Genomic DNA, 89,301 nt, shown 5'->3' on the forward strand with positions numbered 1-89,301 from the left:
TCTACAGCTTACCGAATTATCCGAAAAATAGAAGATACACTGGTTAAATCCAGAGCTTTTACTCTTCCTGGTAAGAAAAGACTGGCCAATTCTGATTATCAGTTACAGGTAGTGATTGTGGATGTTACAGAAAGCCCAATTGAACGTCCTAAAAAAAACAAAAAAAGTTCTACAGTGGGAAGAAGAAACAGCATACACTCAAGTCACAATTAGTGGTAGACCAAGCGAATGGTCAAATCATCTGCACCGCTCATGGTAAGGGTAGAGAACATGATTTCTGTATATTTAAAAATAGTAAAGTGAGGTTGAGAGAAAACATCGAGTGTTTAGGAGATAAAGGTTATCAAGGTATTCAAAAATTACATGATAATAGTCGGATTCCCCAGAAAAAACCCAGAGGAGGTAGATTAAGTAATGAGGATAAAAAGAGGAACCAAGAATTAGCCAAAATTAGAGTTTTAGTTGAGCATGTAAATCGCCAGATGAAAATATTTAAAATCTTGTCTCTGACTTATAGAAATCGTCGAAAAAGATTTAGTTTGCGCTTTAATCTGATTGCTGCTCTCTATAATTATGAGCTTCATCTCTCTCAAATCGAATCTTCCTGACCGACTGCGTGCAAGAGGTCTATTGATGCCCATCAACACTGCAACCAACAGCCCTGACTCGCTTCGGAGTGCCTGTGCCAAGCTAAAAGCGCCCCACACTGCTGCTAGTACCACCAGATTTTTTAATTCTTGTGGCAGCGATTTAGACTGCTTGAGCAGCAGACTGAGTAGACCACCTGCACTTAACCCGATCGCTATCCCAATGCCTAACCGTAGCCCCAAGCTTTTCAGCACCAATAACGGGATTGCCGTGCCGACTAAAACCAGTGGCACTTCATGACGACTCAAAATGATGTTGAGGGTGATCACTGCCACGATCGCACCAATGGGATCGATCAAAATCCCCTCGCCCTCCAGAAGTGTTGCGACTCGTTGTTCAACCCCAATCAGCTTCAGCAAAGGAGTCACCACCGTCGGACCCGTGACTACTACTAAGGAGGCGTAGAGAAAGGCGATCGACCAGGGAAACTCATTCAAGAAATGGGCGGCGATCGCGCCGCCGAGAAAGGTCATCAGCACTCCGATGGTCACGAGATTGCGGAGACTCACCGAAACGCTACCTAGATCGCGAATCTGTAAACTTAGCCCTCCCTCAAACAAAATCAGAGCGATCGCTAAAGAAACGATGACTTCTAAACCGCTACCTAGAAGCGAAGGCTCCAGCACGCCTAAGCTGCTGGAACCTAAAAGGATGCCAAAGAGCAGCAGTAAGACAATACTAGGAATCTGAAGCCATCTGGCTAAAACCTGAGCACCAATGCCAACCACTACAGTTGTGCTAATGAGAACCGTAATCAGTAGAGAATCTTCCATTAAAATCAATTTGGCTAAAGTCGGTTGAGCTAAAGATGCCAGGGCGATCGTAGCTGAATTATGTCGATTTTGTTTTGATATCCAAAGGAGTTTGCAATTTGTTCAACGTTCATGCTGTGCAGATTCACTTGAAGCTATTTTTCGAGGAACTGTCCATTGATCTAAAATATCTTTCACTAACACCTCTTTAAGCCAGATTTGCGCGACTACTAAAATTGGTAATCCTAAAAATAATCCCAAAATACCAAAGAACGTTCCAAAGGCAGTCAGCAAAGCAAGGGTTGTTGCAGGCAATAGAGACACTTGGTGTTTCATGATGATGGGCGTGATCAGATTGCCTTCAATTTGCTGAATCAAAAAATATAGCAGCAAAACTTCGATCGCCTTCCAGGGAGAATCTAACAAAGCTAATAGGGCAGGTGGGACAACGCTAGCGATCGCGCCAAGGTAGGGAACAAACGCTGATATGCCTGCAATCAGTCCATTCACCAATGGCAAGGGAACCTGTAGTACAAGCAATCCTATTGTTGAGGCAATGCCAATAAAAGCCATGCTGAGGGCAATTCCACCCAGATAGTTGACTAAACCAATCTCACACTTTGAGAGAATGCTATCTGCTCGTCTGCGATAGAATGCAGGAAATCCTTGAATCAGTAGATTGCGATACTGCTTTGGGTTTGCCAATAACATCAGTGTTAATACTGTTAGAAATAAACTGTTGAGCAGTAGGGATAGAGAGTTAGAAAAAATCTGATAAAAGTGAATGATTGCCCAGTTTGCAACCCGCTGAAGCTGAAGGCTCAAATCGCTTAAGCTAGGAAGATTGTTAATGATTCGACCTGGAATTTGCTCTTGTATCCAGTAGTTGAGATTTGCAACCTGGGCAATTGCGCCTGGAATCAGGTCAATTAGCTGATCGACTTGCTCCATAATTCGAGTAGCGACTAAAATTAAAACCAGTCCTAAAATCATGAGTGCGATCGCCACTGTCAGCGCGATCGCCACCCCTCGTTTAAGTTGAGATTTCTGAAACTGGCGCACGACTCGATTTAGCCCAGTGGCAAAGATCACTGCCATGAAAAACAGCAGCACGATCGATCGAACTTGCCACAGAACATAGAGCGAAATGAGCAGCGAAATTAATCCAACCCAGCGTCCTAATGTCAAAGTTTTGCCTTCCGCTTTCTGAGAAGAAAAACTGCTTAACAATAACAAACAGTCTACTAACGTTCTACCTTTGTTGCTCCAGTTAATACCACCTAATTTGCACAACTTCTGCTACAAGGAAGTTGTTGTAAAATATCTATCTAGTGATAGGTGACAACTCAAAATATACAAACAGCGGTACTTAGTGGTTAATCTCCTTCAAACGGTACACAACTCGAATTAGATTAATTAGTAAACTTCTTGTGAATTAACAAACAAATAAAGAAGACCGCTGATGAATTTTCATTCTCAATATAATTCGGTATTTAGCAGCACTCTGCTTATATTTGGACTTGCAACAGCCGCGATCACACCTTATTTTGTGGGTATCCCTGATTCCGCAATGGCGGCGGCACCTGCGAATACCAGCTTTCCTGACACACAAAATTATTGGGCGCAGCCTTTTATTCAAAACTTAGCAGAGCGCAACATTGTGACGGGCTATCCTGACGACACATACCGTCCAGAAGAACCTGTCGCTCGCGACGAATTTGCTGCAATTTTGCAGAAAGCGTTCTCTCAGAATCTAGAACGGCAGATCGCCAGCGGCAGCGTTTATAAAGACATTCCCCAGGGCTATTGGGCAAGCTCAGCGATTGAAGATGCCTATGAAATGGGATTTATGAAAGGGTATCCGGGTGGAGAGTTTCGCCCGAATCAGCCTGTCACCAGGGTTGAGGTATTGGTTTCGCTGGCCCAAAACCTAAATTTGCCTACAACCACAGCCGACAATAGTAAACCTGTTGCAGCCTCTGCCACACCAGCCCCAGCGCAGGCTACACCTCGTCGGCGTGCTATGAGACCCTTCATGTTTCCCCTTGCCATGACCACGTTGATGCAGCCGTTGATGACAACGCCAGCTAGAGCAACTGTCGCAGCCAACCCTCAAACCGCAAGCAACACTTCACAGCGCCCAGTCTCGCTAGCAGTAAGCGACTACTACCAGGATGCCGCTCAGATTCCTCAGTATGCTGTGGATGATGTTGCGGCAACAACCGCAGCCGGAATTGTTGTTAACTATCCCGATCAACGGGTGTTGAACCCAACCCGACCTGCAACGCGCGGTGAAGTAGCTGCCTTGATTCATCAGGCACTAGTCAGTCAGGGCAAAGTAGCACCAATTGCGGATCAAGCAGCGGCTCAATACGTGGTGCGTGAGCGTTAGGTTAACTCAGTCCGAGCTGCCCACAATTAGCTTAGACGATTCCTCTAGCAGCGAAATATAAAGCCAGTCTAATGGAGAGCCGATATGCAGTCTGTTGAAAGACAATCACTTGAGTCGAAACTAGAAAAAGTGGGTAACGTTTTACGCCTGACAGGGTGGATCGGTCTCTCTGTACATATCCCGATCAACGGGTGTTGAACCCAACCCGACCTGCAACGCGCGGTGAAGTAGCTGCCTTGATTCATCAGGCACTAGTCAGTCAGGGCAAAGCAGCACCAATTGCGGATCAAGCAGCGGCTCAATACGTGGTGCGTGAGCGTTAGGTTAACTCAGCCCGATCTGCCCACAATTAGCTTAGACAATTCCTCTAGCAGCGAAATATAAAGCCAGTCTAATGGAGAGCCGATATGCAGTCTGTTGAAAGACAATCACTTGAGTCGAAACTAGAAAAAGTGGGTAACGTTTTACGCCTGACAGGGTGGATCGGTCTCTCTGTACAAATTGGCTTGGGAGCGATTTCGCTGCTGATGGTCGTATTTGCGATCGCGGGTCGAAATTTTAGTCAGGCGACTGCACTTCCCAGTGGTGTAACTCCTGGTGTTGCAGTGCCAGTGAACCAAGGCGTAACTCCAGGAATTGGAGTCGGGATTTTTTGGGCAGTTTGCGGCATTTTAGCGCTGCTAGCTGGAATTTACCTTGCCTTTCGGCAAACGCGATTGGCAAGGCGGTTGCGTCATGCAGACACACTGAAACACCCAACCAAAGCAGAGGTGATGACCGTGTTGCGTCTGGGTGCGATCGCGGGCTTAGTTGGCATGTTGCTAACGATTCTGGGTGGCGGCGCAACGCTGGGAGTGCTGTTATCGAAATCCATTGCTCAACCCCAAGGCATGGCGATTTATGACCCGACTCGCATGATTCGGTCGATCGACATTATGGTGGCAATGGCAAACATGAGCGGAATTACAGCCCATTTTGTTGGCACTGTTGCTTCGCTTAGCGTGTTTGAATGGCTGCATCGTTGATTTATCGATCGGCTTAGATCTCTTTTACCGATAGTTTGATCCTCCAACCCTTAAAAAACGTTTCGTTGAGATGATGAAAGCTGATGAGACAGCTTCTTGTGCAGGTGCCGCAGGGATGCGGAAAAACAGTCTTAGAAATTGCCAAAGCCTGTGAGGGAACAAACTTGGCGCAGTTTGAAGCGGCTGGAATTGAGCAACCGCTGGATTTGGTGCTTGTTCATATCTCTAATGGCAAAGTCGAAGAACTGCTCGGCAAACTGGAAGACGTACCAGACTTGAGCTTTACGCTGCTGCCAACCGGAATCATGGCTTTGCATCCGCCTGCTGACGCTGCCCCTGATCAGGTGACAAACGTTGAAGAACGCAGCCCGCTCGAAATTTTTCTGTCGGGTTTGCAAAGTACCGGCTCTTGGAAAGGATTTCTCAGCTATGCGGCGATCGCTGGGGTCATAGTTTGGATTGGCTTATATAATAATACGGTTTACCTGCTAGTGGCGGCGATGCTGCTGGCTCCGTTTGCTGGTCCCGCTATGAATACGGCACTGGCAACCGCGAGGGGCGATCGCCAACTCCTTCAGCGCAGTATCATTCGCTATTTTGCTGCCTTGAGCGTCACGATTGCCACCACTGCCTTGCTTAGTTGGATACTTCAGCAGCAGATTCCAACAAATTTGATGATCGATAGCAGCCAAATTTCTACGGTTTCTGTTTTGATTCCGCTGGCGGCGGGAGCGGCGGGAGCACTGACTTTAGTTCAGTCAGATCGCAGCAGTTTGGTGTCGGGAGCCGCAACTGGAATGCTGGTTGCAGCTTCACTCGCTCCACCCGCAGGCATCGTCGGTATGGCAGGTGCGATCGGACGGTGGGATTTAGCCAGCAACGGACTGTTTTTGCTGCTGCTACAACTGGGCGGCATTAACCTGTCTGCTGCTTTGGTGTTTCGCCTGTTTGGACTCTCGACGCAGGGATCGCGCTATCAGCGGGGCAAGCGCGGCGTGTTTCCGATCTCGGTGGGGATCAGTGCGATCGTGCTGACAGGTTTACTGATCTGGCAATTTTCTAGCTCACCTGACTTAGAACGATCGAGTCGCGCACAGCGGGCAAATGCCCAATTGCAGCAGGTGGTGAAGCAAAATGATTCGGTTCAACTGGTCGAGGCAAATGTTCGATTTACCAGAGCTAACATTCAGGGGCAAAATACGTTGCTCTGTGTCGTGTATGTGCAGCGTCAGACAGAGGCAACGCGATCGGCTGAACAAATTCGGGCTGATCTGACTCAATCCCTTCAAAGTCGCCTATTGAAAGACTTTAATGCCACACCGCTCGTTGATGTCATTGTGCTAGAAGCGCCTGACGCTAAATCGTAGGATTAAACCGTTCTGATGCAGCAATTCGATCCTCCTGAACAAGCTATAGAACACGAGCAACAGCAGATTCTGCAACACAAACAAAGTCCGCCTGCGCGGACTCTTAAAACCCGCGTAGGCGGACTACCCTCCCTTGAAGGCTAAAGCCTGACGGCATGAACGCGCCTACGTTTTTGTAGCCGCGATTACGAACATCGCCAAGTATTTTTGCAAGAGGTCTAATGACTACACAGGACTTACGCAAAGCTTATACATATAGCGTTTTTTCGGGTTCAATCCCCTTGTGGTTGCGGTGGCAGATGTGGTGATATATGCGTAAGTCCTGACTACAGCAATTCAAGGGTTGGGTGCAACACATCTGTAGGGGCATGGCAATCAAAAAGTCCCTACTGAACGTTAGAACCGCAATATCAGGACTTACGCAAAGCTTATACATATAGCGTTTTTTGGGGTTCAATCCCCTGTGGTTGCCCCTAGATGTGGTAATGTTGCGTAAGTCCTGATATATTCTACCCAACTCTTGAAACGCTATATTAACTAGAATGTAAACGTGGTGCGGATAGTGCCGATCACAATATCATCGTTACGATTATTGTGGTCGGGAGCGGTGAGCCAGATAACCCCAGGCGTGATGGCGATATTGTCCGTTACTTGATACTGGTAGAAGGCTTCAATGTGCAGTGAAGTATCGTCATCTTCTCCCACTGGCGGGATGGGGATGCCTGCTGCGGTTAATGCGCCGACTGCGCCGGGATTGATATCGATGGTTGAGCCAGTGACTTTCGGCTCCATGCCAACGATAATGCCCGCCAAGTTGCCTTGTTTACCCAAATCCGGGAAGGCTAGGGTGACAGCCCAGTTCCAGATGTCAACTTTGCCACGATCAATGAGTCCTCCTAAGGTGGAGAGGTTGCGCGTGTTGGTGTAGCCAACCCAGCCACCCAAAACAAAGCGATCGCTCAGTTGCCAAGATAACTCCACACCGTAGGAATTGCTGACTAAGGGGAGATTGGTGCTAAATCCTAAGTTAGTTATACCACCGCCTACCGAACTACCGTCAATATCGGTATCGAAGAAGCGGGCAAGTCCGCCCTGGAAATTAGCGAGATTGCTGCCAGTGCCGGTGTCATTGTTGTTGTAGGAATGAATGTAGGTCAAACCCAGCTTCAAGCGATCGCTTGGCTTGATCAGTAGCTGTGCCAAGGCACCGTAAGGGCCATTGAACAAACCACCATTTTCTTCCGGGTTGGCGGCGTCACCCGCTAAATAGCCTAAGCTGAGTTCAAAGCGATCGCCCAACTGCTGCCTTAGTCCAACTCCAGCACCTTCCGCCAGGTAATAAATCGGGGGGCGCGTTCCAAAAGTAGATAGTGCCCCAGTGGTACCATCACCGTCAAGGAAGTTGACGGTATCGGTAAAGTCATCCGCCGCACCTGCATTTGCTGCAACCACCACTTCTGTTCTCTCACCGAGGGGGAAAGCGTAAAGAAACGCATCCACGAAAACATCATTGTCAGTCGCACCTGAGAAAAACAAGTTGCCTTCTGGTGTCAGGGTGCGTTCGGTGAGAGAACCCAGTCCTTCCGCTTGCAGTCGCGTTCTCAGTAAGTCTTTCCCGGTGAAGCTGGTTTCAAAATTCAACCGGGTGCGATGACCAAAAATCGTTACATTGTCGATGTCTTCGCCAGTGGCATCTTCTCCAGTGAAAATCCCTGCCAGGGCAAAAACTGCTTCTCCCTGTAGTTTGGTGGTGGTAGAAAATTGATGGCTTTCCAGAAAAGCGGTGCGACCTTCTAAATTATCGATCCGCGTCCGCAATGTCGCCAGTTCCGCACCAAATTCATCAATCAGTCGCTGTAATGTGGTTAAATCCGCTTTGGTGACGAAATCTGCCGAACTGGCAGCAATCAATTTCTCGATTTGTTGCAGACAAGCATTCAATCCGGCGGCAAATTCATACCGGCTGAGTGCCCGGTTGCCGCGAAAGGTGCCATCGGGATATCCTGCAATACAACCGTAACGTTCGACAAGCGATCGCAGCGCTTCATACGCCCAGTCTGTCGGTTCTACGTCTTGCAGTTGGGAAACATTCGTCACTTGTTCCAGGGAACTATCCGCACCCTCTGGATTGCTGTAAACATCGATTTGTTCTAAAACGTCGGCATCAGCAGTCACCGATCTCGGCGCGATCGCTGGGATTTCAGCTAAATCAGCCACTGTTGACTGATTCGGCGTCATTACCACCGATGCTGGTGTTTCTATCTTGACAGCAGATGCTTCCATCAGCTCAGAAGGGGTGGTAATCGGCGCGGTGTCGGTAGCTGCCGTATTTGATACCAATTCTTCAGTTTTTTGATGTAACGTTTGAGATTCCTCTTTATCCTCCTCGATCGCGGGAGTTGGGGCGATCGCTTCCTCTATTGGGTTCTCCTTCACTTCCATCACCGCTGGGGTTGCAGTTGCGAATGCTTCAGCATCCATTCCCAGCATTGCACCGAACACGGCTGGGCTTACCAGCAGCGCATTCCACAGGCTTTTAAATTTCATTTCTCACTCCTCACACCCTTTCCATGTTTTCAGCAATTTTCACTGCTGTACTGCTTAGCAAGGGCAATCTATTGACAATTTTGCTAACTTATTTTGCTCATAAGTTGCCCTTTTCAACTGAAAATTCTCAGTTGCTAATGAGAATCTTTACTCTTAAACACACTCATTTACAATCCCCCCTCATGGCATTTACCTATCAAAACTCAGCCATCCGCAGCAACATCATACTAAAATGAGACTTATTCTCATATAGTAAAATAAGACTCATTCTCAAAATAAAGATTGACACTTCCACTGTCAATCAGGAGATAAACCGTGACGCGCCCTAAAATCCGACATCATTCACGCTTTGCCCTGTCCCTATTGCTGCTGTCCGTGTTAGCTGCCACTGGGTGTAGCTCATCCAATCCCTCATCCCCACAGCAGAGTGCTTCGCCGCAGCCGCCAGTAGGGACGCAGAATACGGAGTCTCCACGGGTGGTGGCGACGTTTTTGCCGATATATTGGTTTACATCGGCAGTTGCGGGTGACAAAGCGCAGATAGAAGTTTTGGTGCCACCCGGTTCAGAAGTGCATGAGTATCAAGCGACACCCGCAAACGTGCAAGCGATCGCCCAAGCAGATGTGCTGGTAAAAAACGGCTTAGGCTTGGAAGAATTTCTCCAAGAAACGATAAAAAATTCTGGAAACGCCCAGCTCAAAGAAATTGATAGCAGTAAAGGCATGAACGCCTTAGAAGACGCCTCACCTGTAGTGAATGGTCAAGATGCCACTAGCGAAGAAGACCATAACCACGCAGAAGCCAATCCTCACGTTTGGCTCGATCCAGTCCGAGCAAAACAGCAAGTAGAGAATATTCGGGATGGTTTAATTGCAGCCAATCCTGAGAACAAAGCGACTTATCAAGCAAACGCCACCGCCTACATTCAGCAACTGGAAGCGCTAGACAAAGAATTTCAGCAGCGTCTGCAACCCTATCGCGGTTGTACTTATGTCACCTTCCACGACGCCTATCCTTACATTGCTCAGCGCTACCAGCTTAAGCAAGTTGCAGTGGTTCAGATTCCCGAAGATAACCTTTCCCCCGCTGACATCCAAAAGGCGGTCGGGGCAGTGAAAAAGTACAATGTTAAAGCGCTGCTTGGCGAACCAGGAACTGACAATAAATTGCTCAAAAGTCTCTCCACCGACTTGAAATTAACCCTGCGAACCATCGATCCTCTGGAAAATGGCCCCTTGAATCCGGAGCATTATTTCACTGCGATGAAGCAAAATCTGCAAACCCTGGAAGCTGCCTGCAAGTAGACGTGAGAAACTCTGACGCCCCTAATTCCCCATCTCCAATTCTGAAAGTTGACGGCTTAACTGTCTCCCTAGGCAGTTATCTGGCGCTTCGGGATGTCTCTTTTGAATTGCTACCCGGCACTGATACGGCAGTAGTTGGCCCTAATGGTGCCGGTAAAAGTACGCTGGTGCAAGCAATTCTGGGATTAATTCCGCGAAGTGCCGGAAAAGTAGAAATTTTTGACCGTCCAGTTGAACGTTTGGGGCGTTGGTGTCACTGGTTAGGCTATATGCCGCAAAATTTTATCTTTGACCGGAGTTTTCCGATTTCTGTTGCCGAATTGGTGGGGTTGGGATGGGTGAAGAAACACGAGTCAGGAAAACTCAAAACTCAAAACTTTTTGTCATTCTGGCGACAAGATGAAAAAAAATTAGAAGCGATCGCATTTGCCCTGAAACGAGTAGATGCCTATCACCTGCGCCGTCAATCTATCGGCACCCTGAGTGGCGGGCAACTAAAGCGAGTTTTGCTTGCATATTGTCTGGTCATGCCTCGTCAACTTCTAGTGCTGGATGAAGCGTTTGCCGGTGTGGATGTGCAGGGTGCAGCAGATTTTTATGCTTTGCTGAATGAACTCAAACGCGAGGAAAATTGGACGGTGTTGCAAGTTTCCCACGATATTGACATGGTAAGTCGCCACTGCGATCGCGTTCTCTGCCTCAATCAAACGGTAGTCTGCACTGGCACCCCGGAAATTGCCCTTTCTCCCCAAAACTTGCTAGCTACTTATGGCCCAAGCTTCAGTCGCTATCATCATCACCACTAAAACAATTAAAAATGCTTGCATTAAAAATGCCAGATATTTTTAATTGGCTTCATCCAAATGTTCTGCAACAGAGCGATAGAGGTCTAAAACGTGATTATCTTGAAGGCTATAGAAGACCTTGCGCCCACGCTTGCGGTAGCTGACCAGTCGCAGGGCGCGTAAGGCTCTCAACTGATGGGAAACCGCTGATTCGCTCATTTCCAGCGCTGCTGCCAAGTCACAGACACACAGTTCTTTTAGTGCCAAAACTGATAGAATCCGCAGGCGGTTGGCGTCTCCTAAGAGACTGAAGAACTCTGCCATGCGCTGGGACTTCTCGGTGCTGAGAATCTGAGTTTGCAATTGGTGAGCGTTATCTATGTCAACTGGGTGTGGCGGATTACAATTTAAATTTTCTGTTTTCTGAAGGTCGCTATTTACAGCTTCATCAGATGAAAGTTGCACTGACATTTCTCAAACTATAGCTAGATACTCTTATCGTAACTGATTCGCTGACGTGGATGGAAAGCTAATGACTCTCCTAGATTTGTCGATCTTATTTCATTTTCACTGGCTAGCGATCGCTGATAGCGCTAATTTAATCACCTTGTTGCAGTTTCCCTTCATGCAACGAGCGATCGCTGGTGGCGTCCTGATGGGACTCCTGGGCGGCTTTCTGGGCAGTTTTGTTACTTTGCGCCAGTTGTCTTTTTTCAGCCACGCCGTTGGTCACGCGGCTTTAGTCGGGCTGGTGATGGGAGTCTTATTACAGCTAAATCCTACCTGGATGCTACTACCCTTTACCGTAATTTTTGGTTTAGCGGTTCTCTACCTGATTGACCAAACTAATCTCGCCAGCGACAACATCCTCAGCATTGTGCTATCCGGTGCCTTAGCAATTGGCGTCATCCTTAGCAGCTTCATCCAGGGCTATCGGGGCAACCTCTTAGGCGCTTTATTTGGCGATATTCTCGCAATTAATAACACCGACTTGGTACTGGTTTTACTATTGCTTGTGGGCAGCAGTATATTTTTACTGTCAACGCTGCGAGAGCAAATATTGTTGACGCTTAACCCCGATGTGGCAAAGGTTCAGGGTGTTCCAGTCCAGCTTTATCGCTACTTATTTGTTGTATTGCTCTCGCTGGCAGTTGCCGTTTCTATCAAAGCTGTGGGCATCTTACTCGTAAATGCCTTTCTGGTGATTCCCGCCTCTACTGCCAAGTTATTGAGTCACCAATTTATCTACTTTCTCTGGCTCTCCGTTTTCTTGGGAGCGATTAGTAGCGTTACCGGAATGATTGTATCCGGTCTTTTCAACTTTGCTTCTGGCCCCAGTATTGTTCTAGTCCAGTTTTTGCTATTTCTAGCCGTTCTCGGCTGGGCAAAGTTGAATCTGCAAGCTAGCTGAGGCAAGGAAGGTTAGCCAGTTGCAGATTAGCCGGTTGAAGGTTAGCCGGTTTATGAGAACTTTCAACTGCTGTAAACCTTCAACCTTCATTTAGCTAGCCACAGTTGCAGCCTTGATGGGAGCAGCCTTGTCCAGATTCGTGACCATTGGCACAAGCTTCGCCGCAGTAGTATTTACCACCTTTTTCCACCGCTTCGCTGATGGAAACAACGCACAGGCATGATTCACAGGCACATTTCATCGAAGTTACGGTAGTCATCGCTTTCTCCTAGTCAAGTCTTGATTCACTATAACATCTGAACAGATATTCAGATATCCCTTCTTTTCAGGAACCGTCACAAAAATAGCGATCGCCCTTGCTGCAACCGGGATCTCTGACAAAAACTAAAAAGATTAACGAATCTGCCACTAGGGGCTTGTCAACACCTTCTAAATTTGTTAAATTAATAAAGCACAAAAAACGTGCGCCGGGATAGCTCAGTTGGTAGAGCAGAGGACTGAAAATCCTCGTGTCCGGAGTTCAAATCTCCGTCCTGGCATTTTCTTGTACATTTGACCGACTAATCGCTGCTGTAGCCTTTGCTGGACTTTAAACCAAGATTTGTAAATGTAACTAATCAGAGTAATTGCAGAGGTATAAAAGCGCCCTGGCTGACCAATATAGCGGGGGTCGGTTTTCAGAGAGTTAGATAACTGCTGGATCATACCAGCAGGGAGTTTACCTTTTTCTCGCCAGGTTTCAAAGTCGGGATGGTTCGCTATTTGGTTGAGGATGTCGTTAATTAAGGGCGTGTTCAATTCAGCCATTAACCGCCAGAGTGCTTGGCATCTGGGTTCTTTGGCAATTAAGCGACACTGAATAGTTATTTGGCTCATAAAAATACCATAACACAAGAAAACATTATGTGTTTAAGATGCCAAAATTATTTTGCATCTTTGTTAGGTATTATGAAAATCTATGGATAATTTCTACACCAGCACAGAAGCAGCGCAAATTACCGGATGTTCTCGGCGGCAATTACAGTATTGGCGAGAGAAAGGGGTAGTTGTGCCAACGGTTAACCCTAGCGGTAAGGGTCGGAATGTTTATTATTCGCAAACAGACTTGTTGGCGCTGACTGTGATGGAATATTTGCTGTCTATGGGTTTGAGTTTTGAGGTTTGCCAGGAAGTGCTGGAAACGCTCAAAGCTAGTGAGTCATGGCTGTTTCAACCGTCTGTCTTAGAAGGGCAGATGAAACGGTTTATGCTGTTATTGGATTTAAAGCGGCAATGTTTGGTAAGTTTTGACAGTGGTTTGGCGTTGGAAACGATTAATCAGGGTTTGCCTGTTGTGCCATTTTGGAGCGATCGCATTCATCAACGTTTACGCGACAATCTCAGCAGTTTTGCTACCGCAGGCGATTGCATAGTTTAATTTTAGACTTTGCTGATAATTGGATAATAATGGTGGCGATCGCCCCCAACTCAAAAAATATCACAATTTTGTCCGCTCCAATGATTTGTTATGCCCCGATCGCTTAACAATTATTTGGGCTTGGCGATCGCCAATAACTTCTGTGGACTTACCAACGAAGCCGACCATTTTTGCTTGCCTAATCTCGGATAGAAACAGACAACCTTAATGGGCGCATCGGTTCGGTATAACGTTCCTGGTCAGCGGCGGCAGATAACCTTCGCATCGTCACCAAGCTCTTCATACCGTCCGCTGCAACACGGTTGTTAGACATCGCGGCGCAACGGAAGCAGTTTTCGGGATTGCTAATCTCTGACTTTAATCCCAGATACTTGGCTCAAAGTGCCTTCTACTCCATAGCCAAAGGGGAGTATGTACATCAATCGGAGATAGATCAGTGCCAACTAAAATTTTTTCCCACGCCTTTGCTACATCAGTACGAACCACATTTTGATCGCCGCAAGACTCAATGACTCCAAGCATAACGCTGGCTTGAATGACATGAGTATCAGGTGCAATAGAAAGACAGGTCTTGTTCTTCAACTTTGCATCTGTGTACTGGGAGATAACGTATAGCCAGTAATTAGCAATCTTATGCCCGCTTAGATAGGGAAATCCCTTTTTGTGCTTGATCTGCACATCGTTGAGAACTAGAGATATATCATAGGAGTTGTCAGCAAGTAGATTTCTTACATCCCCTTGGTAATGATCAGTCAAGGTTCCACAAATGGTTCTCCAGATACTAGGGTGGCGATTGGGCTGGAGGGCAACTTTATGCTTCATTAAAGCAGAGCGCAAAGCATCCTCTGATGTACTGACAACCTTCTCAGGCGAAAAGATGAAGTTCGTTTCTGGATCTTCGTAAGCAGCAACGGCTGACTCCCAAAGTTTATAGGAATTACGCTGGTAATTCAGCGCCATAGGTAAGGTAAAATAATGAAAATTATCTTTTGAAGACTTATCTAGGCTGGGGTTTGAGTCCTCTGGCATCTTTTCTCCACCAAGAATACCTTGAGCATGATAGTCTCGCAATTTTTCCACAGCGGAAAGTATTTCTTCCCGACTTCTTGTTGAAGCATCTTTTTGCTCAAAGATATCTAATTGCATACCCATTTTCACCCCTACTTAGATCCCCTACTTAGATGCAGAACTCTCAAGATGTGTTGAGAAATATTCAGGAAGGAAATCTAAATATTCCTGAATTTCCATACCTGCTTTTTCAGAAAGCCTTATCACCAGAATCAGCAGCAAATCTTGCCAATATTCTGGGATGCCTGATAATTGCGATCTGCTCACCTTCCTTCCACTCTGAATTTGCGTCCGTAGTTCCTCCTCCATTGCCATCAATTTAGAAACCATCTTTAGTGGACTGGTTTCTCTGGGCATCGCTGGAAGAAGATTATAAGGGTCGGAAGTCAATAAATCCTCTTCTGTAATAATTCGTTTCACTAAAGCTTCCTCGTCAAGATAATAGTGAAGAGAGCCGCATACATGATGATACGTACCCAACTCAGCCCCTAATTCTACAGCTAAAACCTCCTGAAGAAACGTAAATGAATATATATCGTATGGCAAAACCATAGCTGCTGATTGGGAGCGCATATAGGTTATCGCGTGGAGTTTTCCATCTCTTTGCAAAAATTGAATAGCGATGGGACATGGAATATCTCTAGAAGATGCTCTGTTGTCAGATGGATAATATACTGATGCAACAGTTCTACGAGAATATGGATCTTTCTTTAGACGTTCAGTAATAGCCTCGATTTGATTCACTCCGTTTGCGTTAAATAATCTTTTGCCGTGGGCACCGTATAAAGTTATTTGATCGTCAGAAAAGTCTCTCCCTCTCTGATTATAAAAGTTGATAAATCTTAGCTCATCAGAGCCAGATATAGTCCAAAGAGAATTTGCAACTGCAAATGACAAATTAATCTTTCTAAGCTTTGAAGATAGAAGTCTATTAGTTGGTGATTCAAGGCTAAAGGAATAGCCTATGATTTCCTTGGTTGGTCTAACTTGACATCCAAAATTTGAACCGACTGACATTGGATCAATTATTGAATCCACATCAGACCCGTATTTTACAATGTCCTGTAAGACCGCTTTGCAAGCTAAATTAAAGCTCAAAAAATGCCTGTTGTTAGTTTCTAGTGACATGAGCTTAGTTAGAGAAATTAGTGAATTTTTACTTCATAACACGGTAATCTAAGCTCTTGGGGAGAAAATCGCTTTCTCAGAGCTTCTCGCCATGCCGTGAGCGCGCAATATTGGTTATTCTCCATAGCGAATTCTTCTGAGCTTTTCATGCGGTAAACTGTAGGAGAATATGGCTTAATTTTTAGAGGAGAAACTCGCAAAGGTAAATTTAGATGTATTTCTTGTAAGCTATCTAGTAGCCTCTCCATCTTCTCTGCCAACGCTGATATATTATTGGACGTAAGAACAAGATACAAATAGAGGTCAAGTCGTGTTTCCAAAAGCCTTTTCAATATTTCTAACTGTCGATAAAAATGTTCTGGTGGAGCTTTTGTGTTGAAGTGAAAGGAGGAGGGATCAAATCCCTTAAGGCATCCAACTCTACCAAAATTTTTATAACTTCTCATTAAATCCCAATCTTCATCTCGGAGTACACGCCAAGCATAATCATTACTAAGATTGTCATCCAGCCATAAATAAGTGGTTTCATGGAGATTTGCATTTATTAATGCTTTCATCATCCACGGTGTCCATTCGGGTGTGAGATCTGGTTGTCCACCACTTAATCGGATCACCTTTGGAATAAAAGCTTCTTTTTTAAGCGAGCTAACTAATGAATCGCAAGTAAAGTACTTAGCCTTTTTAATATCGGCAACTAAGAGTCGATAATCTACGAAGCAGAACCAACAGCGATAGTTACATCCTGCACTTTGGAATACTTGTATTGTACTCGCCTCTTCTCTTGAGATACCTAATTTCCACGCGGCTGGATAGTAAGGTAAAACGATTTCTCCCCAGTTTTCTTCAGGAAGTATAGATTTGTGCCAGATTCGACCATAACCATCACAATTAATATTATGAATATCAGAGGCTTGATCAGAGTCTATTAAATTTGATATTAAGATTGCCGACTCGTCTTTCTTCAATAATATCGAGCGCAGTCTCAATCCAAACTCATCTACATCTATGGATTTAGCATTAGCTGAATTAATCATATTCATGTCTCTCTACTTATTCTCGCTGGGGTCTTTACGGACAACCATCAATTGAAGGATAGGTAAATCGTCTACTCCCAAGCCTAGCTTTTGTGCTGCTTGAGTTAGTGCTGAAGAAATGGGGCGAGGAGAACTTTTTAATCCCCTGCCATGAGCAACTTCAAAAACCTCAAATCGGAAGCCACAAGATTTAACTAAATTCTGTAACTCAACATCTGTATAAGTGAAAGAATGAACCGATACTTCATTGCCTGAAGAATGGACAAATCTGGTGACATTTAGCTCTGAATTATGATTAATACTACGAAGAGCATCTGACCATATCTTTGATGGTGAATTGAATATAAAAGCTCCATCATGTGTGAGAACTCTTGCAATCTCATGGAGAGCTTCAGGAAGAAGAAAAGGATCGGCTAAACTGCAAACTATAATCTTGAATGTTTCATCTGGGAAGGGCAAGTTAAACGCGGAAGCTACAACCTTTATAATTCCTGGATCTGGTTGAATTAACGATAGCATTGTAGAAGATATATCGACTGCTACAACTGCCTTAAATAGTTTTTTCAGCTTAGAGGTTAAGTATCCTGTGCCAGCACCAAGATCAAGCACAATCTGGTCTGGATCTCTATAGGACTCAACGTGATGGTTGAAAAAATCAATACTCAAATCGTGAAAGTTTGCAGTGGTAACTCGTCGATCATCAAAGAATTCGTTGGCTATGAGATCGTAACCTACCTTATTTTGTTCTTCTAATGCAGTAATACAACAGCCCTTTGAGGCTACAATTTTATCTAATAAAGAGGCAATAAAGACAGTCTTCAAAGCCTCTGTAGACATTGAGGATGAAACTCTGAGAACAATGTCGAAGGGATATGCACTTGTATCAAGTGATTCATAAAAAGCCTGATCTTCATGTAGTCGTAGAAGTCGATCGCTACCTAACGAGGAGATCCGACTTTGTGCTCTTGTCCAAAATTTATCTGAATCTTCTGGAAGTATTAAGACTGAAAGTACATCAGGGAGAAGAGCCTTTAGCTTGCCATGATTGCTAGGATGAACCTCTTTTATTGCAATTCCGCCACGTTCAATTATTTCCTGAATTGAACTTCGCGAGATTGAGTAATAGTTTTCATAGATTTTATCGACCGTGACAAATGCCCCGCCATCATTCATTCTCTGAAAGTCATCATGAGAGATATGTTCATACTCCTGACGTGTCTCTCCAAGTCTAGGAGGTCTTGTCGTGTACGAAATCGGACGGTAAAACTCCCTGCTCTCTCTGTCTGATAGGAGGGAATCGATGAAGGTACTCTTGCCAATACCAGTAGGTCCGCCAACAAGAACAATTTTTACCATAACTACTGGAACTTTGGGTAGTCAGACTAGCCGATATAACTCGACACTTTTATTTAGGATGTCTCAGGAAAATAAATCTTGCCTGCACATCACCCACAGTTCATAAATTCTTCATACGTAAGCCCCCGACCGAAAGCGATGTCTAACGTTCGCGCTCACCGGACGTAGATAACCTTTGCAGCTCAACCAACTATATTTGGGCGTTCCGGTGCAGCGCGGTTGTTAGGTTTTGTTGTTTTCCAAGGTTATGACTACACTTCCCTTCTTGTGTCCTTGTTCGACATACCTGTGAGCCTCGGCAGTCTGTTCCAACGGATAACGTCTATCTATGACCGCTTTCATCTTCCCTGCCTCAATTAGCTCTTTGAGGAAGATGAGATCGTCTTTCCGCTCGATCGCTACTCCACCGATCACTTTCTTGTTGCTTGTCATCGAAGTCCATAGCCCTCGAAGTATTGGGGACAGATTTATATGGACAGCCCTGAGATAGATTCCGTGTTGCTTTAGTGATCTTAGACAACCTGAAAACGGACTTTTGCCTATCGTGTCAAAAACAATATCGTAGGTCTTACCGCTTTTGGTAAAGTCCTCTTTGGTGTAATCAATAACCTTGTCGGCTCCTAAAGATTTCACCAATTCCAAATTCGCCGTACTACATACCCCAGTAACTTCTGCCCCAAAGGATTTGGCAAGCTGCACGGCAGCCGTACCTAATGCTCCAGAAGCCCCATAGATCAAGATTTCTTGTCCATTCTGAATATTTCCCTTGTCTCTCAGGAAAAGTAATGAGGTTGTTGCTCCAAAAGGAATGGCGGCGGCTTCCTCATAGGTCATATTGATAGGTTTGATGGCAACTGCTGCTGCTTCAGGTAGACAGATGTACTCAGCGTTAGCACCAAGACTAGTTCCTGCTCCAGCAAAGACCTGATCACCTTCTTTGAATCGTTTTACATTTTTGCCTATTGCTTCAATTTCTCCGGCTAGCTCAGACCCTAGTATCGTGTTTTTTTTAGGTCTTTTGAAACCATAGAAAAACCTTACGGGGAATGGATCAGCCCGTCGTATGCGTACATCCGCTGATGTTACTGTGGTCGCATATATTTTTATCAGTACTTCGTTTTCCCTAGGAGTAGGTTTTTCTACCTCCTTTAGCTGCATAACCTCAGGTGAGCCGTACTCTGTGCAGATAATCGCTTTCATGAATGCTCCTCAAAGATAGCTTTAGTATGGTTCACCACAATCTTCTATCCAATGAGTTTGCGAAACCTAACTATTTATTGTACCGAAACTTTCCGTCTTGTCAACCCCAATGGAACAAAAAGCCGAAACTTTCGGGATAATCACCACATAGAGGATGATAGCTAGAAACATTCCGTATATTCTCCGATGACAACCAGAAACTTTCGGGATAACATACCAGATAGTCATACTATCAAGAAACATTCTGGATCTCATCTTATGGAACAACGTCCCAAAAAACTCCTTGAACAAGTAAGTGATGTCATTCGTCTGAAGCATTACTCTTACAAAACGGAAAAAAGCTACATTAATTGGATTAAACGCTATATTTTATTCCATAATAAACGACATCCTAGAGAAATGGGTGGAAAAGAAATTGAAGAATTTTTAACTTATTTAGCCGTACAAGAAAATGTCGCTGCTTCAACTCAAAATCAGGCTTTAAGTGCTATTTTATTTTTGTATAAGGAAGTTCTCAAACAAGAGTTAGATTTACAGGTTGATGCGGTACGGGCAAAAAGAAGTCGTTATGTACCAACGGTTCTGACCAGAGATGAAGTTCTGGCAATTATTAATCATTTATCAGGAGTTCATCAACTGATTGTTAAATTGCTTTATGGCACTGGGTTACGACAAACAGAATGCTTACAATTACGGATTAAAGATTTAGATTTTGCTCAAAAACAAGTAATTGTTAGAGATGGAAAAGGCATGGAGAGTCGAATCACCATGTTACCGACAAGTTTAGCTGAAGAATTGAAGTTTCATTTAGAGATTGTCAAGCGTTTACATCAACAGGATTTAGACAAAGGTTATGGTTCAGTTTATTTACCTTTTGCCTTAGAAAGAAAATATAAAAATGCAGATCGAGAGTGGGTTTGGCAATTTGTTTTTCCCTCAGATCGCATTTCTCAAGATCCTCGTAGTGGTATTATTCGCCGTCATCATCTTCATGAAAGTGGATTACAAAAAGCTCTTAAACAGGCGGTTAAAATGGCAGGGATTAATAAGCGTGTGAGTTGCCATACTTTTCGTCATAGTTTTGCGACGCAATTATTACAAGATGGCTATGATATCAGAACGGTTCAAGAATTACTGGGACATAAAGATGTTAAAACCACGATGATTTATACTCATGTTTTAAATCTTGGAGGTAGAGGAGTAAAAAGTCCCCTTGATGTCTAAAATCTCAGTTACAATACAAATAGCTTTTCTTGTTGAAAATTTCCCATTCTAGCAAAAGATAATCGACAGCGATCGCATCTCCCATCCTCTCACAATGCAGGCATCTTAAATCTTGCTTCACATTTCGGGCATTTGGCTAAAAGCTTAAGCTGATGGCGATGGCTTACGCCTCGGCTATCGCCTACGCACTTCCAAACAGACTTAAACTGCCACTCAATCCGATGACAAGGGGACTCAGCATAACAAGCACCACATAATCTAATCGGTTCACACTTCATCCCCTCCCCCATTGGCGGCAGCATTTCCCAAAACCTCCCAACCTCAACCCCTACCACCTCCGCGGAAGGTGAATTGCTCACCACAAAGGTCAAATGCTTGCACGCGGGGAGCTTCAGCCAGTTTTTGCTCCCCGGTTTAGCTGAACACCTACCCATCCGCGCATTCGGCAAAAAAGATGGTTTCATCCCGTGGCTGTTCTCCACCAATCCGTTCTACTTTTCGTTGGCAACAGCCACAGAGAAAGTAAAAGCGGATGCTATCAGTATCGGGTTTAATCAGCTTGTTCAAGCGCGATCGCAACTTGGCATACTGAGTATCTGTCAGCTCACACTCAAATACGCTTAACTGCATCCACTGCCCATAAGATTTGAGAATGGAGTGGATTTTAGTGCGACGCTTGTCCTCTGGAATATCGTAACTGACAACAACATACATAGTGCAGACAAGATTGGAAAGCGCTTACTTCAGAACTAAAGGCGGATATTTTTCGATTTCGCCCATCAGGTACTTCGCCAGCAGTCGCGCTTGAATTTCAAAGGATTCCTGATAAGTGCATTGCTTTTTCATGACTGGATGCGTGAATTTAAATTGTTTCTTTTGTTCGTACAATCGCAAAAATTTATGCAGCCCTTCTTTGGTCAGAGAAACAGCCCCAGAGAGTGGTTCCGCAGTAAAATCATCTTTTGTGAGCGATCGCTTATTCAGTGCTGATAGCACAATGGCATCCACCACTAAAGGACGAAACTCTTCCATCAAATCCAAAGCCAGTGAAGGGCGACCATAACGCTCAACGTGCAGGTAGCCTAGATAAGGGTCAAATCCTACTATGTTCGTTGCACTCTGAATGTCGTGGCGGAGCAAAGAGTAGCCAAAGCTAAGGATTGCATTAACCGGGTCAGTCGGAGGGCGGCGGCGTCTGGCTTCAAACTGAAATTCTGACCCTTTGATCAAATGGTCAAAGCAACCAAAATAGGCAGCACTTCCTGCACCTTCCAAGCCTCGAAGAGAATCGATTTTGATAGTTTTATCAATGGGAGCGATCGCTTGCTCTAATCGAGTAATATTTGATTGCAAATCAAGTTGAGAACATTCCCGTTCTCGACGCAACAGGTTAATCCGGTAGTTTTTCAATTTGCCGCGTACAAATCCCCGCACTAGATGCACCGCCTGTTCCGTCTCGCCAGCAGCTTTCCACTGGGCTTTTCTTACAAAGATATTTTTGCTCATTTCAGGCTCCAATCTACCCAAATAGCGTCCAGTACCCGTTAAAAAAGTCAGAGGAATGTGCCGAGAAAGCAGTTCCATAACAACAGCAGGAGAGACAGTAGCACGCCCCAAAACAACGATGCCATCTACTTTAATCAGCGGTACATCCAAAATAGTTTCTTTCCCAGCTTTGACGATGAGACGTTCGTCTGTTTTTCCGATAAAAGCTTCGTCTTGTGTCACATAAACTGTTCCCATTTGTCCTCCTTAAATCGTGAAGAGTTATCCAATACTTTGACAATTCCCCTAGCCCCTTTTCAAAAAGGGGAATAAGAGCAAAAACGCAGTTTCTCTTGTCCCCCTTCAAAAGGGGGTTGGGGGGATCTCCAATTGAAACTTAGCTAGTTAGCTTCTTGATAACGCCCTACTTTGTCAGCAGCTTGGGGCAAACATTGGGAGTAAAGGCTGCATCCTTTACAACGTGGGCTGTAAACAGCTTTTGGCATCAGTCCAGTAGCTAGCAAATTTTGGACGGATTGAATAGTAGCGATCGCGCTTTCTCGTAATTCGGCAGTTATTTCAACTTTTGTGCGTTGGTGCGAGTGGGCGTAGTAGATATAGCCAGTAGTAATCGTTTGTCCTGTCATCTCTTCCAGACATAATGCTTGGGCGCAGACTTGCAATTCATCGTTATCCCACTCGCCTGTATGTCCCCGTTTGTATTCGACTGGATACAGTTCTCCATCAGTAGCTTCAATTAAGTCTGATTTCCCAATCAATTTGCATCTTTCCGATTTCAGCCAGATTGCCCGAACTTGCCAAGTTTCTTCTCGATGTCCTTCTCCAACGGTATGCACTCTTTGATGCAAATCCGTGCCTTCAATTGTGTAGCTATTGTCTGCGAATTCACCTGCACAAAACATCCGCCAGCACCTGTGTGGACAATAAGCATATTGATTCAAGGCGGCGATGGAAATGTAGTCAGTATCGTTCATATATTTTGCAACCAAAGCTATTAGTTGTCTGAGTTATTTTTAGAAAGTGTATGGGCGAGTAAAATCGGTCTCTAGAATTCTTGTTAAGGCTTGATATGCAGTCGCCGCACCATACCCATACCCATTGGTGTCTTACGTCCCACACCGCTGTAGAGAGCAAAATCAGCCAAGGTGTTGATGTTCTTGATTACTTCAGGTGAAACATCCCCCAGAATGCGATAGCTGATTTCTCCGGTCAAGCCAATGAATTTACTGCGGGAGTCTGCCACAATTTCCGTGTGGATGTTGAAAAAACTGGGAAAAATTGATTCTATTGAAAAGTGGGACAACTCAATGCCGCTGTATTTGTTCCACCGATTGAGAAGGCTATTAAACACACACTCTCTAGTAGGGAGGGCAGTATCGTATTCTCCCTGGCGGAAGGCGGTAGGGGTGACAAAGCTGAAGGTAATTAGGCGATCGCTATCCGATGCCTGCTCGTATAATTGAGCGTAGCTGCTGGCATTTGCCCAAGGCTGAGTAGATTGGGGAGTGCCGAGAATACTGGTGATATGCAAATCCGCTGAACCCAGATGCCAAGGATGCTGAGGATTAAGATTCAGCCACAACTGGGTAAGTTTGCTAAATAAAGTGTCATCCAGTAGGGAGATGCGCCACCAACAAATCGTACCCGCAAGTATTGCTGTTTTGTGTTCCCATTGCAAAGTAGAGTCTTGCAGTCCAACCCGTTTAATTTGTCGGCTACTTTGCAAGGGACTAAGGGTGAAGGCTTTGTCAGCACCGGATTTATGGAGAGAGTTTCCCAATTCCTGATCTACGGAACTGACAAGTGTGAGAAACAGGGCGTGTAAATGCCTTCCTGTCAGAAATTGCGCTGGAATTGGTGACTGGGGAAGTAGGTTAAGGACTAGACTGTGGGGCATCTCTACCTCTATATAAGGATTTCATGCAGTTCAATTTCCGGCTCAACTCCTGAAGCGATATTGCATACAGGCTGGGATTTCCATCTGACCAAATTTGTAGTATTGCCCTCGAATTCTGACGTTTTGAATTAGGCTAACCGGGGGCATATTAACTACGTCGTAGCTAATTACTCGATGGGAAAACATCACATCTAAAGGATTGAGAGGATGGGCGAAGATGAATTCTTTTTCGGCAGATGAACTATTTACCTCTTGAGTTTCTACAATTGCTACTTCCGCCTTACTCATCCACTTACCCAGGCGAATCCATTTAGATAGTTTCAGTGGTTTTTTAGAAATCATGAAAAACTCGAATTTGCTTTCAGGAGCAATTTCTTTGGCTCTACCAAAACTGGGGATATTCTTCTGGGTTTTTTCCATTTCAACGTGGTAGTTGTTATTCGCATACTTCCAGGTGTTGAGAGTGGAGGAATGAGAGAGCGATCGCGCTGGCGTCACATAAATTTCCTGTTCGTTTAAAGGCGTTAAATGTTCCTCGTATTTTGGTACTTGTTCCGGGCAAAAGTAGCGATAGGAATGTTCTTCGGGAACAGTGGTCGCGTAAATTTCACTATCTACTAAACCCAGGGCATAGCAGAGGGCGTAATTGTGAATTACTGCCTCTGTTTCATAGAGTCTTCCAATTTCACGAGTTGCATAGTACATACTGTCATGCAACTCTAGCTGGCACCGATAAATCAAAGGCATGGCTACTACTTTCTACCTGCTTTTTCTGACTTGGTTTTATCAGTTTCAGGCTTTTGCTTGATGTGCTTTTTGTTGTAATTTTTAGCTTCTTTATGAGCTTGCTGTAAAATCTGCTTGAGACTCTCTTCATTACCTGTAAGAGATTTAATTTCAGCTAACAGAGAAGTAAAGCGATCGCTCACAAAATCTTCATGCACAATAAACTCCTCGCTCATTAAAGTTGCGATCGCGCTTGTAGCAGCTATTTTTACCTCATCCTCATCCAGTGGATCGTGGGAACTTAGTTTATTTTCAGCTTGCAGGTTGTCATAAATTGCCTGCGTCCATCTGAGATTACTGGTAATTTCACCATCTGCGAATATCACACCGATTAACTCATTCCTAACTCTACCTGTGCGGGTAGTTTGAGCGCCATAATGTCGGGTTCTGAGAATGTTATTAAATACATACAGAAAACCTGCTTCAGTCGGATCTTTCAGCGTCACAATGCTTGGAAAGAATACTTGAGGCTTAATATGATCTTGCTGATTAATCCGGCTAGTAATCTCTCCTGGTTTAGAACCATCTTCCCCTTTCGATGCCATTGTCCCATTTTCAAAAGGTGCATTGAGAGTGAAAGTTTCGTGAGATTCGTCAAAAGCTGTGATGGAAAATGCAGTATCAACAACAACTTTCGATTTCTCCGAGCCAGAATCGCCGATCGCAAACCCATAAATAATACAGTCAGGATTATCCATTGCAAACTTAACGTTGTATTCACATTCCTCAGCCGTTATCAATCCATAGTTTCGCAGCAACTCGCGACCAACTAAACGTTCTGGGGTAGATTGCTTGCGCTTGAACATCGTTAGACGGCTAATTGCCGCATGGTTTTCTGGTGTAATTCCTGCCCTTACTCGTGCCTTGTTTAACTCTCCATCTGTTTGAAATAATGGGTAAGACTCAGTAATTCGGACAGTGAGAAAGTGAACGTATTTCCCCATTGGTTTGTAGGGAATTTCAGCGTGAAAGAACTTCTGGTCGATTGATTTGAGTATTGATTCAACTAATGCCATGATCGAATCTCCTAAATACGAGTGTTTGAAAAATTAAGCAATAAGAGCCTGAACAAGAATCCGCATGAGATGGTCTAAATCGTCGGGAACGCGATAGCTATCAAGTCCTTGATCAAGATGTTTATTAGTGCGATCTAGTTGAGCAAATTCCCAAATTTTGCCAGTAGTAACTGAACCAATCAGGCGAGTCTGTTGTTGATTTTCTTGCCATTTATCTAAGGCAATTAATTCCGCAAAAAGTTGAGTCATTCCATAATCTAAATCCTCCTTTTTAGCTTCAATTACTAAGAGGGTATTGCGATTTTTTATCAGATAATCGAAGTAACCTTGTAATTGCTCATTGACTTTAATTTGATACTCAATTCTAACTTCAGATTTAGTATAGTGAACTAATTCTAAAATTATCGGAGAAACTAATACTTCTCTGCGACTTGTCTCGTTAGCCAAATCAAAGTACGGAAGAATTTCATCAAGTCGTTCTTGCAGTTCTTTTAATCGATCTAGATTCTCCTGATATTGGGGTAAATTCAGCCGTTTTCGAGTAAATGTATAGCCAAATTCTCCAGCAAAATCTTGAGGGGAAATATTCATCTCAAAATATTTGCTAAAAGTATAAGACTGAGTAGGATCGAGAATAGTCATAATCTAGTTTTCCTCAGTTTCGATTTCGGTAATTTCCTCGGATTCATGTTGATGAATATTTTGACGTTCTTTGTCATCTTCAAGACGATAAAGAAACTCACAAGTATCTCGAATTAAGTTGATTTGACGCCCTGCTAGACGAGCGCGATCGCCTGCAAAAGATTTCTCAAATACCTCCACAACAAAGTACTGAGCAAACTCTAAAATTGCCTGTCGTTCTTCTTCCCGATTCTTGAATATCCAACGTCCTTCGGCTGTGGACGCATGAACCCGATCCATTAGCTTGAACACTTCAGCCGCCACCATATGAACCATTACTTCACCTTGAAAACTTAAATCAGCTTCAAGAATAGTTTTGGCAGCAATATCAATAGGTTTTAATACTGCATTTGCTTTAGGATTGTATCGCTTATTTGCTCGATAGAATTTGCGATAAAGTTCCGTTAGCTTTTTGGGATGATTGAGATTTGATTCTTCTCCCACGATTAATTCCTCCGAATTTGGATCGTATTTAGTGTAAGGGTCAAAGCAGGGGTAAAAGTGGTAAGCATAAAGCTTAATTTTCTCAATTCGTGCATTTTCAATTCCCTGATTGCGAACCCATCGATTTAGGTAGCTGAATACATAGAGTGGACTGGTTTCAAAATCCTTTGATAGTTCAGTAAATCTACCCCAGTTGGAGTCATAGCCGGACTTACCCTGTCTAGCATTGACATCTAAATGTATAGCGTAAGCGGCAGTTAAGACGTTGAGTGGTGCGGGATAAGAGTTACCATTCTCCGTCCAACCTTCAAGGATATAGTCAAGACGGAAGCGATCGCGCTTCAGCAACACCCGAAAAGCTTGTGGCGCACTATCCAAAAATACGCTTTCCTCAAACTCAGCCCCATCATTAAACGGTGGAATCGGCGACTCAGAAACCACTGTTTTGACATCCAGAATCATCGGGAAAGCAAATGCTAACCAAGTAGGCATTACCCAAGACTCGGTATCAGTGCCATCGCGTCCAGGAGGTAGCGCCATGAAGTAAAATGTCAAGGGCTGGTCTTCTGGATAGGAAAGTTTAAAGGTTCGGTCTTTCCCTGGTTCGATATCTTCGTTAATAAGGAAAGCGTCTACACTTTGATAGCGATCGCGTTCTAAATTTGCCTGCAAGTCCTTACTAACAAAGTGATTACGGATGCTGGTATCAAAGCGAGTTTGAGCAATTCCATTGTATGCCTTTTGCAGAAATTTATTAGTCTCTGGCGTGAAGTAATAAGTGGGATAGAAATAAAGATAGCGATACTTCCCATCCTCAAACTTTTTACCCACAGCTTGAGTTTGATTCATCAAAATTTGTCGTAGCATCATTTCAATGCCTGCAATACTAGAAATATTTCGTTTAGCGTTAGAACCTCCCAACATTTGCTTATTGGTGTAAACCTGGGGAGTGAATAAAACTGCTGACTCCATCTGCTCAGTTACTGTATAAGCAGAATGAGAAATAGAACAAATTAATTGCCGTCCTCGACTGGATTTTTTTGCAGCATTGTAGTTTGTCAGTTCCTTCAGAAAGATTTCAGCTTGATCGGTGGCTGATTGATTGAACGTATTACCTGGAAGAATAATTACGCGATCGCACCAATCTTTTAGATCTTTCCATTCATCAAACAATTCATACTGAGTGATGATTGGTTCAATGACCTCTATCCATCGATTAACAAGATTTTGAGAAATCTCACGAACATCTTCCTGTCCCGGATTCCGTTTAAGGTATTGCGCTGCAATGTAATACCAGTCATAAGCAATACCTCCGGTATCTTTTAGTTGCTGAAGTGCTATGATTGCAGGCTTATGCTCAAACAGCTCAAGAAAGTCAACAGCTATTTCAGTAAGATTGATAGTTGGGATTGGAGGTAGTTCTTTGTTCTTTTTGAGTACAGTTTTAACCTTATCAAGGTATTCCTTCCAAAACTTTCCAGTGATTAAAGCTCCTAGCTCTGCCAAGTGATCAATACGAACATCTTCTGCAAAATCTATATCAATGTTCTTATCTAGAGTACTCCTGCGCTGAAACTGAGCCAAGTTAGTAGCTTTATCTGCTGCCTTACTCGTCTTGATTTTGCTAGACACTGCATCAACGGCAAATAGCATTAAACCTTTAACGTCGAAGAAGAGGTTGTAGTAGTCAGCGTATTTTATGCCAATATTTCCACGACTAAATCCAACTTTTCGAGCTAAAAGTTGATTAGCACATAGTTTTTTGATGCTAACAACTACGCGATTGGGTAAACCATTTGGAGCAACAGGTGGCGCATCTCTGTGAGCGAGATAGATGACTCCTGTAGGCAGATACAAGAGTGGTTCGTAGTAAGCTTTATCTTCAGTATTGAGGCTTGTATGTGCCTGCATCACGGCATTGTTGACTACATTAGTAAGTACGCCTCGGTTCTCAGCAATGCTATGGTAAGTAAATTTTAGTTGTCCATCACTCAGGCTATGAATTAACTCATTTAGTCTTGTATTTTCAGCATCCTGGGGATGTTTGATGATAGAGGCTAGGGAATCGGCTAGACAGGTTAAATCTGAAAGACTACGGAGAGTGCGATCGCGTAATTTTGGATTTAGTCCAAACTCCGAAAAATTCCAGTTCGTATCCCACCGTCGTTGAGCATTATAAGCCACACAAAGCAAATCATCTATATACTCTTTGTAGGCTTCTGAATCATCAGGATTGAGGAAGCGATCCAAACCTAGCTGACGGACTTTTTCATCAATAATTTGACGATGCTGTTCTAATGGTAACTTGCGGCAATCAGCAGGCATATCTGGGAACTTTTCAAAGTCATGGAGAATAAACCCAGCTATTACGATTCGCCTTTCTCGTTCTCTCACCACCCGCTGCACAGTAGTATTTAATTTTTCCAACCGTTGCTCAATTAAATTAGCTGGAAATAGTCCATTGAGTAAATGAGTATTGAGCGATTGATCGCCAGCATTGTCCCGTCGAACTCTATCTTTTCCTTCCGCTTCATTCTTGCGATCGAGTTCATCAAAAAACTTACCACCTTTTGCAGTAACGCCAATTGCGATTCGTAACAGATTAGGTAATACATACTCTGCAAAGTCACTCATCACCTGATCATTAGGATTTTGAGTCTGAATTGCCTCCCGTAGTAGCTTGAGTGTCAGTAACTCACGCGCTTGGGGTTCGATAGTGCGATCTGAGGGTTCAAATTCAGACTCTGAATCATCAGCTTGCAACCAGTTATCTTCTGAGTCATCAGATTGCTCAGAGTTTAAATAATTCTCACTATCAAATAGATTTAATTGTTCATCTTTTTTTCTAGAAGCCATGGGTTTTCTCTTTATTTCTTATTTAATGCTTATTTTTCTGTAGGCTCAAGTAAGCGATACCGTTCGATATATTCCAGAGCAAGGAGACGGATATAGTCCAGAAGCTCAAAGAACTGCTTGATTTTGGGATATTCATCCCCTGACTGGTGATACCAGTTCACAATGCAATCGACATCGAATATACTCAACTGGTGCAAGTGGTTAATTGCTTCTTGAGGTTTTTGACGTATGTAGCCGTAATCAGCAATCTGGCTAACGTATCCAGAGATATAAGTTGAAAGAAGTTCTAGCTGGCTCCAAACAGTATGTTTTTCCTCCGATTCCTTCTCGGCTTCCCACAGCTTGCGACGTTCATCTTTCATGGCTTTTTCGTAAGCAAACAAACGATTTTTAAGCTCGGATAGTCGATTACGCTCAAAGATTTCAGCTTCGCCTTGCTTAATATTCATAACCCTCCGTTAGTATGTTTTTTAATTATTGAAACCGTAAGTGACAGTTTTGCCCTCTGGCGTTTCAATAAGGTATTCTCCGGTGCTTCTAATCTCCCATCTGACTGTACCCACTTCACTAGAACCCAAGCGCGGAATTCTGACTGCTTTAGATTTGTCAAATCTTGATGCGTTCCGCAGATAGTCCAAGGGTTCGTAATTTTTTCTGAAAGAGTGGTCGAGGAGGCTGGCTGCAACATCTGCATAGGTAGCTGGACTCCATTGTTTCATCAGTTCTTGCATTTCATCGATCTCGCCTTGCGTTCTTCCCTCAAATAGTCGTCGTTCGGATGGTGACAGATTCAGTTCATAGACTTCCTTTATTTGACTGGAGAGTTCTTCAAGTTCAGTCTCGGCTTCCATCAGCAGGTTTTCGCGATCCAAGCCTACGAAAGGGTTTGCTTCAGCATTAACTTCCATCTCAGCTACTCGCCTATATTTTTCTGATAGCGCACTTAAGCGGTTTGCCAAATCTGTATTTTCTGGCTTTTCTAAAAATGCTCCATAAATTTCACGAACTTGGTCTATGAGTTCCTGGTCTTCCGATTCGTTGGGCATCTTTAATGAAGTAGCTTCACCCCTAAAACTCCACTGGTAAGAATTCAACTCGCTCGTGACCGACTAACCGACGCGCATAGACCAAACAAGCTTGCACATCTTCCTGTTCTAACCAGGGATAACCCTCCAGCAGAGTCTGGACGTTATCACCCGCCGCCAGCATTCCTAAAATATGCTCAACCGCCAGCCGACGACCCCGAATAATTGGCTTACCGCTAAAGATTTTGAGGTTGACTGTAATCCTCTCTAATAGTTTTTGCTCGTTCATTGTTGACCTCTGAAATGTTTTGGTGTTTTGACGTTGGAGTAAAGGAGAGGGAAGCTTTAGTAGAGTTAGCTGCTTTAGGTTTGTTCTTTGGTTGGAGCTTAACCAGCCTGTGCTATCAAGTTTTGCTTTTAGCAAATGGGGGTTAAGATTGCCTACGCCTGAACTTAATGCCGCAAGCTGCTCAAGAGCTTCCCTCCCTTGTAAGGGACTCTCTGGTTAGCCAGAGAAATCCCCACAGGAGCTATGAGATGCGTTATGCTGCCAGCATCCGATATTCAAATCGGTTGTGGGCAACCTTCCGCTTCTCAATTGAGTAGCCCTTCTTGCGAGCTTCAAACACTGTGTGTCCGAAGCGCCAGCTAACCTGGTTAGCTAGCTCATCGCTCGAATGCCACTGACCGTCTTTTAGGACTACAATTAATCGCTCAAGATTGGTCAATTTGACAAGCATAGTTATTTATCACCTCCTTTTAGAATTTTTCTCAAACAAATCCCTCAGCCCAAATGCTTATCATTTCTGGGCTTCAGCGATTTGCTTAATCTGAAGGTACTTAAAGCGATAGCTCATGTCAAGCAAAATTAAAGCACTGACTTATTCAACAATCCATAAGCGTTGACTTATTCAACCCTCTCATGACATCCTTGACAAAGAACATCTCATTTCACGGGTTGCAGGAATCTCAAATCCCTATCAGGGATTGAAAGGAATAAGTCTGCGCTTATTGCCGTAAGCTTCCCTGCTAAACTAACCCCTAATCCCTATCAGGGATTGAAACTATCCAGCAATCCATATTTCACCTCCTTTACTTTTGAACGAGTAAGCAAGCGTATCTAGTAGTAAAGCTGACTGGCTGAAAGCAATAGAATAAGGTGCAGTTGCATCATGAAAACTGTATTGATCGCTGATTGGGTAAATTGCAAAGTGCATGGGGAGGCGCAAGCGCGATCGCACCTCTGCCACCGGATGACGCAGCACATAACTGACTAAAGCTTGCTTTCTCAACCGCTTGTTGATTTCACTAATCCAATAGTTGTCAGGTTGCCAAACCTCGATACCAGTCAAAACCTGAACCTTCCAAGAAGAAGCTATCGCATCCAACTTGCCTGAATAAGTAAACCGCCAGTTCAGCCGTTCTTCCCGATATGTCCGTAACTTCATGAAGGCGAGACAGTGTGCAAATCGCCCTTTGGGAATGGGTTGTCCGATGCGTTCAGCAGTTTGGAGAAGCGATCGCATAAACTCCTCTTTAGTCATCACTTCGATTTCCAAATTACTCAAAATCCCTGGTAAATCATAAGTTTTAAACTTATCTACCTGATTTGATTCTGTGAGATCGTAAATGCCGCACTGAAGAGGACTAGACCCTCGAAAACTTGCTGCATCCTCAGCAATAGGATTTCCCTTATCCTTACCTGAGAGTTGCTGCCACTCTTTTTCCCATGCCATGCTACGACCAAAAACCTTTTTCAGGCTAATATTAAATACTTGTTCGCAAGCCGTTTGAAATGCCTTTTGACTGCCTTCATATTGCTGCTTAATTGTTTTATGTCCTAGCTGTCGGCAAAGCCGCATTGACTGAACTGCACCCCAGCGAGAGTAATATCCTTCAAAATCGTTGATTCTGCGGTAGTTCTCACGAATTTGGTTGTGAAAGAAGGAACGGTCATAAATGCCAGTTGCTTCTAGAACTGGAGAATCACCTAGAAACAATTTTTCTACTATAAAATTGGGTACGAGTGCATAAGCTATGAAAGTTTTAAAAGCAATCTTTTGTCCATTCTGTTCGTAGCCATCATGCCGTCCCAGTCTTCCTAGACGCTGAATGAAACTACCTGAATCTGCTGATTCAAAGATTAAGAAATTAATCTTGAAGTCAACCCCAACATCAATTGTGCTAGTACCGAGAACCAAATCTGCTAAAAGCGATCGCTCTTTTTCCTCCTTCCCAGATAAACCTGTATTTTCCCCAACCACTAACCCATGAGGATGCAACAATTCTCGAAAGAATGATGTAAGGCGCTTCACCGTTGCAATTGAGTTGAGAATGATTGCTCCTTTGCTCCCTGGATACTGCTGAAAGTGACCAAAGATTAAGTCGCTATTTTCTTTCAACCAAGTTTCAGAAGCCTTATTGCTGGGTTCCAGAGAGATAAACTGAAGAGAAATTTCTCGTGATACCTGTCGCCATCCTTGTCCATTCAGTTGCTGACACTGAGCCTCTGTATCTGGAAACTGATACTTGTTCTCTTCAATGGGGTTAATCTCCTTACATCGAAAACCAGATAACTTGAGTCGATCTATTAGTTGTTTATTCGGAGTTGCTGACAGGAAGAGAAATTTCTTTTGACGATTAGTATTCTTGATTAACAGCATTGTGTTAATCACACTAGCAATTTGTGGAGCCTGGAAAACATGGAATTCATCAAATATGAATAAATCAAAATACTTGTCAATTCGGCTCCAGAGCTTATCAGGACTATCATCACGAATTAGATATGCACCTCGATACAAGTAGTGAAAGATGTCAGGATTAGTCAATAAAATTTCAGCTTGACCTGTGCGAGTAGCAATTGCTGCTGCTTTTTTTAGCCCTTCATTTTCTGCATAAATCTCTAACTCTTGCCCACTGAGTCGAACAACACGCGGCTTAATTTTAAGCTGAAATTTTTCAATATAGTCCTGAATTTGCGTTTCCTGGTCGCGGGCAAGTTCATTAGTTGGATATAGTCCAATTGCCAAAAAGTCTGTTACTAGCGTCTCTAGATAAGCTGCCAAGCTTTTCCCGTCGCCCGTCATTGCGGTGTTGAAGATGACATCGACGTTGGGGTTGCGGATTGCCTCCAACGTTGCGGTTTGATGCCAGGAAAGCGACCAACCATCTGGTAGCTTTACGCCCTTTGGTGTTTCTGAGGCGGGACAAGAATAAACAGGTTTCAGGGTGATGCGATAATCGGACTTGTCCATATTTAGTGTCCGTGACTTGCTTGTTGCTTTTCATCATGGCACTCAAAATAGAGATTGGCAAGATACATACGAATAGAAGTATACGGACACTTTTAATGAGTCGAAAAGGTCAGTCTATTACCCTCTCAGTTTCCGATCGCGACAAAGCAGAGTTAGAAGCGATCGCCCACGAACTTGGCATGATGTGGGGAGAACGTCCCAACATCTCCAAGCTGGTAGAAGCGATCGCGCGTCGCCAGCTAATCATCGGTCGTAACCATGATTGGTCAGAAACACGCATTAGAGCGCTAGATCGGTCTATCCGGGCTTTAACCGACATCGGACAGATTGAACAAGCCCAAATCATTGCGGAGTTGCTTCTCGAACGCAGCGAACTCTCATTGCCCTTAAGAGCAGAAATAGAACGTTTTTTAGCGAACCTGCCCCCGCCTTGGCGTTTGGAGATTGACCGCTACATCCTCCGCCAGCAACCCTTTCAGCTTTCTTACCAAGATGCTGCGGGTCGCTTGTGGAACTTTACTGTCCGCCATGCCAAAGTCACTCCTCACGAAAAGCGACAATATCTCGATTGCTGGTGCGAGGAGACAGAAGGAAACCAGGATGTATCGGAACTCGTTCACAACTGGTGTTTGCGTTTAGACCGTATCCAAGAAGCGGCAGTGATACCTGTTGAGGGTGAGTGGCTTCCTAATCTGGATCGGATAGAAGTGGAAATGCACTTAACGGGTGGCTTGGCTTTTGCTTATCAAGCTAAACCTGAAGATATTGCTAATGATTGGTTAGCAGATGGCCAGCGAGTACGGCGAGTAGTTAGGCGAGTGTCTGCTACCTTCTGGTTTATCCGAGAAGTCATGCAGTATGCACCAGATTGTATAGTGGTGTCGCCGGAAAACGTGCGATCGCGCCTGACAGACAAAATAAAATCCCTCTGCCGTCAGTACAATCTGGAAATTCGGGATTAGTGCCAGCAAGAGAATTAAAAATTAAAAATGCAAAATTAAAAATTGAATAATTTCCTTTTTTAATTTTTAATTTTTAATTTTTATTGGGATGCTCCCAACTACAACTCGATATTATAATTTCTCTTTAGTTTTCAAAACCTCTATGTAAGCGATGGGAAGAACCAGAGGCCAGAAAACTGTTGCGACCACCAAAGTGATAAAAGATGAAAATCTTTCTTCTGTATTCCAACTGCGATCGCGCTTAAAGAATTCTAGCCAGATGGTAAATAAAGTAGTCGCTATCAGCAGGTAAATCACTTCTATACAGATCATAAGTGTATCTAGAGTCCTTTATTTCTCTCTATTGAGCATTCCCGTGCCAGAGATCGGCAATTTCTATTGCTTAACAAAACTTAACGCAAAGGGATTTTCTCAGACTAACAGCCTGTTATGACAACAGTATGAGCAAGTTGTGCCTAAAGTTTGTAATACGAACATCTAGTAACGAATTATCAGAATTGTTGCCAAAGTCAACTTTTGCTATGTTGCTATATTACTTTTCAACGCTTCCTTTGCCCTTTACGCAAGCAATTCCGACATTACACACTTGCCCTCCAACCTTAGGAAGTGGAAAGCCCAACCAGGAACGGTGCCTTATTCATAAAATCTCAGGACTTACGCAAAGCTTATACATATAGCGTTTTTTCGGGTTCAATCCCCCTGTGGTTGCCGGTGGCAGATGTGGTGATGTGCGGCGAGTCCTAAAATCTATAAAAATTGAGGCGCTCCAACAAAAGCCCCGTACAGTCATTAGCTCAAGTACAACCGTCAAGCTAAAGGCAAGAAAAAACGAAACGTACTACCCTTTCCCAGTTCGCTTTCTACTTCAATCTGACCGCCTTGCAGTTCTAGCAACCGGGAGGAAATAGCTAAACCGATGCCAGTTCCTCTGGAATTTTGGATTCGAGACTGCTCAGCCCGCCAAAATCGCTCAAAGATATGAGGCAAATCTTTTGGTGCAATTCCTTGACCCGTATCCACTACAGCAATCCAGAGGCGTTTTGGTTCACTCCAGGCTTTGACCGTAATCGAACCAGCACTGGTGTATAGCAGTGCATTTCCCAATAGATTAACCAAAACCTGCTCCACACGGTCAATATCAGCTAATACCGGGGGCAACTGGAGCGGACAGTCTAACCGCAGCACCGGGCCATCTTCCAGCACCTGGTCAGAAAATTTTTCCAACAGGGACTCTAATAAAGGTCGTAGATTGACCGGCTGGAGATTGATTGGTAAATACCCCGCCTCTGCTTTAGAGAGTTCCTGCAAATCGTTGACTAACCGCTCTAGCCGGGTTGTTTCCCGCACCAACCGCTGGTAAACTTCTGGCGATGGTTCAATCCTGCTGTCAGCCATCTCCTCCAGGTAGCCGCGAATCACAGTTAGGGGCGTTCGGAGTTCATGCGTCAGGTCGCTAATAAGTTCTCGCCGCCGCTGTTCCACACCTTCGAGACTAGACGCCATGCGGTTAAAACTAGCACCCAGGCGGTTGAGTTCTGGAATTTCGCTCTTCGGTAGGCGCTCATCCAAGTGCCCAGCGGCAAACTTGCGGGTAATTTGTTCCATCTGCGTCAAAGGCTGGGTAATTCGGCGAGATACCCAATAACTCAAGCCCCCAGCAGCCGTGGCACCCGCGATAAATGACAAGAAAGTGCTGCGACTCCAGGCTGTTTCAAACCCTCTCACCAGCTGCCTGCGAGCATAGCGTACCTGTATGCCGCTGACTTCGATTTGTTCAAGCTGGACGATAAAGAAGCGGGGAGAAGACAGTTTGCTGATAATGAGTAGACTACCCACTCCTACCATCATCACTAAGAGATGGGAAAGAAACAAGCGCGATCGCAGTCCCATTTTATTCCGGGGCATTTTATAGAGGTGAGTCTTCAAATTTATAGCCCACACCAACCACTGTTTTAATAAAGGTGGGATTGGCTGGGTCAGGTTCAATTTTTTTCCGCAACCGAGCCACATGAGTATCCACCACCCGTTCATCGCCAAAAAAATCGTTCCCCCAAAGTTTCTCAATGAGTTGCGTTCGGTTCCAGACGCGACTGGGATGACTGATAAACGTAGTCAAGAGATTAAATTCTAACGTAGTCAAATCGAGTGCTTCCCACGGATGAGGACTCAGTTGACGAGAGGCAGAGTGCTGTTCTACATCAACCGTGAAATGCTGAGTGCGGTAAACCTGATGTTGTCCGCCCTGACGCAAGCTACGCCGCAGTAACGCCCGAACTCTCGCAACCAGTTCTCTAGGGCTAAACGGTTTGACAAGGTAATCATCCGCACCCGTAGATAGACCAATTACCCGGTCAATTTCTTCACCTCTAGCCGTCAGCATCAAAATATAGGGATCTTTTGCTCCCGGTTTCTGCCGTATTCTGGCACACACTTCCAGCCCATCCAAACCCGGTAACATCAAGTCGAGAATCATTAAATCTGGTTGTTGCTCCTGAAAAACTTGTAAAGCTCTCAAACCATCCCGGCATAACTGACAGGAAAACCCCTCTTTTGCTAAAGTCAACTGGATGAGTTTGGCAATTTCCGGTTCATCCTCAACAATCAGAATATCCATATTGCTCGCAGGCGATATAAAGACAATAAAAAGATTTCTCGCCAAGTCATTTTAAATTCATCCCGATGACACGGAAACGGCAAACAGTTTTGCAAGAATTGAATTAAGTGATGAAAAATTATAAAACTTTAACTCACTTAAGTCTGAGATCAGCGATACTAACGGCTGGGACGAGAGTCTTACGTTATTGTTTCTAGTTTATTAAAAACATTCCCATGAGAATTTATCAGGTTCGTCTGCGTCAACTCCATCGCGCCCTTGCCCCGATTATGCTGCTGCCACTCCTATTGACGCTCTTCACCGGCTCGATTTATCAAATTGTCGATCTCGAAGGCAAGGGTGAGGACTTCGACTGGCTGCTAGATTGGCATAAAGGTCATTTTGGTTCTCTGAATCTAGAGATAATCTATCCGTTCCTGAATGCGCTGGGTTTATTAACCTTGGTAATTACTGGAATCTGGATGTGGTTTCAGATGCGGCGTAACGCTAGGAAACGTTCTGAGGAAATTTGACCTGTGCGGTTCGGAAAAATTTTAGGTGTTTTTGTCGCGGGTGCCCCTCAGTTAGCTCCTCCCCAGGTGGAGGCAAATACAGGACTGACGTTTGAGCTGCAAACGTTTAAAAGCGCTGCAATAGGCGAAGTGCCTACTTATTGCTTGATTTTGCCTTTTGCAGAATAACTTTAATATTTTGTTTAGCCACAGCGATTACTTTCAGAACCCTGACACTTAAAAATTAAGAATTGAGAAATTTAATTTTTAATTTTTTGGGCGCATCGTCTCTCGACCTAGCATCATCATTCCAGCAACGCCCAAGCAGACAAACCAAATATACTCATACCAATATTCGCGCACCTGCTGGACTGGGCTAAGTTCTGGATGCAAGAGATACAGATAAAGCAGCAACAAAACCAGAAAAAGCGCCCCAAATCCCGAAAAAGTCAAACCAATCAGAATACGAGCTGGTTTCAATTCCTCATCGCTGATTTCATCTAAGTCAATCTCAGCCAGTTGGTTGAGAGATTCATCAGCCACCTCTGAAGCATCTTGCAAACTGGTTGCCACTAGAGGCGGCAAAACCGGCGTCAGAGTTGCTAAAGTTTTGCGTCGCAGCAACCCTTCGGTATCTCGCAGCAACTCCAAAGGCGTTAGCGTCGCAGCTTTGAAGGCGCTTCGTGGTGGTTCAGCAAATTCAGTTGCTTCGGGCATTGAGGTTGCAGTAACTTCTGGTTCAAAATCCATAGCTTATTTCAATCCCTAATCGGAATTATAAACTTATCCCCACGCCTAACCATTCTTTTAACCTAAAAGTCTTTGCCATGTCACATCAAATTTCTCAGATTTTCAGGACTTACGCAACTTGCGCGACATCTGAGGGCAACCACAGGGGGATTGAACCCGAAAAAACGCTATATATATAAGCTTTGCGTAAGTCCTGATTTTGTAGAAACTGTCTTGAGGGCTTGGCAGCTCAAGACAGTTTCTAGGAAACAATCACGGTGGTGAATTTTCTACAACTTAGATAAACACCGATGCCAGGACTAAAGTAGCCCACCCTACCCACTAAAAGCCCAATTTTTCCAACACCGGATGAGTCGAGACAATGTGTCTATCCAAACCGAGCTGTTTCGGGCTAATCCCCAGCGCCAGAGAAATTAACTGGGGTAAATGCAGCACTGGCAAACCCAACTTATGCCCGATTGTTTTTTCAACCTCCGGTTGACGGGAGTCGAGATTCAGGTGGCACAAGGGACAAGGTGTCACCATACAATCGGCACCAGCATTGAGGGCTTCTTGAATATGCGACCCAGCCATCTTGAAAGATTGCGTGGTGGCATAGCTGGAAAGGGGCCATCCGCAACACTGGGTGCGTCCTCGGTAGTAAACTGGCGTCGCCCCTACTGCCCGAAACACATTCTCCATAGATTCCGGTTGATGCGGGTCGTCATAGGGGATATGAGTTTGGGCGCGTAGCAAATAGCAGCCATAGAATGCCGCACATTTCAACCCAGCAAGCTTGCGGCTAACTCGATTTTGCAACTCATCTAATCCGTAATCGGCTACCAATGCCCAAAGCAGATGTTTGACTTCTGTACTGCCTTGATAGGGAGAACAGCCTTCTTTCTTCAATAAGCCATTCACCTGCTCAATATAAGCTGGGTTTGATTGTTGGGAGTCCTTCAAACGCTCATCCACATGACCAATGACGCCCTGGCAGGTACTGCAATGGGTTAGCAGCGGCAGATTCAGTTCTTCTGCCAGAGCAATATTGCGGGCATTTACCGTATCTTCTAGCAGTTGAGAATCTTCTTTGTAGGTACCAGAACCACAACAAGCAGCTTTTTTTAGCTCAATCAGTTCGATGCCCAGAGCTTGGGTGAGGGCTGCTGTAGACTGGTAAAGCTCCCGGCAAGCCCCTTGAGCAACGCAGCCGGGAAAGTAAGCATATTTAAGAGTCGGGGATGCCATATTTTGACGAAAGACTACAGGCACTTGAGAAGGACTGATAACTTCAGGACTGAGGACTGAGGAAAGAGATGTCAGGAATCAGGAGGAGCAAAAAAATTACTTTTTTCATTCAGTCCGCGCTGTCACGCCTCTAAGCTAACAGTCCTCAGCACTCCCTTTACCCCTATCATCGCTTGTCCATACCGTACCGGGGACAACTGGTCACATTCGTTTAAGTTTCAATATGACAGTGCCACTTGGAGAAGCGACTATCTACCGCTTTTGTTGTCCCCTCTTTCAGATAAGATGAAGAGATGCTTAGAACCGTATAACCCTAAGAACAAGCTTGAGGGAATGGGTAGAGGATCAATATGAGCCAAGAGGAAATTTTTGTAAGAGTCAAGAAGATTGTGGCGGAACAACTGGAGGTTGAACCCGACGAAGTCACGCCGCAAGCTAGCTTTGCTAACGATTTGGGAGCGGATTCCCTCGATACGGTTGAACTCGTGATGGCGTTGGAAGAAGAGTTTGATATCGAAATTCCAGACGAGGCAGCTGAGCAAATTGGCACCGTTCAAGCCGTTGTGGACTATATCACTGGCAAAGTGGCGGCTTCGGCATAAATAATCGTGCTGAATGCTGTAGGGGCGGGTAAAGAAGAATTTTCTTCGGGCGCGTTAATTAAAACTAATTAAAACTCGGTGCAAAACTCGCCCACAAGGAAGTCCTAAGTTGAAAATAAAAATAGATACTTAGTTCTGGGTCTTCTTTCCTCGGTCTTATTACTGTTTTGCGTTTTGGGTGCAAAACCCATCTATTACTGGCATAATGACAAATTTTGAACGGAAGCGCGTTGTTGTCACAGGTCTCGGCGCGATTACACCGATAGGCAACACTTTGGCAGATTATTGGTCAGGGTTGTTGAGCGGCACAAATGGCATTGGCCCGATTACATTGTTCGATCCTTCCCGGCATGATTGTCGCATGGCTGGTGAAGTCAAGGGATTTGACCCCCACAAATACCTGGAACGTAAGGAAGCAAAGCGGATGGATCGTTTTGCCCAGTTTGCGGTAGCCGCGAGCAAGCAGGCGATCGCAGACGCTCAATTTGTGATTAATGAGCTGAACGCAGAACAAGTAGGCGTCATCATTGGCAGCGGAGTGGGCGGTCTCAAAGTGTTGGAAGACCAGCAAGAAATCTACTTGAGTCGTGGTCCCGACCGCTGTAGCCCGTTTATGATTCCCATGATGATCGCTAACATGGCAGCGGGTTTAACGGCAATTCACACGGGTGCCAAAGGGCCAAACTCTTGCCCAGTGACAGCCTGTGCATCTGGCTCTAATGCGGTGGGAGATGCCTTTCGCCTGATTCAAGGGGGATATGCCCAAGCGATGATTTGTGGCGGTAGCGAAGCCGCCGTGACACCTTTATCGTTGGCTGGATTTTCGTCAGCACGGGCACTTTCGACGCGCAATGACGACCCGGCTCATGCTTGTCGTCCTTTCGATCGCGATCGCGATGGCTTTGTCATGGGCGAAGGCTGTGGCATTTTAGTTTTGGAAGAACTGGAATACGCCTTGAGCCGTGGCGCTCGGATTTATGCGGAAATTGTCGGCTACGGTATGACGTGCGATGCCTACCACATGACAGCGCCAGTTCCAGGTGGTGAAGGAGCTAGCAGAGCCATGCAGCTAGCTTTAAAAGATGCAGGATTGGCTCCCGATCGAGTTAGCTACATCAATGCTCACGGAACCAGCACACCAGCCAACGATGTGACTGAGACAGCAGCGATCAAAAAAGCTTTAGGTGAGAGTGCCTACAAAGTGGCGATTAGCTCCACCAAATCGATGACGGGGCACCTACTGGGCGGTTCTGGAGGGATTGAAGCAGTTGCTACGGTGATGGCGATCGCCCAAAACCAGATTCCTCCCACCATCAACCTGGAAAACCCCGATCCGGGATGCGACCTAGATTATGTACCCAACAAAAGTCGCTCTCAAACAGTCGAGGTGGCGCTGTCGAACTCTTTCGGGTTTGGCGGTCACAATGTGACACTCGCATTTAAAAAGTACAGATAGGGGCGATAAAAATATCAGCGGGTCGGGTGAAGGAGAAAATATTTAAGCCTTCACCCTCTATAATTTATCCTGTTTCTCACAAAGTACGGGATCTCCCATTCCGAATCGAAATGGGGTAAGCAAGAGAGCCACCTGTTTCGATACCAATGGGCGATCCCTTAATACTGCCCACGACTTGCCCATCCATCCGGCTAATGGGATGATCGGTTAATGGGTGCTTAGGGCGATCCAGAGCATTCAACTTCCCGCTCACCCAATAAGCGTGCTAAACCGTCGTTAAGTAGAAGAGATTATGGCCGTTGCAACCCAATCACTCGAAGAGCTTTGTATTAACTCCGTCCGCTTTCTGGCGATTGACGCCGTAGAGAAGGCAAAATCAGGCCATCCAGGGCTACCAATGGGCGCTGCTCCAATGGCATTTGTGCTTTGGGATCGCTTTATGCGGTATAACCCGAAAAATCCCAAATGGTTCAACCGCGATCGCTTCGTGCTATCTGCCGGTCACGGCTCAATGTTACAGTACGCCTTACTGTATTTAACTGGTTACGAAGATTTGACGATTGAAGACCTCAAGCAGTTCCGGCAGTGGGAATCGAAAACTCCCGGTCATCCGGAAAACTTCATGACTCAAGGGGTAGAAGTCACCACAGGTCCTCTCGGTCAAGGAATTTCTAATGCTGTGGGCTTAGCAATGGCTGAAGCTCACCTAGCAGCTAAATTTAACAAGCCCGATCACACGATCGTAGACCACTACACTTACGTGATTTTGGGTGATGGTTGCAACCAAGAAGGCGTCTCTAGCGAAGCTTGTTCCCTAGCCGGACACTTGGGATTGGGCAAGCTGATTGCCCTCTACGATGACAACAAAATCACCATCGACGGTCACACCGATTTATCGTTCACCGAAGATGTCGGCAAGCGCTATGAAGCCTACGGCTGGCACGTCCAAACCGTAGAAGACGGCAACACCGACCTAGAGGCAATTCACAAAGCAATTGAAGCCGCTAAAGCTGTTACTGATAAGCCTTCCTTAATTAAAGTTGCCACTACGATTGGTTACGGTTCCCCCAATAAAGCCAACACCCACGGTGTCCACGGTGCTGCCTTGGGTGGCGATGAAGTGAAAGCGACTCGCGAGCATCTGGGTTGGGAATACGAGCCTTTTGACGTTCCAGAAGATGCCCTCAACCATTGGCGCAAGGCAATCGAGCGCGGCGCTAAGTATGAGGAAGAGTGGAACAAAAACTGGGAAAATTACAAAGCCAAATATGGCGAAGAAGCTGCTGAATTAGAACGGCTGATTAGCAACAAACTGCCAGAAGGTTGGGACAAAGTTCTCCCCACCTATACCCCAGAAGACAAAGCAGATGCTACCCGCAATCACTCTGGCAAATGCTTGAATTCTCTAGCTGGAGTTTTACCCGAACTCCTTGGCGGTTCAGCTGACTTGGCTGGTTCTTGCATGACCTTAATCAAGAGTTCTGGCGATTTCCTCAAAGGTCACTACGAAAATCGCAACCTGCGCTTTGGTGTCCGCGAACACGGCATGGGGGCGATTTGTAACGGCATTGCCCTGCACGGCACAGGTTTGATTCCCTATGGGGCAACCTTCTTAGTCTTTGCTGACTATATGCGGGCAGCGATTCGCCTCTCAGCCCTCTCCCATGCGGGTGTGATCTGGGTAATGACCCACGACTCGATCCAGTTGGGTGAAGATGGCCCCACCCACCAACCTGTGGAAACGATTGCCTCCCTGCGGGCAATTCCCCAGCTAACGGTGATGCGTCCTGCGGATGGGAACGAAACCTCTGGTTGTTATAAAGTAGCGATCGCGGCTGCTAATCAGCATCGTCCGACTCTGCTGGCGCTGTCTCGTCTAGCACAACCCAACTTGGCTGGCACTTCGATGGAAGGCACCGCCAAGGGTGCTTACATTCTTTCCGACAGCGAAGGTACGCCTGACATCATCTTGATTGGCAACGGGAGTGAACTGCAACTTTGCGCCAAGGCAGCAGACCAGTTGCGCGGCGAAGGCAAGAAAGTCCGTGTCGTTTCGCTGCCCAGCTGGGAGTTGTTCGACGAGCAGGATGAAGCTTATCGGGAATCTGTATTACCCAAGTCTGTAACTAAGCGCTTAGCTGTGGAAGCGGCTTCTAGCTTTGGCTGGTGCCGTTACCTCGGAAACGAAGGCAAAATGATTAGCATCGATCGCTTTGGCTCCTCCGCTCCGGGTCCAGTTGCTCTAGAGAAGTTCGGCTTCAACGTAGATAACGTGGTAGCGAAGGCGAAGGCTCTGTTGGGTTAAGACTCAAGTAATAATCTCTTGTAGGGTGGACTGAAAAGTCCCCCCTTTTTTATTAACATCTGAGCAATGCAAGCACCTCACCCCCAACCCCAACCCTCCCCGCTCTTCGGAAGGAAAGCTGGAGCCGCCGGTTCTAGCGGGGTGGGGTTCCTCTTAATTGTGGGGAATCAACCGGATTTGATATGGCTTTTCTCGCTTTTGTTGATTCCCGTCTTCTACTTCAGGGAAGGAAGTTTTTAGTTTGATTGTGTGTGCCGGTTGAGGAATTGTCTACTGTCAGAGGCGGTAGTGTTTCGACTTCAAAGCGCGATCGCTAGTTCTTCTCCAAGCCACAAGTGCTGATACAGCAAGGAGTAGCTAACCACATCGGCTAAAAAACAACAAGCAAACAACATTAGGGTAGAAAGTCGGCTAAGAGAGTGACACAGCAACGATTGTGGGCTACGCGAAAGTTTTTTATTTTAAGTAAGTACCGCAACGAGAACACGCTATTCGCTCAATCTGAGTGATTTAGGCGTAAATCGAGCAAATCTTGCAAATAAAGTGTCAAAGTCATGCAAAAAGATATTAACTACCCAATGATGGCGATTATTAACGATTTAGATGCTCTGATGACCGAAATAGATGAAAATCCGCACCTCTCTTCATGGGTAGTTCGTCTGGTACTCAAATCGATTAAAGAAAAAGCCAAGAGAATAGCTACCGAGACAGCACCTCAATCAATTTATTTAAATCAGCCTCCTCATCTCGACGCTTTTGCCAACTCATCCACGCTCAACACCTCACAAATCAAAGTATTACGGCAGCTACGGTAGACTGTAAAGGGCGTGCGATCGCCCAAACGCGACTCAGCGCGATCGCATCTGTCATTCACCCGTCTTTTCTAGCTGCAAAGGCACGTAACACGCGGAAGATATTAGAAAAATCATCTGTCCACAGAGGCGCTGATTTTGTTTCCGGGATGGGTTGCCAGCGCGAATCACTGACGAGATTGCCCAAATCTTTTTGATTACGAGCAAATAGCACCCAATGAGAAGGAGATTTCCCAATTTCCCGCTCAGATTCAGAAATATTCGCTTCCCTCTGCCTCAGCGTAGACAATCCTAAATCCTGAGCTAAAGCACCCAAAACCGGCTCAAGATTCAGGAATCGATTAGAAATGTTAATGACAATTAACCCTTCTTTAGTTAACTTACTCAAGTAAAGCTGAATGGCTTCCCGCGTTATTAGATGAATGGGGACTGAATCCGAGCTAAAAGCATCCATAAAAATCAAGTCATAGCGATTATCTGGAACTTCAGCAAATCGCCAACGAGCATCCCCTAAAACTACGGATAATGGCGCTTTTGAATCCTGTAAAAAGGTGAAATAACGAGTGTCACGAGCCAACCTTTCAATAGTTGGATCTATTTCATAAAAAGTCCATTGTTGCCCCAGTTCTGAGTATGCAGCCAGCGTCCCAATTCCCAACCCTAGCACGGCAACATTCGTGGGAGGTTTAGTTTGATTTAAAGAGTTAAATAATTGCCCAATCGGGCCAGTAGGATGAAAATAAGTTAAAGGTTCGTCGTGCCGTTTTGGATCGAGACTTTGTTTCCCATGCAAGATGGTGCCATGCAGAAGACTATGATAGCTGCCGCGCCTGTCATCTAAAACGCGGTAAACGCCAAAAAAGCTGCGCTCGGTATCGAGGATACCACCGAGAGTTCCTATCGAAAACTGACTAATTAAAACAATCAAAGCTAAGCCTAACCCAAAGCGAATCGGGTGCAGTTTGAAGGAGTAGAAAATGGCAGTCAGGATGCTAAAGCCGATAAAGTTACCTATCAGGTTATTAGTAAAGTTTTTGCTAGTAAAACCAACAAGCAAAGTGCCGATTAAAAGACCTAAACTGATGGGGAAAGTTAAACGTCGCTGTAGCCTGGATAGGGGGTCATCTGCATCCTTGGGAGTTTGCATCAGTAGGAGACAAAGTACCATAATCAGAGGGTATTCTAGGACAGATTGAAATAAAAGCGGAGCCGCGATCGCATTAAATAATCCACCGAGGACACCCCCGACAGAAATCCACAGATAAAAATTAGTTAGATACTGCGTACTGGGACGACTTCGAGCCAATTCTCCATGAAAAACACAAGCAGCTACAAAAAATCCTGCCAAATGTAAAGGGAATAACACCCATATTGGCTGCATCACCTGAATCAAAAATAAAATTATTAGTACAGTCAACCATAAAGGTAAAATTGCCACTAAAGTTTTATGGGGCAAAAGTGGTTTACGGGCAAAAGTTAAAATAAATGTTAATAGATAAATCGCTAAGGGAATTGCCCACAAAAGCGGAATTGCTGCAATGTCTGTCGTTAGATAAGCGGTAACTCCTAGAAGTAAACTAGAGGGTAAAAAGGACAGTAATACCCATTGCGCTTGCTGTTGAATCGTGGGAGATTCTTCTGTAGGCGCGGATTTATTGACTAAATTGGTGTCCCCAGCAACATTTTGAATAAACCCAGCGTTACCCGCCTGTAAACTTTTGAAATTTTCAGGCGATCGCCACACGCATACTGCACATCCTAGAGTTAGCAAAACCAATAACCCGTAACCGCTTGTCCATAACCAACTTTGGTGTGTCAGAGAAAAATTCGGTTCAATTAAGATGGGGTAGCTGAGAACTCCTAACATACTGCCCAGGTTACTTGCGGTATATAGGAAATAAGGATCGGAACTGGCTGGGTGTCCTGTGTCAGCAAACCACTTTTGTACTAAAGGCGCACTGGTAGCAACAACAAAAAAGGGAAATCCCACACATAAAAGCAGCAAAACTAACAGCCACGGAATAGGATTGGCATCATGAGGAGGAATCCAATTCTTAGCGGCAGTAATCGGTAAAAATGCTATTGGCAATAGCAGAAAAATACTGTGAATAACGGCTTGGCGACGAATCCTAAACCAACTCGTTGTGATGTGGGAATATCCATAACCAAGTAATAAAATCGCTTGAAAAAAGAATAGACAAGTGTTCCAGACTGATGGAGAGCCACCTAATAAAGGCAGAATCATCTTAGCAACCATCAATTGCACCCAAAAAAGCAGGAAGGCACTAACAAAAAGGGTGGAAGAGAAAAGAATAATCAAAAGCGATACTCCTTTGGTAAATAGCTGAAACTCAATTAATTATATTTCCAATACTCGACGATTAAACTCAGTCTATGCAACTAACCGATAAGAACGAATATCTGGTTCATCTGCTAGTAATCCGTTCAATTTTGACTCGGCTTTCGTGTGCTGATGCCAAATTCGCTTCCAGTTGTGGCTGATTTTTGCACTTTTCATTCAACAAAGGGAAAATCAGTCGGCTCGTTGTGATGTCTGCACCAGCTCATAACTGATGCAGACATCTTCTTGGCGCGTCGGTTCAACTAGCACCCTAAGAACCGATTTCACTTCTGCCACTTTGTCGAGAAGTGCAACAACACCCACTACGCGAACAGTTGTTTTAAGCATCAGCTTTTTCTGGCTTTTCCACGTCAAAATTTACTTTCTTAATCGGTTCGCTTTTTGAAGAAGCGATCGCGCTCATCCCTCACTCCGTGTATCCCTCAAGCCTTCTAGGAAGCCCCGTTGAGCGTGCGATCGCATATTCTCCTCGCCCAACTCCATCAAGCACACCAATTCATCCCCTTTGTAATATTCCGGATTCCGTTCTAAAAAGTAGCGTACATCCGGTTTATGCTGAAATCCTTCTTTAATCTCTGCCCAGCTTCCTCGCAAATGTCCCAGCGACGCGGGAAAGCGAATTAACCCACTTGCAGGATCGTAGTAATCTCCAAATTTTGTCTTAGCCAGGTAATCCATCAACGCCTGATAATTTGCTGGCGTTGGATATCGCCAAGTCGGATAAAAACGTTGGGCAAATACCGACAAGTAGCGATACGTCCGGTATCCCTTAACAATTAGAAACCAATACAAAGGTTGCTCCATTGCTTCGCCTTTAATTTTCCCAGCCAGACGACACCACGCCAAAGGCAGAGTTTGTTCTCCCCAATATTGATGATGGATAATCGTATCGCCGGAGAAAATAGCGCGTTGCAGCTTTCCCTCAAATTCAAACGAAAGAACCGCCACTGTGGAAAAACCCTGAAGTTTTTCCTCTTCATTCCACAGCAAAATTATATAATCTTTGTTACTTAAATCCTGTTGAAAAATTTCCCAACTGGTGCCATCGTAATACTGGGCATATAAGTCGTACATCAACCGGATTAGGTACTCTTGGATTTTGGGTTTAGGGACAACTTCAGCTTTTAAACGATTCATAGAATCAGAAATGAGCCAATAGAAACTGCTGGATGGTCAGTCCATCATAACAGTCCAATTTCTGAGTGGGGTCTAAAAAAGGCTTGCTACTTCCAATCACCCATGTAAACGCTTCCTGCATCTGTCAGAAGACGAGTCAGCTAAATTCAGTCAAGTAACTTTTAATCAAAAACATCCAATCCGGGATTTTAAAGTTAGCAATGACTGTCTGCTAAAGCCTAGTTTCAGTTTTTACTGTAATTGATTATCATCGCGGGTAGAGAGGGAATGACGCAACAAATACCAAAATACAGCTAAATTTACCAAAAAAACTGCTAGCTTTAGTAGCGACATTCTTCGGATAAGCTCAAAAATTTCTGGTGGGATACTAATTCCTACTAGTACCAGAACTAATATTTTTGCCCAAGCTTTTTGATACCACAGACCGATTCCCTCAATCGCAGTTACAATGGCGTAGAGTCCAACAGCCATACTGGTAAACTGCAAAGTTTTAGGGTTGAGATTCAAAATTTCCTTCAAAGTCCATTTAATAATCTGTAATTTACCTTCTAAGGCATAAGATTCTGAAAAATCAACCAAAAGTTGATGTTTTTTAACTGTTAATCCTAAAGCGATCGCCATCACCACAAGCAGTAAAGCACTGAAGGTTTTGTAAATCACGATTGCCACTAAAGCCGGTGGGCGCTTAGTAATATTTTTCACATGAATTATCCCTGATTTTGGTGAATGAGTCAGTCGCTTCTGGGACACCCGAACAATTAAGCACTCGCTTACGTTTGATCGTATGTGGGCAAGTGGGGGAAAAGCTGCTGCTTTGAGAGGTACTCCTAAAAGTAGATATCCCTCTCCAGCGCCAAGAATTTTCATTAGAGTGCAACATCAACGTCACAAGCACGTCACATGGGATGTCTAGATTGAGAGATGTAGAGATGTTAAACGAAGCATCTATACGGGCAAATCTTCACAGCGTTTTCACGCGGACGCACCTGGTGAACAAGCGAATAACCGAGCTATCTTCACCAGAGCCAAGCGTACAGAATTTTAACTTCCTTGTCTCAGATGTCAACAATGAAAAGCAAACAGCAAGATAGCGATTATAATTCCAGGCAACCCAACCAGAAAGGATTTGACGCTTCGGCACCCAAACCCTGGCAAAAGGCAGCCACCTATCTATCGCTGGTGCTGCTGGGAGCTGGTGTCACCTTTTCAGGCAGCTATCTGGGGTCAAATACCCTGCTGTCCTCCAAGGATTCTACTTCTAAAGTGTCTCCAACCCCAGGAGTTGCGGTTGCTCAGGCACAACTACCGCTTACCACAGACACTAACTTTGTTACAGAAGTTGTGGAAAAGGTGGGACCCGCAGTGGTGCGAATTAATTCTTCCCGCACGGTGACACAACAACTCCCTGACGCCTTCAATGACCCGTTCTTCCGCCGGTTCTTTGGAGCTGAATTGCCGACTGGCCCGCAAGAGCGAGTGGAACGGGGTACGGGATCGGGCTTTATTATCAATACGGATGGTCAAATTCTCACCAATGCCCATGTAGTCGCTGGTGCCGACACTGTAAACGTCATTCTCAAGGATGGGCGCAGCTTTAAGGGTAAGGTGATGGGTACAGACCCGGTAACAGATGTCGCCATCGTTAAGATTCAGGCGAATAATCTTCCGACAGTTCGTTTGGGCGATTCAGATGCGCTGAGACCTGGAGAATGGGCGATCGCTATCGGCAACCCTCTCGGTCTAGATAATACCGTCACAACAGGGATTATCAGTGCCACCGGACGCTCTAGCTCTCAAGTCGGCGTTCCCGATAAGCGGGTAAACTTTATCCAAACGGATGCCGCGATTAATCCGGGTAACTCAGGCGGGCCACTGCTGAACGCCAAGGGTGAAGTGATTGGTATGAATACAGCGATTATCCGGGGTGCCCAAGGATTAGGCTTTGCAATTCCCATCAATACCGCTCAACGCATTGGCAATCAGCTGGCGACGACTGGCAACGTGCAACATCCTTATCTGGGCATCCAGATGGTAAAACTCACTCCTGAAGTCAAACAGCAAATCAATGAAGATTCCAACAGTCGCGTGAATATAGATGCAGATCGAGGCGTCCTTGTCGTCAGAGTTATGCAAAACTCCCCAGCTGCCAATGCAGGGTTACGCACGGGAGATGTTATCCAAAAAATCAACGGTCAATCGGTCACAGACACAGACACAGTACAACAGCAAGTAGAAAGGAGCCAGGTGGGCAGTAGTTTACAGATGGAGGTGCTTCGGAATGGGCAAACGATTAACCTACCTGTAACCACTGCCGCTCTCCCGGTTCAGCGCGAGTAATCTGTTAACAGCGTTCTAAAACAGTGAGTAAGACAAGGTTTTTGAGGATGGGTATTTTGCCCATCCTTTTTGTATTATCAGAGTGGCAGGACTTACGCAACATCACCACATCTGAAAGACGCAATCCCACAGGGGGATTGCCCGTACAAAACGCTATATGTATAAGCTTTGCATAAGTCCTGGTACTACCTGATAGCACGGCAACTGAGGAGTCGGTGAAGCAGGAAATGAACGATCAAAAAGCGGTAGATGAGTCAAACTAGAGAGGCTGGGTGCTTTCAGGATGAGAGATGGTGACAATTGTTGTGGTTTTCAATGTGCTGCTCTCGCTGATGCTGCTGTATGTTGCCTGGAAAATCCAAAAACTGCGATCGCGTCTGGCAAAAATCACAAAGATTGTACTCGCAGCCGAACGGAATACTTATGCCGTGCTACGAGGTGCCCCCAAGACTCTTTCTAAAGGTCAGCTAGGGGTTAATCGGCTCACAGAGCGATATCAGCAACTCGATCCTCAACTACAACGGGTGCAAAAAATTTTGGCATTATTCGGTTTGGGACAAAAGCTCTGGCTGCAAAATAAGCCAAAGTCGATAGCAATGACGCAGCGCTTCTGGCGCAGGAGTTGAAACTCGCTCATACCGCTGCTGTTAAGATAAGATTTTCTTTTTCCAAAGGTACTCGTATCGCTGCCTGTACCGACGACGGATTATGGAAAACTGCCTAAAATTGGAATTAAGACATAGAGACTAGAAAATGTCAAACAACCGTGCTGGATCGTTTATTGGTGGTCTGCTGCTGGGAAGCGCTCTCGGAACCATCACCGGATTATTGATGGCCCCTCGTACAGGTCGAGAGACGCGGCGGCTGTTAAAAAAATCTGCCGATGCCCTACCAGAATTAGCGGAAGACCTATCGACCAGCGTACAACTGCAAGCCGACCGCCTCTCAGAATCAGCACTGCGAAACTGGGATGAAACGCTTTTGAGATTAAAACAGGCGATCGCTGCTGGAATTGAAGCATCTGCACGCGAACAACAAGCACTCAAACAAGTCACCGATGAAGAAGTCCCGGCTGATGCACGCCCGCTTGTAACCACAGAGGATAGGCGATCGCAAGAGTGACTGAACCCTTATTTTGGTTAGGACTATCGATTCTGCTGGTAGCGGTTAGCTTAGCCGCCGTCTTAGTATCGCTGCTACCAGCGGTGCAAGAATTAGCGCGGGCGGCTCGCAGTGTGGAAAAATTAGCGGATACGTTGAACCGAGAATTGCCCCCCACGCTGGAAGCAATTCGCCTGACGGGTTTGGAAATTAGTGACTTGACAGATGATGTCAATGAAGGCGTCAAAAGCGCCAGTCAAGTCGTTAAACAAGTCGATCAAAGCATTAGCGGTGCTAAAAAGCAGGCTCAAAACGTGCAAGTTGGCACTCGCAGCGTCTTTGCAGGTGTCAAGGCTGCTTGGAAAACCTTCAAGCGTCCCACAGGGGGGCGCAGGTCAATCGATCGTTTGCCCCCAGAGCCAAGAAATGGTTTTGAGCCTCGTGGATACAGTGAAACTTCTTATCAAGACACTGACAGTGCCTCCACTTCTCATAAAAATTATGAGGAGTGGGAGTCGTTAGGCTCAGAAGATTATTAATATAGATGCCGTTGAAAATACCAGCTATGAGAAAAAATCAGGGAAACTCAGAACCGATCGATTCTGCCACTGACTTGCTGCTAGAGGATCGTTCATCAAACCGCAGACGAAACAACCAATACAACGGTGTTTTTGCCCTGATTTTGATCAACCTAGTTATCTTTATTGCTGACCATATTCTCGGTCTTAATCTTAGAGGTTTATATCTCAATCATGCCAACCCAGCCTTATATCAATTCTTCACGGCGATGTTTTGTCACGCTAGCTGGGCGCACTTGTCGGGAAATCTGTTTTTTCTTTATGTCTTTGGTCGCTTAGTTGAGGAAGAGGAAGGAATCTTCGGGGTTGTCGCTTCTTACTTAGTCTGCGGACTGGGCGCTAGTCTAATGAGTTGGCTTTTCCAGCATGGGTCAATCTATTCTTTGGGGGCTTCCGGAGCCGTCTTTGGCTTATTTGCTGTCAGCGTGTTGATTAAGTTGAGCTGGAATTGGCGCAAAGTCGTGGAAGTGGTGATTCTGGGTCAGTTTGTGATTGAGCGAGTGTTCTTTGAATTTCAACAAACCGGGATTCAAGACGGGGTAGACCATTTTGCTCACCTGGGAGGCGCTGTTGTAGGGGTAGCGCTGATTATGGGTTTGATGCGACTTGACCCAACCCGTTTTCGGAGAACGTAGCCGTGCTGTAGACATCCCACAAGAGTCAGGGGTGATTTGATGCAACATCAAAGCTGACATTGAATCACCCCTCTTTATACTCTTCCCTCAGTCCTCAATCCTGACTCCTCACTCCTCAGCACTCACTCCTCAGGACTTACGCAACTTGCGCGACATCTGAGGGCAACCACAGGGGGATTGCCCCTACAAAACGCTATAGGTATAAGCTTTGCGTAAGTCCTGTCCTGACTCCTCTTCCCTCACTCCTGACTCCTGACTCCTCAGCCCTCAGTCCTCTTCCCTCACTCCTGACTCCTGACTCCTGACTCCTGACTCCTGACTCCTGACTCCTCTTTTCTGACTCCTCAGTCCTCAGTCCTCAGCACTCAGTCCTGACTCCTGACTCCTGACTCCTCTTTTCTGACTCCTCAGTCCTCAGTCCTCAGCACTCAGTCCTGACTCCTGACTCCTGACTCCTCAATGGGTGCCCCTAGACACTCGTTGTATTAAAATATGGTAAACAAGTGTAAAGAAATATTAGTTTACCTAACCCACTCACTTTTAAACAAACCGAACTGCCAATGAAGCATCTTCCTAAACAACGAATTGTGGCATCCCTAGTCGCATTTTTCCTGGCTTTGTCGATTTGGGCGATCGCTCCCGTTGCTCATGCCTATAACAATCCCGACTTACTGCCGGAGACTCATACCCCAATCATTGACTTAGCCAAAGCCTTGACAAATATTCAGGAAGAGGCACTGGTCAAAAATATAGAGAGTTTTGAAGCAGAAACGGGCTGGAAGCTGCGGGTATTAACTCAATACGACCGTACCCCCGGTCTTGCCTTGAAAGATTACTGGAGCTTGGATAATAAAAGCGTGTTGCTGGTTGCTGACCAACGCGGCGGCAATATTCTCAACTTTAATGTAGGCGATGACGTTTATAAACTCATGTCGCGTACCTTCTGGATTGAGTTGCAAACGCGCTTCGGCAATCTGTACTTCGTGCGCGAAAACGGCGAAGACCAAGCCATCATTCAATCATTAGAATCTATTAAAACCTGTCTGCGTCAGGGCGGTTGCCGCGTTGTACCCGGACTGCCCAGAGAACAGTGGATTCTCACCCTGATTACCTCCATTGTGGGCGGAATTATCTGCGGCTTTGCCGCTGTACCCCGCAAAAAGGGACAACTTTTTGCATGGCAGTGGGCTTTAATATTCTCTCCTTTGTGGGGAATTTTATTCATTGCCTTTGGCATCGGTCCCGTTGTCACTCGCACCTCGGAGTGGTTGCCCCTGTTTCGCAACTTCGCGGGTTTTTTCATCGGTGCTTTAGTCGCTTACCTGTCACCGATGATCGTTCAATCTTCTGCTCCGGAAACTTGAAAAAATCCGTCAGCGGCTAGAGCATTTCCAGGCTTTGCCTGAGAATGAGGGCAAGAGGCAAGAGGCATCCCCTCGCACCTCTAGCCCGGAAAAAGCTAATATAGCAATCCTATTTGATTTGTCAGATATTTTTTTAACGAACTGCAAACATCCCTGCATAAAGGAAGAAGAAAATTTCATAAAATCTTTCTCTCTTCCTTTGTGTCTTTGTGGTTTAATAACACTCTTTTGGTTTTCACAAATCATTTCGGACTGCTAGCTGGTAAGCTGATAGCTAAAAGCTGAAAGCGAATCGCTATGGAATGGCACGTAACGGATGCCCAAAGTTTGGCAATCATTGACCGAGAAATTGGCGACCACATCTTCTCACCAGCGGAATTTGAGATTGTGCGTCGGGTCATTTACGCAACCGCTGACTTTGAATATCGGTCTTTAATTCGCTTTTCTGAGAGGGCACTCCAAGCTGGCGCAGCCGCTTTGGCAGCTCGTAGCACCATTGTGGTAGATGTACCAATGGTGCAAGTCGGCATTAGCCCCACGATCCAAAATACTTTTGCTAATCCAGTGTATTGCAGTATGGAAGCCCTGACGCGGCCCCAAAAAGACAAAAGCCGCGCTGCCTGGGGAATTGAAACCCTCGCCAGACGCTATCCAGAGGGAATCTTTGTGGTAGGTCAGGCTCAGACGGCTCTCATTGCCCTGGTTGAGCTAATTGAGGCAGAAGAAATTCGACCGGCATTGGTGATTGGCACGCCTTCGGGATTTGTGGATGTGGATGTCGCCAAGGCACGGCTGAAAGATTCGCTAGTTTCTCACATCCGAATTGATGGACGCAAGGGCAGTGCGGTGGTGGCAGCGGCGATTGTCAATGGTTTAGTTGACTTGGCATGGCAAGCTTATGGGCAGGATACGAATGGTGTCGGCTAAGGGCAGGGAGCCAGGGAGTTAGCCATTAGCCATTAGCCGCTTCTCAATTCAAGGGCGACGCGATCGCCTACGCTTAGGAGTACGATTTTCAGGATAAGGAGCATCATCAGTGTCCTGTAACTGACGACTGACATCCTCAAAAAAGTCCCGCCGCAGATAAGGATAATCACTCACCCAGAGGTTCTGACTGGGAATATAAATGTCTGTCACCTTGGCAATCCGACCCAGGTCTTTTTGATTAGACAGCACTACCATCTCAGCAACTTGACCGGGTTTAACTGCTTTATGAATGCGGCGCAGCGGTACTTGCATCTGTGTCGTAAATCCGGTTTCATCCCCAACTTCGATGTTCAACCGACGCTCTCTGTTTTCAACAATCACCAGCTGCCCGCGATTGTTGACGGTTTGCTCTTCGCCAATCAACTCTTCAGAAACAAAGATATCCACTACTTCACCCCGCCAAAATCCACTGTAGGCGTAGCGGCGATAGGAAGCATTCCGCAGACTTGCCCAATAGACGGGTGCCCACAACCAGTAAAGACCCGTAATGATTCCCAGGAAGAAGGTGATCCCGCTCAAATCCTCACCCAGCAAAAACTTGCCGACGAGTAAAACCACCACCACAGCTACTACAGAAATTAGCAATCGCTTTAAAAAGTCTGGGAACTTGCCCCAGCAGTAAGCATACTGGGGGCCAGTGGCAATCTGGGGAATCAAGTCTTCAAATTTCTGGCGCGTTAATGGGACTAGCATATTGTTCAAAAGCGAATTGCTAATTGAAGGATTGAAGGATGGCTAATTGTTTAAGAGCAGTCCTTCGATTAGGGATTAGCTACTTATAGTATCTTTTCTAACCCATAGACTAGAGATTTGAGCTGGAGAACTTTGCGGATGGCGAGAAGAACACCAGGCATATAGCAAGACCTATCTGAAGTATCGTGGCGCAGGGTATAAATTTGACCCGGTGCCCCAAAAATCACTTCTTGGTGAGCGATGAGACCGGGTAAGCGAACGCTGTGGATGCGAATCCCCTCATCGGCTTGGCTGCCTCTGGCACCGGGTAGTTTTTCGGTTTCTTTTACCATCGGTGGATTGTAGGTTTTACCCAGTTCGGCTAACATCTGGGCAGTCTGAAGGGCAGTACCGCTAGGGGCATCGGCTTTTTGGTTGTGGTGTAACTCGATAATTTCAACGTGGTCAAAGTATTGGGACGCCTGGACAGCTGCCTGCTGTAGTAATACCATGCCAATGGAAAAGTTGGGGATAATCAGGGCACCCGTGCTGGCTTTGTCGGCAAATTCAGCAAGCTCTTGGATTTGCTGTGGGCTAAGTCCGGTTGTGCCAACGACAGGTCGGATGCCGTAAGCGATCGCACTCCGCACGTTGTCATAAACTGAGTCGGGATGAGTAAAATCTACCATGACGCCCAGCTGTCTTTCCTGGGTCGCTAGCACCAGCATCCCTTGTAAGTCACTCACAATGGGCACTTCCAGGGGTTCGCAACCCGCTACTTCTCCAACGTCTTTACCCTGGTGTTCCAAAGTGCGATCCACTGCCCCCAGCAAAGTCATATCATTTGCTTGAGCAACGGCTTTGACGACTTCGCGACCCATTTTGCCAGCCGCACCGTTGACGACAACGGGAATCGGATACTGTTGATTTGCCATGATTTAAGAATACCCTTCTCGACAAGCGCATTCTAGACCAAGAAGGGCTTCCCACGATGACTGAATTGGGCGATCGCGCAGATATTCTTGGCAATTCTCATTCTGTCTCAAACACTGCTTGCTGGAACGACTTGGGATACAGCAGTGGCTTTCTCTGGCTCTAAGTCATATAACTTATTAAAACTTATTTTCAATAAGCTATACTCCACATCAGAGGGACTTTCTGTTTAAAAGTCTCAATTTTAGTTTATTCAGCGGTTATAAAACAATGTCATTTCCCAAAAATTCGCCCACCTATGAACTGGGAAAGTTTGGCAGTAAAGCCGATGCCACTTCTGCAAAAATAGAGAACAAACAAGATAAGACTGACGCCGCGTCTCTCGATTCGGCACTCTTCTGTAACCTCGACAGGAACGGGTCAGCGGAGCATTCCACTGTTAAAAATCAAAACATCCCGTTTGCGGAGAGTATCGTCCCGACCTATTTTGAAGATGAAGACCCGGAACGCACGCCAGAACGATGGTGGAAGAGACGGCAATGCCAAGGATTGACCGGGTTTTCTTAAATTAGTTCTAGGCGCAGTAGGGTTGTACAGCATCTGTACAACCCTAGCAAATACTACCAGCCCCAGGTTCCTGGCTCACCCTTGAATGGGCCAACAATATCGCTGGTAATCCAACCGCCGTAGAAACCTCCAGGTTGCGGCTGCACTTGTTCTCCATCGACCAAACAAACATCCATCATCTGGGGATAGAAAGCGAGATAATCCTTGATGCTGGCGAAGTTTGGTGTGGGATTGGGATAACCCCAAGCGGCATTAGGTGCCTGTTTGTCACCAACAACGACTGTGTAGTAGACAGCACCTCCCTTCCACTCGCAAAACGATCCCTGAATGCTTCGCACCAGGTATTCCATCTTGATATCTAGCGGAGGAATGTAGTAGACAGGTGGGTGGCTAGTTTCCAGTACGCGCTTAGCCCGCTGGGTATCGACAATTGTGACGCCGTTGAAGACGATCTGGATGTACTTGGATGATTCCTCAAGACGCGGGGGACGAGGGTAATCCCATACTGACTCTTGACCGGGGCCGGGTGCAATGCGATCGCGTTCCATGCTGACTTTTTCTGCTGTAAAATCATACTCGCTATTCTAGATGTGCTGCGCTTGTCGCTTCGCTGATTGTTGTAGCTGGCGGTAAGAAACGCGAGAAGCCGTGTATAGGAGCATACAAAAAGAGCGATCGCTCCACGAGAAATTTTCGCTGAATCTGACTTCTAGTACAGGCACCTGACAAGATGTGCAAGGAATAATAAAGCTTAGGGAGCAATTCTCAGGGTGCTTACTTTGACAGTAAATAGCAGACAAAAGCGGTGGATATACCAACACAGTTCGGGTTAGATACTAAAAAACCAAAATTCCAGAGGACATATCCCTAAACAAAATACGGTCTGCTTAGCCGTATTTGGAAATCCCGCAACCCTCTGGAAAACCTTGCTATGAGCTATTTTCCCTCCTTTTAAAGAGGGCGAAGGAGAAATTTTTCCTTAGAAACGCTGCTTGGGGCAATTAAGTATTTTGCATTGAAAAAATTAACCGAACCGTAGTGGGTGGATGTGTTTGAATCCTTAACGCTGAGTATTAGTGTTTTTTTAATCGCCGCTGCGGTCATTGCCGTTGTGGGAACGACGATGGCAAGCACAGCGGATCGCCTAGCGGATGAAACGGGTCTTGGGGAAGCACTTATGGGTGCCTTGTTTCTCGGCGGTAGTACCTCTTTAGCAGGAATTGTTACCTCTGTTACCGCCGCTGCTGGAGGTCACGCCGAACTTGCCATCAGTAGTGCTTTGGGAGGTATTGCCGCCCAAACAGCATTTCTCAGTATTGCCGATCTTGCCTATGGTAAAGCCAACCTGACACACGCAGCTGCCTCCGTGCCAAATCTGATGCAGGCAACACTCCTAGTTGCTTTATTGGCAATTCCTCTTATGGCAATGTCTGGGCCAGATGTCAGTGTTTTTGGGATTCATCCCGCCTCGTTCCTAATCCCAGCTGCCTATATCTTCGGCTTGCGTTTGGCGGCTGAGGCTCAAACTACACCAATGTGGTGGCCTCGGCGTACTGCGGAAACGCAAGTTGACGAACCGAAGGCAGAGAAGTCCGGTGGTACCAGATTGACTGTGTTGTGGTTAAGGTTCGCTTTGCTGGCGGCGCTGCTTGCCGGTGCCGGTTATTTTGTGGCAGAAGCTGGAATATCCATCTCTATGCACACCGGCCTTTCCGAAACTGTGGTAGGAGGGCTTTTTACCGCTTTGTCAACTGCCCTACCGGAACTGGTAACAACCATCGCGGCGGTGCGACGAGGGGCGCTGACGCTTGCGGTTAGTGGCGTTATCGGGGGAAATAGCTTCGATGTGATGCTGGTGGCGTTCTCTGACTTTGCTTATCGGCAGGGTTCGATTTATCATGCTTTGGCACAGCCTCAGATTTTTGCGATCGCATTGACGATTCTGATGACTGGCATTCTAGTTTTGGGCTTGTTGCGGCGGGAAACTCATGGAATTGGAAATATTAGCTTCGAGAGTTTTCTGATTCTGCTCCTATACTTAGGTGGGTTTTCGCTGTTATTTTTTGGGGGTTGAGCAGCTACCAGTGAGGTTTACTCTGCTAAATGAGTAATAATAATTTTGAGTTGTTAGAAAAATTTTTAACTCAAAATTAAGACGTGATTTCTCGGATCTATCTTTAAAAATTCTTACCAATTACCAAACTTCCTCACATTTGATATCAAGCTGCCACTTTGAGTTTCGTTAATTTATTTTGATGCGACAAAAAATTGCTTTTTACTTAGAAGACATTGAAACACCAACAGGAAAAATATTCAATCTTCTAATTACAGGAATGATTTTGCTTTCTTCAGTAATTTTTGTTGTTGAAACCTATCCGCTTCCAAATCATGTCCGAATTAATCTTAATACTATAGATTTTTCGATTTTACTGCTTTTTGCCTGGGAATATTTGCTTCGTTTATGGTGTGCAGATAATAAAATTAAATATCTATTCAGCATTTATTCAATTATAGACTTAGTAGCAATATTGCCATTTTTATTAGGAGTAGCAGACATCAGCTTTATCCGAGTATTTCGATGGTTTAGGATTCTGCGATTTATTCGATTTATAGAAGGTAAAAGCTTGTTTGGTCGCACCATTAATGAAGATGCAGAGATTTCGGCTCGAATATTATTTACTTTATTAGCAATTATATTTGTTTATTCCGGCTTAATTTATCAAGTTGAGCATCCAGTAAATCCTAAAGTATTCGCTACTTTTTTGGATGCCGTTTACTTCTCTGTCGTCACAATGACAACGGTTGGATTTGGCGATGTGACACCGAGTTCAGAAGCAGGTCGCTTGATGACAGTCTTAATGATTTTGACGGGAATTGCTCTAATTCCTTGGCAATTGGGCGACTTGATCAAGCGATTGGTTAAAACAGCTAATCAGGTAGAAACCCTTTGTCCTACTTGCGGTTTATCATCCCATGATGCAGATGCTCGGTGTTGCAAAATTTGCGGAACTAAGTTGGAAAAATTAGCGGGTAGCTAGTAGCAAAAGAAAGCGATCGCATTTGCGGCATATTGTGCTATCGTTGCCTAATTGGCGATAGTCCGGTAGAGCGATCGCGCTAATGATTCCTTTGGCTAACAGAGGGTAGGAGTGCGATCGCCTCAGCTATCTACAATAGATTGAATTTCTATCAGTGGTTGAATCTCTGTTTCAACTTGAGCCTCAACAAAAGGCGTATAAATTAGAATATCAGCTTGTATGGCTTCAAAGCTAACAACTAGAGAGTATGGAACTTCAGCATATGGATCATTATTCCAACCTTCATGCCCTACTACTACAATACAGAATGCCTCTCTAAGATTATAAGATTTCACAAAAGCCCAATCTTTCTGAATTGTTCCTATACTTCTTGATACATTTTTGATTGTTTTATAATGCTTCTCTTTACCGAGAGTCCATGTAAAAAGTTCATCTCCCTTGTCAGCATCTTCTGGCACATTTTAATTAGCTAAAACTCTGCCAAGAAAATGCTTTGGATCTTCTCCTTGTTTACTACACTCCCAGTCAAGCCAAGTTGAAAGATACTTTCTTCTATTACGCCGAGTTCGACGCGGTTCAGCTTTATATGACAAAGTAATTTCTATCAGAATCTCAAACTCTTCTCCAGGCGATCTCAGACTATTCGGTAGTTTGACCTGATAAATATGAGCATCTCCAGCTTTAATTAGCTGTTCTCCTCGTGTAATTAATGTACTACGATTTGGAGTATTACTCAAGGCACGCTCAAGGTTTGGAATACCATACCCAATTTGACGAATAACATTCTTCTTTTCTTCATCACTCTTTGCTATGGCCCATTCTGGCCATCGGGCTGATTGAACAATTAATGCCCGATATAATAAGCATTTTTCATCAGGAAACTCAGCAGCAAGACAAGCCGCAATATGGCTTACTTTTGGTGTTGCGAATGAAGTTCCAAAAGTGTCAGAGGCAACTATAGGAGTAGAACCAGTACCTAAAGTTGACCTTAATAACTCAGGGCCTGTACCTGCGATACAAGTTATGTTTGGTGGCTGACCTTCATCTTTCACAAGATCACCACCATACTCAACCACCTCTGGTTTAATCGTGTCCCATATACCCAGCCCAGAGCAAGAAAATGCTGATGGTTGGTCTTTTTCTCCTAATGAAGACCAAGATAAGTCACGGAAAGAATTTCGAGTAATTGAGCCAACAGTTAATGCTTGAAGGCTTTGTGCTGGATTAGCAATCCTACAAGAGTTCTCAGAAAGATAGTCTGGGTAAGGTCTACCTGCTAAAATATGAGATTTAATAGATAGTCTTGTTGAAATTCCATGACTTTCTACAGGAATATTTCCAGCAGATACTATGAAAAGAATATCTTTTTCATATGTTAATTTATCAATAGCTGCTGCCCAAGCACTCATATACCTAGTTCTACAAGGAACATCTCCATTAATAGAGTGGTTAAAAATTCTTGTTCCTGTTTGACTATAGTAGAACTCTACGATGTTTTCTAGGAGTATAGGCGGATATAATTTGTCAGATAATCTACAATTACTATCCAGCACTCTTGCATTTTGAAGCCAACAAATTGCTTGATGGGTTCCACTCCGAGGCACACTTATTGGATAAAGCACTGCTCCAGCAACTCTGGTTCCATGACCACCATTACTCACCAGATCAGCAGTTAAGTTTAATTCTAAAGGAATCCAAGATTTTGAGTTACCCGAATCAATGGCATTTTTTAAAAGAGGATTCTGCTCTTGAATACCACTATCAATTACACAGACATTAGGTGCATTTTTTTCTGGTGGTTGTAAAACTAAAGATATATTACTAATATTAGATATTTCACCATTGGGGGAAAATGGTTCAGCAATGTTATCTTTTTCAGTTACTTCAAAAATATAAGAAAAATTAAATACCAAATCTTTTAAACATAGACCAGATATTTGAATAAGACATGAAAAACTGTCTGGTGCTTCAGAAAATTGAGGAGGATTATCTTCAATAAAGCTACTTAAAAGCTTACCATTATATTTATATTTAGGATTGCTAATAAAATTCATCAAGTCTTGTTGTCTCTTTGATGCTAAGTCATCCCATTCATCATATGTAATATCACGCTTATCAATCCAGTTCTTGATTGCTTTTACATAATTTTCAGGCTTTCTATAATTTTTTTGTTCTGGATAGTCACGTAATTTTGTTGTAGTTCCTAAACAAGATATACCTACTTCAACGACATAAACCTGCTCATCTTTTATTTGCTCCCATTCCTCTAATAACTTTGGAGATAAAATAAATTCTGGGCGTTGATTTTTGTCAAGAATATTCAAAATTTTTGCAATTACACCACCACCTTGTTGCTCATTGAAAAATTTTTCTATTTTCTTTTGAAGTTCAGTAAGGTTAGTATCCGCAGACGCACCAATAATATATCCATCTTCTAATTCAGATATTATTTCTATCTCGGAAGTTCTTAGATCATCTAAATCGAAAGTTTCAGGATCTATCTGTAGTATTAAAGGTATGGAATCAGGAAGTATGAGTTTTTTATCTTCTTCTTGTTGCTGTTGAGTTATTTTCCAATCGGAAATGAGAGAAGATACTAATTCTTGAATTTTACTTCCGTGTCCCTGCCGATTAGACAAATTTATATGTGTCTGAGTAACTTTTTTATTACCACCGCCACCTAGAGATTTTGCTGTACCCTTGTCTGTCAGCCTGAGATCGATATGCGGAAACCCCTGAGAACTTTCAACCATTTATTTATCCAGACACCAAAATTTAATACTAGGAAACTTTGATTTCTGCGATCGCTTCTTCTAAGTGTTCCTGAATCACTAGCTCCTCTCGCTCAAGGATTGCTCTTTTAGCTGCATCTTGTGCAACCCTCACAGCTTGAGCGGCAGAAAAATCTCTCATCTGCTCAATGATCCTTGGCCAGTTGATAGATCCCACTTCAATTGCAGATAATGTTTCCTTTAGTATAAATTCTAGCTCCTGTTCTCCGGGTTTGGGTACTGCGATCAAGTCATCAAATCTTCTCCAAAGGGCAGTATCTAGAGATTTATTTAGGTTTGTAGCTGCTACTAAAAGCCCTGAAGAGGGTTGATACTCATCCAAAATTTGAAGAAATGTATTGACTACTCGCTTAATTTCTCCTACTTCTTGAGAGTCTTCTCGTGTCTTAGCAATTGAGTCACATTCATCAAGAAACAATAAACATGGATTTTTTGAGGCATCCTCAAATACAAGTCTCAAATTGCTCGCAGTTTCGCCTAAAAAAGACGACACCATTGCATCAAACCGAACTTTCAAAAGTGGTAATCCTGTATTCCAAGCTAAACGTTCTGCTCCTAGTGTCTTTCCACAGCCAGGAGGCCCATACAGAAGAATTTTTTGTCTGTAACGCAATCCATGATGAGCAAGTCTATCTCTTGCCGCATATTCGCGTTCAATTCGGCAGAAACGTTTCTCAATTTTTTCTGGCAACACCATGTGATGCCGCAGATTATCCCTCGGTATGATAGTTACTAAGGGAAGATTGAATCGCTTACTCGTTGGCAGTTCACTTAGAGCCTGTATGTTCTCTGGCGCGTTGGTAGCTCTTTCTTTGCTGCTTGAAGTAGACTTCTCCTTCTGGCTCTTCTTAGCAATGTTCTCTAACTGGTCAGCTAGCAGCGTATGTCCCTTGCTGCGCTCTTCCTCAATTACTAGATATGCGAGCTTGTCAATCGCCTCAGTGTCTGAACTAGCGATCGCCCTAAATAGTCTCTTGAGAAGCTCTGCTTTCATGTCGCCTCTCAGTATAAGGGGTAGTACTGCACTATGGTAACTTGATCTGGTCTTATTAGTACATAAGTACTATAAAGATTATTACTTTGTTTGCTGAAGCTAAAGCTTAAAAAGGCTCTCCATCTCTAGAGAGCCTCTTTGATAACAGCGGATATACAAAAACCGCGTCATTAGCTCAGCAACGCCTTCGCCTTCGCTACCACGCTAAAAGGTGTAGCCGAACTAGGGAAAAGTTGGGGAATAGGTTACTCAGGGATTTTTGCAATAAACCTATTCTGGATTCAAAAATTTCGGTCGTGTCTGCTGGTTGATGGAAAGTTTTTCCTGCAATGCGTTCCAGTCTTCTTGCTCAATTTGAGAAATAATTTGATCGAGGCTGTGGCGATATTGTTGAAGGCTTCGCAGTAATTCCCCGCGATTGTACCGCGCCATCATCACGCCTAACTCTGGATTGCCTCCACCGACGCGACTGGTATCCCGAAAGCCAGAACTCGCCAATTGTTGCGCTAACTCTATAACCGCTGGATCGGTTTCGTTGATGCAGGCATTAATTAAACCAGCACTCACCATCACCGGCAAGTGAGAAATCCAAGCCACCGCGCGATCGTGGTCTTCTGGACGGCACTGATATATTTTAGCTTTGAGCGATCGCGCGATTTCCTCGACAATATTCACCGCTGTTGGAGGCGTCGTCTTCACCGGCGTCAGCACATAAGCTTTCCCGGCAAATAGCTGAGTTTGAGCAGCTTCCAGACCACTTTCTGCCGTACCCGCCATCGGGTGTCCCCCCACGAAGTTCGTCCAAATCGGTTCTAGCGCTTCCACCACCGGCTTTTTGACCGAACCCACATCCGTGATGATAGCGTTGGCAGACAAATGGGGAATGAGCTGCTGTACGCTTGGCGCGATCGCGCTAATGGGCGTACACACGAATATCACATCGGCATCTGCCAAAAGTGCCAGATCCACACTCGCATCATCCACAACCCCACGCGCGATCGCTTCAACACAAGTTTGTTCTCGACGCGCAATCCCCAAAACCTGATAGCCAGCCGCTCGTAAGTCCAAACCCAGCGATCCGCCAATCAGCCCCAACCCTACAATCCCAATATTCATTGTTGTGTCTAACACCATTTCACCTTAAGGTCGCCACACATAAATTGCTGGAAGTGGCTACTGGCAGAGACGCGATAACCGCAAGTCTTCTACAATCCAAAATCTGAAATCCAAAATCTAAAATGGTATAAGCCCCTAAATCCCCCAAAATAGGGGAAGCAAGAGTAATTTGGCTCCCTCCCCGAAACAAGGAGCGCTCTTTGGGGGTTCTCCCTGGGAGTGCTGTACCGATGTTCTAGCATACAGCGCCAACTTACTCCCCGATCCAATCAGCCGCTACGACCGGCTTCAGTCAGAATGGCTATACGACTATTTTCCTCAGGTAAAGTCCTTCCAAACAGGTGAGGTAGGCAGCATAATAGATTTCTTCATTCATCCTTCATCATTCTAAGGATGCCCTCACAGAACTTACTTCTAAGATTTACAGAGGGGCACGCTAGATTAGTGCTTGTACAACTTTGTACAACTTTAGATAGATGCCGGGGAAAAAGCCCGACTCAAAGCAAGCAAAGCCAGGGTTCATCTGCTGCACACTTACCCAGCCACTCAAAACGACAAATGAACCTCAAGGCTTGCTGGTAGCGCCCTCCTCCTAACCATAAAATGAGAATGCTGGCAAGGTGGCTCGAAATGAATGTCGATGAACTGATAGTAAGATATGCAGCCGGTGCGCGAAACTTCGCGGCAATTGACCTGAGTGAGGCAAACTTGAGTGGCATCAACCTCAGCGGCGCTAATTTGACAGGCGCTAATTTAAGTGTGGCAAATCTCAGCGGTGCCAATCTCGAAGCCGCTAACTTGACTCAAGCCAAACTTAATGTCGCTAGGCTCAGTGGAGCCAATCTCAGCAATGCCATCTTAAACCAGGCCAACTTCAACGTCGCTAACCTGATTCGAGCGGATATGGGGGGAGCGCAACTCATCCAAGCCGTCTTGATTCGAGCCGAGCTAATTCGCGCCGACCTGAGTGGGTGCAATCTCAAATCAGCGAACCTCAGCGGTGCCGATTTGCGTGAAGCAACCCTTAGAGAAGCCAATCTCAGTCGCGCCAGTTTGAATGAAGCCAACCTCCGGGGTGCCTTTTTGACGGGAGCCAACTTGGAGCAGGCAAACTTAAATGGCACCGACTTGAGCCGCACCGACTTGAGCGGTGCCAATTTCCGAGAGACAGAACTGAGACAAGCCAATCTCAGTCGCGCCAATCTCAGTGGGGCGGACTTAAGCGGCGCCAATCTGCGTTGGGCGGACTTAAGCGGCGCCAATCTGCGTTGGGCAGACTTAAGCGGCGCAAAATTAAGTGGAGCCAACTTAATCGGGGCAGACCTTAGTAATGCCAATTTACTCAATGCCAGCTTAGTTCACGCCGATCTCACCCAAGCTCGATTGATTAAAGCCGATTGGATTGGAGCTGATTTGACTGGGGCGATATTAACCGGGGCAAAACTGTATGCAGTCTCCCGTTTTGGTTTGAAAACCGAAGGAGTGACCTGCGAGTGGGTTGACTTGAGTCCGGATGGCGATCGCACTGAAATTTTTCGTCTCACCACTGAAGAATCAAAAAAGTTCTTCAATGAAACGCTGCCAACCGTCCGAATTATCGTGGACGCACCGTTAGATTTAGAGGCAAATTTAACGCTAGCCACTACTTATCATCACCTCTGTCAGCATTATCCGGGGATCGCCCATCCTCCCAGTTTGGAAGTCAGCGCTCGAAAAACAATTCTCACTTTCAGAATTGATAGCAACGATCAATTATTTCCCCTTGCTTACGTGGCTATTTTTCCCTTTAACGATGCAGTAGCAACTCAGAGAAATATCAGTGCCCTAGTTAACCTACTTCAATCTCAAAATCAATCAACACTAGGGCATAAAGATGCTCAGCGGATCAAGCAATTAACTGCTGCCCTTAGTAAAACAATCAATCAAGTCGGCAGTCTCGATATTTTCAAAATGGTGCCCGAACTGAGAAAAAAATTAAACTTCTTCCAGGCTCCAACTCAAACGGTGCTACACAATTCTACGGATCAAACATTGAATGTTTATCATCACCCAGTGTTTGGTAAACGGTTTATGAATCAAGGTCAATCTAATTCGACCAGTCCTCCGAAAAACAACTCGGTCGAAGCACAAAGCTCGATTCTCCCTCCTGTAGGTACATTGATTGAATTTGTCAAGGAATTTGATTATTTAGAAAAATTACAGCAAAGTTGACAGAAAGGGTCGGCAGGCAAAAGGCGAAAAAAAAGAGAAAATAGGTAAGACGAACTTTTTTACTTTTTGCTTTCCTAACTCCAAAGTCTCAAATCTAAAGTGATAGAGGTAGAAGTTCATTCCTCACTACGTGCATTTCTTCGCGAACAGGAGAATCGTTCTTGGCCTCATCATCTGACAATGGCGAGGCTGGTGGCGCGGGCTTTAAGATTAGGGCGTTCTGCCCTGATTCAGACTGGGGTTTCTTCGCACGGTACAGGAAAGTATCGCCTGAGTTACCTAGCACCAGCACTGCTATGGACGAAACCCGTCATCCTAGTGGCTCCAGAATCAGTGCAGCAACGCTTGCTAGAGGTGGAAATTCCCCAGATGCGACAGTGGATGGGGACGGAAAAAGCTATCCTGACAGGCGATACATGGCCTGACGCCGACTTTCAGGGACTGCTGTTGATCTCTCCAGAGGTTTGGTTGGCTGACCGGCTCAAAGGGCTGGGTCGGATACCATTTGGCATTCCGACTATTTTTGATGGTGCTGATAACTTGGAAGAATGGGCGCGCGACCAACTGACTGCTGGCTTGCGACCCAGTGATTGGGACGATTTGATGCTGGCTTTTCCCCGCAAGGCAAAGGCAATCCGGGATGCGCGGGTACAGCTAACAAAAGCCGTCTTCCAGCATCCAGCCAATCCTTACGAGTGCTGTCTGATTTCACCCGATGAGCAAGACATCTTGAGGCGTCTCTACGCGGTCTTAGGGAAGGCGATAGGAGTCGGAGACAGGGAGAACCTTATAGAGACAAGGTTTATCCCGTCTGGAGAGGCAGAGGGTGGGAGAGGAGAATTTCCTTCCTCGCCCCCTTTCCTCTCGCCGAAATTACCCCCAGCTTGGAGAATTTTTTGGCAGCGGTTGCAAGCAGATGACCAACTGATGTGGGCGGAAATTGCTCGGAATCTGGGTCAATTTTCTTTGTATTGTGGTCCTGTTGAGGTGGCAACTGCTTTAGAAAAAATTTGGCTTCACGATCCGGTGGTGTTAATTGGTGCGGCACTGGATTTAGAGACAGAAGCTAACGCCTATCGTCAGCGGGTAGGATTGGGAAACCTGACGTGTCTGAAGTTTTCTCCTGACAGGCAAAACGAACTGATTCAGCTATATCTCCCAGAGCGGCTGCCCATGCCGAATACGCCCCAATTTCAGGGAGTTCTGATTCAAGAAGTCCAGAAGCTAGTTGGGACAATGGATCGGTCGCTGGCAGAGAATACCGACATTCAAAGACTAGCGGTGATTTTGGTGGAGGATACGCCTTTAAAAGCCCAGGTGGCGTCTGTGATGGCGGCTGAGTTTGGCTCCCGCGTGCAAGTGGAAAAAACCAGTTTGTCAAACAATGGCATTCTGGTTACGGGATGGGAATTCTGGCGGCATCATCAGGAGGTGTTGCCTGCTCCCCAGTTGCTAGTTATGGCGACGTTGCCGATCCCCTCTCTAGAAAATCCCCTGGTAGCGGGTCGGGTGGCTCATTACAAGGAACAGCGTAAAGATTGGTTTCGCTTGTATCTGTTGCCGGTGGCTTTGAGTGAATTGCAGCGAGCGATCGCCCCCGTGCGAGAATGTCGGGGCGTCGTTGCTCTCCTCGATGGTCGCGTCAACAACCGCAGCTACGGCTCTCAGGTGCTGGAAGCGCTGAGTCCCTTGGCTCGGATTAACTATTTGGACAGTAACTGGTTTACAAGCGATCGCTAGCTTCTCCTACGCCACTCGCTCCAATGGCTCTTTGTCACGATACTTGTAATTTAATCAATAATTCAGCTGCGGCTCCAACGCCAGCGTTATGATGAATAAAGGTCTAAAGGCATCACCAAAAGCTATGGGTGAATCCAAGCGTCGTAAAGAAGCACTCGGAGAGAACTACGGTCAAGATACCTACATCCTTCCTTGGGTACCGATTACCAAAACTCAGGCACAACAGTTTGTGAAATGGTCTGGTCAGGGAGCTTGGTATGGTATCGGCTTCTTGATCCTTTTCTGGGTGACTATCCGCTTCATCGGACCTTCCTTTGGTTGGTGGCAGGTCAACTAGACCTTCCTAACAACCTGGTTCGGTGAAGTGCATAAGGACAAAGCATTTGACAGTCTTGGCTTGTTTGTCAGCAAACTAAGTTTGGCAAAGGCTTTGTCCATATATTTATAAGTAGGCTTTGCCTAGAGGACTGAATGTAATTGATTATTCTTATCTTTTACACTTGCACTATTTCGCCGCCAAGCCCGTCTTTAGCGAGAAGTAGCCTCGATCGCTAGCCTTGAGGATGCACGATCGTCCAGCTAACTGTTATTGTTGATACTTGGCTTTTCTGAATAGTCAAGTTAACCTGGTGCAAATCAGGGAGCAGTCAAGTTCTAAATTTTTCCAAGCTCCTAAATTAATTTACCGTCATGCCTGAGGAGCAAAATCTTAAGAAAGTATAAAAGGTTTAAGATTAGGTGTGGTGGTTGGAGGACAACCGTGTTTCTACGACTTGCAGAGCAACACCGTCAATTTGTACAGGATCTAGTGATGAACCTCCAAGCTCTGGCGATTGTGCTAGAGCAGCGAGGCTATCTGGCTTCTTGCTATACCTGCGGAGGCCAAATGAATAGCGCATCATTTATGGTTAGTCTAGGTGACAACCATCTGATTCGCTTTTTAGTCTCGGATTATGGCATCACCTGGACAGAGATGCGGGATGACCGTGAATTAATGAAGCTAGAGGGCGCTGAAGCTATCTCTCAGCTACAAGACCTAGCAAATCTAGTCAAATACCAAATCAAACCTTCTGAGTATCGTCCCGCCGTGCCCCAGCGAGGCTAAAGGAGTTAGCGAGGTTTCGCCACTCTCTTTAGGCAGATTAGCTCCGGGGACTGCTAATCTGAAAAGTGAGAAACCTACGTGCTAACCCCTGGCGATGGATGCCTGAAGAGATGTCTATGACTGCCCTTGATTGTGCATGGCAACACCATTTTATTGAGACCAACAACATTCGCTTACATTGTGTCACCCAAGGAGAGGGAGAGCTAGTTATACTGTTGCACGGGTTTCCAGAGTTTTGGTATTCCTGGCGGCATCAGATCCCGGCACTGGCTCGCCATTTCAAGGTGGTGGTTCCCGATTTGCGGGGCTACAACGATTCGGATAAGCCACTTAGTGGTTATGACTTGGATACCCTTAGCGCCGATATTCGGGGTCTGATTGAGAATTTAGGGTATGTCCGGGCACATATTGTTGGTCACGATTGGGGCGGATTGATCGCATGGCATCTGGCGCAGAAGTTTCCAGATGTTCTGAATCGTCTGGCTATTTTGAATGCGCCGCACCCGTACAGGTTTTGGCAGGAATTTGCGGGAAACCTGGATCACTTGCGTCGCAGCTGGTACGTTCTGGCGTTTCAGATTCCTGGTTTGCCAGAGTGGCTGATTCAGCAAAATTTAAAAGATTTTGTAAATAACGTCTTTCGGGGACAAGCGGTTCGCAAAGGCGCGTTTTCTGCCGAGGATGCCCAAGTGTATCAGGCAGCATTGGCAAAGCCTGGGGTTCTGGCGGCGGCGATTAACTACTATCGCTCCTCTTTGTCGCCTCAAAATTGGCTGCATCACTGGGGGCGATCGCCCGATCCCGTCACCGTGCCTACCTTGATTCTGTGGAGCGAAGAAGATTCCTTTTTGAGTCGAAAACTCACCGAAGGCATGGAACGCTTGATCGCTGCTCCTTTCAACCTAAAATTTATCAGTCACTGCGGTCACTGGATGCAGCAAGAAGTTCCCCAAACCGTCAATCGAGAACTCTTAAACTTTTTGCGCTCCCCAAAATTAGCTAGCGGGAAAAAAAGCTTCTAAATCTACTGGTGAAGACATACCGAAGACACTGCTGCCAGTGCGGTGAGGTTTAAAGCTAACGACTTCTCTCGTGTCAACAATCTTTAACAACACGCTTGATAGCGCCAAATTAATTGGCGCTGTTGGTGTTGGAATGTCAAACCCTCATCTGGCGGTCAACGAACGAATTGTGATGCGAAACACAGAGCAACCATGACAGTTGACAACCCCAGCCGCCAAATTTTGTTGCATCCTGAAAGGGTAGGGGTTGTATCTATATCGTTCTATAGAGGAGAAGGTTTTATCCTCGCATTGACTTGATTTATGGCGTAGCGCCACCAGCAAAATGATTGGCTACCGTGAGAGCGATCGCCTCATGCTCAATCATTTCCCAATTCAGCAACGCCCCCTCACTGCACTCAGTACCAGCGAGAACTAAGGATGTTTAACGCTACAGAAATTCTGATTGACTCTTTTGTTCAAAGGATTCGTGAAGGCTACCGACGCACTTACGGCGGCTACAAGCCCGACTACGAAGATATTATTGCCTGGGCGGGGGGTATGGCTCTGGAAAACATTGCCAACAGCGACGCCCTCTATCACAATGTTGAACACTCGATTTTAGTCGCTCTGGTAGGGCAAGAAATCTTGCGGGGGAGACACATCCGCGAGGGTGGAGTGTCCTGCGAAGACTGGTTGCACTTCATTCTCTCACTGGTTTGCCATGACATTGGCTACGTTAAGGGCGTGTGTCGCCTAGATAGAGACTACGAAAGGCTGTATGCGACGGGGAACGATGGAGAAATGGTCTCCGTTCCTCGCGGATCTTCAGATGCCAGCTTGACGCCTTATCACGTAGATCGAGCCAAACTCTTTATTGAAGAGCGCTTTGGCGGTCATAAGCTGATTGATGCGGAATTGATCAAGCGCAATATTGAACTAACCCGTTTTCCAGTACCAAAAGCAGAGGATCATCAAGATACGGTTAATTATCCGGGCTTGGTTCGTGCCTCTGACTTAATTGGTCAGCTGAGCGATCCCCGCTACCTGAAGAAAATCGGGGCGCTGTACTATGAGTTTGAAGAAACCGGCGTCAATCAAGCCTTGGGTTATCGGCATCCCGGAGACTTGCGGCGGAACTATCCCAAGTTTTACTGGCACGGGGTATTCCCGTATATTCAAGATGCGCTGCGCTACCTGTCGCTAACTCAGCAAGGTAAACAAATCATTGCAAACCTCTACTCGAATGTGTTTGTTGTTGAACACGAAAGTGCCGAAGATGAGCGGAGGCAACTGGAAGAACAGTTAGGAGTTGGAACTTAGAAGGCGAGAAGTCGAGAGTTAGGAGTTAATAATCAAAATAAGCTTGGAAATACTGAATTCTAGCTTATGATTTAATTTAAAACTCCTAACTCCTAACTTCTAACTCCTAACTTTATGAACTGGTGGCAAAAACTTAAAAACAATCCCTTAGCTCGTTTTGGCGCTTTAATCCTGTTAATTTTCTACTTAAGCGTCATTGCATCTGATTTTGTTGCGCCTTATCGTCCGTGTGACTCTTATGACTTGTCTCATGGCCTGTGTGATGTGCAGCCAAATACGTCTCTTCTGCCACCAACTCAGATTTACTGGCGCAACCGCGAGGGACAATTTATTGGACCGCACGTTTATCCTACGACTCAGGGGCCGACAGATTTAGAGACGGGCGATCGCAAAGTGATTGTAAACTTCCAAAAACCTTCGCCTGTTCGCCTGTTTGTCCGTGGACCCAAATACCAACTGTTTCAGCTTCGCCTACCATTGCCACCCAAATTTGATGAGGTGGAAATTCTTAGCGGTATTCCCTTTAATTGGCACCTCTTCGGCACCCTTGGGGAAGGCAAACTGAATTTGTTAGGCACCGATGAACAGGGGCGCGACCAGTTCAGCCGTCTGCTGCATGGGGGCAGAATTAGCCTCAGCATTGGTCTGGTGGGAATTGCCATTTCTTTTCCGCTGGGTTTGTTGGTTGGGGGGATTTCTGGCTATTTCGGAGGCGGAACCGATAGCGTCTTAATGCGCTTTGTGGAAGTGCTGATGACGATTCCCAGCCTTTATCTGTTGGTTGCCCTTGCCGCAGTGCTGCCGCCAGGACTGACGAGTGCCCAGCGATTCTTATTAATTGTGCTGATTACCTCATTCGTCGGCTGGGCTGGGTTAGCACGGGTGATTCGGGGACAGGTGCTGTCGATTAAAGAGCGGGAATTTGTGCAAGCGGCACGCGCAATGGGTGCGAAACCGCTTTACATTATCATCCGTCATGTATTGCCGCAGACCGCCACCTACGTGATTATCTCGGCAACTTTGGCAATCCCTGGTTTTATCGTGGCGGAATCAGTGCTGAGTTTGATTGGGCTAGGAATTCAGCAGCCAGATCCGTCTTGGGGGAATATGCTATCGCTAGCAACGAATGCATCAATTTTGGTGTTACAACCTTGGTTGATCTGGCCTCCAGCGCTGTTGATTATCCTCACCGTGTTGGCGTTTAACTTGCTGGGCGATGGGCTGCGGGATGCCCTCGATCCCCGGAGTTTGCGGCGGTAATTTTAAAGATTTTTTGCTAATTTGTGTGACATATTTAGCAGAGTTGGTCACAAATATGACCGACTCTGCTAAATTTTTGTTGAGGTTGTTACTGAGATATATGAGTAGCTCAGTAAAGTGTGGTGTGAGAGGAGTTGGAAGCAAATGATATTTAAAATTATCTTAAAGAAATTTATTTGCTCAAGTTTGAAATACGGGTTATTTAGCTGGATTTTAGTAAATGGCTTTGCCTCTCAAGCTGCTCATGCTGCGGATGTAGAGAAAACACCTCAAAAGAGCAAAGAAATTACTACGTTTTTAAAGGCAGATTCAGATTTACCAAATTTGGATAATCAGCCTGATAACACCACGATGCAACAGGTGGAGCAACTATGGCAGGAAAATGCAGAGGAGTCAGAAGCTGCTGAAGCTCCTATGGAGCAAGTGACCAATGTTTCTCAGATGACAGACTTGGAACCAACAGATTGGGCGTATGAAGCACTGCGATCGCTTATCGAACGCTATGGCTGTATCGCGGGCTATCCGGATAATACTTATCGTGGTAATCGTACCCTAACGCGGTATGAATTTGCAGCCGGATTAAATGCTTGTTTGGAGCAAATTAATAACCTGGTTCCGGTAGCAACTGCTGATGGAATCAGACAAGAGGATCTCGCTACCTTACAGCGATTGCAATCAGAATTTGCAATCGAATTAGCAAGTCTCAGGGGTTCGGTGGATAGCTTGGAAGCTCGCACTGCGGAAATAGAAGCAACCCAATTTTCTACAACTACTAAATTGAGCGGACTGACAATTGTTGGCGTTCAAGGGCGTAGCAACAATCGCGCCGATTTATTTCCTAGAGATGGCAAAAAAGAGACTGATGACCGTGGTACGAACATCAACGTAATTAATTTTAATCAGCTGTATCTAACTACCCAATTTGATGAGCGTAGTTACCTGTTAGCAGGTCTCCAAGCTAGTCAAGGAACCACTGCACCTCGACTAACTAACGATGTCCTACTTAGCTATGAATTATTTAATGATAACGATGTGATTTTGAGTGACCTAAACTACCGCTTCCTCCTCACCGACAAATTTGCTGTCCTCGTGGGGACAGAAGGGGTAAATATGGCTTACGCTTTCCGAGGACCCAATCGTGTGGAAAGCGCTGCCACAGGTCCAATTTCTGCTTTTGCCCAAAGAAACCCGATTTTGAATATTGGCTTTGGTCGTGGTGGTATCGGTTTTGATTGGCAATTTGCTAAACGTGCCAGTTTGCAAGCAGTTTACTCAACTACTATTCCAGGATTTTTTAATAGCGATGGACGACCTGACGGACATAATACCGCCGGTGTCCAACTAGCGCTTACCCCAACCGATCCGCTTGATATCACTTTGTATTATGTTAATGACTACTCGCCCAATGGTTCTTTGCTGACTGGGATTGGAGACGACCAGTTGAGTGCTATTAATCCACTGACAGGCAATTCAGCATCCCTGCAAACTAATGCCGTTGGTGCCACGATTAACTGGCGGATTACGCCACGTATCACGTTAGGTAGCTGGGCGGGCTACACCAATTCCTACATTCCAGGAAGATCGGGAAATGTAGAAACAACTAATTATATGGTGTATCTCAATTTTCCCGATTTATTTGGACAAGGAAATTTGGGAGGAATTTACATTGGACAACCGCCAAAAATTGTTAGCAGCGATTTGCCCGTAGGAAATAATATACCTGACTTTTTCAATACGGGTTTGGGACGAGAAGGAGGACAACCTGGAACCACCACTCACGTAGAAGCATTCTATCGTTGGCAGGCAACGGACAACATTAGCATCACGCCAGGGGTAGTCTTTATTTTTGAACCAGGACATACACCCGCCAGCGATCCGATCGCTGTAGGTATACTACGGACTAGCTTCTCCTTCTAGGAAAATTTCCCTATCTACACCTGTCACATTAAGCGAAGTGCAACATCGCAGGAATTCTGCGAGCTTGCTCAGGATGACATTCTGGTGCAAAATGCCAGTTTACACTTCATCAAAACTTGATTTAACTATAAAAACTTTATCCAAATATACCGTAGATTTACTAAATACACTCTTTTTTTAATTTAGGATTTTTTTTATTTTCAGTGTTATTTCGCTTGTAGATAAAAGAGTAAAAGCTATAAATTGAGATAAGGTTCGGTTAAGCAATTATAGTGGCAATTCCAAGAATCTCTAGTTGTTATTTGTCACTCTTTAATCAACCTCAATAGAAATTGTAAATTCTGCTGTATTTGTCTGCCTTTAAAAACATTTACAGCAGAAAAATTTATTGCTTGATTTAAAGGATTTACATCTGCAATTGCTGACAGATACAGATTCTTTGTGCTTTGGCAAAAGTTAGTTTATTTATTCAAGGAGGTTGAGTAGTCAAAATGACTAAATTTATTTTTTCTTTGCTAGTTTTGATTTTAACTGAAAGCTCTGTTTTGATTGCGACTAATTCTCAAGCGCAAACTGTTATTTCCTCAGAAAGTAACATTGTTGATACTATCCACCCAGACTCCTATGATCAAATCCCAGCCTGGAATACAAGCGTTAAATCTGACGTTGGTAATGCTGCCGCCAATTCTACCAATTCTGAGCAAGTTGTTGTCTCTGAAGCTGGAATTAAAGCTACTGATTCTAACTCAACTGTAACTGGCAAGAAAGCCAGTGTTAATCAACGAATTCCCATGTCAAGCAGAATTTTTGATGTATCTTCGATGCGACAGTAGCGCCAAGTAGTAATAGGTTGAAATTTTTGAGATAGTATCGAAATTATTGTAGACGTTGCTGGCTTGATATCTTTAAGCGATCGCATCTCTAATCCTACCGCCCTGCTTTCTCCTCCACGGGGTGTTGACCATAAAAGGGTAGCGCTTCTGACCAGTGGGGGCGCTTTCCCTGTTGCCAATCTAGATAGGCGAGTTCTAGTAGGCTCGAAACCGTTGCCCCTAGCCCAGCCCTAGCGGCGATATCAATTAGCTGATAGGGATGCCAACTTTCCAAAGTTTGTTGCCATGCTGCCGGTGTCATCACGCTATCTGGTAACATCTGAGCGAGTCCCGAATCGGATGGCGATACTTGATAAATGGCGGTAAATAATTGACCCCGTTGAGCTGGCAATTGCACAGCGATCGCATTGCTGAGTGAAGATTCTTCACTATTTGCATTGCCTTTTTGCTGTTTACTTTTACCGGCTTCTGACCAAGCCACAGATGCCAGTGTAGAGACAGAAAACAGGGGAATATCCAGCTGTTGCGCCAGTGTACGCGCCGTAACAACGCCGATGCGAGTCCCTGTAAAGCTGCCTGGGCCTATTGCCACACAGATAAATGTCAAATCAGCCCACATCTGCGGCTGAATAAACTCAACCAGATGATGGTGTAAATGGGTAGATAAATCGCGCCCTAAATCCCAAGTTTGGCAGCGCGAATCTCCAGCAAAGTTGTTTAGTGCTAGACCTAGTTCAGGACTGCTGGTATGCAGTGCTAAGCCGTATTTTGTTGGATCGAGCTTCACGGAATTCATACCCAGTTCAAGGGATCGATAGTCCAGACAGGGAGACACCATAAATCGGCGTTCCTACAAGTGCGTAGCCGCGACTTCTTAGTCATTAATGGCGTTGATTTGCAGATCATAAATTGCTTGACCCGTCAAGCAGTGCCAGTGGCAGGTGAATAAATCTGGCTTTTGGACGCTGATGGTAGCGATCGCCGGTTCCCCCGGAAAAGGCAAAAGTCGGTCAAAAACAATCTCTTGCTCTTGAAAGCCGAACTGTAATAAATAAACAGCCGATGGCGCTGATAAAAATTGCAGCAATCGATGCCCCAGTTCGTACAGTGGCTGACGCCAGAAATCCGATAGATGCACCGGCTGACGATAACTTTTAAAAGCCGGTTCTAAGCGCCTACTTTCATCATCCTCAACCCTACCAATTACCTCGCCGTAGAGCGGTCCCTTTGCCGTGAGAACTATTGGCAACCAGAAATCACCGACACCCGACGGGTGTCCTAATTGCTCCACCCACTGGCGTAAGCCTGTCACATTGCGGCAAGCCTGATAGAGGGATTGGGCTGGAAATTCCAAGTTTTCCGGCAAATTCAGCGTTAAAGGACACCAAAGAATTTCTGCTTGGTTTTGCAAGTCCGCGCCAGCAGAGGCGATAAATTGCGTCTCTACAATTTGTATCGTTGTCGGTACTGGTGAATTGAGCGCGCTTTGCTTGAGGGCAGACACCATTTCGGCTGTTGTGGGCGATGCCGCAAATTCATCAACAGCATCAACCACAATCAGAACTTTACGCATGACCAAAGGTGGGAATCGGGCTATTACGAACACCCGCACGCGGGAAACTGGGCAGATCGAGTCCTGTCGTCGTGCGACGGGTTCTGACAGCTAGACGGTAGCTGACACTTTGCAACTCGGCATGGAGTTGACGGTTTTCCCGTTGCAGCATCGCCACTTTCTCCCGCACGGGTGCCATGCGTTCGGCAAATTTCTGGCGATAAATCTGTGGCAACTCCTGCACCACTTGCTCTAGCATCCGGCTGCGGTCGGTCAATTCCTGTACGGACTGCCGCAATTGATAAATCTCGGTGTCGCGGGTGGTAATCTGTTCCTGGTAGAACGTTACCTGCTGTTCGACCTCTTGCAGTTGTTCTCGCAGCGCTCTCATCTGAGCCATGTGCCGCTCAGAAACTTCCGGTCTGGGCATAAAGTTGGCATTGCCCTTGACCAGCCGGAATAGTTCTTGAGACAACTGCTGAACCAGTTGATCTCGCATCTGCAACTCTTCGCGCAGGCGAGTTACGTCAGATTGAAGCGTTTGTAGGTTTGGCGTGTCTGTCTGGCTCACAATGGCTTACGGCTCCTATTGAGATGATTTTCCTAATGGCAGGCGTGAGGCGAGAGCGGATTGCTCATAATGCTTTTGCAGCTTAATTTACCATTTGCAACGGCAATTAACACCTGATTGCTACCCTTGTTTGCAATTAAGGGTTGGGTCTATCGTATCCTCAGATTCAGCTAGATTTTCTACTGCCACGAGCAAATGGTTCTGTTTATACAAGCCATTTGTCATCTGGCGGCGAGATGGAAAGCGATCGGCGTCTTGTAGTATTTAGGTGGACTCAAGAGGAAGTGGTTAAGATGAGTGCAGCCAGCAGTTCAAACAAGATTAAATTTGGTACCGATGGATGGCGGGGGATTATCGCCGATGACTTTACCTTCGCCAATGTGTGTAAAGTAACGCGGGCGATCGCGAGTTATCTCGAAAACGCCTATTCCAAAGACCGTCCCGTCTTAGTAGCTTACGATACTCGTTTTTTAGCTGACCAATTCGCCCGGACTGCCGCTGAAGTTTTGGTAGATGCCGGGTGGACGGTGAAAATTGTCGATCGAGATTGCCCGACGCCAGTCATTGCTTACAACGCTAAGCTTCTCAATTCTGCTGGAGCGCTGATGTTTACTGCCAGTCATAACCCAGCACCTTATTGCGGCATCAAATACATTCCCGATTACGCCGGACCAGCTACACCGGAAATTACGGATACAATTGTAGCAAATATTGAAAGTGCTACGGATGAGCCGCCCAGTGGCAACAATGCCAATAAGATTTCCACCTTTGATCCCAAGCCAGATTATCTCCAGTTTATTTACACACTGCTGGATGTAGAGCGAATCAAGAGCGCAAGGCTAAAGGTGAAGTATGATGCCCTCTACTCGACTTCTCGCGGCTACCTGGATACCGTCTTGGATCGCTGCGGTTGCGATACAGAGGCATTCCACACCTACCGCGATGTTCTCTTTGGCGGTGGAATGCCGGAACCAAAGGGAGAGCAATTGACTGAACTCGTCGAAGCGGTGAAAAGAGACGGGGCAGATTTAGGTTTGGCGACGGATGGAGATAGCGATCGCTTCGGCATTGTTGACGAACAAGGAAACGTGCTGACACCGAACACCGTGCTGCTGTTGCTGGCGCGTCACTTAGTCAAAAATAAAGGCAAAACTGGCGCGATTGTCCGCACCGTTGCTACCACCCATCTGCTGGATAACCTCGCGGCTAAGTACGGCTTGGAAATCTACGAAACAGCAGTAGGCTTTAAATACATCGGCGAGAAAATGCGCGAGACGCAGGTATTGATTGGCGGCGAAGAGTCAGGCGGATTGAGCATTATCGGGCATATTCCCGAAAAAGACGGTATTTTAGCCGATATGCTGGTGGCAGAAGCGATCGCTTACGAAGGCAAGCCTTTAAGTCAGCTAGTAGAAGAAGCGATCGCGGAAGCCGATGGCCCCCTGTACAACAAACGTCTCGATTTGCACTTAGATGACGCCCACAAAGCCGCTGTCATCAATGATTTCACCAAAAATCCACCAGCAGAAGTTGCAGGAATTAAAGTGAAAGAAGTAGGGCGCAAAGACGGGATCAAACTCTACTTAGAAGAAGGCAGTTGGATACTCCTGCGTCCTTCCGGAACAGAACCGCTAATGCGGGTTTATCTGGAAACGAACACTCCAGAAAAAATGACCCAAATCGTCCAGCAAATGGAACAAACCATTAACCAACTGGAACCCGTCGCAGTCTAAATGATAGGTAGGGGCAAGGGCATTGCTCTTGCTCTTACTCGGTAGCAGGATACCCACTAGCCATTATCAACATGAAAGCCTTTACCAACCTGCTTACCTCGCTGATTTTAGCCAGTTCCGTCGCCGCGATCGCTATTTTTTCCATTCAAAACATCACGCCGGTATCGGTGAAATTTCTAACTTTCCAGTCGATCCGGATGCCGGTAGGCGTCGTGCTGGCGTTTAGTGCTGGCGCGGGAGCGATTGGGAGTGCCCTCGTGCCCGTTTTTTGGGGATTGCCTTCCAGTAATCAGTCTCAATCAGAAGATGCCAGTGAGTATGCTGACGAAGACTTTTGATGGTTATTGTTCATTGCAATGAACCATGAGCCTTTGCTACTTACTGTCACTCCGATACTCCCACGGCGGCAGAAATTTGGAGTCACGCCAAATGCCGCGCCGACTCTTCTTCGCCTCAGCTTCTGCTTGCTCAACGATAGCAGCGCTAGGGCAATCTTTTAGATATTGACGATACACCAGCACCAGTCCTTCTTTTGCCAACACTTCCTGAATAAAAGTGCCATCGGGCAGACGCACCTCGCTAACTTTGCGCCCATACCTGTCAGTATCGGTTACAGTTAAACGAACGCGATCGCCTCCTTGCTGTACCAATTCTTGCAATCGCTGCTGGGTTTTAATTCCCCACTTGAATTGGTTTTGATCTGCTGCTTTTTTGCTTGCCTTTTCCTTACTAGAATGGGGAACTTCCGGAGCATCCACACAAGCAAAGCGCACGTTGATGTTTTTCCCACTGCGATCCGTCACGGCGAGAGTATCCCCATCGCTGACTCGCTTAACTGGGTAAGTAGGAGGACCAAAAATAGCTTCACATCCCACCAAGCCAAGGATGAGAACAACTGCACCAGTCCAGACGAGAGAGTTTTGGATGAGTTTGCGAGTGCCGGTCATTATAAATATTTACTACAAAAGAAAAGTCCATCTGGACAGACGTTTCCATTGTCCAATAGTTTCGGACGCCTGTTGCTGGCTTTTGGCAGTGGTGAAGGGAGATGCGATCGCATCTTCTTTGCGCTGAGCTTAACTATCAGATGGGCAAACCTACGGGAGATACAGACATTGCTGTGGTGGAAACACAGGCATTGTTGCTATACCTTCTGAGCTGTTTTTCGCGGTCGTCCCCCTCGCTTACCGTTTTTGCGAGCCGCTGTTGCTTTTGCTGTTGAGGTAGTAGAGCCTCCTCGGCTGCCTAATTCAGCCATCCAAGCCTTAGTTCCAAATATCCCTACCATCAAGGCGGGGATGCTCATATCTATATCCAACTTTTCCCAGTGCAGTCCGGCTCCGGAAGGGGTGACTTCCACTTGCGTGAGATCATCTAAGGATGCCCCCGCCAATCCTTGAACCAACTCAGGGGGAACCAGAAAACTAGCTCCATTTCGCAGTTCGATGACGATGCGACCAGCATTCGGATCGTAGTAGGCGGAGTGAGCGCGTGGCTCTGAGGCATCTGCGATCGCTGCTGCCGCTCTTGCCTGGGCAATTTCACTCTTTAAGCTTTCCTCACTCAGATGTAGGTTCTCCATGAATCTCTCTCCATTTCTCTAATAGTTCCACCTGATGAGCGATAACAAGTTTCAGCGCCTTAACTGCATCTTTATCGCTCATGTTCCAGATGCCGACCAATGTAGGACGCTCAGTTTCACTGCCAAGGTTGATCTTGGCTTCTCCACCAGCTTTAATAACGTGGACATGGGACGGAAGGTGATCGTTGGTGTAAATACGAACGCTAAAGCCATCTTTTGTAAGTACGCTTGCCATAAAGTTTTGTATAGAAATTGAAATAAGAGTATTTATATATTTTTATACTAACCTAAGCGCTTGGGTTTTGTCAACATACTAAAAAATCTTGGCTAGACTGCCAAGGGTGGAGATAGGATTGCTACGGAGTATGTTTTTACTTGCTCTTCATCCAATTTTGTCCAGCACGGACATCAACCACTAGAGAAAAGCTCAAAGAAACAGGATTTTTCATCGTGGAACGAATCTTAGGGTGTAATTCTTCTCAGTCAAGGGAGGTATTTTAAACACTAACTCATCCACACCTATTGGCAGTCACTCTACTCAGTTGCAACCTGGCGCAACCAATCCTCCAAATCTTCTGAAGAGGAGAAATCCAACAACCCCTCTGCTAAATCTTCTAACTGAGCCTGGGATAGCTGCTGAATGCGCTGTTGTAACTCAGAGGGAATTGCGCCAATTCGCCGAGGCAGTAGGCGCAGAACCAGCGATAGTGCCTCTTCCTGTTTTCCTTGTTGCTTTCCCTGTTCAATACCTTCTTCCATCCAGCTAGTGACGATTCGCATAATGACCTCCCGCTCATTTGGCTCCATCCTAGCAATGTCAGCTCTTAAAAGCCTTTCTTCTTGTGAACTTAAGCGCAGGTACAGCACTTTTGAAGCTAGTGAGGTACGAGGATCGCCTAAAACCTTTGATTTTGGAAGCTTGACTGTACCTCATCCAGAAAGAAAACGCTGTAAGTGTCAATAAATCCGGAAATTAATTGCATCTTGGCAGGATCTAGCCTCAAAGTAGCCAAAAGACGCAAACATTCAAATTTTACGCGGCGGCGGTCTTTAGCAGCGATGTTCATTTTCGCCATTAGCGCACTAGCAACTGGATTGGGTTGCTGCACAAAATCCCGCCAATTCAGCTGATTTAGCTCAATGACATCATAGTTGAACTGCAAAACAACTTTATTAGGAAAGACCACCTGATAAACGTTAGGTTCTGGAGTTTTGGGACTGTTATAAGAAAATACCATCACAGGATATACAGGTAGGTCAAATTTTTCAGACAAGCGGGAGAAATAGCGGAACATTCGCTTGCCAAAGTCAGCTTGATGTTGTGCTTGGTTCTCTACATGAATTAGGAAGAAAGATTCCTGACCTTGAAATTCAGTCTTGACGATTAAATCAGCTTCATAATGTTCGCCAGCAGTAACATCTGTAAAAACTTCTTTGTCTAAAAACTCTATGGAGTCGCGTTCCAGATAAGTTGCTACTTCTGGCAAAAATAACTCTATGAACTCCCCGAAAAAGGTAGTGAGGAGTTCCTTAAATAAGCGGTCATGGTCAATCATCCGCGTTTTTTGAAGTTACGATTCTTTACTTCGTTTCCATCCAATTATGCCCTGCACGCACATCAACCTTAAGAGGAACGCTCAAGGAAACGGCGTTTTCCATCGTCGAGCGAATTTGAGGCTGTAATTCTTCCCATTCAGAGGGAGGAACTTCAAGCACTAATTCATCGTGAACTTGCAATAGCAAACGCGCCTGATAATTCTGCAAAACTGCGTGCAGTTTATCCATTGCAATCTTGATGATATCGGCGCTAGAACCTTGGATTGGAGCATTAGCAGCGGCGCGTAGCGAACCGGCGTCAGCTTGTCCCAAATTACGCAGTTTGTCAAGGTTAATTTCATCGGGATTGCTACCTTGCAGCTTGCGGAGACTGCCACCCTCAAAGTTAAAGTAACGACGGCGTCCTAGAATAGTTTCGACATAACCGTGAGCGATCGCTTCCCGTTTCACCCGCTCCAAATATTCAAAAACCTGGCGATAGCGCTCGTTAAATCGATCGATAAACAATCTGCCTTCTGTCGCCTTCACCCCAGCTTCCCGTGCAAATCGCTGCGCCCCCATCCCATAAATTACGCCAAAATTGATAATCTTCCCCAATCGGCGCTCCTCAGATGTCACCGTATCCTTCTCCAACAACAGCCGAGCGGTGACACTGTGAATATCTTCATTTTGCTGGTATGCCTCAATTAGCACTGGCTCTTGGCTCAGATGAGCCAAAATCCGCAACTCAATTTGCGAATAGTCAGCAGCAACCAGTAACCAACTAGTTTCTGGCAAAAATGCTCTGCGAATCCGCCGACTAAACGCTGTGCGGATGGGAATATTTTGTAAGTTGGGATTAGAAGAAGACAATCGCCCTGTTGTCGTACCTGTCTGATTAAAATTCGTATGCACCCGCTGGGTATCAGGACGTATCAGCAAGGGTAAAGCGTCCACATAAGTAGACTTCAACTTGGAGAGGGTGCGGTACTCTAAAACGGCATCGACAAGTGGATGATCGCCTTGCAGTTTTTCCAGCGTTGCGGCATCTGTAGAATAACCCGACTGAATTTTACGAGACTTTTTGGTGTCTAACTTGAGTTTGTCAAATAAGATTTGGCTCAGTTGTTTCGGTGAACCCAAGCTAAATTTTTCCCCGGCTTCCTGATAAGCTTTCTGCTCAATCGCCGCTAAATCCTTTTCCAGTTCTTGCGATAGTGTTTGGAGATAGGCTGGCTCAATGCGGATGCCCACATATTCCATCTGGGCTAAAACTGGCTCTAAAGGTTGTTCTACTTCCCATAACAGCCGGTGAAGAGCGGGGACTTCCTCTAATTTTTCTCGTAGCTTTGGCACCAACTGGAATGTGGCATAGACCTGCATCCCGCAGTAGTAGGCTACAGTCTGAATATCCAGATCGGCAATTGTTTTACCTTTCGGCACCACATCCGTATAATTGCTGATACTTAGCTCCAGATGCCGCAGGACTAAGTCGCTGAGGTTGTGGCTGTTTTCTGGATTCAGGACGTAACTGGCAAGCATCGTGTCAAACACCACCCCAGCCAAGTTAATTCCCTGACAGCGCAACACCAGCCGATCAAATTTGGCGTTCTGCAACGTCTTGGGATAGTCAGCACTTTCCAGAATCGGACGCAACGCTTCTAAGACAGCCGTTTTATCCAGATTTTCACCAGTTTTGTGACCCGTGGGAATATAGGCAACTTCAGAGGGATCGATTCCCCAGCAGCAGCCAATCCCCACAAGTTGGGCGTCTCGTGGCTCTAGGGCATCCGTTTCCGTATCCCAAGCTACGGGTTTGTCAGAGTCGGTGCAATTTTGCAGCTGCTTTATCAGTTCTGTCAGTTTTTCTGGAGTATTAATAATTTGGGCGCTAATCTTACTAGCAGCATTTGTGTCTGCCTTGCTAGCAGCTTCGGTGTCAGCGGCACTGAAAAACCAGAGGTCGCCATCATCAAAACTGATTTCTTCAAGTTCTTCTTTAGATTCAACGGGTTTAGCTTCCTCTGCCACACCGCCAAATGCCTGCTGCAACTGCTTGATTCGGCTCAAATAAGTCTTAAACTCTAACTTTTCTAGCAGCGGTTCTAGGTCGGCGTTATCAAATCCCTTCAGCGGGCAGTCTTCTAAACTAACGTCTAGGGGGACATCAAGAACTATCCTTGCCAAGTGCTGGGAACGGTATGCCTCTTGTTTCCCGGCTTCCAGCTTCTGCTTGACCGCTCCTTTCATCTCATCCAATGAGGCATAAATCCCATCCAGGGAGCCGTACTCTGTAAGCAACTTCACAGCGGTTTTGTCGCCAATTCCTTTGACACCGGGGATATTGTCGGAGGCGTCGCCACACAGAGCTTTGTAATCGACAACCTGCTCTGGTGTAATGCCCTTTAGTTTCTCTTTAACTTCCTCTGGCCCAAATTCTACTGGCCCTGTACTGCTGCCACGTTGCCAGAAGGTTTGACCGAGATAAAGAACGCTAATTCCCTTTGCCGTGTCAACCAGTTGAAACAAATCTCTGTCGCCCGTAACAATCTTCACCCGATACCCGGCGGCACTCGCCTTTTGTGAGAGCGTTCCCAAGACATCATCTGCCTCATAGCCCGGTGCCGTCACAATTGGCAGATTCAAGGCATCCAAAAGGTCGTGGAGATTTTTCAGGTCGATGATAAAGTCTTCTGGCGTCTCAGCGCGGTCAGCTTTATAGGTGTCGTCGGCTTCGTGGCGGAAAGTGGGTAAGCCGAGGTCGAATGCGATCGCCATCGCCTGAGGTTGCTGGGATGCGATCGCTTCCAGTAACGACTTGAGGAAGCCAAAACAAACACTGGTGGGAATCCCAGTCTTTGTTTTTAAGCCTCCATCCCGCCCTTTAGCAAAGGCAAAGTAGGCGCGGAAGGCTAACGAGTGACCATCTACTAGGATGAGTAGAGGTCGGTTTTGGGATGAGCTAGCGGCGGAGTTAGATGGGTTGGAGGCAGAGGTAGATTGAGACATAGCCTTATTTTAGCTAGCGCCAGAGAGCAGATATTCTTTCAATGGCTCAGATTGCTCGCTTCACGCGAACAAGCCGTTAGATATCTCATCTCACGGCTCAGCCTGACTGATTTTAGCTACCCCTGGGGGAAATTCCTAGCTATGCGCTTAGCACTGGCTACGCTTACAGCGAAGTAGCTGCTAGATAAACTTCCTAATAAAAAAGCCCGCAGGCGCAGGCTAGAAACAGGGGTTATTGACTACTTGAACTTGCAAAGATTATCAGCGATAAGCCAGGTGATTAGCCGTTGATTTGGCTGCGGCGGCGACGCAGTCCAAACATACCTAACGTACCCACAGCTACCAGTGCCAACGTTGCAGATGGTTCAGGTACGCTTTGCAGACCTTGCTTACCGATATCGACGATGAAAACTGTGTCGTTGAAATCCCGGTCAGATGCTGGAGTCACGCCAGTCTCACTTCCGTCTCCGTACAAATCTTCAAAACCGACCACCAAGTAACGGGAGTTAAAGAGATACCCTTTGGCGTGCTGTAGTCCATCGGGGTTAGGAGCATTAAAAGCAGAATTGTAAATGCCGTAGGAGTTGCTGGTGCCGTATAAGCTATTAGCGTTCAACTGGAAGTTTAGGGTTGTACCTTTGCTGAAGTTGCCTAAGTTGACCCAATCTCCTTGCTTGAGATCGGTAAAGCTACTTTGATTTTCCCTAATGCTTTCTGTGCTGTTGAGTTCCCAGAAAGCCATTCCATCTTTGGTAATGTTCCCGTTACTGTCAAGTGCTTGATAACCCAGCTGATTGTTATAATCCGCCCCTTCATTGACGAAGTAAGCGCGAACATCAGTGTTGTTTTGCAACGTTAGTTTGCTCAAATCAAATGATTGACCGCCTAAAAGGCTCAAGTTAGGAAATGCGTATTTTTCCTGAGACTTGTTGAGCTGCGAGTTTAAGCTATTTATAAGCGTGCTGATGTTTGAAAAATCATCAGATTGGCTCAATGTATTCTTTGTGGGTGCAGTATTTACAGGACCCCAGTTAATCTCAGCCGATGCCGGTGCAGTTGCAGAGATGACGCCGGTCAGGGCAGCAGCAGCGGCGAGCAGACTAGTAATTACTTTGATTTTCATTTGAGTACCTCTACCAAGGCGATGAACGACTTCACCCCATCTAACCGGCAAATACATCCAAAATAATTTAGTTTATTTTTACTTTAGAAGCCCGGTGCAGACGTGTGTTTTCTTTTCCTTGTCTATTCATAACTGAAATCTTAATTCTTTGTCTACGACTTTTTTAATTCTTTTTGACCTCTTCACACTATTCGATATTTACGCAAGATGATTGAATATACTTACAAGCTTCCTAATTATTCCTGAATTTGTTAGCAGTATTCTCCTCGGTTTTTGCAGATTTTTTTGAAGCATATCGGTAAATATTCTGAAAGCTTTTAAGGGATTTTGCGGATAGCGTTTTTGGCTTGGCAGTGCTAACCGCAAGAGTTCAGTATTATCAAGAATGGGGGAATTTCTAGAGTCAGGTGAAAACACCAGTAGGAACTGGGAATACGCACGACGCGACGCTGACAGCCTACGCAGATTACGTAAGGTGATTTTGGGATAAGGAACAGACAAAACAGATAAGCTGAAAGTGCTGAATTCTCTATCCATCTGCTTGTCTCAGGCTCAGTTAAGAAGAAAAGTTCTGTGGCGTCGATGGCTGGTGCCAAAATGAACCCCGTTGGCAGCAACAATTGCTTTGTGGATGGACTGCAACAACGTCAACGAGAACGTTTAGCCTGCTGTTGCGGAAGCGATCGCTAATTGAGACAGCGATTGACATCACTACAAGTGACGGCGTTGCATAATAAAGTATGAATTCAAGGTGCTTAGCCATGCAATGTCCTCGTTGTGGTTCTACTCATACCCGTAAGAATGGTGTGAAGCAAGGTAAGCAAAATCACATCTGTGCGGAATGTGGTC

General features: G+C 45.5%; 88 protein-coding genes, 1 tRNA gene and 4 pseudogenes (1 of these 93 running past the window's edge). 42 read left to right on the plus strand and 51 right to left on the minus strand.

The features are described from left to right. A pseudogene (locus ACFW2W_RS23055) lies at window positions 1-608 on the plus strand (IS5 family transposase); it begins 211 nt to the left of the window's first position. An 84-nt stretch (window positions 609-692) separates the two neighbouring features. On the opposite strand, the pseudogene ACFW2W_RS23060 reads toward ACFW2W_RS23055, so the two are convergent. Both ACFW2W_RS23060 and ACFW2W_RS23065 read right to left on the minus strand, forming a co-directional pair. Then, window positions 693-1,421, minus strand: a pseudogene (locus tag ACFW2W_RS23060) (cation:proton antiporter); the annotation flags it as partial. Window positions 1,422-1,523: 102 nt separating this feature from the next. Continuing rightward, window positions 1,524-2,588, minus strand: coding sequence for an AI-2E family transporter (locus tag ACFW2W_RS23065; protein ID WP_378183849.1), 1,065 nt, complete (start codon window positions 2,586-2,588; stop codon window positions 1,524-1,526). A gap of 274 nt (window positions 2,589-2,862) precedes the next feature. On the opposite strand from ACFW2W_RS23065, the gene ACFW2W_RS23070 reads away from it, so the two are divergent. The 5 genes from ACFW2W_RS23070 (at window position 2,863) to ACFW2W_RS23090 (ending at window position 6,328) form a co-directional block, all read left to right on the plus strand. Continuing rightward, the gene (locus tag ACFW2W_RS23070) at window positions 2,863-3,792 is read left to right on the plus strand and encodes an S-layer homology domain-containing protein (protein ID WP_378183851.1); all 930 of its coding nucleotides are present in this window, start codon (window positions 2,863-2,865) and stop codon (window positions 3,790-3,792) included. Between the two features lie 155 nt (window positions 3,793-3,947). Continuing rightward, complete coding sequence (locus ACFW2W_RS23075; protein WP_378183853.1) at window positions 3,948-4,115, plus strand: hypothetical protein; 168 nt, start codon at window positions 3,948-3,950, stop codon at window positions 4,113-4,115. Window positions 4,116-4,199: 84 nt separating this feature from the next. Continuing rightward, on the plus strand, window positions 4,200-4,817 hold the full coding sequence (locus ACFW2W_RS23080; RefSeq protein WP_378183855.1) for a DUF3611 family protein: 618 nt from the start codon (window positions 4,200-4,202) through the stop codon (window positions 4,815-4,817). Between the two features lie 83 nt (window positions 4,818-4,900). Continuing rightward, on the plus strand, window positions 4,901-6,184 hold the full coding sequence (locus tag ACFW2W_RS23085; RefSeq protein ID WP_378183857.1) for a DUF389 domain-containing protein: 1,284 nt from the start codon (window positions 4,901-4,903) through the stop codon (window positions 6,182-6,184). A 15-nt stretch (window positions 6,185-6,199) separates the two neighbouring features. Continuing rightward, a complete protein-coding gene (locus ACFW2W_RS23090; RefSeq protein ID WP_378183859.1) occupies window positions 6,200-6,328 on the plus strand; it encodes a hypothetical protein in 129 nt (42 codons plus the stop codon). A gap of 393 nt (window positions 6,329-6,721) precedes the next feature. On the opposite strand, the gene ACFW2W_RS23095 is transcribed toward ACFW2W_RS23090, so the two are convergent. After that, window positions 6,722-8,731, minus strand: coding sequence for an iron uptake porin (locus ACFW2W_RS23095; protein ID WP_378183861.1), 2,010 nt, complete (start codon window positions 8,729-8,731; stop codon window positions 6,722-6,724). Between the two features lie 315 nt (window positions 8,732-9,046). Between ACFW2W_RS23095 and ACFW2W_RS23100 the strand changes: the two genes are divergently transcribed. Both ACFW2W_RS23100 and ACFW2W_RS23105 read left to right on the plus strand, forming a co-directional pair. Beyond that, window positions 9,047-10,036 carry a metal ABC transporter solute-binding protein, Zn/Mn family gene (locus ACFW2W_RS23100; protein WP_378183863.1) on the plus strand — a complete coding sequence of 330 codons (990 nt, stop codon included), beginning with the start codon at window positions 9,047-9,049 and terminating at the stop codon, window positions 10,034-10,036. A 2-nt stretch (window positions 10,037-10,038) separates the two neighbouring features. Next, the gene (locus ACFW2W_RS23105; protein ID WP_378183865.1) at window positions 10,039-10,842 is read left to right on the plus strand and encodes a metal ABC transporter ATP-binding protein; all 804 of its coding nucleotides are present in this window, start codon (window positions 10,039-10,041) and stop codon (window positions 10,840-10,842) included. A gap of 39 nt (window positions 10,843-10,881) precedes the next feature. Here the strand turns inward: ACFW2W_RS23105 and ACFW2W_RS23110 are convergent, their stop codons facing one another. Beyond that, entirely contained in the window at window positions 10,882-11,292 is a 411-nt protein-coding gene (locus ACFW2W_RS23110; RefSeq protein WP_378183867.1) for an ArsR/SmtB family transcription factor, read from the minus strand. 61 nt (window positions 11,293-11,353) lie between these two features. Here ACFW2W_RS23110 and ACFW2W_RS23115 point away from each other — a divergent pair, with 61 nt between their 5' ends. Further along, window positions 11,354-12,232, plus strand: a complete 879-nt coding sequence (locus ACFW2W_RS23115; RefSeq protein ID WP_378183869.1) for a metal ABC transporter permease — start codon at window positions 11,354-11,356, stop codon at window positions 12,230-12,232. A 94-nt stretch (window positions 12,233-12,326) separates the two neighbouring features. On the opposite strand, the gene ACFW2W_RS23120 is transcribed toward ACFW2W_RS23115, so the two are convergent. After that, window positions 12,327-12,491, minus strand: coding sequence for a metallothionein (locus ACFW2W_RS23120; protein ID WP_378183871.1), 165 nt, complete (start codon window positions 12,489-12,491; stop codon window positions 12,327-12,329). A 207-nt stretch (window positions 12,492-12,698) separates the two neighbouring features. Between ACFW2W_RS23120 and ACFW2W_RS23125 the strand changes: the two genes are divergently transcribed. Beyond that, window positions 12,699-12,771: transfer RNA gene (locus ACFW2W_RS23125), tRNA-Phe, on the plus strand. A gap of 13 nt (window positions 12,772-12,784) precedes the next feature. On the opposite strand, the pseudogene cas12k reads toward ACFW2W_RS23125, so the two are convergent. Continuing rightward, a pseudogene (gene cas12k / locus ACFW2W_RS23130) lies at window positions 12,785-13,108 on the minus strand (type V CRISPR-associated protein Cas12k); the annotation flags it as partial. Between the two features lie 82 nt (window positions 13,109-13,190). On the opposite strand from cas12k, the gene ACFW2W_RS23135 reads away from it, so the two are divergent. Then, complete coding sequence (locus tag ACFW2W_RS23135; protein ID WP_378183873.1) at window positions 13,191-13,649, plus strand: MerR family transcriptional regulator; 459 nt, start codon at window positions 13,191-13,193, stop codon at window positions 13,647-13,649. Between the two features lie 178 nt (window positions 13,650-13,827). Here the strand turns inward: ACFW2W_RS23135 and ACFW2W_RS23140 are convergent, their stop codons facing one another. The 6 genes from ACFW2W_RS23140 to ACFW2W_RS23165 form a co-directional block, all read right to left on the minus strand. Beyond that, entirely contained in the window at window positions 13,828-13,962 is a 135-nt protein-coding gene (locus tag ACFW2W_RS23140) for a hypothetical protein (protein WP_378183875.1), read from the minus strand. A gap of 44 nt (window positions 13,963-14,006) precedes the next feature. Beyond that, window positions 14,007-14,801 (minus strand): hypothetical protein, encoded by a 795-nt coding sequence (locus ACFW2W_RS23145; protein ID WP_378183877.1) that lies wholly within the window; start codon window positions 14,799-14,801, stop codon window positions 14,007-14,009. 21 nt (window positions 14,802-14,822) lie between these two features. After that, complete coding sequence (locus ACFW2W_RS23150) at window positions 14,823-15,845, minus strand: thymidylate synthase (RefSeq protein ID WP_378183879.1); 1,023 nt, start codon at window positions 15,843-15,845, stop codon at window positions 14,823-14,825. A 17-nt stretch (window positions 15,846-15,862) separates the two neighbouring features. Further along, window positions 15,863-16,879: a radical SAM protein gene (locus ACFW2W_RS23155; RefSeq protein ID WP_378183881.1), complete on the minus strand. Its 1,017-nt coding sequence runs from the start codon at window positions 16,877-16,879 to the stop codon at window positions 15,863-15,865. A 12-nt stretch (window positions 16,880-16,891) separates the two neighbouring features. Beyond that, entirely contained in the window at window positions 16,892-18,235 is a 1,344-nt protein-coding gene (locus ACFW2W_RS23160; protein ID WP_378183883.1) for a methyltransferase domain-containing protein, read from the minus strand. Between the two features lie 222 nt (window positions 18,236-18,457). Further along, window positions 18,458-19,435: an NAD(P)-dependent alcohol dehydrogenase gene (locus ACFW2W_RS23165; RefSeq protein WP_378183885.1), complete on the minus strand. Its 978-nt coding sequence runs from the start codon at window positions 19,433-19,435 to the stop codon at window positions 18,458-18,460. A gap of 258 nt (window positions 19,436-19,693) precedes the next feature. Here ACFW2W_RS23165 and ACFW2W_RS23170 point away from each other — a divergent pair, with 258 nt between their 5' ends. Further along, on the plus strand, window positions 19,694-20,659 hold the full coding sequence (locus ACFW2W_RS23170) for an integron integrase (RefSeq protein WP_378183887.1): 966 nt from the start codon (window positions 19,694-19,696) through the stop codon (window positions 20,657-20,659). Between the two features lie 426 nt (window positions 20,660-21,085). Here the strand turns inward: ACFW2W_RS23170 and cas2 are convergent, their stop codons facing one another. The 13 genes from cas2 to cas3 form a co-directional block, all read right to left on the minus strand. Further along, entirely contained in the window at window positions 21,086-21,373 is a 288-nt protein-coding gene (cas2, locus tag ACFW2W_RS23175; RefSeq protein WP_378183889.1) for a CRISPR-associated endonuclease Cas2, read from the minus strand. Window positions 21,374-21,397: 24 nt separating this feature from the next. After that, entirely contained in the window at window positions 21,398-22,402 is a 1,005-nt protein-coding gene (cas1d, locus tag ACFW2W_RS23180) for a type I-D CRISPR-associated endonuclease Cas1d (protein WP_378183891.1), read from the minus strand. 143 nt (window positions 22,403-22,545) lie between these two features. Beyond that, window positions 22,546-23,139: a CRISPR-associated protein Cas4 gene (gene cas4, locus ACFW2W_RS23185; RefSeq protein WP_378183893.1), complete on the minus strand. Its 594-nt coding sequence runs from the start codon at window positions 23,137-23,139 to the stop codon at window positions 22,546-22,548. A gap of 83 nt (window positions 23,140-23,222) precedes the next feature. Beyond that, a complete protein-coding gene (gene cas6 / locus ACFW2W_RS23190; protein WP_378183895.1) occupies window positions 23,223-24,062 on the minus strand; it encodes a CRISPR-associated endoribonuclease Cas6 in 840 nt (279 codons plus the stop codon). 42 nt (window positions 24,063-24,104) lie between these two features. Then, window positions 24,105-24,809 carry a type I-D CRISPR-associated protein Cas5/Csc1 gene (gene cas5d, locus ACFW2W_RS23195; RefSeq protein WP_378183897.1) on the minus strand — a complete coding sequence of 235 codons (705 nt, stop codon included), beginning with the start codon at window positions 24,807-24,809 and terminating at the stop codon, window positions 24,105-24,107. A gap of 5 nt (window positions 24,810-24,814) precedes the next feature. Beyond that, the gene (gene cas7d, locus ACFW2W_RS23200) at window positions 24,815-25,864 is read right to left on the minus strand and encodes a type I-D CRISPR-associated protein Cas7/Csc2 (RefSeq protein ID WP_378183899.1); all 1,050 of its coding nucleotides are present in this window, start codon (window positions 25,862-25,864) and stop codon (window positions 24,815-24,817) included. Between the two features lie 33 nt (window positions 25,865-25,897). Further along, on the minus strand, window positions 25,898-26,506 hold the full coding sequence (locus ACFW2W_RS23205) for a hypothetical protein (RefSeq protein ID WP_378183901.1): 609 nt from the start codon (window positions 26,504-26,506) through the stop codon (window positions 25,898-25,900). 3 nt (window positions 26,507-26,509) lie between these two features. Continuing rightward, window positions 26,510-29,845, minus strand: a complete 3,336-nt coding sequence (gene cas10d, locus ACFW2W_RS23210; protein WP_378183903.1) for a type I-D CRISPR-associated protein Cas10d/Csc3 — start codon at window positions 29,843-29,845, stop codon at window positions 26,510-26,512. Window positions 29,846-29,874: 29 nt separating this feature from the next. Continuing rightward, window positions 29,875-30,294, minus strand: coding sequence for a hypothetical protein (locus ACFW2W_RS23215; protein WP_378183905.1), 420 nt, complete (start codon window positions 30,292-30,294; stop codon window positions 29,875-29,877). Between the two features lie 21 nt (window positions 30,295-30,315). Further along, entirely contained in the window at window positions 30,316-30,891 is a 576-nt protein-coding gene (locus tag ACFW2W_RS23220) for a hypothetical protein (RefSeq protein WP_378183907.1), read from the minus strand. 22 nt (window positions 30,892-30,913) lie between these two features. After that, entirely contained in the window at window positions 30,914-31,159 is a 246-nt protein-coding gene (locus ACFW2W_RS23225) for a DUF433 domain-containing protein (protein WP_378183909.1), read from the minus strand. 253 nt (window positions 31,160-31,412) lie between these two features. Then, window positions 31,413-31,610, minus strand: a complete 198-nt coding sequence (locus ACFW2W_RS23230; protein WP_378183911.1) for a hypothetical protein — start codon at window positions 31,608-31,610, stop codon at window positions 31,413-31,415. A gap of 324 nt (window positions 31,611-31,934) precedes the next feature. After that, window positions 31,935-34,124, minus strand: coding sequence for a type I-D CRISPR-associated helicase Cas3' (gene cas3, locus ACFW2W_RS23235; RefSeq protein WP_378183913.1), 2,190 nt, complete (start codon window positions 34,122-34,124; stop codon window positions 31,935-31,937). 95 nt (window positions 34,125-34,219) lie between these two features. Between cas3 and ACFW2W_RS23240 the strand changes: the two genes are divergently transcribed. After that, the gene (locus ACFW2W_RS23240; protein WP_378183915.1) at window positions 34,220-35,086 is read left to right on the plus strand and encodes a WYL domain-containing protein; all 867 of its coding nucleotides are present in this window, start codon (window positions 34,220-34,222) and stop codon (window positions 35,084-35,086) included. A gap of 111 nt (window positions 35,087-35,197) precedes the next feature. Here the strand turns inward: ACFW2W_RS23240 and ACFW2W_RS23245 are convergent, their stop codons facing one another. The 3 genes from ACFW2W_RS23245 to ACFW2W_RS23255 all read right to left on the minus strand — a co-directional run bounded on the left by ACFW2W_RS23245 (window position 35,198) and on the right by ACFW2W_RS23255 (window position 37,700). Beyond that, on the minus strand, window positions 35,198-35,398 hold the full coding sequence (locus tag ACFW2W_RS23245; protein ID WP_378183917.1) for a hypothetical protein: 201 nt from the start codon (window positions 35,396-35,398) through the stop codon (window positions 35,198-35,200). Between the two features lie 495 nt (window positions 35,399-35,893). Further along, the gene (locus tag ACFW2W_RS23250) at window positions 35,894-36,991 is read right to left on the minus strand and encodes a sensor histidine kinase (protein ID WP_378183919.1); all 1,098 of its coding nucleotides are present in this window, start codon (window positions 36,989-36,991) and stop codon (window positions 35,894-35,896) included. 1 nt (window position 36,992) lies between these two features. Then, on the minus strand, window positions 36,993-37,700 hold the full coding sequence (locus tag ACFW2W_RS23255; RefSeq protein ID WP_378183921.1) for a response regulator: 708 nt from the start codon (window positions 37,698-37,700) through the stop codon (window positions 36,993-36,995). A gap of 215 nt (window positions 37,701-37,915) precedes the next feature. Here ACFW2W_RS23255 and ACFW2W_RS23260 point away from each other — a divergent pair, with 215 nt between their 5' ends. Continuing rightward, complete coding sequence (locus tag ACFW2W_RS23260; protein ID WP_378183923.1) at window positions 37,916-38,212, plus strand: PepSY domain-containing protein; 297 nt, start codon at window positions 37,916-37,918, stop codon at window positions 38,210-38,212. Window positions 38,213-38,215: 3 nt separating this feature from the next. Continuing rightward, on the plus strand, window positions 38,216-38,380 hold the full coding sequence (locus tag ACFW2W_RS23265) for a hypothetical protein (protein WP_378183925.1): 165 nt from the start codon (window positions 38,216-38,218) through the stop codon (window positions 38,378-38,380). 78 nt (window positions 38,381-38,458) lie between these two features. Here the strand turns inward: ACFW2W_RS23265 and ACFW2W_RS23270 are convergent, their stop codons facing one another. Both ACFW2W_RS23270 and ACFW2W_RS23275 read right to left on the minus strand, forming a co-directional pair. Further along, window positions 38,459-38,941, minus strand: coding sequence for a hypothetical protein (locus ACFW2W_RS23270; protein ID WP_378183927.1), 483 nt, complete (start codon window positions 38,939-38,941; stop codon window positions 38,459-38,461). A 321-nt stretch (window positions 38,942-39,262) separates the two neighbouring features. Beyond that, a complete protein-coding gene (locus tag ACFW2W_RS23275) occupies window positions 39,263-40,168 on the minus strand; it encodes a CoB--CoM heterodisulfide reductase iron-sulfur subunit B family protein (protein WP_378184051.1) in 906 nt (301 codons plus the stop codon). 350 nt (window positions 40,169-40,518) lie between these two features. Here ACFW2W_RS23275 and acpP point away from each other — a divergent pair, with 350 nt between their 5' ends. After that, window positions 40,519-40,770: an acyl carrier protein gene (gene acpP, locus ACFW2W_RS23280; RefSeq protein WP_378183929.1), complete on the plus strand. Its 252-nt coding sequence runs from the start codon at window positions 40,519-40,521 to the stop codon at window positions 40,768-40,770. Between the two features lie 205 nt (window positions 40,771-40,975). After that, window positions 40,976-42,226 (plus strand): beta-ketoacyl-ACP synthase II, encoded by a 1,251-nt coding sequence (gene fabF / locus ACFW2W_RS23285; protein WP_378183931.1) that lies wholly within the window; start codon window positions 40,976-40,978, stop codon window positions 42,224-42,226. Window positions 42,227-42,302: 76 nt separating this feature from the next. Here the strand turns inward: fabF and ACFW2W_RS23290 are convergent, their stop codons facing one another. Next, entirely contained in the window at window positions 42,303-42,479 is a 177-nt protein-coding gene (locus tag ACFW2W_RS23290; RefSeq protein ID WP_378183933.1) for a hypothetical protein, read from the minus strand. A 39-nt stretch (window positions 42,480-42,518) separates the two neighbouring features. On the opposite strand from ACFW2W_RS23290, the gene tkt reads away from it, so the two are divergent. The 3 genes from tkt (at window position 42,519) to ACFW2W_RS23305 (ending at window position 45,346) form a co-directional block, all read left to right on the plus strand. Beyond that, complete coding sequence (gene tkt / locus ACFW2W_RS23295; RefSeq protein ID WP_378183935.1) at window positions 42,519-44,531, plus strand: transketolase; 2,013 nt, start codon at window positions 42,519-42,521, stop codon at window positions 44,529-44,531. A gap of 66 nt (window positions 44,532-44,597) precedes the next feature. Further along, window positions 44,598-44,771: a hypothetical protein gene (locus ACFW2W_RS23300; protein WP_378183937.1), complete on the plus strand. Its 174-nt coding sequence runs from the start codon at window positions 44,598-44,600 to the stop codon at window positions 44,769-44,771. 314 nt (window positions 44,772-45,085) lie between these two features. Then, window positions 45,086-45,346, plus strand: a complete 261-nt coding sequence (locus ACFW2W_RS23305; RefSeq protein WP_378183939.1) for a hypothetical protein — start codon at window positions 45,086-45,088, stop codon at window positions 45,344-45,346. A 55-nt stretch (window positions 45,347-45,401) separates the two neighbouring features. Here ACFW2W_RS23305 and ACFW2W_RS23310 read toward each other — a convergent pair whose 3' ends face one another. The 4 genes from ACFW2W_RS23310 to ACFW2W_RS23325 all read right to left on the minus strand — a co-directional run bounded on the left by ACFW2W_RS23310 (window position 45,402) and on the right by ACFW2W_RS23325 (window position 49,535). Next, window positions 45,402-47,663, minus strand: coding sequence for a spermidine synthase (locus ACFW2W_RS23310; RefSeq protein WP_378183941.1), 2,262 nt, complete (start codon window positions 47,661-47,663; stop codon window positions 45,402-45,404). A gap of 213 nt (window positions 47,664-47,876) precedes the next feature. After that, the gene (locus ACFW2W_RS23315; RefSeq protein WP_378183943.1) at window positions 47,877-48,032 is read right to left on the minus strand and encodes a hypothetical protein; all 156 of its coding nucleotides are present in this window, start codon (window positions 48,030-48,032) and stop codon (window positions 47,877-47,879) included. Window positions 48,033-48,104: 72 nt separating this feature from the next. Beyond that, window positions 48,105-48,842 (minus strand): hypothetical protein, encoded by a 738-nt coding sequence (locus tag ACFW2W_RS23320; RefSeq protein ID WP_378183945.1) that lies wholly within the window; start codon window positions 48,840-48,842, stop codon window positions 48,105-48,107. Window positions 48,843-49,073: 231 nt separating this feature from the next. Beyond that, the gene (locus tag ACFW2W_RS23325) at window positions 49,074-49,535 is read right to left on the minus strand and encodes a DUF2127 domain-containing protein (RefSeq protein ID WP_378184053.1); all 462 of its coding nucleotides are present in this window, start codon (window positions 49,533-49,535) and stop codon (window positions 49,074-49,076) included. Window positions 49,536-49,910: 375 nt separating this feature from the next. On the opposite strand from ACFW2W_RS23325, the gene ACFW2W_RS23330 reads away from it, so the two are divergent. The 7 genes from ACFW2W_RS23330 (at window position 49,911) to ACFW2W_RS23360 (ending at window position 55,784) form a co-directional block, all read left to right on the plus strand. After that, entirely contained in the window at window positions 49,911-51,179 is a 1,269-nt protein-coding gene (locus tag ACFW2W_RS23330) for an HhoA/HhoB/HtrA family serine endopeptidase (protein WP_378183947.1), read from the plus strand. A 290-nt stretch (window positions 51,180-51,469) separates the two neighbouring features. Beyond that, window positions 51,470-51,805 carry a hypothetical protein gene (locus ACFW2W_RS23335; RefSeq protein WP_378183949.1) on the plus strand — a complete coding sequence of 112 codons (336 nt, stop codon included), beginning with the start codon at window positions 51,470-51,472 and terminating at the stop codon, window positions 51,803-51,805. 127 nt (window positions 51,806-51,932) lie between these two features. After that, window positions 51,933-52,301 carry a YtxH domain-containing protein gene (locus ACFW2W_RS23340; protein WP_378183951.1) on the plus strand — a complete coding sequence of 123 codons (369 nt, stop codon included), beginning with the start codon at window positions 51,933-51,935 and terminating at the stop codon, window positions 52,299-52,301. Beyond that, window positions 52,298-52,819 carry a DUF948 domain-containing protein gene (locus tag ACFW2W_RS23345; protein ID WP_378183953.1) on the plus strand — a complete coding sequence of 174 codons (522 nt, stop codon included), beginning with the start codon at window positions 52,298-52,300 and terminating at the stop codon, window positions 52,817-52,819. Before ACFW2W_RS23340 ends, ACFW2W_RS23345 begins: the two co-directional genes overlap by 4 nt. A 26-nt stretch (window positions 52,820-52,845) precedes the next feature. Beyond that, window positions 52,846-53,493 (plus strand): rhomboid family intramembrane serine protease, encoded by a 648-nt coding sequence (locus ACFW2W_RS23350; protein WP_378183955.1) that lies wholly within the window; start codon window positions 52,846-52,848, stop codon window positions 53,491-53,493. Between the two features lie 560 nt (window positions 53,494-54,053). Further along, on the plus strand, window positions 54,054-54,857 hold the full coding sequence (locus ACFW2W_RS23355; RefSeq protein ID WP_378183957.1) for a TPM domain-containing protein: 804 nt from the start codon (window positions 54,054-54,056) through the stop codon (window positions 54,855-54,857). 297 nt (window positions 54,858-55,154) lie between these two features. After that, window positions 55,155-55,784 carry a precorrin-8X methylmutase gene (locus tag ACFW2W_RS23360; RefSeq protein WP_378183959.1) on the plus strand — a complete coding sequence of 210 codons (630 nt, stop codon included), beginning with the start codon at window positions 55,155-55,157 and terminating at the stop codon, window positions 55,782-55,784. A gap of 48 nt (window positions 55,785-55,832) precedes the next feature. Here the strand turns inward: ACFW2W_RS23360 and ACFW2W_RS23365 are convergent, their stop codons facing one another. After that, entirely contained in the window at window positions 55,833-56,537 is a 705-nt protein-coding gene (locus ACFW2W_RS23365) for a phosphate ABC transporter permease (protein WP_378183961.1), read from the minus strand. An 83-nt stretch (window positions 56,538-56,620) separates the two neighbouring features. Next, complete coding sequence (gene dapB / locus ACFW2W_RS23370; RefSeq protein ID WP_378183963.1) at window positions 56,621-57,451, minus strand: 4-hydroxy-tetrahydrodipicolinate reductase; 831 nt, start codon at window positions 57,449-57,451, stop codon at window positions 56,621-56,623. A gap of 268 nt (window positions 57,452-57,719) precedes the next feature. Here dapB and ACFW2W_RS23375 point away from each other — a divergent pair, with 268 nt between their 5' ends. Beyond that, window positions 57,720-58,016, plus strand: a complete 297-nt coding sequence (locus ACFW2W_RS23375; protein ID WP_378183965.1) for a hypothetical protein — start codon at window positions 57,720-57,722, stop codon at window positions 58,014-58,016. Window positions 58,017-58,069: 53 nt separating this feature from the next. On the opposite strand, the gene ACFW2W_RS23380 is transcribed toward ACFW2W_RS23375, so the two are convergent. Further along, window positions 58,070-58,564 (minus strand): DUF427 domain-containing protein, encoded by a 495-nt coding sequence (locus tag ACFW2W_RS23380; protein WP_378183967.1) that lies wholly within the window; start codon window positions 58,562-58,564, stop codon window positions 58,070-58,072. A gap of 500 nt (window positions 58,565-59,064) precedes the next feature. On the opposite strand from ACFW2W_RS23380, the gene ACFW2W_RS23385 reads away from it, so the two are divergent. Further along, window positions 59,065-60,090, plus strand: a complete 1,026-nt coding sequence (locus tag ACFW2W_RS23385) for a sodium:calcium antiporter (protein ID WP_378183969.1) — start codon at window positions 59,065-59,067, stop codon at window positions 60,088-60,090. 181 nt (window positions 60,091-60,271) lie between these two features. Continuing rightward, complete coding sequence (locus tag ACFW2W_RS23390; RefSeq protein ID WP_378183971.1) at window positions 60,272-61,054, plus strand: ion transporter; 783 nt, start codon at window positions 60,272-60,274, stop codon at window positions 61,052-61,054. Window positions 61,055-61,176: 122 nt separating this feature from the next. Here ACFW2W_RS23390 and ACFW2W_RS23395 read toward each other — a convergent pair whose 3' ends face one another. The 4 genes from ACFW2W_RS23395 to ACFW2W_RS23410 form a co-directional block, all read right to left on the minus strand. Then, entirely contained in the window at window positions 61,177-61,512 is a 336-nt protein-coding gene (locus ACFW2W_RS23395; protein WP_378183973.1) for a hypothetical protein, read from the minus strand. A gap of 3 nt (window positions 61,513-61,515) precedes the next feature. Beyond that, window positions 61,516-63,807 carry a S8 family peptidase gene (locus ACFW2W_RS23400; protein ID WP_378183975.1) on the minus strand — a complete coding sequence of 764 codons (2,292 nt, stop codon included), beginning with the start codon at window positions 63,805-63,807 and terminating at the stop codon, window positions 61,516-61,518. Between the two features lie 28 nt (window positions 63,808-63,835). Beyond that, the gene (locus ACFW2W_RS23405) at window positions 63,836-64,840 is read right to left on the minus strand and encodes an ATP-binding protein (protein ID WP_378183977.1); all 1,005 of its coding nucleotides are present in this window, start codon (window positions 64,838-64,840) and stop codon (window positions 63,836-63,838) included. A 270-nt stretch (window positions 64,841-65,110) separates the two neighbouring features. Beyond that, window positions 65,111-65,956 carry a prephenate/arogenate dehydrogenase gene (locus tag ACFW2W_RS23410; protein WP_378184054.1) on the minus strand — a complete coding sequence of 282 codons (846 nt, stop codon included), beginning with the start codon at window positions 65,954-65,956 and terminating at the stop codon, window positions 65,111-65,113. Window positions 65,957-66,125: 169 nt separating this feature from the next. Here ACFW2W_RS23410 and ACFW2W_RS23415 point away from each other — a divergent pair, with 169 nt between their 5' ends. From ACFW2W_RS23415 to ACFW2W_RS23460, 10 genes are all read left to right on the plus strand, one after another. Continuing rightward, entirely contained in the window at window positions 66,126-66,347 is a 222-nt protein-coding gene (locus ACFW2W_RS23415) for a hypothetical protein (RefSeq protein ID WP_378183979.1), read from the plus strand. A gap of 239 nt (window positions 66,348-66,586) precedes the next feature. Next, entirely contained in the window at window positions 66,587-68,167 is a 1,581-nt protein-coding gene (locus ACFW2W_RS23420; protein WP_378183981.1) for a pentapeptide repeat-containing protein, read from the plus strand. Window positions 68,168-68,266: 99 nt separating this feature from the next. Next, window positions 68,267-69,907, plus strand: coding sequence for an ATP-dependent DNA helicase (locus ACFW2W_RS23425; protein WP_378183984.1), 1,641 nt, complete (start codon window positions 68,267-68,269; stop codon window positions 69,905-69,907). Window positions 69,908-70,031: 124 nt separating this feature from the next. Beyond that, entirely contained in the window at window positions 70,032-70,244 is a 213-nt protein-coding gene (locus ACFW2W_RS23430; RefSeq protein ID WP_378183986.1) for a DUF2839 domain-containing protein, read from the plus strand. A 423-nt stretch (window positions 70,245-70,667) separates the two neighbouring features. Further along, window positions 70,668-71,012 (plus strand): DUF1815 family protein, encoded by a 345-nt coding sequence (locus tag ACFW2W_RS23435; protein ID WP_378183988.1) that lies wholly within the window; start codon window positions 70,668-70,670, stop codon window positions 71,010-71,012. Between the two features lie 116 nt (window positions 71,013-71,128). Continuing rightward, window positions 71,129-72,034 (plus strand): alpha/beta fold hydrolase, encoded by a 906-nt coding sequence (locus ACFW2W_RS23440; RefSeq protein ID WP_378183990.1) that lies wholly within the window; start codon window positions 71,129-71,131, stop codon window positions 72,032-72,034. 420 nt (window positions 72,035-72,454) lie between these two features. Further along, complete coding sequence (locus ACFW2W_RS23445) at window positions 72,455-73,336, plus strand: Npun_R2479 family HD domain-containing metalloprotein (RefSeq protein WP_378183992.1); 882 nt, start codon at window positions 72,455-72,457, stop codon at window positions 73,334-73,336. Between the two features lie 114 nt (window positions 73,337-73,450). Next, window positions 73,451-74,596: an ABC transporter permease gene (locus ACFW2W_RS23450; RefSeq protein WP_378183995.1), complete on the plus strand. Its 1,146-nt coding sequence runs from the start codon at window positions 73,451-73,453 to the stop codon at window positions 74,594-74,596. Window positions 74,597-74,947: 351 nt separating this feature from the next. Continuing rightward, window positions 74,948-76,513 carry an iron uptake porin gene (locus ACFW2W_RS23455; RefSeq protein ID WP_378184056.1) on the plus strand — a complete coding sequence of 522 codons (1,566 nt, stop codon included), beginning with the start codon at window positions 74,948-74,950 and terminating at the stop codon, window positions 76,511-76,513. A gap of 491 nt (window positions 76,514-77,004) precedes the next feature. Next, window positions 77,005-77,346, plus strand: coding sequence for a hypothetical protein (locus ACFW2W_RS23460; protein WP_378183997.1), 342 nt, complete (start codon window positions 77,005-77,007; stop codon window positions 77,344-77,346). Window positions 77,347-77,440: 94 nt separating this feature from the next. Here ACFW2W_RS23460 and tsaB read toward each other — a convergent pair whose 3' ends face one another. The 3 genes from tsaB to ACFW2W_RS23475 all read right to left on the minus strand — a co-directional run bounded on the left by tsaB (window position 77,441) and on the right by ACFW2W_RS23475 (window position 79,469). Continuing rightward, the gene (tsaB, locus tag ACFW2W_RS23465) at window positions 77,441-78,142 is read right to left on the minus strand and encodes a tRNA (adenosine(37)-N6)-threonylcarbamoyltransferase complex dimerization subunit type 1 TsaB (RefSeq protein ID WP_378183999.1); all 702 of its coding nucleotides are present in this window, start codon (window positions 78,140-78,142) and stop codon (window positions 77,441-77,443) included. A gap of 78 nt (window positions 78,143-78,220) precedes the next feature. Next, a complete protein-coding gene (locus tag ACFW2W_RS23470; RefSeq protein ID WP_378184001.1) occupies window positions 78,221-78,919 on the minus strand; it encodes a hypothetical protein in 699 nt (232 codons plus the stop codon). Next, window positions 78,912-79,469 (minus strand): Npun_F5560 family protein, encoded by a 558-nt coding sequence (locus ACFW2W_RS23475; protein WP_378184003.1) that lies wholly within the window; start codon window positions 79,467-79,469, stop codon window positions 78,912-78,914. The genes ACFW2W_RS23470 and ACFW2W_RS23475 overlap by 8 nt, the downstream gene beginning before the upstream one ends. 293 nt (window positions 79,470-79,762) lie before the next feature. Between ACFW2W_RS23475 and ACFW2W_RS23480 the strand changes: the two genes are divergently transcribed. After that, window positions 79,763-81,202 (plus strand): phosphoglucomutase/phosphomannomutase family protein, encoded by a 1,440-nt coding sequence (locus tag ACFW2W_RS23480; RefSeq protein WP_378184058.1) that lies wholly within the window; start codon window positions 79,763-79,765, stop codon window positions 81,200-81,202. 71 nt (window positions 81,203-81,273) lie between these two features. Then, a complete protein-coding gene (locus ACFW2W_RS23485; RefSeq protein WP_378184005.1) occupies window positions 81,274-81,540 on the plus strand; it encodes a lipopolysaccharide assembly protein LapA domain-containing protein in 267 nt (88 codons plus the stop codon). Window positions 81,541-81,576: 36 nt separating this feature from the next. On the opposite strand, the gene ACFW2W_RS23490 is transcribed toward ACFW2W_RS23485, so the two are convergent. The 6 genes and pseudogenes from ACFW2W_RS23490 to ACFW2W_RS23515 all read right to left on the minus strand — a co-directional run bounded on the left by ACFW2W_RS23490 (window position 81,577) and on the right by ACFW2W_RS23515 (window position 88,452). After that, window positions 81,577-82,149 carry a thermonuclease family protein gene (locus ACFW2W_RS23490; protein WP_378184007.1) on the minus strand — a complete coding sequence of 191 codons (573 nt, stop codon included), beginning with the start codon at window positions 82,147-82,149 and terminating at the stop codon, window positions 81,577-81,579. A 197-nt stretch (window positions 82,150-82,346) separates the two neighbouring features. Next, entirely contained in the window at window positions 82,347-82,784 is a 438-nt protein-coding gene (locus ACFW2W_RS23495; RefSeq protein ID WP_378184009.1) for a DUF2442 domain-containing protein, read from the minus strand. Beyond that, window positions 82,762-83,019, minus strand: a complete 258-nt coding sequence (locus ACFW2W_RS23500; RefSeq protein ID WP_378184011.1) for a DUF4160 domain-containing protein — start codon at window positions 83,017-83,019, stop codon at window positions 82,762-82,764. Before ACFW2W_RS23500 ends, ACFW2W_RS23495 begins: the two co-directional genes overlap by 23 nt. A gap of 299 nt (window positions 83,020-83,318) precedes the next feature. Further along, window positions 83,319-84,340, minus strand: a pseudogene (locus ACFW2W_RS23505) (Rpn family recombination-promoting nuclease/putative transposase). A 25-nt stretch (window positions 84,341-84,365) separates the two neighbouring features. Continuing rightward, a complete protein-coding gene (gene polA, locus ACFW2W_RS23510; RefSeq protein WP_378184013.1) occupies window positions 84,366-87,329 on the minus strand; it encodes a DNA polymerase I in 2,964 nt (987 codons plus the stop codon). A 280-nt stretch (window positions 87,330-87,609) separates the two neighbouring features. Continuing rightward, complete coding sequence (locus tag ACFW2W_RS23515) at window positions 87,610-88,452, minus strand: DUF4114 domain-containing protein (protein WP_378184015.1); 843 nt, start codon at window positions 88,450-88,452, stop codon at window positions 87,610-87,612. Window positions 88,453-89,301 lie beyond the last annotated feature (849 nt).

This window comes from Coleofasciculus sp. H7-2, assembly GCF_042747725.1.
Taxonomy (GTDB): Bacteria; Cyanobacteriota; Cyanobacteriia; order Cyanobacteriales; family FACHB-T130; genus FACHB-T130.

Bases quoted from the DNA above. Each gene is read 5' to 3' on its own strand.
- ACFW2W_RS23220 (WP_378183907.1), bottom strand. From the start codon at position 30,891: ATGCCCAACGAATCGGAAGACCAGGAACTCATAGACCAAGTTCGTGAA.
- ACFW2W_RS23360 (WP_378183959.1), top strand. From the start codon at position 55,155: ATGGAATGGCACGTAACGGATGCCCAAAGTTTGGCAATCATTGACCGA.
- cas7d (WP_378183899.1), bottom strand. From the start codon at position 25,864: ATGGCATTAGTTGAATCAATACTCAAATCAATCGACCAGAAGTTCTTT.
- ACFW2W_RS23365 (WP_378183961.1), bottom strand. From the start codon at position 56,537: ATGCTAGTCCCATTAACGCGCCAGAAATTTGAAGACTTGATTCCCCAG.
- ACFW2W_RS23315 (WP_378183943.1), bottom strand. From the start codon at position 48,032: ATGCTTAAAACAACTGTTCGCGTAGTGGGTGTTGTTGCACTTCTCGAC.
- cas3 (WP_378183913.1), bottom strand. From the start codon at position 34,124: ATGGACAAGTCCGATTATCGCATCACCCTGAAACCTGTTTATTCTTGT.
- ACFW2W_RS23205 (WP_378183901.1), bottom strand. From the start codon at position 26,506: ATGACTATTCTCGATCCTACTCAGTCTTATACTTTTAGCAAATATTTT.
- ACFW2W_RS23160 (WP_378183883.1), bottom strand. From the start codon at position 18,235: ATGGTAAAAATTGTTCTTGTTGGCGGACCTACTGGTATTGGCAAGAGT.
- ACFW2W_RS23215 (WP_378183905.1), bottom strand. From the start codon at position 30,294: ATGAATATTAAGCAAGGCGAAGCTGAAATCTTTGAGCGTAATCGACTA.
- ACFW2W_RS23255 (WP_378183921.1), bottom strand. From the start codon at position 37,700: ATGGATATTCTGATTGTTGAGGATGAACCGGAAATTGCCAAACTCATC.
- ACFW2W_RS23230 (WP_378183911.1), bottom strand. From the start codon at position 31,610: ATGCTTGTCAAATTGACCAATCTTGAGCGATTAATTGTAGTCCTAAAA.
- polA (WP_378184013.1), bottom strand. From the start codon at position 87,329: ATGTCTCAATCTACCTCTGCCTCCAACCCATCTAACTCCGCCGCTAGC.
- ACFW2W_RS23355 (WP_378183957.1), top strand. From the start codon at position 54,054: ATGAAGCATCTTCCTAAACAACGAATTGTGGCATCCCTAGTCGCATTT.
- ACFW2W_RS23480 (WP_378184058.1), top strand. From the start codon at position 79,763: ATGAGTGCAGCCAGCAGTTCAAACAAGATTAAATTTGGTACCGATGGA.
- ACFW2W_RS23085 (WP_378183857.1), top strand. From the start codon at position 4,901: ATGAGACAGCTTCTTGTGCAGGTGCCGCAGGGATGCGGAAAAACAGTC.
- ACFW2W_RS23070 (WP_378183851.1), top strand. From the start codon at position 2,863: ATGAATTTTCATTCTCAATATAATTCGGTATTTAGCAGCACTCTGCTT.
- ACFW2W_RS23270 (WP_378183927.1), bottom strand. From the start codon at position 38,941: ATGGATTTTGAACCAGAAGTTACTGCAACCTCAATGCCCGAAGCAACT.
- ACFW2W_RS23495 (WP_378184009.1), bottom strand. From the start codon at position 82,784: ATGGAGAACCTACATCTGAGTGAGGAAAGCTTAAAGAGTGAAATTGCC.
- tsaB (WP_378183999.1), bottom strand. From the start codon at position 78,142: ATGAATTCCGTGAAGCTCGATCCAACAAAATACGGCTTAGCACTGCAT.
- ACFW2W_RS23330 (WP_378183947.1), top strand. From the start codon at position 49,911: ATGAAAAGCAAACAGCAAGATAGCGATTATAATTCCAGGCAACCCAAC.
- cas1d (WP_378183891.1), bottom strand. From the start codon at position 22,402: ATGGGAACAGTTTATGTGACACAAGACGAAGCTTTTATCGGAAAAACA.
- dapB (WP_378183963.1), bottom strand. From the start codon at position 57,451: ATGGCAAATCAACAGTATCCGATTCCCGTTGTCGTCAACGGTGCGGCT.
- ACFW2W_RS23170 (WP_378183887.1), top strand. From the start codon at position 19,694: ATGGAACAACGTCCCAAAAAACTCCTTGAACAAGTAAGTGATGTCATT.
- ACFW2W_RS23460 (WP_378183997.1), top strand. From the start codon at position 77,005: ATGACTAAATTTATTTTTTCTTTGCTAGTTTTGATTTTAACTGAAAGC.
- ACFW2W_RS23320 (WP_378183945.1), bottom strand. From the start codon at position 48,842: ATGAATCGTTTAAAAGCTGAAGTTGTCCCTAAACCCAAAATCCAAGAG.
- ACFW2W_RS23120 (WP_378183871.1), bottom strand. From the start codon at position 12,491: ATGACTACCGTAACTTCGATGAAATGTGCCTGTGAATCATGCCTGTGC.
- ACFW2W_RS23260 (WP_378183923.1), top strand. From the start codon at position 37,916: ATGAGAATTTATCAGGTTCGTCTGCGTCAACTCCATCGCGCCCTTGCC.
- ACFW2W_RS23400 (WP_378183975.1), bottom strand. From the start codon at position 63,807: ATGGTTGAAAGTTCTCAGGGGTTTCCGCATATCGATCTCAGGCTGACA.
- ACFW2W_RS23380 (WP_378183967.1), bottom strand. From the start codon at position 58,564: ATGGAACGCGATCGCATTGCACCCGGCCCCGGTCAAGAGTCAGTATGG.
- ACFW2W_RS23410 (WP_378184054.1), bottom strand. From the start codon at position 65,956: ATGAATATTGGGATTGTAGGGTTGGGGCTGATTGGCGGATCGCTGGGT.
- ACFW2W_RS23150 (WP_378183879.1), bottom strand. From the start codon at position 15,845: ATGTCACTAGAAACTAACAACAGGCATTTTTTGAGCTTTAATTTAGCT.
- ACFW2W_RS23155 (WP_378183881.1), bottom strand. From the start codon at position 16,879: ATGATTAATTCAGCTAATGCTAAATCCATAGATGTAGATGAGTTTGGA.
- cas10d (WP_378183903.1), bottom strand. From the start codon at position 29,845: ATGGCTTCTAGAAAAAAAGATGAACAATTAAATCTATTTGATAGTGAG.
- ACFW2W_RS23245 (WP_378183917.1), bottom strand. From the start codon at position 35,398: ATGATCTGTATAGAAGTGATTTACCTGCTGATAGCGACTACTTTATTT.
- ACFW2W_RS23095 (WP_378183861.1), bottom strand. From the start codon at position 8,731: ATGAAATTTAAAAGCCTGTGGAATGCGCTGCTGGTAAGCCCAGCCGTG.
- ACFW2W_RS23110 (WP_378183867.1), bottom strand. From the start codon at position 11,292: ATGTCAGTGCAACTTTCATCTGATGAAGCTGTAAATAGCGACCTTCAG.
- cas5d (WP_378183897.1), bottom strand. From the start codon at position 24,809: ATGCCTTTGATTTATCGGTGCCAGCTAGAGTTGCATGACAGTATGTAC.
- acpP (WP_378183929.1), top strand. From the start codon at position 40,519: ATGAGCCAAGAGGAAATTTTTGTAAGAGTCAAGAAGATTGTGGCGGAA.
- ACFW2W_RS23165 (WP_378183885.1), bottom strand. From the start codon at position 19,435: ATGAAAGCGATTATCTGCACAGAGTACGGCTCACCTGAGGTTATGCAG.
- ACFW2W_RS23375 (WP_378183965.1), top strand. From the start codon at position 57,720: ATGTCATTTCCCAAAAATTCGCCCACCTATGAACTGGGAAAGTTTGGC.
- ACFW2W_RS23500 (WP_378184011.1), bottom strand. From the start codon at position 83,019: ATGGCAAGCGTACTTACAAAAGATGGCTTTAGCGTTCGTATTTACACC.
- cas4 (WP_378183893.1), bottom strand. From the start codon at position 23,139: ATGAACGATACTGACTACATTTCCATCGCCGCCTTGAATCAATATGCT.
- ACFW2W_RS23470 (WP_378184001.1), bottom strand. From the start codon at position 78,919: ATGCGTAAAGTTCTGATTGTGGTTGATGCTGTTGATGAATTTGCGGCA.
- fabF (WP_378183931.1), top strand. From the start codon at position 40,976: ATGACAAATTTTGAACGGAAGCGCGTTGTTGTCACAGGTCTCGGCGCG.
- ACFW2W_RS23455 (WP_378184056.1), top strand. From the start codon at position 74,948: ATGCAACAGGTGGAGCAACTATGGCAGGAAAATGCAGAGGAGTCAGAA.
- ACFW2W_RS23090 (WP_378183859.1), top strand. From the start codon at position 6,200: ATGCAGCAATTCGATCCTCCTGAACAAGCTATAGAACACGAGCAACAG.
- ACFW2W_RS23390 (WP_378183971.1), top strand. From the start codon at position 60,272: ATGCGACAAAAAATTGCTTTTTACTTAGAAGACATTGAAACACCAACA.
- ACFW2W_RS23225 (WP_378183909.1), bottom strand. From the start codon at position 31,159: ATGAACGAGCAAAAACTATTAGAGAGGATTACAGTCAACCTCAAAATC.
- ACFW2W_RS23490 (WP_378184007.1), bottom strand. From the start codon at position 82,149: ATGACCGGCACTCGCAAACTCATCCAAAACTCTCTCGTCTGGACTGGT.
- cas2 (WP_378183889.1), bottom strand. From the start codon at position 21,373: ATGTATGTTGTTGTCAGTTACGATATTCCAGAGGACAAGCGTCGCACT.
- ACFW2W_RS23335 (WP_378183949.1), top strand. From the start codon at position 51,470: ATGGTGACAATTGTTGTGGTTTTCAATGTGCTGCTCTCGCTGATGCTG.
- ACFW2W_RS23080 (WP_378183855.1), top strand. From the start codon at position 4,200: ATGCAGTCTGTTGAAAGACAATCACTTGAGTCGAAACTAGAAAAAGTG.
- ACFW2W_RS23145 (WP_378183877.1), bottom strand. From the start codon at position 14,801: ATGGGTATGCAATTAGATATCTTTGAGCAAAAAGATGCTTCAACAAGA.
- ACFW2W_RS23275 (WP_378184051.1), bottom strand. From the start codon at position 40,168: ATGGCATCCCCGACTCTTAAATATGCTTACTTTCCCGGCTGCGTTGCT.
- ACFW2W_RS23140 (WP_378183875.1), bottom strand. From the start codon at position 13,962: ATGTCTAACAACCGTGTTGCAGCGGACGGTATGAAGAGCTTGGTGACG.
- ACFW2W_RS23115 (WP_378183869.1), top strand. From the start codon at position 11,354: ATGACTCTCCTAGATTTGTCGATCTTATTTCATTTTCACTGGCTAGCG.
- ACFW2W_RS23300 (WP_378183937.1), top strand. From the start codon at position 44,598: ATGCAAGCACCTCACCCCCAACCCCAACCCTCCCCGCTCTTCGGAAGG.
- ACFW2W_RS23405 (WP_378183977.1), bottom strand. From the start codon at position 64,840: ATGAAAGCAGAGCTTCTCAAGAGACTATTTAGGGCGATCGCTAGTTCA.
- tkt (WP_378183935.1), top strand. From the start codon at position 42,519: ATGGCCGTTGCAACCCAATCACTCGAAGAGCTTTGTATTAACTCCGTC.
- ACFW2W_RS23445 (WP_378183992.1), top strand. From the start codon at position 72,455: ATGTTTAACGCTACAGAAATTCTGATTGACTCTTTTGTTCAAAGGATT.
- ACFW2W_RS23240 (WP_378183915.1), top strand. From the start codon at position 34,220: ATGAGTCGAAAAGGTCAGTCTATTACCCTCTCAGTTTCCGATCGCGAC.
- ACFW2W_RS23485 (WP_378184005.1), top strand. From the start codon at position 81,274: ATGAAAGCCTTTACCAACCTGCTTACCTCGCTGATTTTAGCCAGTTCC.
- ACFW2W_RS23305 (WP_378183939.1), top strand. From the start codon at position 45,086: ATGCAAAAAGATATTAACTACCCAATGATGGCGATTATTAACGATTTA.
- cas6 (WP_378183895.1), bottom strand. From the start codon at position 24,062: ATGCCCCACAGTCTAGTCCTTAACCTACTTCCCCAGTCACCAATTCCA.
- ACFW2W_RS23350 (WP_378183955.1), top strand. From the start codon at position 52,846: ATGAGAAAAAATCAGGGAAACTCAGAACCGATCGATTCTGCCACTGAC.
- ACFW2W_RS23440 (WP_378183990.1), top strand. From the start codon at position 71,129: ATGACTGCCCTTGATTGTGCATGGCAACACCATTTTATTGAGACCAAC.
- ACFW2W_RS23450 (WP_378183995.1), top strand. From the start codon at position 73,451: ATGAACTGGTGGCAAAAACTTAAAAACAATCCCTTAGCTCGTTTTGGC.
- ACFW2W_RS23135 (WP_378183873.1), top strand. From the start codon at position 13,191: ATGGATAATTTCTACACCAGCACAGAAGCAGCGCAAATTACCGGATGT.
- ACFW2W_RS23420 (WP_378183981.1), top strand. From the start codon at position 66,587: ATGAATGTCGATGAACTGATAGTAAGATATGCAGCCGGTGCGCGAAAC.
- ACFW2W_RS23340 (WP_378183951.1), top strand. From the start codon at position 51,933: ATGTCAAACAACCGTGCTGGATCGTTTATTGGTGGTCTGCTGCTGGGA.
- ACFW2W_RS23430 (WP_378183986.1), top strand. From the start codon at position 70,032: ATGGGTGAATCCAAGCGTCGTAAAGAAGCACTCGGAGAGAACTACGGT.
- ACFW2W_RS23250 (WP_378183919.1), bottom strand. From the start codon at position 36,991: ATGCCCCGGAATAAAATGGGACTGCGATCGCGCTTGTTTCTTTCCCAT.
- ACFW2W_RS23515 (WP_378184015.1), bottom strand. From the start codon at position 88,452: ATGAAAATCAAAGTAATTACTAGTCTGCTCGCCGCTGCTGCTGCCCTG.